Genomic DNA, 115,343 nt, shown 5'->3' on the forward strand with positions numbered 1-115,343 from the left:
GCGCAGTAGTAGAACAAGGCAGTGAGCAGCAGATACTGGTGCTGGACGTAAGCATGGCTAACGGCCAGCAGTTTGACGTTGAATTACAAGCCCCCACCGGCCAGCCACTGCAGAGCTGGCCGGCACTTAAGAAAAACGCCCAGGGTGAACTGGTTATTCTGGCCACCCTGCAATCTGCCAATGCGCCATCAACTGTCATTGCCGTTCGCGAAAGTAACACCGCCGAACTGGTACTAAGCGCTACTATTATTACGGGTTCAAACTAGTGCACTCTGCCACCCACAGCATGTTTCCTGCCTCAGAGCAGGCGCTGCTAAGCCCGGTGGAATTAAATGCCCTGGCCACCCTGATGCTGCCAGGTTTGCCGCAAACTAACAGTTCGCACACAGCGCCCGAGCAGGCAGCACAACCTTCGCTTTCTTTTGCTCCAGCAGTGGAAGATGATTTGGAAGACGATGCCGATCCAGCCTTTCTTGACGAACCCGACTATACCCCGGACAACACCAATTCGCTGCCCATCCCGGCAGGCTACACCTATATTTGCCAGTTTATCGCCCACGACATCATTGCCGACTCGCACTTTCATATCGGTGGACGCCAAACCAGCGCACTGCTAAACCTCGACAGCATGTATGGCAATAATGGCTCGGGCGACCCTATCCGGAGTATCGAAGCCCACTATTTCGACAGCGAAAGCGGGCGTTTTTTAACCCAGACTCACGATGTTCACCGGGTATCCCCCGGTACTATTGGAAACGCACCATGGGCCACCGCATGGATGCCGGAACAGCGCAACGACGAGAACGCCATTGTGCTGCAGCTGCACAGCCTGTTTCAGAGTTTACATAACGCCTTCATTAGTGCTTTGCCAGCAACTCAAACGGATATTACCGAGCGCATCATTACCGCCAGGCGTTATACCGTGGCAGTGTTTCATCACATCGTGATCAACGACCTACTGCCAAAGTTGGTGTTAGCCGATTGCCACGAATACTTTTTTAACAAACTCGGCCCGTTTTATTACGACACCAGCAGGCCCTACGCCCAGGTGCCCGCCGAGTTTAAGCTGGCAAGCTTCAGGTTTGGTCACAGTATGCTGCGCCCGCGCTATCATCTTAAAACCGAACACTCACAGTCGTTTTCGCTGGATGAAATCATGCGCCGCCCGCCTTTTGAGCCCCTCGATGAAGCCCATGTTATTGACTGGCCGGCGCTGTTTTTCGATCCGCTGGAAAATGAGGGGCTGCAGCAAATTGCCAGCCCCATAGATCTGTTCATCACCAGTGATATGGCCACGGTGCCGCATCCTACCAACCCGAGAGCGGGGCGAAATATTGCCCAGCTAAACCTGCTGGCCGGCATTAAACTTGGCCTTAATAGCGCCGAGTCTATTCTCCGGGTAATCACTACCGAGCCCTACTTTAAGCCGTTCGCCGAACATTTTCAGCAACGCTTAAGCCACCGCAAACTAAGGGTAACCTCACCCGGGCAGGAAACCGATTTTATCTATGCACTGCTGGCCGTGTTGCAGGAGCAACAACGCACCCCGCTGTGGCTATACACATTGCAGGAAAATCTCACCGATTACCCCGACAACAATCAGTACAAACTGGGGCTGGTTGCCAGCGCCATCAACTGCGATGTACTTCGCAGTAGCATGTATGAGTGTTACCGTAGCAGCGAGCAGGACGGCATCGCCCAACTGGCCGACAATTTAACAACAACAATACAGCAGGCCTTTGCGTGCTTAGGCGAACCGCTTCACACCATGGCCGACATCACCACATTTTTAACCACAAGGAGTCAAAGTGATGAGTAACCAGGCAGCGAGTAAATGGTACGTGCCCAAAGGTTGGGTGTCAGATTATAACCGCGATGAGTGGGCCCCTGAATTTCGCCCGTATCTGCCCAAGGGGCAGCGCGATTACAACGATAACGCGTTAAAAATGCGCACCCGGGTGTTTACGCCGGTGCTAGGCTCATCTTTTCTGGTCACCATTACCATTGTGAAATCCCGTGGCACCTGGCCAACGCTTACCGCAAAGTTACTCAGTAAAGCTAAGTTCTTTCCCACAGACGATCCCAACATGCTGTGCTCCAACAATTTATCCATTGTTAAAGACGGTGGCTATCCGAAAGGCGCGCCGGCCTTTAAAGAAAAATATACCGATGTGTACTTCACCATTAAATACTCGGTAGATGCCGATGGCACACCAAAGTACACCACCGCCAGCCACTGGAACAAAGAGGTCGACGGCCACCGGGTAACGGTTGAAAAAGCCCCGGCCTACGCCTGGAAAAACCACTAGTACTGGCATGACATGGAACGTATTCGCCGCTCGTTAACATCAGGATTGCTCCTTTTATGCTTGGCAATGGCTGCCGGGCAGCGCGCTGTGGGCGAAGAGTTTCAGTTTACGGTTGCCGCCGCAGCCAACGAGGTAATCATTGTTGAATCGCCCGACACGGGATTCACTTTTACCCTCACCGATTCCACAGGCAGTCCGGCATATAGCCATTATGCCTACACCCATATTGCCGCCATCAAGCCCGAAAGCAGCGCGCGGCATACAGTAACCGTTGAGGTAACCAGTAACGGTGGGGAGTCATTAACGGCCACGGAGTTTGCCGTTTATACTCAACCGACAAATGCGCTTTGGGATTGGCTGTTTTGGTTCTCGGCTACCTACGCTGAAAATGTCACCACTGCAGAACTAACCGAACAAATCGCCCGCCAGAGCGACGCCGAAACGGCATGTTTAGCCACCGCCTTACTCGCCCGCCAGTACCTTGTTGAAGGTAATACCGAACAGGCTACATCCCTGCTCGCACCTGCCGCTGATGGCTATGCCTGCTGGCAAATAGCGGCGCTTGCCATGTCGGCTAATTTTGATATTTACCATTTTGCCGATGCCAGTAATGCCGCTATGGCACTGCTCCCCGGGCAGTTTAAAATTGCGCTGGCCCATGCTGCAACCGAGATAACCCCTGCCGACTGGCAGCCAACATCAGCGCCGTTGATACACGCACAAGTCAGTCACACTCTGCCTGCCAACAATTACCTAACAACTCAACTGGTAACCACACTGGGTTTCAGCAACCTGCTGCATGGCTCGGTGGCATCATCACAAACGTTGATGGAAGCCGGTAAATATTCGCTGGAGCAGGCGCGCTCACAAGCTATAGAACAAGGCCATACAAAACTGCTGCCTGATATTTACAACGGCCTGGCCACCTACTGGTCGCTGACTAACGATAACGTGGCCGCGGCCCGTTACCTGGATGAAGCCATCCAAAGCAAACAACAATCAGGCGATACACAAGGGCTGGCTGAAATAACCAACAACCTCGCGCTGGTTTATTTATGGTCTGGTCGCTGGGAGCTGGCCCAACAGACCTTTCGCGAGGCGGCAGAGTACCTCACTGAGGATGATGCCGATATTACCGCAGCGGTACTCACCGCAAACCTTGCCAGCAGTTACAGTTACCTGGGCGATACCGATACCGCCGAGCGCTATTATCAACGCACTCTAAGCCTTAATCAAAGCAGTGTTTACGATGACGATACCAGTCACCTGTATATTGCCCTAGCTAAAATTGCCATGGCAGGTCAGCGCTGGCCAGCCGCCCTTGAGGGCCTGGCGCGGGCGCAGCAAAAAGCCGAAACTCTGCGTTCCGACCGTCTGCCATTAATATACGCCCTGCAGGCCCAGGCTCTAGCGCATAACAAGCAGCCTGCACAAGCCAGCAGAATGAAAAATACAGCGCTCGACACGCTGGATAATGTCGTAAAAATGACCGAGCAAGTTCAGGCGCTCACAGCCATTACCGACACCCGCATTCAACTTAACGAGTATCCTGAGGCCGCCAAACAAATAGAGCAACTCTCTGCCCTTATAGACGATGATGACCCGCAGCAGGTAACCCTCGCCTCATTGCAATACCAGCTCCTCAAAGCCACCGAGCCTCAAAACGAAAGCGCGCTAACCGCCACTTTCGACAAGGCTAATCAGCTCATTCTGCAACTGGGCCGCGAACTCGACGCCTATCAAATGGGGCCCCACTGGTTTAATAAAGTCAGAGAGCTCTACGATGCTCACCTGGACACCCTGCTCAGCAATCCAACAACGGCAAATACCGAGCAGGCCCTGGCCTTACTGGAAACCTATCAGAGCCAGCTATTTTTGCGTAAACGGCAAGACCGGCAGCGCCAGCACTTACTCAAGCAACCAGAGCTTGAAAGCCTCTGGCAACAACGGCTAACTCTGGAAGGCAGGCTGGTAAACGCAACCACCGAAAGCGAGAAGCATTACCAGCAACAACAACTCGATAACGTTAAAGAGCAGTGGTTGCGGTTGGTTAACCCGAGCCTATCCATCGAAGCCCGGACTAATGAAAAGCCGCTTACCCTGGCAGCCGTGCAAACGGCGCTAAAGGCTAATCAGGTTGTGCTTCGCTACCTGCACACCGGCCAGCAATGTTATGTACTGGCAATTTCTGCATCGCGACATCAGGTAACACCTGTAAAGTGCCCACCAGCGCTGCCAGACGGATTATCCGGCGCTGAGATCATTCAGGCCTATCGCGATGCACGCGCAAGCGATTTTATTCCACAGTGGGTGACTAATAACCCCAATATTACCGACATTATGTGGCAGGCAGACGGACGCTTTTTCTCACTGCCGCTGGCCCAGCTGCGACTGCCTGATGACCAGTATGTGGGGGGCCGGTATACACTGCGCCAGACGCCCTCATTAAGTGAATACCTATCCCCCACCCTACGGCAAGCTGCGGCGCCAATGGCGATCGGTATTTTTGATTCACCCGCATTTGAAAGTAAATCGCCCACAGCTGATACTGGCTGGCGCAACAAATTGCCGGCATTACCCTGGGCGAAACGCGAAGGCGACCAGCTTGCCTCGCTCTTCTCAAACTATGCGGTTGAACGATATTCGGCAGAACAAGCCACCCAGCAGGCTTTACTCAGTACAGATTTGCGTGAAGCTCCGCTGTTACATATTGCCACCCACAGCTACTTTGATCCTGAAGACCCAGCCATTGTGGGACTGGCCGTTGCCAGAAACCCATCAACAACCACACCGGACAACGGTTTTCTATCGCAAAGCGCATTACTGGGCGAGCCATTTAACAATCAACTGGTAGTGCTCAGCGGCTGCGAAACCTCGTTGGGCAAAATGATGGCTCACGACGGTCTGCAAAGTCTGGCCTACGGCGTGTTAACGGCCGGGGCCGATTCGGTGATCAGCACCCGCTGGAAAGTCTCAGACAAACCCACCGCCACCTTTATGCAGTATTTTTATCAGGGGCTCAAGCAATCCGGCAGCAGTACACAAGCGCTGCGTCACGCACGCCAACAGATGCAACGTCACCCGCGCTTTAAACACCCCATGCACTGGGCAGGCTTTACACTCACAGTGGTTAATCAGCAGGCAGAAAACTTTCAAATAAAGTGAGAGAACCTATCCTTACGCGACATTGATTAATTATTAACCAGAAAAAAGGAATAATTATGAAATGGTCATGGTGGATAACTTTCTTCGTATTAAGCTTTATAAGTGGAACGTTACAAGCTACGGAATGCGAAGTACCCGACATAGCGGACATAGACTCCAGGCAAATCATTACCGACAAACTAGAGGCCTGCGCCACTAAGCTCAAATATGCAAAAATGTTTAATGCTCAGGATGACGCTCTGGACACGGAAAATGTGATAGCACAATTAGAGCAACTGGATGCTTTTTATGTGCAGTTGCGCCCTAACGAGGTCAACACAGAACAGTGCAAAACACCGGATATATCATCCATAAAGGCGCTCAGTGACATATCAGACCGTATAGAGCACTGCAACCAAGCGCTCTTAGAAGCTAAGAAATTTAATCGCACTGGCCAGATTGAGCAAGCCAAATTAACCTTAAATGAATTAGAAAGTTTATTACTTATTACTTCACAGTCCACCGCATTTAATCACATATCGTCCTCCCCAGGAGATGCTACTGACGGTGGTGGCGATGGCGATGGCGATGGCGATGGCGATGGCGATGGCGATGGCGATGGCGATGGCGATGGTCAGGTAGCAGCTAAAGATAGTCAAGCAGATACTGCTAAAGCAATGTTTAATGTAGCTACAGCCTTCACCAAATTAAAAGAAGCTAAACAGACTGCTGAAACAGAGCGTTTAATTCCTGTTTGGCGTGATGCAACGTTTACTTATCAATTCTATGCCGGGATTGAGTACACTAAAGTAGGGGATTTGTTCGATGACTCCCGAATTCGCCTCGGGTTTCAGTCTTATGTTCGCCTCGCCGACGATCTTGAAGCACTTCGCAAACAGATCGCACAGGGTCAGGAAGTGAATGATGGATTCGGACTTTATGCACCGCACCTGATTGGTAATGTGTTGCTTTCCGGAGCTGCTGAATCAGTTGCAGCAGGTTCTGAGTCAGAAGAGCAAACCGACAACCCACCAGAAGATGATAGCCCTGGATTTGAAGCTCTTGAGTTCGAGGCTGCTTTATATTGGCCAGTGTTTATGCACTTTAGCAAAACCGATAGTTTTAATGATTACCGCGAACTAACTGCCGGCTTTATTATTACAGCTGGGGGACGCAAGGTAGACGATCACGATTCATTTTACGACCGCTATTATGTTGGTGCGAGAGTAAGTCACAACGAAGAAACTTTCTTTGACGTTTTATATGGTAAATCTGAACCGCTAGAGGGTGACAGATTAGAGCTACGCGGACAACTTCCTGTTGCCAGTTTAGGGGATGGCAGAGTATTTCTGGGTGGATTGGCCAATATCGCATTGTCGCAGGAAAAGGATGAAAATGGTGAGAAGTTAAATGAAGGTGACTCATTCAAGGTTTATGTAACCTGGCAAACGACTTTTACCGACTTGTTCGAAAGCGTAGCGCCGTAAAATCAGAACACTAATGTAACCGAAATTACACTGGATGGAATTCTTATGAACCTTGTTGAGTACCCCACTAACACATCGAAATGGAATATAGTTGTACACCAGGTATCACAACAATCTGCGGTAGTATGGGCTGGTACCCTTTTTGAAAATTTGCGAAAACCTAAATTAAGTCGACTGGTACTTTTTAACGCAGACACCACCGTGACTTCTGTAGATATTCATTTACAGGATTGGGAAAAACCGTTTACCAGAGTAAAACAGCGGTTTATGTTCCTTCACTCTTTTTCAGAACTAACAGCCAATACGGATTACCGGGTTAAGCTCTTTGTTAAACTAGAGGGACCTGGTCATGAAAATTCGGATAACTGGATGTGTGCCAGAAATGGCTACTTCACAACCCTCCCGGAGCAGTTGCCTTCCGAGACCGAAGATCCATTTACCGTTGCTTTGGGTAGTTGCTTTTATGAACATAAGGATGGTGGCAGAGCCGCAGCCTCATACAAAAGCCTTTATGAGCGCGGTGACCCGGCATGGCAACCAAACATCAAATTTCTGACTGGCGATCAGGTCTATCTTGACATTGGCTTGGATTCCCTTTCCCCATTAACCAATGAAGTAAGACAAAGGGTAGCAGATGACTATGCCAAACATTGGCAGGCTCTCGGCAGCATGTTATCGAGAGGCGGTACATGGATGCTTCCTGATGATCATGAATATTGGAACGATTACCCATTTTACGATAGCCTCCTGCCTACACTTTTTATGCTTAAGATAAGTAAGATTCGAAACGCATGGCGCAATGCAGCAAAAGATGGCGTATCCAGGGTTCAGCAGTCTAAGCCGATAACAACATTTTCAATTGATAACGACATCAGTTTTTGCATAGCAGATACCCGGTCATATCGCAGTAAAACACAGTTTATTGATAAAAAACACTTTGACGACATTGCCGACTGGGCGGCACAGTTGAATTCTCCTGGAGTTTTGGTTCTCTCTCAGGTTTTACTGGCCCCCAACAACAAAACTGAGCGCAATTTACGCAGCTTTCACAAGCAATACAGCCAGCTTATAAAAGTATTAGCTGAATGTCGCCATGATATCGTGATCATGACAGGAGATGTTCACTTTGGTCGCATAGCCAGTGTAAGTTTAGGTAACTATGGTAAAAAGCTGATAGAGATAACATCGTCTCCCATGTCGAATCTCACAGGGCTCAATAGTGTAGCAACGGCCGTTGGAAACGATAGTCCAGAAAAATTTCCTCCGGAAGATATAGCCAACAAGCTGGATATTCCATCAAATAATGTACAACACGAGAAACACTTCAGAGTTTCTAAAACGGGCAGGGCAATTTTTTCTGGCTATTTACGCCCTAGAACAAATGAACATTTTATGACTGTGAGCTTTTATCGCACAGAACAGGGCGTAAACATGAAAGCACAAGCCTGGCGTATACGTTTTCAGAACCGTGACGAGCTCCCAAGACCTGATTTCAAAGAGCCATTCGAAGTCTGGCTTACATAGTTCATCAAGAGGCACATAATCAGAAAATATTAATTTAAATTATTACCGGTCTACATGAATAAAGTTCATATAGACCGTCGCGCTCTTCACCGTAAATTAAAGGTAATTGGCCTTATATCGAATTCCGCTGCTTGTTGTTTTATCGTCACTACGTAACTATAGATTCGCATAAAAATAATTTAACGACAGATAAACAGGAGTTTGTGGTGAACTTAACTAAGTTAACCCTGATTGCAGTACTGATAAGCTTCAGCCAGCTCGCTCTGGCAAAGCTAAAATACTTCCCCCACCCTAATGAGAACGCCCCTTATTCGCTGGCCACCCAGGTGGATAATATTGTGTACCTTTCGGGTCAGATCCCGCTCGATGAAAACGGCGAGATGCCTGGCACAATGCCAGCTCAGGCCAAACAGGTGATGCTTAATGTAAAAATGGCACTTGATTCGCTGGGACTCGGTATGGAAGACGTTTTCAAGTGCACGGTAATGATAGACGACATCAGTAAATGGCCCGACTTTAATGCCGTTTATACAACCTTCTTTACCAAAGGTGCCTTACCGGCCCGCAGCGCATTTGGCGTAGACGGCCTGCCCATGGGCGCCATGGTCGAGGTGGAATGCATGGCGCATATGCGCCGTATGTAAGCCCCGGCAAACTGCGAGCGGCGGACTCCCTATCCGCCGTGTTGTACTTCGACTTAACCGCCTTTTCAGTTACACTACCGGCGATGTCATACCAAACTCCCAGTCAGGCACTTGAAGTGCTCTACGAAATCAAAAAAAGCAAATTCCACGCGTTTGCCGCCTGTGCGCCAGACCGCGAAACCGCTATGGAATTGCTCGCTCAGAAAAAAGCCCAATATCCCGATGCCAGGCACCACTGCTGGGCTTATTTACTGGGTCGCCCGGACATGCCGGTAAGTGTTGCCTGCTCAGACGATGGAGAGCCAAGCGGCACCGCAGGCAAACCGATATTAAACGTACTCCAGCACAAAGACGTGGGCGACGTCATGCTCATTGTTACCCGTTACTTTGGCGGTATAAAACTCGGTGCCGGCGGTTTAGTGCGGGCCTACTCCAGTGCTGCGCAGCAGGTAATGGAAAACCTCGGGGTTACGCAGCATGTTACACTGGACGAAATCACCGTAAATGCCGACTTTAAGCACGAACAGTTTATTCGTCATTGGGTAACACAACAGCAGGGCGAAGTGAGCGATTGTCAGTACAGTCATCAGGTAACCATGACAGTAGCCCTGCCCGCCCCGGAAATCGACGCCTTCACCGCGATGTGCCGCAATCAGGGGATCAGCCTCATACCAAAAACCTAGAGCAGCAACACATCCCCAAAGCACGCTAACCCATCTCCCGCACAGACAACCCGGTCCACCACGCATGCTCTTAAGCGGGGAACCCCTGAAAAGATTACTTCAGCTAAGCCAGACTGCTTAGGAGATCCCGGCTCGGAGGCCGGGATGACAAGAATGAAAATCGTCATCCCCGCACGCAAACAACCCCGTCATCCCCGCACGCTCTTAAGCGGGGATCTCCTAAAAAGGCTATTTTACCTGAGCCAAACTGCTTAGGAGATCCCGGCTCGGAGGCCGGGATGACAAGAAAGAAATTGGCCGGGATGACAAGAGAGAAATTGACCGGGATGACGTTAATTTTTTAAGCCGGAATGACGGGGCATTCTTCGACGCAGCATCAATAACCAGGTCATCCCCGCACGCTCCCCCTCCGTCATCCCCGCACGCAACCCCCTCCGTCATCCCCGCACGCTCTTAAGCGGGGATCTCCTAAAAAGGCTATTTTACCTGAGCCAAACTGCTTAGGAGATCCCGGCTCGGAGGCCGGGATGACAGGAATGAAAATCGTCATCCCCGCACGCAAACAACCCCGTCATCCCCGCACGCAAACAACCCCGTCATCCCCGCACGCTCCCCACTCCGTCATCCCCGCACGCTCTTGAGCGGGGATCCCCTGAAAAGATTACTTAAGCTAAGCCAAACTGCTTGGGAGCTCCCGGCTCGGAGGCCGGGATGACAAGAAAGAAATTGACCGGGGATCTCCATACACATCCTTTCCAACAAACAGCATGTATCAGCCCAACTACACGAACCAGGAGTACCTGACTCAAGATCAATCACGGCATTGTTGCCACTTCCTCTGCGCCATAAAAGTACCTTTTTTTGAGTGTACAAGTGTTCGCCGAAATATTACACTGACAAAACAGAGCAAGAGGAAAACTATGACTTCACTACCCAAACGCGCTTATTCAGTTGCAGAAGAATGGCTCAATAGCATCAGCCACGGCCTCGCCTGTGTGGCGGCCATTATGGGATTGGTGTATATGTTACTGCGTGCCGAAACGTCGGTAAGTGTTACCGCTTCGGCAGTTTATGGCGGCACATTAATTTTTATGTTTTTGTCGTCAACGATTTACCACGCGGTAACCCATCAGAAGGCCAAAGGCCTGTTAAAACTGTTTGATCACAGCGCCATCTATTTGCTGATTGCGGGCACTTATACTCCCCTTACACTGGTAGCCATTGGCGGCACGCTTGGCGTTATTGCCACTGCGTTTATCTGGCTACTGGCAATAGCCGGCGTGGCCTTTAAGATGATAGCCAGACACCGCTTTCCCAAAGTATCGGTAGTGACATACCTGATCATGGGGTGGATAGCGCTGGGATTAATTTACCCCCTTTATCAGGCGCTGCCAGGCTCCGGATTGTGGCTGATTGTAGCCGGCGGCTTATGCTTTAGCATAGGCGTGCTGTTTTATGTCGCTAAGTCAAAAAAATACACCCACGCCATCTGGCATTTGTTTGTAATTGGCGGTTGCAGTTGCCATTACTTTTCAATTTACTATTATGTGGTGTAGAGCACTTAACCGTAGTATTTCGTTATGACATCCAGCCTTTCGTGGTTTACCGTTGGCAACGGGCGCATTACCCTGGGCGCCAGGCCCACACCTGAATACCTCACTAAGTTACGCGGGCAAGGCGTTACTCATATAGCCACCATTCAGACATCAGAAGAAAACAAACCTGAGTTAAAAAGTGATGTAGCCGAGGCAGGGCTGCACTGGTTATGGCTCCCGTTCAATATCGCCGATATTTTTGTTAACAACGATACCGAAAAAGCTTTTATGCAACAGTACTTGCAGGAAGTAGCCGAAACCCTGCGCGAAGGCGGCAAAGTTTACCTGCACTGCGATGGTAACTGCGAGCGCTGCCGCCTATTCCTCTACGCCCTGTGTATTCACCAAAGGATCCCAGCCAGCAGCGCCTATAACATTATTCACAGCTTCGGCGGCGACAAAGCCAACCAACTATCCCGCCGCGAATTACAACAAGCCGCAGCAATAGTGGCGTAGTTAAGGATTTCTATTCTGTTTACCAGGGCTTAAGTTTTGTGGGCACAGCCGGTTCACGGTGTACCGGCTGTGCGAACTACTCACAATATCCGCAAGGAAATGCGCAGTTCCATTACAGATGCTTTTTGAAAAACGCACCTACTTTTTGGGTAACGGCAGGAATGAAAAACCGATAGCCACGACCTCCCCCCTGTACATTGTAGAACACCACTTCATGGTTATTCGTTCGTAGTGCCTGATACAACAACACGCTTTGATTAAAAGGAACAACGGGATCGGAATTAGCATGCATAATCAAAAATGGCGGCAAATTACGCTCAGTGGATATGTATGTGATTGGATTGTACTCGTCAACTTTTTGTGCATTTTCTGGCAAATGGGGCTGTCCACCGATGACCATGGATTCTGGTGAATTGGGAGCTTTGTGATCAAAAATGCTGGGGAACTTCCCCATCTCCACAAAGACAGTTGGTCCGTAGAAGTCGACCACAGCTTTCACTGTCGATTTGGCTTCATCATTCGGTTAATAGGGTATTTGACATAACACCAACACTGTTTATTATTTAACCACACCGCATGATTAACTCTTACAAGTTTGTCGCCAAAACATGAGGAAATTGCCATTTAATCTCCCTCATAGGAAGGCGGCTCAACACCATTTCAGCGTTACTTATTACGACAAGTTATATCACAAGAACAAGGCAATTTATGGCGCAGGAATACCCAAGCAACTCCGCATTAGAACAACGTAAACTAGCGTTAGAAGTAGACTTGTTAGAACTACAAAAACACGAGCAATTGCGCCGATGGTTCCAAAGACCTGTAATTTTGTTTGCAATTCTTCCGAGTATAGTTGCCGCTGCAACGCTGAGCTTTCAACTTTATACGGGTTACTACGAAAATTCAGCTCGACTGGCAACATTAGAAAAGAAAGAAGCAGAACAAGCTAAAAAGCAGCTTGATATAAAACGCAATGAACTAAAAACAATTGAAAACGATGTAGCAGCCCGGCAGAAAAAAATTACAAAAGATCAGGATGCAATTAATGCAATAAGAAATGAGATGGCTGTACAAGAAGCTGACTTGCAAGCTGAACTAGAGGCTATTGAAAAAATAAAAGCTTCCTTAGCCGAAGCTGAAGACAGTATCTCCCAAAAAGAAAAAGATGTATTGGAAAAAACGAAAGCGCTAGATGAAGAACTGGCGTTAATAGATAAGCAAAAACAAGTCGCTCAAGCCGAGATCGCCTTATTAAAAAAAGAGTTAGCTACGATAACGCAGCAATTCGAAACCGCGAAAAGCAATTTGAGATACGCTAGCATCGACGCATACATTGAAGCGATAGCTGAGGGCGATTCTACGCCGCACAATGAGTCAGCAAAAGCACTTATACGCTACCTTCAAAATACTGATGCGTTTACTTTTAAAGATATAGACACGTATTTTAATAAATTTAAGTCAGAGCCGCTTCTTTACATAAACCTCCTGCATGCCTTGTACCGCGCGTTTGAAGAGCCGCACCTTGTAAACCGAATTATGGATTTTGCAGAACTCAACCTCGATAACACTTCAGTCTGGTGGTTTTTAGGAACAGCCGATTGGTTTTCAAGCGATGAAGTTTCGGCATGGAAAAGGTACCTTGAACTAGCAAGAACGCATAAGCCAAGCAATGAGAGGCTATCTGCCATGTATTTGAAATTCGGCTACCCAAGTGCTGAGCTGGACGGTAAGGTACGCACACAGCTAAAAGACGATAACCTTTATTTTTACAGTGTTAAAACGGCATATGGTTTAGCTATGGATGAGCAAGCGGAAGACCATGAAAGAGGGAACGCAGTGTTGGCATTAAAAGGCCTTGCACCGTCGCTTGCTTTAGTTGTGATGGCTAAGTTATATGAGTCGAAGACCAGTTCTGAAACATTGAAGTTTGAAGTATATCAATACCTGAGTGAGGCAGCGGAAGCGATCATGTTTGACATCGAAATTGAGGAGTTTGACCCGTTAACAAACACCTTTGGTGACGCTCCAACAAGCGAAGCTTTATCAAGAGTAATGATTACCTACTCGTTTCCATACAATGACTTGTACAACACAGGAAAATGGGATAACAACATTAGGGCTAAAATTTTAACTGAACATGGTATTTAGCTGTAAAAATTAGGCACCTAGTGTAATGAGCTGCGTTGTTCTGTACAGCATTATGATTATTACGCAGTGCAGATATCTGATATCAGATAGACCAAGGATATTCCGCTTCCCATCCCGGGCAGCCAGCATACATATGCTGTCATCCCGGCCAAAAAATGACTGTCACCCCGGCCAAATAAATACGGTCATCCCGGCCAAAAATTTCCCGTCATCCCGGCCAAAAATTTCCCGTCATCCCGGCCTTGAGCCGGGATCTCCTAAACAGTTTGGCTCACCTTCAACAGCCTTTTTAGGAGAGCCCTGCTTATTTAGGAGATCCCCGCTCAAAAGCATGCGGGGATGACGGAGGTGGTAGCATCCGCGGGATAATGGTAGCATCCGCGGGATAATGGAGGAGGTGCATGCGGGGATGACTATTTTTAATTCTGTCATCCCGGCCAAAAAATGACTGTCACCCCGGCCAAATAAATACTGTCATCCCGGCCTTGAGCCGGGATCTCCTAAACAGTTTGGCTCAGGTTAAATAGCCTTTTTAAGGAGTTCCCCGCTCAAGAGCATGCGGGGATGACAATATCATTCCCGTCATCCCGGCCCACGAGCCGGGATCTCCCTAACAGTTTAACTCAGGCAAAATAACCTTTTCAGGAGATCCCCGCTCAAAAGCATGCGGGGATGACGGAGGTGGTAGCATCCGCGGGATAATGGAGGGGGGTGCATGCGGGGATGACTATTATCATTCCCGTCATCCCGGCCTTGAGCCGGGATCTCCTAAACAGTTTGGCTCACCTTCAACAGCCTTTTTAGGAGAGCCCTGCTTATTTAGGAGATCCCCGCTCAAAAGCATGCGGGGATGACGGAGGTGGTAGCATCCGCGGGATAATGGTAGCATCCGCGGGATAATGGAGGAGGTGCATGCGGGGATGACTATTTTTAATTCTGTCATCCCGGCCAAAAAATGACTGTCACCCCGGCCAAATAAATACTGTCATCCCGGCCTTGAGCCGGGATCTCCTAAACAGTTTGGCTCAGGTTAAATAGCCTTTTTAAGGAGTTCCCCGCTCAAGAGCATGCGGGGATGACAATATCATTCCCGTCATCCCGGCCCACGAGCCGGGATCTCCCTAACAGTTTAACTCAGGCAAAATAACCTTTTCAGGAGATCCCCGCTCAAAAGCATGCGGGGATGACAATATCATTACTGTCATCCCGGCCCACGAGCCGGTATCTCCCAATCAGTTTGGCTCAGGTTAAATAGCTTTTTAAGGAGTTCCCCGCTCAAGAGCATGCGGGGATGACGAAAGTGGTAGCATCCTCGAGGATGACGAAAGTGGTAACATCCCCGGGATGATGAAGGAAGAACATGCGGGATGACTGAGAAGGGTAAACAAAATATCAGGAATGCGTTAAATCACAGTACAGCTTATCAATAAGGCCACTGAGTAACTGCAACTCATTCATGTCGAGGTTTTCAATCTGACACAATAACTCTTTAGGAATAGCCGCCGCCTCGGCTTTAGCTGCTTTACCCTTGGTGGTTAATACCACCTGTTTTACCCGCTTGTCTTGTTCTGATGGTTGAATATGCACATAACCCTTTTGCTCCAGCTTTTTCAGGATAAGCGTTAAACCACCGGGATCGATCCGGCTTTTTTCTACCAGCGCAGAAATAGTGAGCTGTTTATGCTCCCACAATGCCAACAACACAAGATACTGCGGATAAGTAATATCCATTTTTTGCAACAACGGCCGATAAGCCCGGGTGAATGCATTGGATACGGAATAAAAACGGTGGCACAACTGGTTGTCCAGCTTTAGCAGATCGTCATCTGTCATAACAAAAATACCTCTGCCATTATTTTGCATACAAAATAGTTGTCAGGCAACCACAGGTTTGCTACTTTTACTTTGCATACAAAGTAAATTTCAGGAGGACACCCCTATGCATAAATTAGATGATGTACTTTACACTGGCGTAGCAACAGCAACCGGCGGTCGTGGCGGTAAAGCGGAATCTGATGATGGCCGTTTAAAAACCGACCTGTCGGTACCAAAAGGTCTGGGCGGTGACGATGGCCCGGGCACAAACCCTGAACAGATGTTTGCTGCTGGCTATGCAGCCTGCTTTATTGGCGCGCTGGGCTTTGTGGCGGGTCAGGAAAAAGTAACATTACCGGAAGACGTTAAAGTAACCGGCGAAGTAGGCATTGGCCCCATTCCTACCGGCTTTGCGATTAAAGTAAAACTGATCGTAGATTTAGGTGACATCGATACCGATAAAGAGGCCATGGTAGCCAAGGCGCACGAAGTATGCCCATACTCCAATGCCACCCGCGGTAACGTTGAAGTTGAGTTTGAGGTGATCTAAATACCAGTCTGGTTACAGGCAGCGCTTTACTTAAGCGCTGCCTTTGTCAAACCTACCTACACAAAAAGACTTGCCAATTCTCCCCCCTTTAGCCCATCGCACTTAGCCAGCCCGTTATTTTGTACACCACTAAAATCCACGTTTTGAAATTTTAATGAGAGAAACCGCCCACTGCATCAACTTGTATAAAAAACATACAAGGAAAAGCAATGAAAACATCTCAATATTCCTCAATAATGATAATAACCACTACCCTGTTAACCGCGGTTACCATAACTAAGGCTAACGCCAGTTCCACTCTGACTGTTCGCTGCGAAGATGCCGATCAACAAACCTGTGTCGAAACAGAGATCCAAAGTTTCGAGGCCAGTTTTAACACCTGCTCTGCTGGCCGGGAGATCGATACCATTGATCTTGACCATTTTGCAGTAAAAAAACACCCAGGTTCGCCCGCCACCGCGGTAACCGAAACAGCGCGTAAAGACTGGATAAACAACCTCACCAAAAACTGCGCAAATAATTATTACAAACCCAGTGATGGCTCAAGCTGGACTAACCAGTTTATGGTGGGTTATTCACTCAACTCATCGTACAACGAAGATAACGAACACGAAGGGCTGCAGGAGCAAACCCCCTTTGCCCAATTTGGTTTTGACGGCAGATGGCGCTCTGAAAGCGGCAATACACTGCACTGGGAAATCGGCGGACTCTTTGCAAGCAGCCCTACGCTTACCGACTCAGAAGATAACAGCACACCCACAGAACCCGCCACTGATGCAGAAGGCGACCAGCCTGAAGAAATGCCCGAAGATGAAACCTCAAAACCGAGTCAACCCACCTTCAATGACGTATCCGACTCACTGGACATTTACACCAAAGTGACCACCAACTTTTGGGCTGACAAAGATGATACGCTCAAGGATTATTTTACAGTAGGGGCGCTGGCAGGCTTTAAAACCCGCGACAGCATAACCGACGAACAAGACGCTGTAGTGCATTATTATGGTTTACTGGGCGAGTACTTATATTTTGGTAATAGTACCCGTAATGCCAAAAATAGTATTCCTCGTGGAAAGGTGTGGGTAAGTTACCTCAATTTTGAAGAGTACGGAGGTCTGGAAGATCAAAAACGCTGGCTGATCCGCGGCGAATGGCAATTAAATAACGCCCCGGATGCCGATCCCGACGAAGGCCGTTTTGTGGTTGGATTTAAAGCGAATTTAGGCAAAGGCGCCGATGATGTAGGGATATTCTTTGCCTACCGCTCCGGCTTCGACAGTATTCGATCGTTTATTACCGGTAATTAATGGCACTAACACCAGATTGTATGAGGCATGCGTGAAATAACGCAGTCAGTTTTTCACCATGCCTAAATAAAAGCCCGTTCCAATGACATTAAAAATAAGAATCGACTCATGACCCAATTACTCAAGCTACTCCAACGCCACAAAAAAACGCTCAAATCCTTAAGCTTACTCATGCTAACGCTGATCACCTCAGGGTGTATAAATACCGGTGCTTTCAGAAGCGACTATAGCAGTATCTGCCCTTATCATGGCAAGAACGCCTGCGCCACGTCGGGTATGACTAAATCAGCCGCTACGAGTACCAGTGCCAATACAACCTATCAGCTGCATTTTGTTGAGTTTGACGATCAAGGAGCCGTTTACAGCGCCGCCAATAAAAAAACCGTAATGAACCAGTTACGATCGCTTACCCACTCAAACCAACCCACATTGTTAGTAACTTACATTCACGGTTGGAATCATAATGCCGATGGTGACGATGAAGACGGTGATATTATTAAACTTCGCCAGGTTCTTAGCCGTTTGGCTAAAGAAAACCCAGGCCAACAGGTGGTAGGCGTATACCTTGGCTGGCATGGCCGACGCTTTCCCTGGTACCTTAACCACCTTCTAACCTTCTGGGACAGAAAACAAACCGCTCATCAGGTAGGCCGTAATGGCATGATCACTACCTTATTGGAGCTGGAAGATATTGTTAAACATCAGTCGCCCAACAATACTATGGTAACCATTGGTCACAGTTTTGGTGGCGCGGCGTTGTTCTCCTCAATTCAGAGTATATTAGCCGAGCGATATATACAAAGCCGGCCGTTTAACACAACCAAGGCGGTTGCAGGATTTGGCGATTTGGTGGTGTTAATTAACCCGGCATTCGAAGCCATGTTATACCATTCATTGTACGATCTCTCGCAAGATGAATGCCGGGCATATCCCGCCTATCAACCGCCCAGGTTAATGCTGCTAAGCGCTGCAGAAGACTGGGCAGTAAGGTGGACCTTTCCGGTGGGCCGAATTCCCAACGTCTTGTTTGAAACCCACGAGAAAACAACCGCTAAATACTGCCGCCCTTTTAACTCCAAGGCAACCAGCAACCAGGCCAACCACCACCTGGTTAAAGAATGGCGGGCTGATATGACAGGCATAGGGCACTATGATGCCTATGTTACCCACTTTCTTAATCGTATAGATAATTGCCAATACAGTGAGCTTAAATCGCAAGCAATGCCTGTAGAAACAATGAACACCATTACTCAAAACGAGTCGACCATAGTTGGCCCTTGTTTAAAATTGACCTCTAAAAATCGCGTACAGCGTAACAACCCGTACATGAATATATTTACCGAAGACGGCATCATGGACGGTCATAACGATATCTGGCAGCCAGAACTTATGGATTTTATTTTCAAAACCATAGACTCGCGCGCCAAAGCCACCGTTAAATAATACCAGTACAGTAATAAAAACGGCCTCCTAGCGGAGGCCATACAAATAACGGTACACCTTAACGTTTATCTGAACTAGCACGAATAACATTTAACGTACGCCCGGCTACGCCACATACCACTTAGTATGCACATGCACGTCGTCGCGATTTAGCAGTTCATCACTCGCCATCCAGGCATACTGATTGTGCTGTTCTTTTGGCAATGCATCCAAACTGATATCCAGCTCAAGCTCGTAACCCAGCACTACATAATGGGTAGATACCGCTTTATCAAACGCGCTGTCATCATATAAATGCTCATAAACGCCCATAAAAGTTGCCGAAGCACGTTGCATAGCCACACCTAATTCGGCCTTGGTAAGGCGTAAGAATGCGTTATCCAGCCGTTCGTTTTTCTGCACCCGGCCACCCGGTACAAACCAATACCCCTGCGCCGGGCGATTAGTACGATAGCCCAGTAATACCTCGCCCTTAGCGTTTTTCACAATCAGATCGATAGACACCAGCGGCGTGGCACCGATAATGGTTTGAAACGTGCTCTCGCTTAAAAATGCCATAAAAAGCCCCACAGTTAACAATAGTTGCCCGGCGAGTGTAGCAGTTTATGGCCAGTAAGCAGATGAGTTTAAAGTGGTTTACCGAACATCGCATCTCATAACAATATCAGGCTCCCATAACGCCCAAGCTTTATCTTTAAAGGTTAGGTAATGCAGTTCCCTTTCCTTTTGCAATTACTTACAAATAAACACCACCCCAAAGCACGCATGGTTAATAATCTTTGTGCTCTCATTTGGTAAATACGTTATACTCAATCTCGTTAATGTACCGATACCAGAGAGCCAATGTCTGTTCAGGATGAACCCCATCTAAAGCCCCGCCCGCCATTTTTATTGCCGTGGGTATTGGTACTGGGCTTTATATTATTATCTGCCTTGTTTTTTATCCCGGTGCCGAAAGAGCTGCGAAACGCCGTGGGTGGCGCCATCCTGAATACCGGGCATATCATCTTTTTTGTATGTTTGCCCTGGCGTTTTATCCCTTCACCAAAGGCAAAAACCGCACCCGCCTGCCCCGCTTTTTACTCATTGTATTTGCCCTTAGCCTGCTGGTAGAAACCATTCAAAGTTCTGTTGGCCGGGCATTTCAGTGGGAAGATATCCTGCGCAACGAGTTAGGGGCCATACTGGGCATTAGTATACAGATGCACTTTCAGCGGCCCCACAAAGCACACTGGGTATTGCGGATATCCCTAATGGCGGCCATTACTGTGGCAATTTTAGTAGAACGCATGCCGCTGTATGAAAAGCTGGTATCGCTTTACAATCCGGGCTAAACCAAACGCCGTTATCCGTTGCAACACCAAGCGCTATTTGGTATCAATGTTTACTTATAAAAACACAAAAAATAAATAAACCCCATTAATACCACCAACCAAAGCTGCCGTTATTCATAATGAAAATTAAAACCAATGCCATTAGTAAAGCCCCGTTAACCAAGCACCTTACTATCGACAACGATAAACGCGTGTTTGTGGTGGGCGATCTGGATGGTGACTACAGCCGGCTCAAAACCCAGCTTAACAAGGTAAACTTTAATCCCGATGAAGATACCTTAATTAGCCTGGGCGATATTATCGACCGCGGCCCCGACAGCCCGCACCTGGTGGCATACCTGCACAAAATTGGTGCCCATGTGGTATTAGGCAACCACGAACATATGATGCTCGAAGCCTTAATGAGCCGCGACACCTTTGCGCTCAGGCTATGGACCCAAAATGGCGGCAAATGGCATAGCAACACTCAGTTTCAAACCCTGGTGAATATGTGTAAATGGTTTTTACGCCAGCCACTCTCGATCACCCTGAACTACCAGGGCCACACCATTGGTATATCACATACTCTGCCGCCCACCTGGAGCTGGACCACCATGCCGGGCAATACCGAAGCCTGCGTAGCCCCCCTGCTCTGGGACAGAGAGCGCTTTACCAAACGCCAACACAAAGTAAACCACGGCGTAGACTTTTCGGTGCATGGGCATAACTCAACCCAAACCCCCATTTGGATTGGCAACTCCCTGCATATCGATACCAGCCACTATGGCCACCCCACGGTGATCAACCTGGCTGAAACAATTGAAACGTTTAAGCAGCTACCAAATACTTAATCTTACTTAAAAGCCACAGATTTATTTGTTATCACTTTTTGGTCATAATTATTTGTAACGATTGTGGATAAGAATTTGCATATAAGGCTGCAAACACCGGCATAAATAGCAATCATAAGATTTTTGGTGCAATTTAGTGCCAACAATAGGCATAATATGTTCCAATGTAGTGCACACAATAAACCAGTGGTAGTGTAAAGGAATATGGTGGAAAGCGATAAAGCACCGAGCACGGCCGACCCGGCTCTAAACAGTTTACTTAAGCGCATGCCGCCAGAAGTAGCTCAAAGCTTTACGGATGAACAGCTTTCTCACCTGCATAGTGCGTTAGGCGCACGCAGTTGGAAAAAGCATTCACTGGACATACGTTCAACCTTCCCCGTACCTTTTGCCAAAAGCAGAGTTTATTTTGTACTGCTGATGGGCCGTAACCGCAGAGAGCTTACCCGAAGAGAAAAGCAAATCTCTGCTTTTACCTTCGCTTTGTTTGTGGCTGCGTTTATTGGGGCATCAACCCTATTTGGACTGCTCGTACTGTACTTAATAAAATCAGCATTGGGCATTGATATATTTAAAGGCTTTTCCCTTGGGATTTGGGATTGGTTTAAGGATTTATGGAAGTAATGGGAATGCGTAACTCAACTACATTTTTATTATCAACCTTAGCAATAGCAGTGCTGAGTTCAAACGCCGTTGCACAATCAGACGAAAAACCTGGATTATTTGCCACAGCTGATGCATCAATAGTGCGAGATGACAATATTTATCGTGTAATCGATGATCTAGCCCAATCTGATACCTACTTACGCCTTCGCCCTGAGTTAGCAGCCGTTGGTGGACTAGGCAAACATCGTTTTCAATTATCCTATAATGGTGATTACGCTAAGTTTTCAGACCAGTCCGATGCTGATTACACGGACCATGATTTACGTGGGAGAATAGATTTCGACCATACATTGCGATTTAGTTCACGATTTGAAGCCGGATATCAAAAAGAACACGAAGACCCGGGCTCAATAAATCGCTTACAGTTAGATATGACTGAATACAACAAGTATGACCAAAACTTTGTATTAGCCGGATTAGCTTATGGCTCTGAAGAGGCTATCGGCCGAATAGCAGTGAATTATCGCAGAACAGATAAAGATTACACAAATAACGATTTAGATTTTTTTGATTATGTAAGCGACCAGTTTACCGGACGATTTACCTACAGAATTGCACCGAACACCCGAGTGTACGCAGAAGCGATTATTTCCGAGTTAGACTATACCCCAGGAATAAACTTCGAATTGGATAACACATACAAACGCTACCGTGCTGGCGTAACCTGGGATTTTACCGGCAAGCTCACCGGTGATATCAATATTGGTTATCAAGATCGGGATTACGACCTAGATACCATTCGGGATATCGATGGTCTGGCTTATGATGGTGAGATCACCTGGGCAGTAAATACTTATACAAAAATAATTGCTGCAGCCAAACGCGAGTCCATAGATTCCTCTCTGGACGAAGCCGGCGGTTTTTTAAGAACTACCTATGGTTTATCTGTTAACCACGAGCTCACAGAACGATTAAAGCTAAAAGCGGATGCGGGATATGCCAATGACGAACTGGTATTTAGCTCTAACCGGGAAGATAAACGTTATGCTTACCAACTTGGCTTAGAGTATGAACTGCTCCGCAACGTCGCACTGGCGGCAGACTATACATATGAGGAAAGGGATTCAACGGTAGCAATTGCCGATTACAAAGCTAACATTTTTGGTTTAAGTGTAATCGTTTCATTGGAAGATTAATAATATGAATACTTACCTACGTTTGATAAACAAGTCTTCTAGCACTTTGCTAGTTGGGCTATTTTGCTTATTAGCACTCGTTAATAGTGCCGTAGCACAAGACTTACAACACTATAAGCTTAGTGCCGACGATGTGATTAGTGTTACCGTATTTGATGAGCCTGATTTAAGTTTGAAAGAAGCTCGGGTTTCCAGCACAGGCACCATTGCAATGCCATTAGTTGGCCAAATTAACGTAAAAGGTTTAAGTGTTTCCGAAGCAGAAAAACTCATTCATAACGCCTACTTAGGTGACTACCTTAAAAAGCCCGATATCACCATTACCATTGTTGAATATCGCCAGTTTTACGTAAATGGCGAAGTGGATAAACCCGGAGGTTATAGCTACCGTGAAGGGATGACAGTGCAGCGAGCAATCACCTTGGCTGGTGGATTTACTGAACGCGCATCTCGCACCAATATTAAATTAACAAGAGAAAGCGGCAATGGCACTGCTATTGACGCTACTTTGAGCACCACAGTACAACCTGGTGACGTAATAACCGTTGAAGAAAGCTTTTTCTAAAAGGATTTAATGCATGCAATCTATGGACTACAGTGGCCAGGTTAAATCACATGACGATGACGTTATCGATATCGGCCAATATATTCGTATTCTTAAACGCCGTAAGTGGAGCATTATTCTAACTACCTTCATTTTTATTGCGTTAGCTATTTTTTATATCATCAAAGCTACGCCCATTTATCAGGCGTCAGCAAAGATACAAGCTGATCCCATCCAGCCGAATGCAACTGCTCAAGACCAATATGTAATGAATTCAATGGTGTTTCTGTTTTACGAAACGCAATACGAAATCATTCAGTCTCGCAAAGTAGCCGAAACCGTTGTAGACAAATTGAACCTGGTAGAAAGGTATAAGCAGGAACTGGCTGAAGCAAAAGCCAGTGGCGAAAATGAAAGCCTGGTTAAAGACATAAAAGCATTTATTAAATCACTTATTCCAAAAGAAGAAGAGCCTACTACTACAGGAACTCAGGCGCTTACCGACGCACAATTGCGAACTATACTTGCGCAAGGGATTCAAGCAGGGCTAAGTGTTGAAGGCGGTACTCAAAGCCAGATCATTAATATTAGTTACCAACACGAAGACCCGACACTTGCTGCCAATGTGGTTAATGCCATTAGCGAGTCTTACATTCAATTTGGTTTAGAAGCTCGTTTAAGCCAAATTAAAGACACCGCCGAATGGTTAACCGAACAGTTAGAAGAATTACGGCAAACTTTACAAGTCTCCGAGGATAAACTGCGCGATTTTCGTTTGTCACAAAACCTAATGGATACGGAGCAGCAACAACGCATTGCTAATACCCAACTGCAAACTCTCAATACCGAACTCGTGCGAGCACAAACGCAGCTATCTCAGGCCAAAGATCTGTATTCTCAAATTATGCAACTTGAACGTGAGGGTGGCGATTACCGCTCCTTAGGACCGGTATTACAGAGCAATACGATTCGAGATCTAGTGCGTGAAGAAAGCACCTTAAGCCGTAAAGTACAAGAACTCAGCGAGCGATACGGCGAAAAGCACCCTAAGATGATTGCTGCCCGTTCTGACCTAGCCAGCGCACAAGCTAACCTCGACAGAGAAGCCGCTAAGATAGTAGAGAGCATTAAGAAAGACTACCGCTCTGCACAAGCACAAGAACAAAATATAAAGCGCCTCATATCAGAAACACGTGAAGGGCTTCAGTCATACCAAGGTGATAGTTTCGAACTTACCCGCTTAGAACGCGAGGTTGAAAATAACCGCCGAATCTACGAAAGCTTCCTGGGTAAATTAATGGAAGCCGATGTATCAGGTGAATATGACGCATCAAACATACGCGTAATCGACAGCGCAACTATCCCTGAGTTTCCGGTAAAACCGCGAGCGACGCTCGTATTGGCTATCAGTATTGTTTTTGGCGTATTTATTGGTGTTGTTTATGCCTTTATCAGGGAAATGATGGGGAATGTGTTCAGAACGCCAGACCAATTAGAACAAGAACTTCATCTCCCTTCTCTGGGTATTACGCCACTGGTAAAGAAAAATAAAAATACAATTGCACCAGAAAAGCAATATATTGCAGACCAACGCAGTACTTTTGCTGAAGCTATCAATACAATACGTACGGGATTGTTATTCTCAAACATAGACAATCCTCCTAAAACGATTCTAATTACATCTACCAATGGCTCTGAAGGTAAAACGACACTAGCAATTAACCTAGCCGTAGCGTTAAGCCAGATGGACAAAACGCTATTAATAGAAATGGATCTGCGTAAACCAGCAGTTGGTAAGGATTTAGGTATTAAAGCCGATATGGGATTAAGTGACTTACTTAGTGGTAAAACAGATACCAATATGTTCCATCAGGTTGAAGGAGCGCCTAACCTTAGCGTTATTACCTGTGGAACCATTCCCCCCAATCCTATGGAATTAATATCCAGTAAACGCTTTAGTAATCTACTTGCGTCTTTAAAAGATAGATTTGCACATATAGTTATTGATAGCCCACCAACACTGCCAGTAAGCGACTCATGTGTATTAGCTAAAATGGCGGACGCAACTATAGTTGCAGTTAAAGCCGAAGAAACTAAAATCAGCATGGCAAAAGAGACTATTACACGCCTAAATAAAGTTAATGCAAACGTTACTGGTATCGTGCTGACTCAGGCTTCAGCAAGGAAAATGAGTTATTACGGTGAGCATTATTACCAAGAAAATTACTATGGTTTGGACATATAGTCTTTCTAAATTTGTTTTCGAATGTAACAGATCTAATACATAAAGCTGACTAAAATGAACGATATTGAAATTGCGAATCTCTTTAGGATTTGCTGCAATAGAAATATGCCAAGTGATAGACTGACTATCCAGCGTTCAATTAATAGTCTAATAGAAAACCCCGAATATCATCATCTTGCACCTCTGGTAGTAAAAAACCTAGGAAATAAGCAATTAGAACAATATAAAGCATCACTAACTTTGAAAAAAATTTCGATCCAAGTGATTGCAAATTATTTAGAAAAAAGAAATTTCGTTAAAAAGCTAAGTAAGGAACTAGAGTACAGAGGATTAAAGTTGATCTTGCTAAAATCAATGGCTTTCAATGATAATATATATAAAGCAGACTCTCCCAGAGGCTCCTCTGACATTGATATATTAGTTAATGATAAAGACATCAATGAAATTTTAAAAATCTTAAAAATTTTTAATTTTGTAAGAAGCCAAAAGGATGATAAACCCTTCACAGACTCTTATGAATCCACATGGTACAGTGGAGGAATATATATAGATTTACATAGATTTTTAGTGAACCCATTTAAATTTTTTATCGATACAAAAACCTTATTCAAGTATTCAATTCCACATGCCTACTACAACTCAGAAAATATTCGAATTCTATCTATAGAGGATAATCTTAACCACTTAGCATTACATTTTCAAAATGATTGTTACGCTTATCATCATTCATTAATAGATAACGAACATCTAATTGTGAAAAACGAAAATAAAAAAATCAAGAATCCAGAAGAATTCAGAAGGATAAATAACATATTTAAATTCTTTGCTGATATTATATTATATGATAAAACTCCAAGTCCACTTGCGAAAATCTTTTTCTATGTTACACCAAAAAAAAGGATTTATAGTAATGGATTGAGAAGAAAAACAATACAAATTGTATTCGACATACTTTCTTTTCAATCATGCAAAGATCTAATAATTTATTACTGCTCATACCTGAAACAGCTCGTAATAAAAAATAAATGGAATGATATCGACAAATGAGGGATATAATTACAGGAAGTTTATTAAGCCTGTTAGCAAAAATAGCTAGTGCTGTAAGTACTGTTTTATTTACGCTAATTATCACTAGAAGCTTAAATACCACTGAATCCGGCTTATTTTTATTTTTTATAACGATTGTATTAATTAGTTCAAATATCTCCAGATTTGGTGTTGATAAAAATATCGTCAAAGAACTGTCTTCTACCTCAAATAGAAACGATAGTAAGTATATAAAATACCTGCATTCACATCTAATACCAATATTTCTTATTTCCTTTTTATTATCGTCTCTACTTTATTTAGACAACAGCATATTACTCAGTTATTTATTCCCGAATTTTAGGTTTGAAAAAATATCTTTCGCATTTTTTTCTATCCCCTTTTATAATATTTGCTTACTAATAGCGAACTTCTTTCAAGCAAAAAATAAAGCATATATTTATATCCTAGCACTTAATTTCATACAACAATCATTTACATTAATACTAGTTGGAATTATATACATTACGAAAAGCAATATTGTTTTAGTAGACATATGCGCAAGCTATCTAGTTGGATGTCTTGTTTCTTCTTTATTACTTTATTTCTATTCAATAAAGTTGGGAAAAACTAAAGTATTAAGTTTTAAATACGATTTTAATCTATTTTATTCCAGCATAAAAATATCGTTACCATTATTTATTATTGTTATATTCAACTTAGTATTAAACTGGTCTTCACAGTTTATACTTGCTAGTTTTAGCACGCCTGAAGAAGTTTCTTTATTTACGGTATGTTTACGACTAGTAATGTTAATAAGCTTTATTTTAGTCGCAGTAAACTCTGTGACGGCACCTAAATATGCAATTTTTTTTAAATCAGGCGATATATTAAATGTAAGAAAAGTATTTATACTCTCCATAAAAATATCTATAGCATTTTCATCTTTTGTAACGATTTTCTACATATATTTTGGAAAGCAACTATTAATGATTTTTGGAGAAGAATATGCGTCTGCTTACTCAATCTTACTTGTAATGATGATAGGACAAATAGTTAGCGTCTTATGTGGTTCAGTTTCATATGTATTGCAAATGAAAGGTGAATACAAAACGGTAATGTTGTTCAATATACTATCAGGCGTTTTTAGTATAATACTGTCTTACATTTTAATAGATCATTACGGATTACTTGGAGCTGCAGCAACATATTCTATATCAATGGCAATATTAAATTTGGCACTCTTAAAAAAAGTAATTCCAATTCTAAAAGACTAACATCGGAAAAATAATGAAGAAACTCATTAATCTCTTAAATAAATGTTATAGAAAAGACATAATATTGGTATACACGATGGGAAAGGTTGGGTCAAGCTCATTGGAAAATAACATAGATGGCAGTTTTCACTTACATTCATTGTATAATAACCCACCGAACCCATTGCACTGGGAATTAAGAAATTTCGGTATTAAGAATAAAGTATCTATTATCTTACGTAACTTTTTGCGGAGGATGATATTTAGAACAGCAAGTTCTATAAAAATTATTACCATTGTCAGGCCACCAATGCAACGAAACATATCGATGTTCTTCCAAGCTCTGCCATTTTGGCTTAGCTCAGCACAGTCAGGTTATAATTCAAATAAGCATATAGATGCGCGAAGAGAAGGGTTCGATATACTATGTGAATCATTCGAAGAGTATTTTAATCATGAATATTGTTTGACTTGGCTGGATGACGAGATAAAAAGATTTAGTGGCATTGATGTATACTTAAAACCTTTTCAAAGTAAAAAAGGCTACAATATATATAAAAATGGAAAGTACGAATGTTTACTTATGTCTTTAGATAAACTAAATGAGAACGAACACATATTATCAGAATTTGTTAATCAGGACGTTAAGATTGAATCAATAAATTCAGGAGAAATGAAATGGTATTCTAATGTTTATAAGAAATTTAAAAGCGAATATGAATCATCTGAAAATTTATATGAAATCTTAAATAATTCTAAATACAACAAACACTTTTTTAAGGAATATTAAATTTTTCTTAAAATTAGCAGATACTTCTATAACTCAATTTGTTCAAGTTGAAATTATTAGAATCAAAATTTCATTTGTCATATATTTAAAATATTCAGTTTTGATAGTTAATTGAAATTTGACTAATAGAGACTTTAAGGTTTGAAGAGTCGCTAGAGTAACTTCCGAATTTAAGGTAAGGCCCAAGATCACAATTCACATAACTTTGACCATGCTTTATTAAATCATATACTTCAAAGGATTCACTATCTTTGATACTCAGAAGGAAATTTCCATCTGTATATGAAAAATTGGCAATAACATTGAACCTTACCCACTCCCCATATACGATTTCCTTGTTTAAGAGGATATCCCGAGTACTATTACCAAGATTTCTGATCCAAACTTGCCAATAATCACCATTTTTTCTTATGTGATAATTCCCACCATCAAAACAGCTATCCTGCCAGCCAATAATCTGGCTAACGGTCGTCTCTATTTCATCACTAGGATTATCTAACTTCAATCTCCAACTTATTTGAACATTTCTATCTTTAAGTATTCTAAAGGTTGCCACTTCTGACCGTGGGTAATCATGGCTAATTTCAATATAGTTATACTCTTCGTTATATTTATATATTTTATCGTTATCTTCACACTTAGAACATAAAGTTCTAAAATACTGCTGCAGATTATCCTTAGAAAAATCAAATTTAACAGATCTTGTAAAATGATCATTCTTAATTAAACTTTCCTCAGGTATTTCCATAATACCTCTTCTCTGCCGCAATCATCATCGCGAATGTAATTAATAGATAATAAAATGATTGTAAATTTGAACTAGACAAGCTAGTTAGAACAAGAAAAAGAAACATTAATTTGGAATTTATACTTGTGAACAAATTCAACATTGTACATACAAGTGTTACACACAAAAATAAACCTGGTAAGCCTAATTCACCAATTATATGTGGCCAAAATGTGTCATATGAATACAAACCTTCCTTTATCCACCAATATTGTTGCCAATAGATTGTGTTATATGCATCAGTCATATCTGCAGCCGCGTGACTTCCAATAGTTCCCCAACCTTTGCCTAAGAAAGCAGAATCGATTAGTTCTAGATAAGATCTGGAATAAAAGACGAACCTAGGAACCTCACGAAATTTATCGAGATCGACATGTATAAAAAAAATAGACAAAGGAGCTACTAGTAGTGAGGATATCAAAATTATAAAAAGTAATTTCGATAAATTTCTCTGATTCAAAACTCTAATACTTACCAAAATATATATTGAAATAACAGTTAGTAAGCATAGCAATTCGAAACGTTGCCTAGAAAACAACAAGCAAACTACTGACAAGCCGCAAAGCGTAAGCGTACTAATCTTACTTTTACTTTTTAGTTCACTAATATAGTAAATTATAACTAAGCTTGAAAAAACAGCTAACTGAGAAGAGTGCCAAAATATTCCGGAATGACGTACTATATTAAAATCACTAAAATCCCCTCTACCTAAATGGCCACCGTCTTTGTATAGGGAATTGTAAGCAGAGGGAGCAATCTCTCTAAAGGCTATGTCTAAGAAACATAGTACGAGTATTAGAAGAATAAATCTATTGAATCTATTACTCGATAAATACCTTGATCTAATACTTATCCCGCAGCCAATCATAAATAATGTTGGATATTTTATTTCATGATAGATCTGATAAATTATAATAGAAGAATTTTTCCCATTTAGTAATGAGATAAATATTCCCCAACCTAAAAATGCTATCAATGCGAAGATCGTACGCTTAACTGCATTATTAGTGTAAAGTTTTTTAGTAAGTAATATACCTACACATAGGATAGGTATAATTTTTTCAACAGCGCTATAAATAGAGAAAGTTTCAATCGATATTTTTTTTACATAAGTGAATAAAAGCATTGTCAGCACAACCAACAAAGCCATGTCGATATACTTTATTTTTAATGTATTAGAACTCATATATCTTCTTTAAAATTACGTCATCTTCGCTATCAGACAACTTTTTAATTTCAGTTTTATAAAGTTCAAAAAGGAAAGCACGGTCTTCATTCCTTAAAATCTCTTTATCTGCAGTATTTCTCTCCATAATAATAGATTTCATTTTCTTCCTGATATATGAGGGCACCAAAAATACTACAATTGATTTAGTTAGTGATTTTCTCATGATTGCTTTTTGTAGAAATTTTGATTTTGGATTTCCACTTTTGTTACTAACCTCTGTTTTATAATCTATAGCTACTAGATTTAAAAAACTCGTTACTTTTCTCATAACTTCGATTTGGTTAGCTATTAATTCCTCAAAACTAATTAATAGCAATCTATCTCCGAATAATTCTCTGCAAAACCTAATTTTATCTACATAACAACCACATTTATAATAGTGCCAAATAGGTAAATAACCTTCTCTTTCACCTTTTAACTCTTCTTCTAATGCTTCCCTGAAACTAAGAGACTCTCTAACATCTCTTTTCATATGACTATAGGCCGAAAAAGCTCTTTGTATAGGGTTACGGACACAAATAATTATTTTAGAATTAGGATAATTTATATTAATATCTTGCAATGCACGTTCATCTTCTATAGTCATAGCAGATGCATCGATTGTGATTTTATCACTATCATATAATGCTTCGTATCTACTTTTATCTGCCACAAACATTTGTTTAACTGCATCATTATCCGCTTCCCCACTGAAATTCAAACCTTTATATTTAGCGAAATGATAATGAGGTTCTTTATGATATTGGGTATGTACACCTGGATGCTGCATCAACATGTCATAGAGCGATGTCGTCGCGCACTTAGTTACACCGATTATAAATACATCAGGCATATAGTCCCTCTAATTTATGTCTAACAATTTCTTTGGGTAACAAATTTATTTACTCTCACTATAGATTCTTAATGATAGTTTATTACTAATACTAGCTCTTTCATAAGCAGTTGCTCTATCCATTAAATTTGATTGAAGTTGTTGTTTATATTTTAAAGTCATATCATCAGTATCGTTGACCAGATCAACATATCTACTTTTATTTGTAGCCAACTGTTCAGCATTGCTACCTAATATTTCATTAATAGCTCCCTGCCTAATAACAACAGGAATGCAACCACATGCTATTGCTTCCACAAGAACTAAGCCAAGTGACTCACCTTCTCTCATTGAAGGAAATAAGAAAAATGTAGATTTTCGGAACTCATCAGCAAGTTGCTCTTGATTTACTGAAGGTTTAAGACTGCACCGGCCTTGAACTATTAATGGCTCTAATATTTTTTCTACTTCTGCTTTTTTAGGACCACTACCTAGAAATGTAAATGTTACTTCTGGGTTTTTTAACGACAAGGATAGCGCCGCTTTAGCTGCTAATATGCATCCTTTGCCCTCTATCATTCTTCCAGCGAAAAGATAGTGTATTTTGTCATTCATCTTACTGTTAAGTTCTTCATCTAGTGCATAAAATATATTTTTATCATACCCACCGGATGGAGAAACATAAATTTTATCCTCATCAACTCTATATCCATCTATCATTTTATTTTTAAAATAGTTAGATGGAACTACAATCAGAACAGACTTTCTATTAGCCCATTTACAGAGCAATTTTTTTATTGCAGATTTTAGTGAACTTTCCGAGCTTTCAGGAAAAGCATCACTTCCATGATAATTCAGAATTAATTTTATTTTTTTATTGAGAATACATGATAATAAAACGGGTAAAACACTATGTGATACATAATGAACATAAACTATACCTTCTGCCGTGAACAAATTAAAAAAAGTACTAAAATAGAATTTTAAGTACCCTTTAAATCCCTCTCCGAATTCGGGTAAGACTAGTTTTTCCTTATCAAAAAGATTTTCATCGAGACTTTCATAAATATTTTTTATAAATGTACCGAAATATGGCTTATCTGTGCTTGGGTAGAGGTTTGCAACAAGAGTCAATGGTACCTTTCTCATTTTAATAGACCATCTATAAGATTCGTTAAATTATCAACAAATACTTTTCTATTTTGTGAGTTGCCACCAGAACACTTTTGTAGCTGAGGATCATTTAATAAATCTATTAGTTTCTCTTGCGTCCTTGCTATGTATATCCCTTCTGTACCTTCAAATTTAGCCGCAGTAGCAATTTGATGATCGTTTCTATGCTCTCCCAGAGCAAACTCTCTCGGTACAATTATCAGTGGTAACTCGTATTCATGAGCGGTAATTATAGTCCCGATTCCAGCATGACCTACTAACAAGTCTGAGGATGAAATAGCATTACTATATTCAGCGGGTGACATTAACCCCTTAGTTTCAATATTTGGATAATTACCCGTAATTCCGCAGGCTTGAGCCTGTACCTTTACTGCATAGTTACAATTACAAACCCAGTCGTTAATCCAACCTAACATCCGTTCGAAAGGCAGTTGAGTACCAGCCGTTACAAATATCCTTTTATTCAAAATACAGAACCCTTATGCTGTACATTGTTTTGTCGAGCAACCTCTTGCCATTGTGACATCACCACATGCGCAAATCGCCGTGATATTTTCCCGCCCATAGAAAGCTTTTCACCATTGGCAATACTGTCTATCCATATTGTTTTTGCTAAAAAGACGCGTCCTATCGCCAGAGCGAGTAAACCAGGGGCAGCTCCAGTTGTTATCACCAAGTCAGGGCGATAAAAAACGATTACTTTTAATATCTGTAAAAACGTTAATATCACTTTAAATTTTTCGTTTTTATTGGAGTCGGTCACAATATTAAAATTATCGATCCCCGATTCTTCCGGTAATCCTTTGATGGTTGTAATGTATTTAACTTGATAGTGACTAAACGACGGACTGATTAGCATTAACTGTTTCCAATGACCACCGCCGGAAGCTACGGCTAAAACTTTTTTCATAACAGTCCTAAAGTTTGAACTTTACTAGATTAGAAGGAGCAGCATTTTCAATATACATTTTTCCCCACAAACCCTCGAAACAAGGTAAAAATCACAATTTTAAAATCCATCCAGATACTCCAGTTTCGGATGTATTCCAGATCGTATTTAATGCGCATTTCCATTTTTTCGACGGTGTCGGTTTCACCGCGCCAGCCGTTTACTTGTGCCCAACCAGTGATGCCTGGTTTCATTTTATGGCGCAGCATGTAGTACGCTACTTTCTTTCGGTATTCTTCGTTGTGGCTTACCGCATGTGGGCGTGGGCCCACAACCGACATATTGCCCTGTAGCACGTTAAAGAACTGTGGGAGCTCATCCAGGCTGGTGCGTCTTAAAAATGCACCAAAGGGGGTAATACGTGGATCGCCTTTAGTGGCCTGTTTTACCACCTCGCCGTTATCCATAACTCGCATAGAGCGGAACTTCCACACTTTGATTTTTTTGCCGTCCATGCCGTAGCGGTCTTGCTTAAAGAGCACTGGCCCTTTAGAGGTAAGCTTTATGCCTAATGCTATGCACAGCATGGGGATGGCAATAATGCCCAGTATGGTTAGTGATAAAAATACGTCTTCCATCCGCTTCATGATGGAATAACCACCACGCATGGGGCTGTCGTATACACTGATGGTTTGTACCTCGCCCACGTGGCCCATACGGGAGTGCAGTAGGTTGAACGTAAATACGTCAGGCACTATGTGTACATCTACGGTAGTGTCGCCCAGTGCTTTTAAAATGTTCTCTATTCGTTCTTTATTGGTGAGAGGTAGCGCAACAAATAAAATTTCTAATTTGCCTTGCTGGGCCATTTTAACGCCCTCGGCAATACCACCAGCGAGTCTGTCGATGTATTTATGGTCGAGCCGAACCGGATCACGCTCATCAAACACCGCCGTGAGCTTGTAGCCACTTTCGGGATAGTTGATGATTTCGTTGGCTAAGTCGATACCGCGTTTAGTAAGGCCAATAATGCCGACTGAGCGCGTGTTATAGCCTTTACGGCGAATGGAAATAAGAAACTGGCGGAAAACACCGCGCCAGGCACACAGTAATATCGCTGTACTTACCATCCATAAGCCCAATACCACCCGCGAGAAGTATTCGGTTTGTTTAGTAAAGAATAAAAAGATAAACAGGGGGAATAGCGTTAATGCCCAGCTACAAACGGTATAAAACACCATTTCTTTAAACGAGCCGTTTCGCCAGGAACGGTACAATACAAAGAGTTCGGCAAAGAACAGGTAGGCCATGTTAGACACCAGGCCCAATACAAAATATTTTACGTCGAATTTTTCGAGATATAAGTAAGAAGCAGCAATTAAGCAGATTTGAATTATGAAAATATCAATCAGTCGATAGAGAAAGGCAAACTGATTGAGGTTGTTACGGATAAATCCGCCATTTTCGTTCATTGAATCCCATCCTTTGGCAATGACCAGGTACTACAAGACTGTGTGTTGGTGCAGGTAATTATACTATTTGAATTTAATGACATTACCGTTACTCACCATTATGGTGCATTCGCACCAACCTGCAACTATACCGTATTTTCTTATAAATCACAGGGGGTGAAAACCCTTTGTTTGGATTTGTTGGTGTATACGATGTTTTATTGCTCGTTTAACTGTTTGGTTGTTTGACCAGGGTACAGAATTTTTATTATTTGCTTCTTGTTGAGCAAAGGCGGTGCCAGTTTTTGTTGCGTGTTTGTTATTTGTTTTTGGTTGGGATGATTTTTCGAATGATGGTTGATTGGTGGTTCTTTTGCGTTAGTCAGAGGGTTTGGGAGTTCCCCGCTTAAGAGCTTGCGGGGATGACGGAGGGGGTGCATGCGGGGATGACGGTAGTTTATCCGGGGGGGTGACAGTTTTTGTTGGCTGGGATGAAGGGTTTGTTGGCCTGGGATGACGGTTGATTGGTGCTTGGTTTGAGTTAGTCAGGGGGTTTGGGGGTTCCCCGCTCAAGAGCATGCGGGGATGACGGAGGGGGTGCATGTGGGGATGACAGAGGGGGTGCATGCGGGGATGACAAAGTTTTAGTGGCTGGGGTGAAGGTTGCTTGGTGGTTGTTTTGCGGTAGTCAGGGGGTTTGGGAGGTCCCCGCTTAAGAGCGTGCGGGGATGACGGGGTTGTTTACATGCGGGGATGACGGGGTTGTTTGCATGCGGGGATGACGGAGGAGGTGCATGTGGGGATGACGGTTTTTGTTGGCTGGGATGAAGGGTTTGTTGGCCTGGGATGAAAAGTTGATTGGTGGTTGGTTTGGGTTAGTCAGGGGTTTGGGAGTTCCCCGCTTAAGAGCATGCGGGGATGACGGTGGGGGTGCATGCAGGGATGACAAAGTTTTAGTGGCTGGGGTGAAGGTTGCTTGGTGGTTGAGATGAAGGGTTTGTTGGCTCGGGGTGAAAGGTTGCTTGCTGGTTGTTTTGCGGTAGTCAGGGGGTTTGGGAGGTCCCCGCTTAAGAGCGTGCGGGGATGACAGAGGGGGTGCATGCGGGGATGACAGGTTGATTGGTGGTTGTTTTGCGGTAGTCAGACTGTTTGGGAGGTCCCCGCTCAAGAGCATGCGGGGATGACGGAGGGGGTGCATGCGGGGATGACGGGGTTGTTTGCGTGCGGTGATGACGGGGTTGTTTGCATGCGGGGATGACAGGTTAATTTTGGTTGTTTATTAGTTTATCTATTTGGTTGGCGATGTCTGGGAGTTTATTTAGGCCGCTGGGGTAGCTTACTTTGTAAAATGGGATGGTTTGCAGTAGTTCGGCGAGTGCTTGTATGCGCTGTTTTTCGATGCCCAGTGCGCGGTAGGCGTCGCCGAGCATGCTATTTTGCATCAGTATGATGAGCGCAGCGCTGGGGGCAATGCGGGTGAGTGTAACCTTATCACCTTCTGCGGTATCGCCTGGCTCAGTGCGGTTTAGGTAGTACAGCGCTTTTACGGGTGTAGGCACATGGTTTTGTTGTGGCGCAAAGCTGATTTCCTGTTTGGCGAAGCGTTGGTGCACTTTTTTTTGTTGTACTGCCTGGTTGGTTAGCTGGCTTTTAAGTAACGCTGCACTGTCGGGCCATAAGCGTACTTTTGCCCAACTGGGGTATACCTGGTATTGCGTTGGTTGCTGCGCGGTTTGGTAAAGCGCTGCCATGTCATCGGTGGTAAGGGTGTAACCTAATGTGGTGAGTAGTGCCGTGAGGGTGGATTTGCCGGTGCGACTGGGCGCTAAAAACAGGTGGGCCTGTTGATTTTTTACCAGGGTATTGGCATGCAAACACAAGTGGCCGTTAAGCTCCAGAAACAAGGATATACCCAGGGTTTGCAAATAATGGGCTGGCCCGGTGCCGCCGGGTTGCCAGTCGATGGTTAGCGAGTTCTTGTTAAGCTCAAATACGCCCTGCCCTTCGCATTGTACCGATAGCTGCCAGCGCTCTGCTTTGTGGGTTAGGGTGATCAGCGACTGGTAACGTTCGCCTTCATCCACCAGTTGCCATACCGCTTCGTTCTGGGGCTCCGGTGTGATCTGTGCAAACTGCGCGTTAAGCTGATGCGGTGTGGTGCCTTGAGTGCCATCAAAGGTAAGTGTTACGCCATGTAACGGATTGCGACTCAGGGCAATCAGTTCTTGTTGGGGATCCGTTTCCATGCTCTGGGTGACTACAACTGCCTGTAAAGATAGCTAAAGCATGCTTGAGAACGTGGTGTGTGTAAAGCACATATAAAAAAATGCCCCGAAAACGGGGCAAACATACACCTATGACGTTTGGTTTACCCCTGAAAAGGATTGCGCTTGGTCTGGCCGCCTTGTTCGTCTGGCACGCTGCCAGCAAACCCTTGAGTTAATACAGATAAACTGCCTGCGTGTTCCAGCACGGGCTTTTTGTACTGCTTTGTTGCAGTGGGTTGGGTTGTTTGTATCATCGTTTTCAACATGGTTTGTTTAATTAAGTTGGTACTTAACGCTACTAGAAGTTGACTGCTATTGAGTTATCGCTGCGAATAGTAACGTATTTTTCTACATACGTTTTTGGATGCGCTGACGGACGCTTTGCCAGGCACATTACTGATTGTCAGGCAATAAATCATCAGGGCATAACTCGCTCAACGCCCTGGGTAACACTTGGGTATCAAACACTTTAAAACCGAGTTGGTTTGTTGTACGTATCTTTTTGGGGCGATGGCATTCTTTGGTAATGTTACTACATATAACGTAATCACCGTCAACTTCCTCTCGGCTGGTTACAATCCAGGGCAAGTAACACATACCAGGCTCCACAGTAAGGATAACTTCGGTGGTAACACCCCCGGGACGTGTTTGCGGTCCGTATTGATAAAGCAACCGGTGTTCGCCAGGCGGAAGTTTGTAGCCTGGGATCACAGGTGCAAATACATTTGTGGCTTCACCATTTATTTTTAACACCACGTAACGCAATCCCTGCCCGATATTCCCACTGGCTGAGATATAACCGTAAGTATTACTGGTGGGTTGCCCGTCTGGGGTGTGAGTGACTGTCATACAGCCAGTTATAGCAATAATAATCAGGAGGATAAGTGTTGTTTTCATGCTCTGTTCCATGAGTTATGAAAATTAGTGTAGTTCGTAAACGATTACTTCAGATGTTTTAAGCAATATTAACACTGTAGTGCAGATGGCAAGTTGTATTATTTTGGTTTGTGTTAGCCAACAACTCAGCAAAATAAAAGCATTCCCAACGCTGTAAAAAAAGTAAACACTTACGGCTCAGTTTATGATTAGAGTGGCTTACACAGCTAAAGCGGTGATTAAGCGTTATCCGTTGAGGTTTGAAGACTCAAAATTGATTCAGGCATAAAAAAGCCCGGTTAGTTCCGGGCTTTTATTGGGATTTTCAATAGGTTAATGCATTAACCTTGGAATGGGTTACGCTTAGTTTGGCCACCCTGTTCGTCAGGTACACTACCTGCGAAACCTTGAGTCAGTTCGGCCAGGCTTCCAGCCTTTTCTAAAACCGGCGCAACGTATTGCTTTTTGCTTTGCTGAGTGTTTTCAGTTTTCAAAATTCGTTCCTTCTTACTTGTTACGACGAGATAAGCGCATAGCCAGCAGACCTAAGCCTAACAGAGCCAGACCAGCCGGAGCAGGTACGTCTTCTGCAGCTGCGTCTACGTCGGTTAAGAAACCAGTAACACTGTTTTCTTCGAAGATACCGTCGATAGTCACTGTGCTGTACAGTTCGTCTTCAACCAGGTTGCTATAAGTTACGGTGTATTGTGGCAGATCAACTACCATTTCGCGGCCAGCGCCAGAGCCATTGCCAGAAGCCATACCGTATTCGGTATCGAATACCAGGCCAGTGCCCAGCATATCAAGGGTGATTGACATGATGTCAAATGATGCAAACACTTCGAACAGACCATAGTAAGTGCTGGTTGAAGGATCGAACTCACCGAAAGAATCACCGTCTAACGTTACAGACCAGTCAGATGCACCGAATGCACCACCAGCTGTAGTTGAGGTAGACACCCAGGTTGCAGACTCTGAACCACCGGCTAAGAAGTCAACCGTTACTTCGATGCCTGCCAGCTCCGCACCAGATACTCCCTGGATATAAGATGCATTAGCTGAAAAGCTTGCTGTTACAGCTAATGCCATTGCGAGTAAATATTTCTTCATTTGGAAAATCCCTTGAAGTTGTTAAATCTGATTACTGATACTACTGCAATCACTAATGCAACTGTCGTGCCTGAATTTAAAATATCACTTAAGTTGTTGTTTTACAAAGACCGGATCATGTTATTAACAATATCGGATCCGGGCGATCCGCACAATGTGTAAAATTTTGTGACACTACAGATGCCTAAAAATTAACCCATTGTTTAAACTGTAGTTTTTGCTTCATTTAACAGTGTAACACTGCTTTATTGCGAGTTTAAGACAAAGCTAAGCTATTTCTGGTTAATCTCCACCTCAGCGTAATAAAGCCGTTGAACGGCTAGCCCTGGAATGGATTGCGTTTAGTTTGCCCACCCTGCTCGTCTGGCACACTGCCTGCGAACCCCTGAGTGAGCTCTGCCAGGTTACCGGCTTTATCTAACGCAGGCTTTTGGTATTCTGCGCTTTGTTCTATGTTACGTTGCTCTGTGTTGCTTTGCTTTGCTGTTTGCTGGCTCATGGTAATTCTCCTGTCGAATTCGATTAAATGGCCTGGCGTTTTCGAGCGCTCAATAATAGCCCTAACGCCACTAGCACCAACCCTGCAGGGGCTGGCACCGGCATATCCGGCTCGATCATGTCGGTGTCGGTCATAAACGCACTGCGCATTCCTGCGCCAACTACCGTGCCATCAAGGCTCATCAGCGTCATAATACTGAATAACTCGTCTAGGTAATTTTGTGTATAAGTGGCAACTAGCATCGGACTTGAGCCCACCATTTCACGGCCAGGACCAGAGCCATTGGCTGAGGCATCACCGAATTCTGTATCGAACACCACACCAGCGTTAACGCCATTTAAGGTAAGTTCCACAATATCGAAATTTGAGTTGTTGGCCACAACCCAAAGCCCGTAAAAGGTGTTGGTGCCCGGGTCGTACTCACCAAACGAATCGCCCGACAGCATTACGCCCCACTCCGGCGATAACGCGCCGCCCATATCAGTCCCCATGGCGTTCCACATCAGGGTATCGGTTGAACCATCAGAAAATTCTGCGGTAACCGTCATGCCTGCCATATCAGCACCGGTAACGCCTTCAATAAACGCCGCATTTGACTGACTGGCGAAAAGTGTAAAAAGACCAGCTAATAAATATTTTTTCATTGTTATCTTCCTCTAATGTCCGGCTACTACCCTGTACAACTTATTACCATAACGATCCGCGTTGTGCGCTACTCAGTTAACGCAAAAAGCGCGCCATAACACTTATTAACTTTTATTATCAATAGGTTATATAACACCTAAACATTTTCCAGCTATTTTGGTGGCGTTAGGTATTTTCTCTGTAAAATTCTCCGACAACCTCCTTAAAAATGGCTTGATAAGCCGTGTTTAACCCTTAAAAAGGCGGTTTTCGGCACAATATGCGCCGCTGATACCGTTACAGAGTGCCATTTTTATTGTCTTGACTGGCGCCTTGTCATATCTTTATAAACCACATAAGCACATGATTTTAATATATTTTTTATATTTCTCTATTCCCTTTCACCGATTAGCACAAATTTTGTGCAACTATGTTCCAACAAGATCCATTTTTTGATTTAATCTATATTTTTCAAATGTTTAATTATTTTTTCAGCAATGGATTTATTGGATCAGGAGCGCTTATCTTGCCTGCTATAGCCGAAACAGGCATAGTGAACGGCATTCTCCAAGGACGTAAATTGCATTACCTATGACTGCAATGTTTGCCATGGTGGCGGCAAACCACCACGCATTAAATGAATTGTTTAACCAAGCCAGCCAGTTCGCCACCGTGCGTTTGCTATGGCAAAACCCTAATTGCCTGGTTGCCAGCTACAATCAGCACGGCCCTGTTCATAACGCCAGGCTACATCAGTTTAGTTTTACCCACGCCAATGCCATAGTGGCGAGCAGTCGCGCGCCCAATAACAATGCGTTAAGCACGCAAATCAATGAAAATGCGGCAGGCATATCGCGCCGCATTAAAGGCGCACACACTGCGTTTTGTTGGGCTGCAGATAAACAGCAGTTAATAGCCAGCCGCGATGCGCTTAATCAACACTGCTTGTACTATGCCCGAGTGGGTCAGGTAACGGTTATCAGCTCTGAAGCCAGCTTTATTGCCGGATTACTGCCGGCTAACCCCACGCTCAATCCTGCCGCATTGGCGTGTTGGCTGGCCGGCGAGCCTAATCCTGAGTTGTGCCTGTATAATAATATTGATGTATTGCCGATGGGCTGTTCGTTGCAGGCCAGCCCGGACGGTGGCCTGCACACCCAACCGTTCTGGGATATCGACCCTGCTCATCGCCTTGAACTGGCCTCGGATAACGCCTATCGCGATGCGTTTTACCAGTTGCTTAACAACACCGTGGGCGATCATATTGCCGCTGATGAGAACTTAGTAGTCAGCCAAATGAGCGGCGGAATGGACTCCACGTCGATTACCGCCCTTGCCCATAAGCTGCTTAGCCCACAACGCCAGTGCCGGCCGTTATCGCACCTATACAGCCAGTCGGAAAGTTGCGATGAGTCAGACAATATTAAGGCGATGTATGCCCACCTGGGCCTTCAGGATCCCATCCAGATCACGGTGGATGCCGGTGCGCACCGGGATTTTTTATCACTGTACCCTACCGATTTTGATTCACCGGGTACCGTACTTTCTCCGCGTTATCATCAGGAATGTGAGATTATTCAAGCGGCTGGTAGTCACCGATTACTTACCGGTAATGGTGGTGACGAAATGTGCTGGGGGCACGCCAGTGCTTATACTCAGCGCTTAAAGCAGGGCGATATTGGCGTGATTAGCGAGGTACTCAAAGCCTGTAAGCAAACCGGCATGGCACCGTGGCCGGTGTTTCGTTCGTTGTTTATGAAGCCGATGATCCCGCAGTCGCTATTGGCGTTGGCGCGGCAAATTAAAGGGCGTCAACCTGCAGATTTGCCTGCCTGGTTAACGCCAAAAGCCAGTGCGTTAGCGCAAGAAACCGGCACGGTAAAAAATCCCTTTGATCCTAACAAAGATGAAGTAGGCTATGCCCGTTACCAGGCGCTTAAAACAACCTCTACGTTTAATTCGTTACGCTCGTATCAAAAGGTAGCCTGGCAATATGGTATAGAGGTAGTTCATCCCTTTTTTGATCACCGTATTGCTGAATTTACTTTCGCTATTCCGCCTAAGCAGCTTATTCGAGGCGCCTACCCTAAATGGCTACTGCGTAATGCTATGGATACTTTGCTGCCAGAGAGCGTTTGCTGGAATGTGCAGAAAGTGACTTTTGATAATCATTTCGGCAAATTGGTAAAAGATAACGCTGAGCCACTCAGAAAGTTACTGGAAGACACTCGCCTTGAAGAAATGGGGTTGTTGGATAACGCAAAATTACTGAGTGCATTTGATCATACCGTAGGGAGTAATAAGGCCCATGTACACGTGGACTTATTGTACGCCATATTAACCCAACGCTGGATCCAGCAGCATCACTGAGATTAGTTACCTCGTCATAACCGCATGCTACCCCATACGTCATCCCCGCATGCTCCTGAGCGGGGATCTCCTTAATAGGCTATTTAAGCGGAGCCAGACTGTTTAGGAGATCCCGGCTCAAGGCCGATGTATGGACTCCTCCCCCGAAGGAGGATAGGTTATTTCTTGCACAAAAAAACCGGAGTCCATACATGTATCAAGATAACGTAATTGCCCTGGATTTAGCAAAGAATGTTATTCAGGTTTGTATTTTAGATAAGTAAAACGAGGTTAAAACTAATCGGGAGTTACGCCGTCAGCAGGTGCTTAACTGGTTAGCCAAACAAACCCCTTCTGTTGTTGCCATGGAAGCCTGTGGCAGTGCCCATTACTGGGCGAAGCAGGCGCGCGCTTTAGGCCATCAGCCCGTACTTATTTCAGCCCGCTTCGTGAAAAAGTTTGTTGAGGGCCATAAAACCGATAAAAATGATGCGGTAGCGATTGGTATTGCCGTGCGACAACCTAACGTAAAACCGGTGGCCATAAAAAATAATGACCAGTTGGCACTGCAAGCACTCGAGAAAATGCGTAAGCATTATCAGGATATCGCGATTGCCACCAGTAACCTTATCCGTGCCATCGTGTTTGAGTTCGGCCTTGTGATACCACAAGGAGAAAAAGCCTTCCGGGAGCGTATCCCCGATATCCTGGAAGACGCCGAGAATGAGCTACCCATGATGCTTCGGGGACCGCTTCATCAACAATATCAGTTCTGGATAAGTTTAAAGCAACAAGTCAGGGAGGCTGAAAAGCAGCTCCGTGCTCAACTAAAAACACATGAGCAATGTAATGAATTACAGAAGCTCGATGGCGTGGGCCCGGTCAATGCCTTAAACCTGTACCTCGCACTCGGAACGCGAGGTGAAGCCTTTAAGAACGGCCGGGAGGCGGCAGCCTGTATTGGCCTGACGCCCAAACAGCACAGCAGCGGTGGCAAAGTCGTCATGCTGGGGATTAGCCAACGCATCGCCAAGAAGCAGCTCAGGGCCAATCTTATTCAGGGCGCGCTGGCAAAAATAAAAGTCGTCGCCAAACGTCCACCGAAAAATACCCGCGAAGTCTGGATGAAACAATTAATAGAGCGACGAGGATTACGCCGAGCCGCCGTGGCATTAGCCAATAAAACCGTCAGGATAGCCTGGGCCATGGTGCACTACCAACAGCCCTATCAGGCCCCTGAGTCTGTGACCATTTAACCAGGTTCTGCAATACCCGTAATGCGACGTTAATCAGGTCAGACCGTCCCCCAAGCGCCTGTTCATCCCGGCGGTTGGAAAAACCTTTAAGCCGTAAAAGGCATGGGGGAGCGAGCACATCAATGGACAAGGCTAGCTACCTAATAAGAGTCCGAATATACGCACGCATCTCACACCTGACAGCATCGCAAATTAGGTATTGCATGACAAGAGGAGTCCATATACGGGATGACTAGAATAAAAATCGTCATCCCCGCATGCCACATCCCCGTCATCCCCGCATGCTCCTGAGCGGGGATCTCCTTAATAGGCTATTTAAGCGGAGCCAGACTGTTTAGAAGATCCCGGCTCGGAGGCCGGGATGACAATATTTTTTTGGCCGGGATGACTGTATTTTGTTGGCCGGGATGACAGGTAATTAAAGTCATCACCACATGCCACAACCCCCGTCATCCTCGCATGCCAATCCCTTCGTCATCCCCGCATGCTCCACCTCCGTCATCCCCGCATGCTCTTGAGCGGGATCTCCTTAATAGGCTATTTAAGCGGAGTCAGACTGTTTGGGAGATACCGGATAGATACTTCATATCTTCCGGTATGACGGGAAGGTGGGAGATACGGGTTCGGAGGCCGGGATGACTAGAATAAAAATAGTCATCCCCGCATGCCACCGCATTCATCATCACCACATGCCACAACCTTCGTCATCCCCGCATGCTTTTGAGCGGGGATCTCCTCAAAAGGCTATTTAAGCTGAGTCAGACTGTTTGGGAGATCCCGGCTCGGAGGCCGGGATGACAATATTTTTTTGGCCGGGATGACTGTATTTTGTTGGCCGGGATGACAGGTAATTAAAGTCATCACCACATGCCACAACCCCCGTCATCCCCGCATGCCAATCCCTCCGTCATCCCCGCATGCTCCTGAGCGGGGATCTCCTTAAAAGGCCATTTAAGCGGAGCCAGACTGTTTAGGAGATCCCGGCTCGGAGGCCGGGATGACAATATTTTTTTGGCCGGGATGACTGTATTTTGTTGGCCGGGATGACAGGTAATTAAAGTCATCACCACATGCTCCTGAGCGGGGATCTCCTTAAAAGGCCATTTAAGCGGAGCCAGACTGTTTAGAAGATCCCGGCTCGGAGGCCTGGATGACAATGTTTTATAGGCCTGGATGACGGGAATAAAAATAGTCATCCCCACATGCCACAACCCCCGTCATCCCCGCATGCTCCTGAGCGGGGATCTCCTTAAAAGGCTATTTAAGCGAAGTCAGACTGTTTGGGAGATACCGGATAGATACTTTGTATCTTCCGGTATGACGGGGAAGACGAAGATCCCGGCTCGGAGGCCTGGATGACAATGTTTTATAGGCTGAGACGACTGCATTTTATAAACCGTATGACAGTATTTTTTGGGCCGTGATGGCGGATAAAGGTGGCCGGACGCTACTTACAGTAAATGTTACTTCAGAGCATTGATAATTTGTTGGCTTTGATGCTCTGCCAGAGTGAGTTCGGTGTAAGTGGAGACCACCTCATCGCCATCATTTATCAGCTTGTTTTGATAAGTTAACCAGCAGTGGGCTTTTAATTTTCCTTGCTGTTTTTTTACGCCAAAATGCAGGTTTAACGAGTAGCCGTAACGCGCAAGCAACTGTTGTTGAACCAAGCATCGGCGTAAGCAATTTATCGTAAATATATGATTACGCGCCGCCATCTCACTAAGCTGAATCGCTTTTGCAAGAGGAATATGTAGTGAACGCCCACTTTCGCTATAAGCACTATTAAATATTACGTTTTTCCATTTACCGTAGGAACAATACTGAATAATCAGATGCCATTTGGCAAACTGACACCAGCATAACCAAAACCAGCGACGCTCGGCCGCTGGTAGTGATAGTAATTGTTTACAACGCTTAATCACTTACTAGGTCGGCCAGATTAGCCTCTTCAAGCTGTTTTAATAGTTCATCTAAATCAGCTTGTACCTGGGCAGCCGGCACGTCGTAATCGGTTGCGATATGCTGAGCGATTTCCGGGGCGGATTTCCCCTCCTGCATAAGCTCGAGCATGTCGGCACCAACGCTATTAAGGGTAAAATACTCGCCTGATTCAGGCTCTAATAACACCATCTCATCTGCGACTTTTTGCAGTAATAAATCTGGTTTTAGTTGATAGGTAGCCATGTTTTACTCCTTTATTTACCTGACTGCGTTTACTGCCGATTTAACTCACCGTTTTCTAACTTATAAACCACGTCGGCAACGTTAGATAGCGTGGGATCATGAGAGATCATGATAACGGTAAACCGGGCAAACAATCCATGAAATTCCTCTTTAAAACTGAGTCTGGCTTGCTCATCTAACATAGAGGTTGGCTCATCGAGTAACAAAATCCTTGGTTTCAGCAATAACGCGCGAGCCAGAGCAATGCGTTGGCGCTGCCCGCCGGATAATTTGATGCCGCCCTCTCCTACCTGAGTGTCATACCCGTTAGGTAAACGCATTATGATATTGTCGAGGCCTGCCTGGCTGGCTGCTTTGTATACCTCATCGGCTATCGGGTTTGCTAAGCCATAGGTCAAATTTTCAAAAATGGTGCCATTGAGTAGCAGTACATCCTGCGACACTAATCCAATGGCCGACCGTAACGACCGAATAGTGGTATGTTGTACATTAAAACCATCGATAATGATTTCACCGGAAACCGGTTCGTAAAAACGCATGATAAGATGCAATAAAGTGGTTTTCCCGCCGCCGTTTTGCCCGTATATCAACATGTTTTGTTGTGGCTTCAGGTGAAAAGAGACGTCTTTCAGTATCTCGCCGCGCTGCGCAAAACCAAAAGACACCTTGTTAAATACAATGTCTCCGTCTTTAATTTGCGCGGCGGTACCGCCAGAATCTCGTGGTTCGCTTTCCAGGTGATAAACGTGCAGTAGCCGTGCAGATGCGCCGATAACCTGCTGAAGTTGCCCGTAAAGGCCTGCCAGGGATCCCAGCGGCCGGGTAAATACAATACCGTAGAGCAGCATTGTGATGAGGTCGGGAATTCCCAGAGAGCCGGCATTAAACTTTAATACGCTCATGATCACCACAATCAAAATACATAATGAAGCCAAAAACTGGATGAGCGGCGAAAGCAGAGCCTGTAAACGAAATTGTTTTGCTCTGAGCGCCAGTACTTCATTGGTTCGTTGCCTGAATTTAGACGACTCATCCGCTTCTTTATTAAACGCTTTGATTAAGGATATAGCACCAATGTTTTCACTGGCCTGTGCCAGCGTATCGGCCTGGCGCTGCACCAGTTGCTGAGAAATCGGCTGCATTCCCCGACTTACAAACTTTAATATCACGTAAATAAGCGGCACCAGAAAACAAATTAACAAGGCAATAGTGGGTTCAATCATGTACATCAGAATTGAAGCGCCAATTAACACCAGAATATTCGGGATCAAATTGGTCAGCACACTGGACACAAAAAAACTGACTACGGCCAGATCGTTAGTCAGCATAGACAGCACATCACCGCGCTTATTTTCCTGGAAATACTGAATGGGTAATACCTGGATGTGATCATACAGCCGGCAGCTGAAATCTGCCATTAACCGCGCCCCCACCAAGTTAACGTTGTAACTGGAGAAAAAGCGCAGCGCAGCTTGTCCGGCAAATAACCCTATCCATAGAAAAAGATATTTTAGGTGGTTGTCATTGAGGATAGTGACTTCATCTAAAAAAGCCTGTGACTGCTGACCAATTAAATATGGCAAACTCAGTCCCACCGCGGTTTCGCTCACCATCAGCGCAACAACGATTACAAATGACCATTTATAGGTCTGAAATACTTTTAAACCATAGTAAACGCGCAGTTTATCGAACATTGAAGTTTCCGCGGTTGACGCCGGTAAAACCGGGCGCTGTGCTGTTTTCTTGTTATGAATCCTTACTTTACAACAGAACCTTTTGGGGTGATACAAGTCTGGCTAAGGAATTGGATATTACTGATGTGATTTTTAATGCTGACTCTTGTTTACTGCACAGAAAAAGGCCCCGTATGAAACAGGGCTGAAATGGGTTCACACAACACAGAAATGGAAGGAACACTGGTTGTTGCCTGGAGGGAACAACAACTCATCCATTGGTTAGTTACTATACAGCGTTATTTTTGATGTTGGTTATTACCAGTGTTTGCCAAGTATTGTTTTTTATAAGTGGATTTTGGGATTTATTAATAAGTTATTTGGAATGAGTCAGACTGTTTGGGAGATACCGGATAGATACTTTGTATCTTCCGGTATGACGGGGAAGACGGAGATCCCGGCTCGGGGGCCGGGATAACAGGATTTTTTGGCCGGGATGACTATAATTTATGGCCGGGATAACAGGAATGGAAATAGTCATGCCCGCATGCCAACACCTTCGTCATCCCCGCATGCCACACCCCCGTCATCCCCGCATGCTCCTGAGCGGGGATCTCCTCAATAGGCTATTTAAGCGGAGTCAGACTGTTTAGGAGATACCGGATAGATACTTCGTATCTTCCGGTATGACGGGAAGGAGGGGATCCCGGCTCGGAGGCCGGGATGACAGGATTGAGATTAGTCATCCCCGCATGCTCTTGAGCGGGGATCTCCTTAAAAGGCTATTTAAGCGGAGTCAGACTGTTTGGGAGATACCGGATAGATACTTCGTATCTTCCGGTATGACGGAAAAAGAGGTAAACCAAGTCCCTCAAATTACAGCAATTTTACTTTAGGCAGGTGCCAAGTGATTAACTCTGCAAACAATGGGGTTGCCCTAATGTCTTTACTTAAGGCGCCTCCCTCAGAGCTTTGCCGTTTTTCAATCAAACCAACTTGCCAGGCTAAATCCAGCCAGAACCTGAGTATGTATTCAGACGGCAGCTCCACCCCGGGAATTTCAATCACCGGTTTTTTTTCATCAGGGAATGTCCGTTCGAATAACTGCTGATAATCCCGGCTATGCCGCCAGGAATCTCCCAGTTGGTAGAGAATGTATAACGAAAAGCCGATACTGGATTGATAAAATGCACAGTTTTCTTCGTCACCGGCGAGATACGCCAGATTGAAATCTGTGATGTATGTGGTAAAGAGGGTTTCGTAAAGTTCTGTAACAGCGTTTTGGTCGCCTTGTTGTATTCGCTCGTAAAGCTGCCAGGCAGCGTTAAGTGGTTTCCAGTAACCGCCATGTTTGCGGATAAGCCCTGCAAGAGCAAGAATACAGCGTGCTACATGCAAATGCGCAAAGTCTTCTTCTTTATTGATGGTTAAAAGCGAGATCCCCGAATCTATTTCCTGCTGGTATTTTTCGAAAATAGTGCGGCAAAGGTCGCGGGGTAAATTACCGGCAGCGGTGCATTTAATGCCATCCGGGCCCAGAGCACCGAGTAGATTTATCGCCAACCAGTAAAGGGGCACAGCCATTAGCTGCGAAACGCGTTTGAAGTCACGGGTTAGTAATGCAGGCGCCTCAAACGGGGTGGTTAGCAGCTCCCTTGCCTGGGTTGGCGTTAACCCAAGCAAATCCTCGCGGGGCGAATCGTTATGCTCCTGCATGAAACTATCAACAAAGGCCTGCGCTTCATCCAGTGATTCAAACTGTTCTTCAGACATGGCCTGCGATAAAGCCTGATTGACTTCTCGGGCCGGATTGACTGACTCTTGCTCTCGATCGCCGTAAAAATCTACCACCGTAATATCAGGCAGTGATGTTATTTCGCCTTTTTCAAGGGCCTTTAAGCGCTGCAAGTTTGTTTCGGCCAGCTCGTAATCCGGATCGATGGCCAAAGCCTGATAAAATGCCCGCTTAGCGAGTTGGTGCTCTCCTAAATACATCTGGCAGATCCCCAGATTCCCGTAGCTCTGTACATGTTCAGGCTGGCTCTGCGTAACCTTTATAAAGCACGGGATAGCGTCGCTAAACGATTGATTTTCAAGCAGCGATACGCCTTTTTCGAACTCTTTGGCATCAGCAAAATATTGCTTTAGCGTTACATGCTCTGGAAGGGTCTCTTGTATCAACAATAACCGCTCGCGAGCGGGGCCGTATGCGTCTAGCTCTTCGGGTGAGGCGCGTTCGATCGACTCGTAAAAAGCTTCTAACGATTCTGTTATAAAACCGCTTTTCTCTGCACAGAGCCCAAAGTTGAAATAAATAAACGCAGCTCCATAGCCTTTACTAATCGCTTTTTTTAGGTAAAAGTAGCCGTCTGAATGGTTATTATCTATATAAACAGCCGCCAACCCCTGCATGGCAAAGCTGAGTCCGTGTCGAGGGTATTTTTTTACGGCTTTTTTAACAATGAAGCGGGCCAATTTGGTATCGCCAACGTCGATTGCATCTAAAAATTCATCCAACCGTACGGCTAGTTTGGCGGTGTCTTTATCTGTTTTTGTCACAAGAATCTCGTTGTAATAACTTACTTTTTGGTCACTTTAGCATAGGGTTAACAGGCTAAAAACTAATACGGCGACATGCAGTAACTCTTACTCACCGCTGGCCGGAAACAGGTGTTTTGACAATGTCAGCATTACAGTGCCTAACTGAACAACCGTAGCACCAATCAGGGCCATCACCACGGTTTGGTCGATAATTCTATCTTTTAATGTGGAATCAGTTACCCAAGCCAGAATAGCCCAGTCGGCAATCAACATAACGCCAACAACACCGATAACAGTAAGGTTTAGTAATTTAAACAAACCAATAATTTTGCGTATTGCGTCGCGACGAGTTTCGCCTGTTGCTGCCGTTTCAAGCATATCTGCGGTATGGGCTAATCGATCGATGTCAGCACCGTCAACATCAATCGAATCAATAAGGATAGTCGTTGGACTTCTCTGGTCATCCCCTGACATAGGTTGTCCTTTAGCTGTTAAGTATTAAGCGCTCTTTCTGATGATTTCGGGCGTTCTCCACTACCACCCCGTGATCTTTATCGGCAGCGTTAACCATGTAGTACGCCAGTTTAAGTGCCTTTTTATACACCGCAGCATTGGTTGATACACCAAAGCCTTTTTGCAGTTCAGCTAACAGCCTCAATGTATCTTCGTCTAAATCAATCGACGTTTTTTTACTTACTTTTTTCTCTGGTTTCGACATCTGCATCTCCGCTTAACAGAAACTACGTTACATAAAAAATATATATTTAATATGTAAAAAATCAAGTTTACCGTGTGAATCAATCCGGGTTTGTCGGGGAAGAGGAGATCCCGGCTCGAAGGCTGGGATGACGGAATTAAAAATAGTCATTCACACTTGCACCGACGCCGTCATCCCCGCATGCCACCACCTTCGTCATCCTCGTATGCACCACCTTCGTCATCCCCGCATGCTCTTGGGCGGGGATCTCCTCAAAAGACTATTTAAGCGGAGCCAAACTGTTTGGGAGATACCGGATAGATACTTCGTATCTTCCGGTATGACGGGAACGAGGAGATACCGGCTCTAAGGCCGGTATGACGGAATTTAAAATAGTCATTCCTGCATGCCACCTCCTTCGTCATCCCCGCATGCTCTTGGGCGGGGATCTCCTCAAAAGACTATTTGAGCGGAGCAGACTGTTTAGGAGATACCGGATAGATACTTCGTATCTTCCGGTATGACGGGAACGAGGAGATCCCGGCTCAAGGCCGGGATGACAATATTTTGTCGTCCGGGATGAGCACTTCGTGATCTCAATGTGGGGGATTCTTTTCTCCTGATAATCAGGGATGTGAATCCAACTTACCCTTCGTACAGTTTGCGTACAGCGCTATTTACTCAATAGACTTGAAACGCTAAATTACTTTACACAACAATATGGCAAATAACACCGGGATATATACATGGATAGTATTCCAACATCACTCACTTTTGTGATTGGGTTCTTTTTGGTAATCATTTCTGGTGGCGCATTGGGGGGCTTTATTCAGGCCCTTTCATCAAAAGGGTCTTATAAATTAAGGCGCTACCACAATCCTCAGAGCGCTATTACAAGCGATAAACCGAAACATATTGATTTAGGTTGGTACGGTTTTATTCTAGCAGGCTCTATTGCAGCAATACTGGCTATTGGTATTTTCACTATGTCAGGTTCTGTGGATTTCTCAGCCATATCCTCCAAGGCTTTTGACGGTAAAAAAGAAAGCCCTATTATAATTCCGCCACAGTTATTTACTTCGTCTCACCAAAGAAATGCCGAAGAAATAAGCAAGATTATCTCTGTGATCAATGCGCATAATGAGCGAATAGAGGCCGATAGTAAATCTTCTACCGATGCAGCCTTTTGGTCATGGATTAAGTTACTCGGCCTATCGATACTAAGTGGCTTTGGTGGTGTAGGGGTAGTTTCTACTGCTTATAAAAAATATGCACCTCAGGATGAAGTGGATGAGCTCAGAGATGAACTGGAAGAAGAGCGTAAGCGTATAATTTTAAATTCTATCGATGTTAAAATTCAAAATATCAGAGACCTTATAAGTAGTGGCCAAAGTAATGAAGCATTGATACTGAGCAACGAATGCCTTGAAATTTCGCCCAATAATCCCAGATTACTGGGTAATAAAGCCAGAGCACTACGGGGCCTCAATAAAATGCATGAAGCAATTGAGGTGCTGGAGAGTACATTTAACATAGCTGATATGTCTAATCAGCTCAGAGCAAGACTGTTAGTTAACCTTGCCTGTTATAAAGTAATCGTAGAATTTGAGAAACAGCCTGTTGAATATCAAGAAGAGAATTTTGTTGAAATAAGGCGTATACTGGATAGCGCAATAAACTGTGATCCACACATTAAATCAGCCATTGCGAACGATACGGATCTGGCGAAGCTGAACAGCTTGAAAGATTACGGCATAATGTGGTTTCATCAGCTGGTGTGCGAATAATACGAAAGGTAAAAAAGACATAATGAATCGAGAACTAGACATAATTTAACCCTCATCCCTTAGTATTTTTAAAGGGAATCAATTAGTTATCTTCTTCTTATTTGATGCTTGTATTGCATCGAAGCTCTACTTGTGTTGAAAACAAGCGCATATTTGATTTTGCCTTCTTCATCAAATGGCGGAATCCCATCCCCCCTGACTTTACGCTTAACTGTTCCGTTTATACGATGCGGATAAGTACTTCGTACTTTTTGGAATTACAAAAACCGCCCATCATCCCGGAAGTTTTGCCCTCCTTCGTCATCCTCGTATGCACCACCTTCGTCATCCCCGCATGCACCCACTACCGTCATCCCCGCATGCACCCACTACCGTCATGCCCGCATGCCAGCACCTTCGTCATCCCCGCATGCTCTTAGGCGGGGATCTCCTCAAAAGACTATTTGAGCGGAGCAGACTGTTTAGGAGATACCGGATAGATACTTCGTATCTTCCGGTATGACGGGAGGAAGGAGATCCCGGCTCGGAGGCCGGGATGACTGAATTTTTTGGCCGGGATGACTGAATAATATTTGTCGTGATGACAATGTTTTAATAACCATAATGATAGTAAATTTAAGGATGCATTTTCCATCTTTATCTATATACTAGATTAAAAATACAGATAACAATCGAGTACTTTGCATGAAATGGCCTAATTTAAAACATCTTCATTATTTGGTGACCTTGCATCAGGAGCAGCATTTTCATCGTGCGGCGCAGCGTTGTAATGTGAGCCAGTCTACCCTGAGTACGGCTATCCAGAATCTGGAGGAGCACTTTGGTAGTCAGTTACTGGAGCGGGAACATAAAACCTTTGTGTTTACCTCGCTGGGCCTGGATGTAGTGGAGCGTGCCAAGGTTATTTTGCAGGAAGCCGGCGAGCTGGTTGAGTATGCGCAGAATGCCGGTAACTGGCAGCGCGGTAAATTGCGGCTTGGGGTTATTCCTACCATTGCGCCATTTTTGTTTGAAGCCATGCTGGGTGCCTTTAATGCGTTTTTACCGGAGATTCAGTTAGAACTGCAGGAAGATACCACCGCCAATCTGCTGCAACAGTTAACAGATGGCAGTCTGGATTTGCTGGTACTGGCACTGCCCATGGAAACCCCGGGCTGTAAACAAATGGTGCTGGGGCACGATCCTTTTCATTTAATTGCCCATAAAGAGCTGGCCAGCCAATTACCTAAGCCGCTGGATATTCAGAGCCTGCCGAAAAAGAGTATCTTTTTACTGCAGCAGGAACACTGCATGACAGGCCATGCAGTAAGTGCCTGTAACCTGCAGCACAGCGATCAGATAAGCTCGTTGGCCGCCAGTTCGTTATACACGCTGGTGCAGCTGGCGAACAGCAAGCTTGGCTACACCTTTTTGCCAGAGCTGGCGTTAAACCAGGATCTGCTGAAAAACACCAACCTGGTGTCTTTTCCTTCAGAGGACGAAGCGTACCGTGAAATTGGCCTGGTCTGGCGCTCGGGCACCACGCGTATGCGGCTGTTCCGCCGGGTAGGCGAAATTCTTTCTCCCTTGTTACCGGTTCCTACGCTAAATTAATTTAAAACAGGGCAAACTTTTTTGCCCTGCCCCCCGACTATACCCACAACACAATCATAAAAATGGGAATATCCGGTGTTTGAAAAGCGTGACGAACAACTTATTGAACAGGCCTTAAAGGGCAGTAAGAAAGCCTGGTTCACGCTGATCAAACGCTACGAAACCGGTATTTATCAGTACGGTATTCGCATGACAGGCACGCCACACGACGCGGCCGACCTGATGCAGGATATTTTTATTGCGGTATTTAAGAGCCTGTCGAACTTTCGTGGTGAAGGCAGTTTTAAGGCCTGGTTGTATCGCATTGCGCATTTTCGTTGTATTGAGTTTTATCGGCGTAAACGCCCGGATACTCCACTTGAAGACAGCGAAGAGCTGAGCTGCGAACGCCCAACGCCCGAGCATTCATTAATGACCGACATTACCAGCCAGTCGTTAACGCATGCCATGCAGCGCTTACCGCTTGCCCAACGGGCTGTGATTGAACTGAAATTTTTTGGCCAGTTTACTTTTGAGGAAATCGCCGATCAGCTGGGACTCTCCAGCAACACGGTGAAGTCGCGCCTGTACAGCGCCCTGTCGAAGTTAAAGCTGGATTTGGAGGTAGAACATGGTTAATCAATCCCCTGAATATTTGTTTGGTCAGTGGCTCGATAACGCCCTGACAGAAGACGAACGCGCTGCGTTTGAGGCGTTGTGCATCAGCGATGCCGAGTTTGCGGCCCGGGTTGCCACCGCTACCCAGCTTAATGTGGCGGCCGAGCAGTTCAGCGCACCGCCCATGCCCGCCTGGGATAAGAACGCAACCTTTATTGCCCCGGATAAACCTAAGTGGTGGCAATGGCAGGGGCTGCCAGCGGTGTCGATGGCCATGTCCGCAGCAGCTATGGTGATGGTGCTCAGTGGCTTTTCAGTTCAGGTAGAAGAAGGTCGCGTTACCATGGGCTTTGCTCAAAGTGCACCGGCTGGCCCAACTGAAGCCGAAGTGGCCGCACTGGTAGCCGATCGTATAAATGATTACCAACAGGCCAATCAGGCCATGTTTACCCAGTATGTCAATGCCCTGCAGCAACAGCAACAAGACAGCAGTGCCCAGCTTGCGCAGTACTTATTAAAGTCGAGCCGCCAGGAGCGCCGCGAAGACTTTGCCGAACTGGTGCAGTTTATTAACCAGCAGCGCGACGACGACCAGCGCTACTACACACGCCAGCTCACTCAGCTGCAACGTGAAATTAATGCCATCGACGACGGTTATACCGCCGTTACCGAATAATCAACCTATTGGACACTATTATGAAAATGACCACTCTTGCCACGCTACTGGGCACATTAATCGGTAGCGCTACGTTAAGCTCTGTTGCTACGGCACAGGACTTACCCGAACTCGACCGTCAGCTTACGATTATGTCGGGCGTAATCGAAACGGCGTTAAAGCAGGATACCCGTAAAGACAAAGTGCGTTTTCGGGGTATTGAGTCTACCTACCTGGCTAAACAGGGGGTGGTATTCACCATTCGTACCGGCGGTATGTCGCGGGTATTTGACTTCGACTTTGGTGAATTCCTGAGTGTTATTCCCGGTGCACCGCCGGCACCACCAGCCCCTTCAGTTACGGTAATAGCCGATGGCGTTCACGTAGAAACTGACGGTGACTATGATGTAGTTTTCGAGTCGGCCGACTGGGAAGACACCGCCCATCAGGTGATCCGTAAAGTGGAGCACATTATTCGGGAAACTGACGACCGCATGCGGGAGTTTCGCAGCGATCACCGCGAAGTAGAATGGGAAATGCGCGAGCTGGAGCGCCGCAACCGTGATTTAGAATTTGAGCTTCGCACGGCCGACAAAGAACGCCAGAAAGAAGTTGAAAAAGAAATGAAAGAAATGCAAAAAGAACTGGAAAAGCTTAAAGCGAAAGAACAGGTGATCGCTCAGGAAACCAAAGAACTGGCTGCCGAGAAGAAAGCCGAGCTGGAAAAGCAAAAGAAAGCCCAGGAGGAGTCTTATAAATCTTTCCTGGCTAACTTTGAGGCCAGCATCGGCGATACCCTGTGTAGCTTTGGGGCAGGCTTACGAGAATTACCGGATAGCGAGCACATTACCTTTGTGCTGGATGACTTTGCCCGCAGCGAAGAAGGCAAAGCCGCTGACCGGGTGTACATTTTTAGCAAAAAAGACGTGAAAAAGTGCGTAACCGAAGATCTGTCGGCCGATGATATGTTGGCCAAAGCAAAGGTTTACACCTTTTAGATATACATCTTAGCTGAGTCAGACTGCTTTGGAGATCCCGGCTCAAGGCCGGGATGACTGTAATTTTTTGGCCGGGATGACGGGAATGATAATAGTCAAACGGATGCTCTTCCCCTTCCGTCACTCCCGCATGCCCCCCTCCGTCGCCCTACATGCCATCACCTTCGTCATCCCCGCATGCTTTTGAGCGGGGATCTCCATAAAAGGCTATTTGGGCTGAGCCAGACTGTTTGGGAGATCCCGGCTCGGAGGCCGGGATGACTGTAATAAAAATCGTCATCCCCGCATGCCACCCCCCTTCGTCATCCCCGCATGCTTCTGGGCGGGGATCTCCTAAAAAGGCTATTTAAGCTGAGCCAGACTGCTTGGGAGTTCCCGGCTCAAAGGCCGGGATGACGGGAATAAAAATTGTCATCCCCGCATGCTTCTGGGCGGGGATCTCCACAAAAGGCTATTGGAGCTGAGCCAGACTGTTTGTGAGATCCCGGCTCGGAGGCCGGGATGACGGGAATAAAAATTGTCATCCCCGCATGCTTCTGGGCGGGGATCTCCACAAAAGGCTATTGGAGCTGAACCAGACTGTTTGGGAGATCCCGGCTCGGAGGCCGGGATGACTGTAATTTTTTGGCAGGGATGACAGAAATAAAAATAGCCATACGGATGCTCTGCCCCCTCCGTCACTCCCGCATGCCCCCCTCCGTCGCCCTACATGCCATCACCTTCGTCATCCCCGCATGCTTCTGAGCGGGGATCTCCATAAAAGACTATTTGGGCTGAGCCAGACTGTTTGGGAGATCCCGGCTCGGGGGCCGGGATGACGGGTAAATAAAGTCGTCACCGCATGCCAATCCCTCCGTCATCCCCGCAGGCTCTTGAGCGGGGAGCTCCTTAAAAGGCTATTTAAGCAAAGCCAGACTGTTTGGGAGATCCCGGCTCGGAGGCCGGGATGACTGTATAATTTTGGCAGGGATGACAGAAATAAAAATAGCCATACGGATGCTCTGCCCCCTCCGTCACTCCCGCATGCCCCCCTCCGTCGCCCTACATGCCATCACCTTCGTCATCCCCGCATGCTTCTGAGCGGGGATCTCCACAAAAGGCTATTGGAGCTGAACCAGACTGTTTGGGAGATCCCGGCTCGGAGGCCGGGATGACGGGAATAAAAATTGTCATCCCCGCATGCCACCCCCCTTCGTCATCCCCGCATGCTTCTGGGCGGGGATCTCCACAAAAGGCTATTGGAGCTGAGCCAGACTGTTTGTGAGATCCCGGCTCGGAGGCCGGGATGACGGGAATAAAAATTGTCATCCCCGCATGCTTCTGGGCGGGGATCTCCACAAAAGGCTATTGGAGCTGAACCAGACTGTTTGGGAGATCCCGGCTCGGAGGCCGGGATGACTGTAATTTTTTGGCAGGGATGACAGAAATAAAAATAGCCATACGGATGCTCTGCCCCCTCCGTCACTCCCGCATGCCCCCCTCCGTCGCCCTACATGCCATCACCTTCGTCATCCCCGCATGCTTCTGAGCGGGGATCTCCATAAAAGGCTATTTAAGCTGAGCCAGACTGTTTGTGAGATCCCGGCTCGGAGGCCGGGATGACGGGTAAATAAAGTCATCCCCGCATGCCTCCGCCGTCGCCCTACATGCCACCACCTACGTCATCCCCGCATGCCACCGCCTACGTCATCCCCGCATGCCATCACCTTCGTCATCCCCGCATGCCATCACCTTCGTCATCCCTGCATGCTCTTGAGCGGGGAGCTCCTTAAAAGGCTATCTAAACAGAGCCAGACTGTTTGGGAGATCCCGGCTCGGAGGCCGGGATGACTGTAATTTTTTGGCCGGGATGACTGTATAATTTTGGCAGGGATGACAGAAATAAAAATAGCCATACGGATGCTCTGCCCCCTCCGTCACTCCCGCATGCCCCCCTCCGTCGCCCTACATGCCATCACCTTCGTCATCCCCGCATGCTTCTGGGCGGGGATCTCCACAAAAGGCTATTTGGGCTAAGCCAGACTGTTTGGGAGTTCCCGGCTCAAAGGCCGGGATGACGGGAATAAAAATTGTCATCCCCGCATGCTTCTGGGCGGGGATCTCCACAAAAGACTACTTGGGCTGAGCCAGGCTGTTTGGGAGATCCCGGCTCGGAGGCCGGGATGACTGTAATTTTTTGGCCGGGATGACAGTGTTTTATTGGCCGGGATGACTGTTTAATATTGGCCGGGGACAGCTGTTGTTTGGCCGGGATAACAGTATTTTATTATCCCGAATGACAAGAATATAATAGTCATACCGATGTTCTGCACCCTGCGTCACCCCTGTATTAGCGGGTATAAATCCTGCCAGTGGGGGTTTTGTTTTTCAATGAGCTTTATTTTCCAATCCCGGCGCCAGCGCTTGAGGCGCTTCTCCCGTTGAATAGCGGCTTCGATGTCTTCGTGCATTTCGAAATACACCAATAGCTTTAAGCCGTATTTCTTGCTGAAGCCGTCGGCCAGGTGCATTTTGTGTTGGTATATCCGTTGTAACAGGTTGGTGGTTACGCCGGTGTAGAACACGGATTTATAGGAATTAGTGAGTATATAAACTGCCGGGTATTTTTCGATCATGACTAGCCTCCTGAGAGGCTATTTCACGCGAAATACCAACGGGCAGACAACTGCACTGTGGGTTAGTTATTTTCCTTCGGCACGATTGATTCGAAGCCATCTGGTTTGAGGGCCAGTACTGCGCAGTCGAGGTTACTCAGTACATCTTCGGCGGTATTGCCCATTAACAGGCCTGGCACGCCCACCCGGGCAACTGTTCCCATTACTACCACATCTGCTTGTAGCGACTCAGCCATGCGGCATAATCCCTCTGCCGGGTGGCCATCGGCCAGGTGCACTTCAGGTTGTAGGTATCCTAAACTTTTTTCGTCAAACTTCTGCTGCAGACTGTCTACCAGTTCGGCCAATTCTTCGCTACGTTCTTTTTTAAGTTCAGCCAGGGCGTTGTCCATTTGCTGCTGATGGCTGCGCATCAAGCCGTCGCGCATCATATGCCGGGGCGCAGCATCGTAAACATGCACTATGTGTAACCGAGCGTTTTCGAGCAGGGCCACTTCTGCAGCGCTGGCGATTACCGCCTCGTTTAACTGCCAGCGAGTCTGGTTTTCTTCGCGGGTGAAGTGATAATTTACATCCACAGCCGCCATTACCGATTTATAGTTACGCGCGGTTTCTTCGTGGATCAGCCATACCGGGCATGGGCACTTGCGTAGCAGATGCATGGCGTCGGCACCCAATAAGAAGCCCGACATACCGCTTCTGGCCTGACTGATCACCAAATCATGACCGGCATGCATTACCTGCTGAATCACGTCGTAATAAGGCTTGCCTACCGTCACCAAAGTCTCTGGCCGCTCAGTAACGTTTAACTTATCGACCATAGCACTGAGCCGTTCCTGGGCTTCTTCTTTGAGTGACTGCTGCGAATCAATGTAGGCGAATGACGCCATTACCAGGCTGGCATTTGGCGGCAAGCTTTCCAGAGCCAGATGCAGAGTAAGCGAGGCCTGATGGCTTTCGGCCACATGTAAGGCTTGTTCAACCAGTGCTTGTTGCTCGCTGATACTGGTAATAACACAAAGAATGTTGTTGAAATGCCCAATCATGGTCGCTGCCTCACCATTATTTTTAGCCTGCATTTAATACTATAGATTAAATATGATGGTTCTATGATGGCTTTTCCAGCCATATCGGCGAATTATTTAAATTAATTTTGATACATCAATCGTAAAAATTAGTATCTATATATCAATTAGTTAAATTATTACAGGGTGGAGAATAACCGAACCTGATTTGTATCAGCCGCAAAATCCGCTTGATCACAAAACTGTAATAATGTAATTTTAAAAAGTGAAAAACCAAGTAAAAAAGGGGGCTTACCATGCTTAAGGCATTCACAAAATTTTTTAAACGCAAGCACCCGTACGCTATTGCCGCCTACCTGGGTCGTAAAAATACCCAGCGTATTCTGGATTGCAAAATCGAAAAGAAGTCTAAACTTCTGGCACACGACTAATAACAAAAAATAGAGCCGCTAATACGGTGATTTGTATTAAATCGTAAGCAACAGGTGCGTTACCTAAGTGCATACCGCATAAAGAAAATCCGATGGCAAAACCATCGGATTTTTTTGTATCTGAATACTTTTGCTCTGCAGCTTTGCTGGCCGCTATTAAACGCCGAAAACAGCCTTAAGAGTGAAGAAGCAGGCGATGGATAAAATCGCGCCGGCAGGCAACGTTACAATCCATGAAATCACGATATTACGAATAATGCCCAGGTTGAGCGCCGACACGCCGCGTGCCAGGCCCACACCCAACACCGCTCCAACCAGCGTTTGCGTGGTCGAAATAGGTAAACCGGTGCCCGAAGCAATTACCACGGTACAGGCGGCCGCCATTTCTGCCGCAAAACCACGGCTGGGCGTTAAGTGGGTAATGCCCTCACCGATGGTCGCGATAACGCGGTGACCAAACAGCGCCAGACCGGCCACAATACCTAACCCACCCAAAGGCAGGATCCACGGCGCCAGTGTGCTGCTGGCAGTAATTTCGCCGGTCGACACAACGCTTACTACAGCCGCCAATGGGCCAATAGCATTCGCTACATCGTTTGAGCCGTGGGCAAAAGCCATACAACAGGCAGTTACCACCATTAGCAGGGCAAACACCTTTTCTACGTTAGCGCGTTGCAGTTCGGCATCGTCTGAATGGCTGTAAGTCTGACGACTGATAAGCCACTTACCAATAAAGGCAATCACTACCGAAAGAGCGATAGCAAGCAAATAGCCAGAGGTATCAGACATATCCAGGCCAACGTGCTTAAGGCCCTTCTTAATCGTAACCAGCGCCATTACAAAGCCGGCGAATGCCATGTAGAAAGGCACGTATTTTTGCGCGTTTTCAAACGGCTTGTCGGTTTGGAAAATCAGTTTACTGGCGCTTTGATAGATGAGGTAAGCAATAATGCCGGAGATAGCCGGGGTAACCACCCAACTGCCCACAATGCCGCCCACTTTGCTCCAGGCAACGGCATCCATACTCACACCAACAGCGGTAAAGCCGATAATGGCACCAATAATGGAATGGGTGGTAGACACAGGCCAACCCAGATAAGACGCCACGCCCAGCCAGATTCCGGCAGCAAACAGCGCAGAAATCATACCCAGGACCAGGTATTCGGGAATATCAATAAAGTATGCGGTATCGATAATACCTTTACGAATGGTAGATGTCACCTCGCCACCGGCCAGATAGGCGCCGGCAAATTCGAAGATCATCGCAATAATGATGGCTTGCTTGATAGTTAACGCTTTAGAACCTACTGAGGTTCCCATGGCATTCGCCACGTCGTTAGCACCAATCCCCCACGCCATTACAAAACCAACAACGGCAGCGAGGATAATCAGGATCATGCCATAACTTTGTAGGATTTCCACAGACAGTCGCTCCGGTTGTGCCTAGCTGTATGCCACGAAAAATGCAGGAAACTGAGTTTCTGTTGTCTGAGCAAATTCTGTCGGTTTACTCAGCGCTGGCAATAAAAAAACTTTAAGCATCTTGGTTTGGTTGAATTTTTATACAATTACCTTAATGGTTGCGGCGCATTCTAGCGCAAAGTGCCTTCGAGCCATAGGCCATTTTTAATAATTCATCACAATAAATCAGACAATCAGCACCGTTCGGCGATTATTAAGTCAATTATGTCATTTATATTACAGATTTAAGACAGCCATCCTCGTTGCTAGCTCTCGCTGATGTTGTCGAGCTTTTGCTGCAAATTCTCCAACGGCGTATGGCGAACATCACGCCCGCTGGTGAGCGACACCACATATTCACAAATATTTTTGCAGCGGTCGCCGATCCTTTCCAGCGATCGCAAGGCCCAGAGGATTTCCAGCCAGTCTTCCATGGAGTCGCCGGAGCGCGACATTTCATCAGCGGTATAGCTCAGCAGCTTTTTATATTCACTGTCGATACTGTTGTCCTGATCGTACACTTCCAGTGCCGCTTCCTCATCGAGGCGGGCAAAGGCATCAAAAGTCCCTCGCATCATGGCTACAGCCTGTTGCCCTATCGACAACATACTGCTCTTTATCGCCACATCGGTGGGCAGCTTTTGTTTGGTTACCAGCCTGGCGATCCGCTCTATCTCATCGCCCATGCGTTCAATATCGGTGATGGCCTTGGAGATAATCATAATCAGGCGCAAATCGCTGGCAGTCGGGTGGCGCTTGGCGATGATGCGTAAGCACTCCTCGTCGATCTGAATTTCCATTGAGTTAATTTTCAAATCGTTGAGGATGACCGTTTCGGCCAGACCCGGATTATTGGTGGCAATGGCTTTTAAGGTATCCGCCAGTTGCTGCTCTACTTCCCCGCCCATGGCCATTACCGAGTTACGTAAGTTTTCCAGCTCAATATTAAACCGGCCTGAAATGTGTGTATTGAGTGCAACCTGTCGCATCATAAGCTCCTGTACAGCCCCTGATCAGCCGTAACGGCCGGTAATGTAGTCTTCGGTTTGTTTTTTCTCTGGCAGCGTAAACAGGGTATCACTGTCGCTGTATTCCACCAGTTCGCCCTGATGTAAAAAGGCGGTGTAATCAGACACCCGCGAGGCCTGCTGCATGTTGTGGGTAACAATCACAATGGTACAACGCTTTTTGAGGTCAGCCATTAGCTCTTCTATTATAAGCGTGGTGAGCGGATCGAGCGCCGAGGTAGGTTCGTCCAGTAATAAAATCGATGGTTTAAGTGCTAACGCTCTGGCAATCACTAACCGCTGTTGCTGCCCGCCCGAGAGCGTGGTGGCCGATTCGAATAAGCGGTCTTTCACTTCGTCCCACAGCGCCGCCTCTATCAACGCCCGCTCTACCGCGTCATCCAGTTGGCGGCGTTGCTTAATCCCCTGCAGGCGTAATCCGTAGCACACGTTATCGTAGATGCTCATAGGGAAAGGGTTAGGCCGTTGAAACACCATACCCACCTGAGAGCGCAGTATCGAAAGGTTTTCTTTTTTGCGGTTGATGTTGCGCCCGTCGATGATAATCTCACCTTCCGTTACGCTGTTATCGATAAGATCGTTCATGCGGTTAAAACAGCTGATCAGGGTAGACTTGCCGCAACCCGACTGACCAATCAACGCGGTTATGCGGTTTTTTGGAATACGCATGGTGATGTTGTGGAGCACATGCTTATCGCCAAACCGCAAACACAAATCCCGCACCTCAATGGCGGTTTGCGCCTCGGGCAGTTTTGCTAAGTTGAGCTGTTCTCGTTCAAACAATTTCAGCATGGGATCACAACCTCTAATAGCCGCGTAAATAACGCTTTCTTAAGCGCCGGCGCAATATCACCGCCAGTACATTTAACACAAAAACCACCACCAGTAACAACAGGCAGCTGGCAAACATTAATGAAGCGCTGCGCACGTCGGTCTGGCTATGAAAAGCGCCATCGTAAATCAATACGCCTAAGTGCATAAACTGGCGATCCAGATGAAGGTACGGAAACTCGCCGTCAAAAGGCAGGTTGGGCGCAAACTTCACTGCGCCCACCAGCATGAGTGGCGCCACTTCTCCGGCGGCGCGGGCAATGGCCAGGATCACGCCGGTCATAATACCGGGGCTGGCCATGGGCAGCACGGTATGCCAGATGGTTTCAAATTTGGTGGCGCCCAGTGCATAACTGCCCGACTTTAACCCTTCAGGCACGCGCCGCAGGCCTTCTTCGGTAGCCACAATCACCACCGGCAGCGTTAGGATAGCCATGGTCAGTGACGCCCAGAACACCCCCGGCGTGCCCATGGTAGGTGCCGGCAATGCGTCTTTAAAAAACAGCTCATCAATATTGCCGCCCACCAGGTACACAAAAAAACCCAGGCCAAAAACGCCATATACAATCGACGGCACCCCAGCCATATTGCTCACACAAATTCGAATCGCTGATGTCCATGACGTATTCGGGGCGTACTCATTAAGGTAAACCGCGGCCAGTACCCCAAACGGCGTAACCAGAATGGTCATCACAAATATCATCAGCACGGTGCCAAACAAGGCCGGAAACACCCCGCCGGCGGTGTTGGCCTGTTTGGGCGCGTCGGTAAGAAAAGCCACCACTCCAGCGCCCACTATGCCCAGCTTACCAAACCAGTCGAGCTGCCCCGGGTAGCTGAGGCGATCGATGTCATCGAGGGGAATTAAAAACTCGCGGCCATTATTAAACCGGGTGACCAGTTGATAATCTGCCAGCTGCGCTTCGAGGCGTAACACCTCCTGCTGCCAGCGCTCAAAATCGGCATACAGGCGTAATCGGGCCGGGGCGTCTTCTTCTACCTGGCGCAAATCTAAACTGGCCAGCTCCCGATGAACACTGGCTAAACGCTCTTTACGCACCGTTTCGATTTGTTCGCGGATGGCTGTTACCGTGTCGCGAATCTCATCGTACTGCGTAAGCTCGCCTGATTGCCCTTCCGGCAGGCGAATACTAAGCGGTTCGCTAAATACCCGGGAGCCGTTGATTAACAAAATATCAGCCGCTTGTGCTGCCTCGGTGATAGCCACTATGGCATTGGCTTCTACCAGCAATGAACGGCCATAGGGATGCTGGCTATCAGAATAACGAAACACAAAGGCCGGCTCGCTGCCACTTTGTACTGGCGAGTTAATATGGCGCTCGTTGATTTGCGCATAAACCTGTTTGGTTGTGCCATCGGGTAACTCAAACTCAATACTCTGTACCGGCCGTGGCCAGAAATAGTCGAGCCCGCGAATGGTAATTAGCATTAGCACGCACGCCAGGGCAACTACCAGTAAACCGGCACAAAACGCGCCCAGGCTGATCACATAAGACTGCTGCTGACGGTTAGTTAAGAACTGCCGGAGCGACCACTTACCCATGACTTTTCACTCGGCGAGACCGCTGGCGCAATAGCTCAGCCAGCGTATTAACAATAAAGGTAAAGCTAAACAGCACGCAGGCTGTTAAAAACAGCACCTGATAATGAATACTGTGCACCTCGGCCTCGGGCAACTCAATGGCCAGGTTGGCGGTGAGCGCCCGTAACCCGGCAAATAAATCCCAATCGGCGATCGGCGTATTGCCGGTTACCATCAGTACTATCATGGTTTCACCAAAAGCGCGACCAAAGCCCAGCATCATGGCCGCCACAATACCCGGAAAAGCCACTTTTAATACCACCCGGCGCAGGGTTTGTAAGCGGGTGGCGCCCAGCGCATAGGAGGCCTGCCGTAAACTGTGGGGCACACCGCTAATGGCATCTTCGGCCAGTGAGTAGATACTGGGTGAAATAGCCAGGCCCAATGCAATGGCTACCAGAATGGTGGTTTTACCTACCGGCACTTCGGTGGTATGGGCAAAAAAGGTAAAGTCGTCGGCATCCAGTGCGGCCAGCAGCCAGTCAGGTGCCCAGACCACGCAAATATAGCCGTACACCACTATTCCGAGTACCGGCAACACGGCTTCGGCAAAGTTCTGCAACTCACTGCTAACGTTTTGCGCCACGCGGTGCTGCACCAGCGCAATAAACAATAAAATCACCGGCAGGGTCACCATAAATACCGCAATGGAAAACAAGAATCGCTCAGCCAGCGGCGCCAGCCATATCGCCGCAATAAAGCCAATCAGTACCGATGGCACAGCCTCGAGCATTTCGATGGTGGGTTTAATGCTGTCTCGCACCCGCGGACGGGCAAAATACGCCGTATAAACAGCCGCACCCAGAGCCAGCGGAATGGCAATCAGTAACGCCAGCGAAGAGGCTTTCAGGCTGCCAATCAGCAGCGGCACCAGGCTCATTTTAATTTCCTGATAATCCGAGGCACTGCTGGTTTGCCAGATTTGATCGGGAGCCGGATAGCCTTCATATAAATGAGGCATTAATAAACTGTTGGTGGTACTGAGCCCTGCCATGTTGCGTACTTCGTGGCGAATATAGGCATCCGCCCCATATACATACACCCGCGAATCAAACCAGCTAACGCCTGTGGGCTGCACCGGCAACTGCTGGCGTTCCACCACTTCGCCGCTGATGCGGTTAATTAACAATAACTGCTGCTGACTGGTAATGGCCGCAATGCCATTCACGCTGGCGTGGGCATACAGCGCCACGGGGACTTCGTTGGGCTCTAGCTGAATGGTATAGGCCGGTTGATAGCGCAGAATACCGGCCTGGTTATACAGGCTTAACCGTAACAGGGTGCTATTTGCCAACGCCACAAACACCGAGCGATTTTTCACGATAGTGTCGGCCCAACTTACGTTTTGCGCCACCGTAAGCTGATGCAGCCGCTGATTGCTGCTGTCGACAAAAGTAAGCACGTTGTTGTTGATAAGCATGATCTGGCGGGTATCGGGCAACAACACCATGGGCTGATCCGCCGAGTATTGCTGACGTACGATGTGCGTGGGGCTGTTACGGTTTATCCATTGCACCAGGGTTTCATCCGGCGTATTTACCCGCATGATGATCCACTGCTCGCCCACTGCCATTTGCCAGTTGGTCTGCTGTGACCATACCTCTTGCGGCAGGGCAAAAGACATCTCATTGGCCAGCGGCGTATCAATAAAGTTGGATTGCCTGAGCGGCTGGCTCACCGTAGGTACCGGGAGTAAACGCACCTGGCCGGTTGCGGAGATATCCACTACATAAGGCAGGCCGTAACTGGTGACCACGTCCAGCGTATGCGAACAGGGCCGGCGCAGGGTCTGGCGGGACGACAATATGCCGTTATCTAACCGGGCCAGCGATACACTGCACCCCGGCCCGGCAATCACCGCCGCCTGACCGTTGGCCGTATCACCTACATATAGAAACTCGCCGCCTGACAGTACCGGCATTTCCTGGCGCGGTTTTACGCCCGGTGAGACAGCAATATTCATGGCCTGGGAAAACAGGTGCCAGATGATCATCACCATGGTCAGTAACACGATGTAGCCAAACACCGAGATCACCGACCGGGCAATCCGATCGCGACGTAAGCGTTTTTTCAGGAATGAAACCTGTTGAGATGCTACATTCATGTATAGAACAACGATTTGCGTGAAATTGCACTGCCCAGCAGTGTAAGTTGTGATATTTTAAGATCAAGTGAAACTTAAAGGAAGCTGCGAATAAGCGGGATGTGTTGCTACTGAGCCGTTGCGGTTAACCATAATAAAGCTGATCACCAGTATGCCGCGAAGATCAGGCAACAAAAATAGTCATCACGCAAAGTCACAGTGATGTAATTCGGTACCGTTAATGCCTGCGCGATGCAATTAGCTCGCGACTCAGGACGCAATAAAGGAGTAAGAGGATGAAGCCTGTCATCTTCACGATCATTGGTAATGATAGACCCGGCCTGGTTGATGCCGTGGCCAAAAAAGTATACGAGTACGGCGGTAACTGGCAGGGCAGTAGTTTTGCACACATGGCCGGGCAGTTCGCAGGTTTTGTGGAAGCACTGGTGCCTGGCGATAAGCACCAGCAACTCATTGCCGCCCTCAACACCCTGGATGGCCTGCAGGTGCACTCGCAGTCGGTCACTGAATCCGCCCTGTCGGATGCCGATGAGCTGACCATTGAAGTCATGGGTAACGATCGCCCGGGTATCGTGCAGGAACTCACCAATGTGCTCAACCGCTTTGAGCTCAACATTATTAATTTTAACTCTACCTGCGAAAGCGCCCCAAACTGGGGAAGCGAGATGTTTAAAGCCCGCGTGCGGGTAGCCATTCCGGCCGACGTGGATCGCGACGACGTGAAAGATGCGCTGGAAGCGGTAGCCAACGATCTGGTTGTTGACATTACTACCACTGTGTAATTTCCTGCGGCCATCAGCGGCGATTTTTTGCCGGGTCGTCAACTGCTTGTCACACTTTACTGGCAGGCTATAGCCTATTTTTTTGATTGCAGAAATAGTGATTTATCAATATGGAATCCACTGATTTATATTATCCCAAGGAATTAAGCTGGCTGGCGTTTAACGAACGCGTGCTACAGGAAGCTGCCGATAAAAATAATCCGGCGGTTGAGCGTATTCGCTTTTTGGGAATTTACTCGAATAACCTGGATGAATTTTTCCGGGTGCGGGTAGCAGACGTAAAACGTCAGATTGTGATTGCCCACAATGCCGGTAACGATGAAGAAGCCGAACACCAGCGCCGGTTATTAATACAGATCCAGCGCAAAGTCGTTGAGCTGTCTAAGAAGTTCGACACAATTCATAAAGAGGTGGTCAAAACTCTCGCTCGCTACAATATTTATATTCTGCCCAAAAATCAGCTCGATGAATATCAACGCGACTGGGTACGTAACTACTTTATTAATAAGGTGCTGCGCCACATAGCGCCCATTCTGATCGATAAGAAAACCGACCTGCTGAGCCGCTTAAACGGTACGGCGGTGTACTTGTATGTGGCGTTACGTCGCGAGGGTAGAAATCCGCGCTTTGCTGCTGTGCAGGTACCCACCGGCGAAATCTCGCGTTTTCATTTAATTCCGCCGCAGCACAGCCGCAAAAACAAACACATCATCATGCTCGACGACATGATCCAGCTGTGTATGGAAGACATCTTCCGCGGCTTTGTGAAATTCGACACCCTGGAGTCTTACTCGTTTAAGATGACGCGGGATTCTGAGTACTCCATCAACGATGAAATTGATGAAAGTTACGTAGAAAAAATGTCAGAAAGTATGAAGCAGCGGCTGATTGCCGAGCCGGTGCGGGTGATCCACGATCAGGATATGCCGGAAGACATGGTGGAAGATCTGCAAAAACGCTTAAAAGTCACTAAGCTCGATACCCTGCATTCAGCCGGTCATTACCGTAACTTTAAAGACTTTATCGGCTTTCCCAATGTGGGGCGGGATTACCTGGAAAACAGCAAACTTCCGGCAATCGATACCAAGGACTTTTCCGGTTACAACACGGTATTCGAAGCCATTACTGCGCACGACATTCTGCTTTATTATCCGTATCATCGCTTCCTGCACTTTACCGAATTTGTACGCCAGGCGGCTTTCGACCCCAGTGTAAAATCGATTCGTCTGAACATTTACCGGGTAGCCAGTCAGTCGCGGATTGTCAGCTCTCTGATTGATGCAGTGGATAACGGTAAGAAAGTCACCGTGGTGGTAGAGCTGCGCGCCCGTTTTGACGAAGAAGCCAACATTGAGTGGTCGAAACGCATGACCGATGCCGGTATTCGCGTAGTACTGGGGATCCCGTCGCTTAAGATCCACTCTAAGCTGTGTATTGTATCGCGCGAGGAGCGCGGCAAATTAATGCACTATGCCCATTTTGGTACCGGTAACTTTAACGAGAAAACCGCCAAAATTTATACCGATTACAGCCTGTTTACCAAAAACCAGGAAATGGCCGAAGAAGCCAACTCGGTGTTTGAGCTGATCTCCTACCCGTATCGTCGGTTTAAGTTTCAGCATCTGCAAATATCGCCGCTCAATGCGCGCACTAAGATCCAGTCGTTGATCCGGCAGGAAATTCAGTTCTTAAAAGAAGGCCACGAGGCACAAATTACTTTTAAGATTAATAACCTCGTGGATAAAGAGCTGATTGACGACTTATACCGCGCCAGCCAGGCCGGCATTAAGATCCGCGGGATTGTGCGCGGCATGTGCGGTTTGCGCCCGGGCATTAAAGGGCTTAGCGAAAACATTGAGCTGATCTCCATTGTCGACCGTTTCCTGGAACACCCCCGGGTGATGATCTTCGGCGGCGGCGGTAACCGCAAGGTGTATATTTCGTCGGCAGACTGGATGACCCGCAACATGGACAACCGTATTGAAGTAGGCGCGCCAATCTACGATGAAACCCTGCAACAGCGAATTGTCGATATCATGGAAATTCAGTTTAGAGACACGCTGAAGGCTCGTCAGATCGACAAAGACCAGTTGAACCAGTATGTTAAAAGGGGCAATCGCAAGAAATTGCGTTCGCAGGAAGAGATCTACACCTATTTAAAACAGCTTGAGCAAAAATAAATGACGCCAACTCCCGCCTCTTTCGACAGCGTAGACAGCCGCGAAGCCAGTAAGGTTGCCGCTCTGGATATCGGTTCTAACAGCTTTCACCTGGTAGTGGCCCGCATTGTAGCGGGCTCGGTGCAAATTCTGCACCGGGTAAAACAAAAGGTGCGATTAGCCGAGGGACTCGATAGCAACAATGTGCTGTCTGAAGAGGCCATGGAGCGTGGGCTGGCCATGCTTAGAGTGATTGCCGACAGTTTAAAAGGCTTTGAGCCAGACTCTGTAAAGATAGTGGCCACTTACACACTTAGAAAGGCCGTTAATGCAAATGTGTTTATTAAACGGGCCATTGAGATCCTTCCCTACCCCATTGAGGTGATTTCCGGGCCCGAAGAAGCCCGCTTAATTTACTCAGGCGTTGCCCATACCAATCATGATAATGGCAAGCGTCTGGTGGTGGATATTGGCGGCGGCTCAACCGAATTTATTATTGGTGAGGGGTTAACGCCCAAACTGTGCCGCAGCCTGCAAATGGGCTGTGTGAGTTTTACCCAGCGCTTTTTTGCTGACGGCGAATTAAAAGCCAAACAGTTCGAGCGTGCCATCACCGCCGCCGAACAGGAAATGGAGCCCATTGAAGAGCGTTATCGCCGCATGGGCTGGCAGCGTTGTATTGGTACCTCCGGTACCATTAAAACGCTGTGTAACCTGGTAGTGAACCAGGGCCAGAAAGAGCCAACTGACGAAGCTGAGGTGACCCTTAAAGCCCTCAAGCAAATCATGAAGCAGTTTATTGAAGCCGGTCATATCGACAACCTTACCGATCCGGCCATCAGCGACGATCGCCGCGCGGTGATCCCGGCCGGTTTATGCGTGTTAATCGGCCTGTTTAAAGCATTAAAAATCGAATCGCTGCATTATTCTCCGGCGGCCCTGCGCGAAGGCGTGCTGTATCAGATGGAAGATGAGCTGCATAACACGGATATTCGTGGGCGCACCGCATCGAGTCTGGCTACCCGCTATGATGTGGATACCGGCCAGGCCAATATGGTACTCACCACCACTAAAGCACTGTATGACGCCTGCCAGAAAAACTGGAAACTACGTCATAGTGACTACCGGGCAATCGTAAGCTGGGCGGCGTTGCTGCATGAAGTGGGCTTACAGATTAATACCCGCGGCGTTCAACGCCACTCTGCGTACATTTTGCAAAACGTGGATATGCCAGGCTTTAACCAGTCACAGCAAGAGTTAGTGGCCACCCTGGTGCGCTTTCACCGCAAGAAAATCCGCGTGCAGGATATCCCCGCATTTACCCAGTACAGCAAAGAAGATATCTACAAACTCATTGCCCTGCTGCGCCTTGCAGTGCTGCTGAATATTAAGCGTCAGGAAGGTTTTTTGCCTGAGTTTGATGTGACCGCTGATAAACACAGCATTAGCCTGATCTTTCCGGAGGGCTGGTTAAACTCCAAGCCTATTATGACTGCGGATCTGGAACGGGAAATTAACTACCTGCAGGCGGTGGATATTAAGCTGGCGGTAAGCTAAGCCGCCTTTTACACCATAATGACTTTATTACGGCCATTGGCTTTGGCGTCGAAAAGTGCCTGGTCGGCACTTTTTACTGTAGTAAACAGGTCGGCATCCGGCGGCATCTGCATCACACCAAAGGATGCTGTGAGCGAAATATTAACGCCCCGTGCCGAGATGGTAGTCTCTGAAATGGTTTTGCGTAGGCGCTCTGCCATCTGAGCAGCCTTATCGCCATCATACTGCGGCGATAATATTAAAAACTCCTCGCCGCCCATACGTATTAACGTATCTTCCTGGCGCAACTGCGACTGAATAATTTCACAAAAACGCTTGAGGGCGATATCGCCTATCACGTGGCCATGTTCGTCGTTGATGGATTTAAAGTAATCAATATCGCACGCCACCAACGACAGGGTTTCATGCTTACGTTTAGCGTGGGCACTGAGTTTCGGGGCGATTTCGTAAAAGAAATGACGGTTTTTAGCACCGGTAAGAGGGTCGGTGTGGATCTGAGAGCGTAGTTTAAGCAATAACGACTGCAGGATATTTACCGCAAATGCCAGCATAAAAATAAGCATGATCACCAGCATAAATGCCGAAGTAGCGGCCAGATGATAATAACTGTCTGCCGGTGCAATGGTCAGATAAGCCGGTACGCCAAACAGCACCAGTGCAATCACCAGCGATAGCACACCAAACAGCAGATGACCACCAATGCTCTCGGTACTGAAGTGTTGTTTTACACACCGCAGCGCCTGCCACACCGGAAACGCCACACTGCTAAGCGCCAGACTATGCGAAATCCACCCTGAGGCCTGAGTAGCCACCAGCACGGAAGTGATCGCAAATATACCGATAATATGAGTTACAGCTGCGAACTTTTTACGCTGTGATACTTCCGTACCATAACGCTTAAGAACCGACATCAACAACATATAAGCGCCGGTTAACGCCGACGCATATACGCCGGGTAAGCCTATTTGAATGTAGCCTACATGGGAAACAGCCTGGCAGAAAACCACCAGCCATGAAGCAACCAGAAACCAGCGGGCATAGCTGGCCGATTTCGCTTTAAGTTGATGGCGCGGCTGAGGAAGTGCGAAGGTAAAACTAATCCCTATCATTGCTACGATAGCGAGAACGCCTACCTGAATATACATATGCACATCCTGCATCAGGCTAAATATCCTTGTTTAAATGTACGATACACGTTTATCAATACTGATAGTTATGTAAAAAATTAGTTACAAAATATAGACTAATATCTGTTCGATGGCCATACCTTATTTAGAGTTCAATATCAGTAGCCAGTTTATAGTGTAATGAATTAGATACATAAATAGGGCCATTGCCGGCTTTTTTATACTGCCATACCGGCCTCCAGGCCGGTACCTCCTTTACAGTAAGGCTACCTGCAATACTTCTATTAAGTGAGCAAAACTGTTCAAGAGATCCCGGATATTTTCTCCGAAAATTCCGGGATGACGGAAGGCTTTGTAAATTCTTAGATGACCGGAGGTTGGAGCGCGTCAGCGCGTTGTGGCTTTTCCTTTGGTTCTTATTATCGCGAGATACTGGAAATGGGCAGAACCAGTAAAAGCGTAGAGGCGTCATGGATGACGACTCCGGCCAGCGAGGGCAGGACGCCCTCTCTGGACGATAGGTTTTACCTGCCCGTTTACAGTATGCTTTTCGCGATTTAAGAACTGGGGGATTCCAAAGGGGAGCCACCTCCCCTTTGGGTGCTGTCGGCACCCCGACAAAATGCGGAGATAACCCTTTCCCGTCATACCGGCCTCCGAGCCAGTACCTTCTTAACCGTCTGGCGACCTGAAATACTCCTATTTAGTGAGTAAAACTGTTCAGGGGATCCCGGATATTTTCTCCGAAAATTCCGGGATGACAGGGAGGATAAGCATCCTGAAAGGCGCAAGTTATGAGCGTGACAGCGCGCTTTGGCTTTTCCTTTGGTTCTTGTTATCGCGAGATACTGTCAATGGGCAGATCCAGTAAAAGCGTAGAGGCGTCATGGATGACGACTCCGGCCAGCGAGGGCAGGACGCCCTCTCTGGACGATAGGTTTTACCTGCCCATTTACAGTATGCTTTTCGCGATTTAAGAACTGGGGGATTCCAAAGGGGAGCCACCTCCCCTTTGGGTGCTGTCGGCACCCCGACAAAATGCGGAGATAACCCTTTCCCGTCCTACCGGCCCCCGAGCCGGTATCTCCTTAACCACCTGGCTACCTGAAACACTCCTATAGAGTGAATAAAACTGTTCAGGAGATACCGGATAGATACTGCGTATCTTCCGGTATGACAGGATTGTTTGGGCCGACACCTTATCCCCGTCATACCGGCCCCCGAGCCGGTATCTCCTTAATCGCCTGGCTACCTGAAACACTTCTATTGAATAAGTAAAACTGCTCAGGAGATCCCGGATATTTTCTCCGAAAATTCCGGGATGACAGTGGTTTTCGGGATGACAGAGTCTTTTACGACGTAAAATAAAAAATCCCGGCTCAGTGGCCGGGATTACAACCTATTTAGCCGGAATAGCGACTAGGTCAGAGACGCCTGGTAGATGCCTTCGATGGCGGCATCCAGAGTCGCTTCAAACTCTTCGTCACTCTGTTGTGCTGATACACCTTCAGTCAGCGCGCGTGAGAAGCTGGCAATCATGCCCTGATTCTCGGCCAGTTTGGCATTGGCGTCATCGCGTGAGTAACCACCAGAAAGAGCAACTACTTTAATCACTTTAGGGTGATCCACCAGCTCTTTGTAGAAGTTTGCTTCGGTAGGAAGGGTCAGCTTAAGCATAACCTTCTCATCACCCAGCAAATTCAGCTGGGTAAGAATTTCCAGTTTAAGCAGTGCTTCGGCTTCGGCTTTTTCCGGGCTGTTGATGTCTACTTCAGGCTCGATAATAGGCACCAGACCGGCGTCCAGAATTTGTTTACCCACAGCGAACTGTTGTTCAACAACGGCTTTGATACCTTCGTGGTTGGCCAGTTTAACAACCGAACGCATTTTGGTACCAAACACATCCTTGGCATTGGCTTTCGCCAGCAGCTCGTCGAGTTGCGGCATAGGCTTCATAAGTTGCACACCGTTAGCTTCGGCTTCCAGACCTTTATCGACTTTCAAAAACGGCACAACGCGTTTTTTCTGCCACAGGTAATGAGAAGAGGCTAACCCTTCGATTTCACGATCGAGTGTGTTTTCAAACAGGATTGCGCCGAGGACACGCTCACCTGAAAAGGCGTTACAGGTTACGATACGGGTACGCATTGCGTGCACCATGTCGAACATTTCCTCATCGTTTGAGTACTCTGATTCTTCGATACCGTAAAGTTTAAGTGCTTTTGGGGTACTACCACCGCTTTGATCGAGGGCGGCTATAAAGCCCTTTTGGGTGATGATTTTATCCAGCATAGCTTGCTGAGCCTGTGATGCCATGTGCAACACTCCTTATTTTCTTATCCGTTTTTATAAACGGTTGTAGGGTTAAGAGAAATCATTTATTAGGCATGGGAAGTCTCGTTTTATCAGAGCTTTAGCAGTGCTTACGGCGCTATGACAAACGGTCTTTCAGCCTGCGTATCCTTATGCAGGTGTCGCCGGAATACTGCTATTCCGGCGCCGGGACATTACTTTGCTGTTAGCGGTTTTTTTCTTCTAATATCGCTACTGCAGGTAAAGTTTTGCCCTCAAGAAACTCCAGGAACGCACCGCCACCGGTTGAGATGTACGATACTTTGTCTGCAATTTCATATTTATCTACTGCTGCTAGCGTATCACCACCGCCGGCAATTGAAAATGCATCGCTGGCAGCAATCGCTTCTGACAGCGCTTTTGTTCCACTTGCGAACTGATCAAATTCGAATACCCCTACCGGGCCATTCCAAACAATGGTGCCGGCATTTTTAAGGATATCTTCCAGCGCTGCTGAGCTGTCCGGGCCGATATCAAAAATCATATCGTCGTCGGTTACTTCACTAACTGGCTTAAGTTCGGCCGGCGTGTCTTCGGCAAAGGCTTTACCGGTGACTACATCCGTTGGTACCGGGATATCGCCGCCATTGGCCTGCGCCTGCTCAATCAAACGCTTGGCTTCATCAACTAAATCCATTTCCACCAGCGATTTGCCCACATTGTGGCCCTGCGCCGCGATAAAGGTGTTAGCAATACCGCCGCCTACAATCAGTTGGTCTACTTTATCAGCCAGAGATTTCAGCACGGTTAACTTGGTCGACACCTTAGAGCCACCCACAATAGCCACCATCGGGCGAGCCGGGTTATCCAGCGCCTTTGACAGCGCCGCCAGTTCACCTGCCAGCAATGGACCAGCCACGGCCTGTGGGGCAAACTTTGCCACGCCATGGGTGGAAGCCTGGGCACGGTGGGCAGTACCAAACGCATCCATCACGAATACGTCACATAACGCGGCGTACTGCTTCGACAGTGCCTCGTCGTCTTTTTTCTCACCCTTATTAAATCGCACATTTTCCAGGATCATGCATTGACCGGGCTCAATGTCTACGCCATCCAGGTAATCTTTTACCAGTTTAACTTCGACATCCAGTACGTCGTTGAGGTAGTCCACCACCGGTTGCAGTGAAAACTCTTCGGCAGGCTCACCTTCGGTTGGGCGGCCCAGGTGCGACATCACCATCACTGCTGCGCCTGCTTCCAGCGCCGCTTTGATGGTGGGTAAAGACGCTTTGATTCGCGCGTCTGATGTCACTTTACCGTCTTTTACCGGTACGTTGAGATCCTGACGGATCAGTACGCGCTTACCTGACAACTCAATGTCTGACATGCTTGGGATTGACATAAGGTTTCCTTCTCATCCTGTTGAATTCAAATTAAATTATTCGTTGCCCGTTTGATACATCGCCAATGCGGTATCCAGCATTCGATGGGCAAAACCCCATTCGTTGTCACACCACACCAGGGTTTTCACTAACTGGCGGTGACTCACCCGAGTTTGTGTACCATCCACAATACACGAATGGGGATCGTGATTAAAATCCACCGATACCAGCGGCTCTTCGGTGTAATCCAGAATGCCTGAGAGGCGTCCGGTGCGGGCCGCACTAAGCGCCTGATTCACTTTATCGATGGTCACTTCTGTGGCCAGCGTCACACTCAAATCCATGGCACTCACGTTGATTGTGGGCACTCGCACGGCAATGGCTTCGAACTTACCGGCAAACTTGGGCAGTATGCGCTCTATACCGCGGGCCAGGCGGGTATCCACCGGAATAATCGACTGACTGGCGGCCCGGGTACGGCGCAGGTCGGGATGATAAGCATCAATTACCTGCTGATCGTGCATGGAAGAGTGAATAGTGGTGATGGTGCCGCTCTCCACCCCAAAAGCTTCGTCGAGCACCTGGATCACCGGCACTATGCAGTTGGTGGTACAGGAACCGTTCGATACCACTTTATGTTCTGGTAGCAACGTGTCTTCGTTACAACCGTAAATAATGGTGTTGTCCATATCCGGCGCCCCCGGCTGGGAAAACAGCACTTTTTTAGCCCCGGCTTCAATGTGTGCCAGGCCACTGGCTTTATCGGTATACTGGCCGGTACATTCCAGCACAATATCCACACCCAGCTCGGCCCACGGCAGACCGGTTATTTCGGTTTGATGACACAGGCGGATCACATCACCGGCCACGGTGAGCTGTTCGCCCTGACGCTCCACATGGCAGGCAAACCGGCCATGGGACGTATCGTATTTGAGCAGATGTGCCATGCCATCGGGATCAGCGATTTCGTTAATCGCGACGACCTGGATAAACTGATTGCGGCCACTCTCGTAGAGTGCCCGCAGTACATTTCGGCCAATGCGGCCAAAGCCATTAATGGCGAGTCTTACCATATTTTTATGCAGCCTAAAGGCCGGAGCAGATTAAAGCCCCAGCGCAGCTTCTACCACGGCGTCAACAGTAATGTTGAAGTGCTTGAACAGCTCGCCGGCCGGTGCAGATTCACCAAAGGTGTCCATGCCCACAATGGCGCCATTAAAGCCCACGTACTTATACCAGCTCTCTTTAGACAGCGCTTCAACGGCAACGCGTTTCACCACTGTAGAAGGTAGAACTGACTCACGGTAAGCCGCATCCTGACGATCGAACACGTCGGTGGATGGCATAGACACTACGCGCACTGCTTTACCCTGCTCGCTCAGTTTGGCCGCAGCGTCAACAGCTAGCTGTACTTCAGAGCCGGTGGCAATGAGGATAAGTTCCGGTGTGCCGTCGCAGTCCACCAGTACGTAACCGCCTTTGGCGACATCAGCAACCTGTGCTTCGCTACGAGGCTGTTGTGCCAGGCCCTGACGGCTGAAGATCAACGAGGTAGGCCCATCAGTGCGTAAAATCGCTTCTTTCCATGCCACCGCAGATTCTACCTGATCGCACGGGCGCCAGTTGTCGAGGTTTGGCGTAGCACGCATGGCAACGACTTGTTCTACCGGCTGGTGCGTCGGGCCATCTTCGCCCAAACCAATTGAATCGTGGGTATATACAAAGATAACCGGCTGCTTCATTAATGCTGCCATACGTACAGCGTTACGAGCGTATTCCATAAACATCAGGAAGGTAGCACCATAGGCTTTAAAGCCGCCGTGCAGGGCAATACCATTCATCATGGCAGACATACCGAATTCGCGTACACCGTAGTAAACATAGTTACCGCTGGCATCGTCTTTTTCTACGCCTTTACAACCGTTCCAGATGGTCAGGTTAGAACCGGCCAGGTCGGCCGAGCCGCCTAATAATTCAGGCAGTAGCGGACCAAAAGCATTCAGCGCGTTTTGTGAGGCTTTACGGCTGGCAATCGTATCCGGATTCGCCTGCAGCTTAGCAATATAGTCATCGGCTTTCGCCACAAAATCTGCCGGTACGTCACCGCTTAAACGGCGCTTCAGCTCAGCAGCCAGCTCCGGGTAAGCTTCGGCGTATTTTGCAAACAGCTCATTCCAGGCCTGTTGCGCTTCACCGCCTTTGCTTTTGCCATCCCAGCCGGCGTAGATATCAGCCGGCACCTCAAACGGTGCATGGCTCCAGCCCAGCGCTTCACGGGTAAGGGTAATTTCATCGTCACCTAATGGTGCACCGTGGCAGTCTTCTTTACCCTGCTTATTAGGTGAGCCAAAACCAATAACGGTTTTACAGCAAATCAGCGTGGGTTTGCCGGTTTGGGCTTTGGCCGCTTCAATGGCGCTGTTGATTGCTTCAGGGTCGTGACCGTCGATATCGGTGATCACATGCCAGCCATAAGATTCGAAACGTTTTGGCGTATCATCGGTAAACCAGCCTTCTACTTCACCGTCGATAGAAATACCGTTGTCATCCCAGAACGCAATCAGCTTATTCAGGCCCAGGGTACCGGCCAGTGAGCTCGCTTCGTGGGAGATACCTTCCATCAGGCAGCCATCACCCAGGAACGCGTAGGTGTAATGGTCGACTACCGCAAAGTTATCGCGGTTAAATTGCGCTGCCAGCACTTTTTCAGCCAGCGCCATACCTACCGCATTGGTAATGCCCTGCCCCAACGGACCAGTAGTGGTTTCAACACCGGGTGCGTAGCCGTACTCAGGGTGACCAGGGGTTTTAGAATGTAACTGACGGAATTGCTTAAGTTCGTCGATAGGCAGCTCGTAGCCGGTGAGATGCAGCAGCGAATACAGCAACATTGAGCCGTGACCATTCGACAGGACAAAACGGTCGCGGTTAGCCCAGGCCGGATCAGCCGGGTTATGTTGCAGATGATCGCACCACAGTACCTGGGCGATGTCTGCCATGCCCATTGGCGCACCAGGGTGACCTGATTTGGCTTTCTGAACGGCATCCATACTTAATGCTCTGACAGCATTAGCAAGTTCTCGACGAGACGGCATGTTGACTCCTGAATTGTATTTGAGTGCCAGTTGATGTGGCAATTTACAGTAATTAATAACACATCAGCGATGTACTAATGTATTTGTGTTTGCTGCAAATCGCTGCTATTAACTTACGGCAATCCTGCAAACAGAAATACACTTTCACTCAGAGCTTCATATTGTTACCCACCGGCCAGTGCAGTTCAATGTGTTTTGGTCTTGTCGGAGCATTTAATAACAGTAGCAATGCTCCCTGGCGGGCGATAGCCAGCGCCAGACTGTCAAGTAAACGTAACAAATAGACTTTTAGACGTCCAGAAGTAAAGACTGGTATTTATACATCAGCTTGCTACAATAGTTGCATGTGTATTGATCTACAATGAGCACAGCCGCCGTAAAACAGCGCCAGAACGGTATATTTATTGTTTGTAACGGTGTTCAGGTAAGCAATACGCCCCGAATATAAATTTAAATAAACACGGAGCATGTAATGGCAGCCCATTTATTTACGTCCGAGTCAGTTTCTGAAGGCCATCCGGACAAGATTGCCGATCAAATATCCGATGCGGTACTTGATGCAATCCTGCAGCAGGATCCCAAAGCGCGTGTCGCCTGCGAAACTTATGTAAAAACCGGCATGGTGCTGGTTGGTGGTGAAATTACAACTTCTGCATGGGTAGATATTGAAGAGCTCACTCGCCAGACCGTGCGCGAAATTGGCTATACCCATTCAGATATGGGGTTTGATGCAGACTCCTGCGCGGTACTTAATGCCATTGGTAAACAGTCGCCAGACATCAATCAGGGCGTAGACCGCACTCGCCCGGAAGAACAAGGCGCTGGTGACCAGGGTCTGATGTTTGGCTATGCCAGTGACGAAACCGAAGTGTTAATGCCTGCTCCCATTACTTATTCACACCGTCTGGTACAGCGTCAGGCAGAAATGCGTAAGTCGGGCAAGCTCGACTGGTTGCGCCCGGATGCGAAAAGCCAGGTAACCTTTATATACGAGGATAATGTGCCGGTAGGCATTGATGCCGTGGTACTGTCTACTCAGCATTGTGATTCGGTGTCTACCGAGACCGTGCGCGAAGCAGTGATGGAAGAAGTCATCAAACCAGTACTACCGGCTGAGTGGATTACGGCCAGCACCAAATTTCATATCAACCCCACCGGGCGCTTTGTCATCGGCGGCCCCATGGGTGATTGCGGTCTGACCGGGCGTAAGATTATTGTAGATACCTACGGTGGTATGGCGCGCCATGGTGGCGGAGCTTTCTCTGGTAAAGATCCCTCTAAAGTAGACCGTTCGGCAGCCTATGCCGGGCGTTATGTAGCGAAGAATATTGTGGCGGCTGGCCTTGCCAAGCGTTGTGAAATTCAGGTGTCTTATGCCATTGGTGTGGCAGAGCCAACGTCTATCAGCATCGATACTTTTGGCACCAGCCAGTACGACGAAGCAACCCTGGTAGCACTGGTTAAACAGCACTTTGATTTACGTCCTTATGGTCTTATCAAGATGCTCGACCTGGAACGCCCTATTTACCAGCCCACAGCTGCATATGGCCACTTTGGCCGCGACAGTTTCCCATGGGAAGCCACTGATAAAGCCGAGGCTTTACGCGCTTCGGTTTAAGCCACGCGCTTTTTGCTTACAACGCCAGACTCAGGTCTGGCGTTTTTGTTTTCAGCCCTAAACCACCTACTTCTGTAGGTGGTTATCATTCGTGGAAGGGCTTGGCCCGTATAGATAAGTCAGCAAATAAGGGGGTATATAGATTGTTGTCGGAGTCGCCGACCGCGACCAAAGGGTGTTGTGCGACCCGGTAACCGTGAACCACTCTGGACTCCCCGCAGCCCTTAACAGTGAAAAGCGTCATCGTCCCTGACAGAACAAACTAGACCGTCAATGACAACACTGAAGAAGGGCACAATTATTGTCCTTTCTTCGATTTAAACAGAGCCCCCTTTTAGGGGTTAACGCAAAGCCACCTTCTTTAGAAGGTGGATTCTTTACTTGTGCTAATAAGCATTGGCCATTGCTAAGGCATCCGGCAGGCCCATTCTGGCCAGATGTATATTTTGATATTCCCTTTGGTGGGTTACTTCCAGTTCGGCAAAATCCGGCGGTAGAAATTGCCGGCTGTGTATTTCGCTATCGAACGTTACTTCCACCAGAATTAGCGGCTCCAGATGTGCGGTAAACACATCTAATAATAACCTATGGCCGAAAAAACCGATGCGATAGCGTTTTTTCTCAACCCGCATATGTTGGGTGAGCGGCCACAAGTCATTAAACTGCTCTGCGCTAATAGAAATTTCTGTGTCGAGACGCTTTAAGCCAACTCCCTGTTCGACTGTCATAGTAAAGTCACCCCCTTCGTCTCTTATTGTAATATGCCGGTCTCCCTGAGCGGCTATGTAACCCTGCCTGACCAACACGGGTTTCCGCGTTTCCAGTAATCCTTCAGGTAAGTAAGTAACAACAAATTTTCGTTCAATTTCCCAGTCTGCTCGCATTATTTGATCCTCAGAGGGCAACGTCCGTGGCCGCCTTATCAGTGGTTCCGTATTGATTGAATCCCGAAAGCAACAATGTTCATTAACTACGATCTTAACTTTTTGTTTTATATATAATTACAACGTTATCTTTATGAAAAAACCGGCTTGTAGGGCGCTGCTTTTTATCTTTATTGATAACTTTAAAGCTAGCTGAGGCGGGTCTGTTTCGCCAGCTAAATCGACGAAATGCGGTGGTTAAAAAAAGTGCGTTTCACACTTGGTATCAGCTCTGATTAGGTCTATATTGGAAGTATGCTGCCGAAAAAGCCCGCGGTGCTTTATTTTCCGCAAAAGGCAAGCAGTTATAAAAATACTGGAATAACACTGCGTAGAGTAACTTTACGCTTTATTTGCACTCTCACACGGGAAGACCTTTCAATGAACAAGCTCCTTTTCCGCTTGTTTTTGTTTGGTTTGGTTGCGATGTTTAGTTGTCCGCTACTGGCCAATCAAGCTGCCATGTTGCCAGATTCTTCACTGGTTACCCAGCCCGTGGGAAACACTCAGTATTTTATTGCCTATCAAAGTAAGCGCCTGCCCAAGTGGAATTTTAGTGTTGAGGTTAACCGTTCTTATGCGGCGCGTTTTGCCAGCGATGCGCGCACGGTCCCCATGTCGGTGGTGGGCCTGGAAGCGGTCAGTTTATCGGCCCGGCGGGCACTGCCGGTTAATTCTGCACAATGGATTTATGCCACCATTCGTTCTACTCAGTACTCATTAACGCCTCAGGCCGGTGCCGTGCCAATGGTGAGCGACAGCGACAGAGCGGCGAGTGTAGGCTGGCAGTTTGGTGAAATGCGCGGCTTTGGTGTGGCCGTAGGCTACGAATACCGCGATGCCGGGCAGATTGATATCAACTCACTGGTTATGGGCGTGCACTACTATTTTTAAGACTGGTATTTTTAAGTCTGTCCTGCCGGCTACTCGCTCAGTATAAAATCAACCACACTGTCGGCATGCAGCACTGCCGTATCCAGCACTGGTAAGGGGCTGTCTTCTGCAGTTACCAGTAAGCCTATCTCAGTACATCCAAGAATAATGGCTTCGGCTCCTGCCGCTTTGAGGTTTTTAATGATCTGCAGGTAACGGCTAAGTGATTCCTTGCGGATAACCCCCTGACAAAGCTCTTCATAGATCACGCGATGCACATCCTGCCGCTCTGCATGTTCCGGCACCAATACCGACAATCCGCCCGCGCTGAGATGATCGCGCAAAAATCCCTGTTCCATGGTGAAGGCTGTGCCGAGCAAACCTAAACGGCGGTATCCCCGGGCCTGGCTTTCGGCTATCAGTGCGTCACCGATGTGCAACAATGGAATGCGCACCACATTTGCTATCTGAGGTGCCACTTTATGCATCGTATTGGTGCAAATCGCCAACGCATCGGCGCCGGCTTTTTCGAGACTTTTGCCAACGGATGCCAGATAATCTGCCAGTTGTAGCCAGTCATTGTTGTGTTGCAGTTCGGCGATACGCGCAAAGTCCACGCTGTAAAGGATCAGCGGTGCACTGTGTAACCCCCCTTTGCGTTGCTTAATTTGCTGGTTAATACGCTGGTAATAAGTCAGCGAAGACTCCCAACTCATCCCGCCGATAAGGCCCACCGTTTTCATTTCGTTTCCTTGCCTGAAGAGTTCGTTACTGATGAGCAGGGTAACCCACCTCAACCCGGTTTAGCCATTAATTACGGCGCGGGCGAGATGATCGGTATCCTGATGCGGGAGCGTGCGTATAAAGGTTTGCTGAATAATTTCTGCATCGGTACTGGCACGATGACGGCAGCCATTGAAATGCGACACCACCTGATTTTTGGTGCGCATCCACAAGTCCATTTGCTGTTCGCTAAGCACGTATTCCAGCGCTCTGACACTAAACGACATATCCACGCCGGCGGCGGCGTACAGCTTAATAAGCCAGGGGTGATCCACCACCCAGCCATCGGTATAGGCGGTGCCATTCGCCAGAAACTGATTAAGCGCCAGGCACACGTCGCGGCCATCATTGCCCCACTTTTGCAGGTGGTCGCGGCTCAATCCGTGGAGCGCCTCGGCTTTTTTATCCCAGTGTGACCACTGGGGGTACGGACGAATCAATCGACAAAAACGCGCACCATCACTCCTGATCACACCTACCTCTATGGGGTAGCTGTGAGAGCTAAAACCGCTGGCTTCCACGTCGATGATTGTTGGTATTTGCATGCCGCTTTTTCCTGTCTGTATCTTAAAGCTAGTTTGTTATTTGTCAGATGCAAATTTAAACCATAATGTAGCTGTACTTATTTAGTCTGGCCGGGTAAAACTCTGGCGCTGACTGCCCTTTGGCATTACTTCCGGCTAAACGTTTAATGCCAGGGGCAATCAATTACCGTGCCACTACAAATTATCGACTGAGTTGAATAAGGGATCATGTTTTTTATCGATAATTTTCTGGTAATGGCGTTTACTAACGCTCGTATTTTTGAGCCAGTATGACTCTCAGACATTGCACCCTGATGACCAATTCGTCACAAAAAAGGATCCATCTGGCTATGCACAGCGTATTGCACGAGTATTGAAGACTGTGCCACACTGGATTGCCTTTTCCCTTATTTAACTTTGGCTTTTATGACAGCGTCACTGAATAAAGTTACCGACACATCCACTCGTCATTTTCGTTTTTTTGATTTTGTTCTGGCTGCCACCTGTATCTTAATTGTGTGCTCCAACATTATCGGTGCGGGTAAAGTGGCGGAGATTGCTGGTTTTACCTTTGGTGCCGGCGTGATTTTCTTTCCTTTATCCTATGTACTGGGCGACGTACTGACCGAGGTTTACGGCTATCAACGCGCACGGCGGGCTATCTGGGCGGGATTCTTTGCTGCCGGATTTGCTGCCTTTATGGCCTGGTTTATTACTGAAATGCCACCAGCACCAGGCTGGAATGAAAACCTCGGCGGCGGACTCAGCCGGCAGGACAGTTTCGCCATGAACTTTGGCCAGGCACCGCGTATCGTACTGGCCTCAGTACTGGCAATCTGGTTAGGTGAGTTTGCTAATGCATTTGTTATGGCGAAAATGAAAGTGCTCAGCAAAGGCAAAGCACTTTATCAGCGAACAATTGGCTCTACCATTGTGGGGCAGGCGGTAGACTCGGCGGTGTTTTATCCGGTGGCTTTCTGGGGGATCTGGAGTACCGAACTTATCTTTACGGTAATGGCCACCAATTACGCACTGAAAGTGTTGTGGGAAGTGCTCTTAACGCCGGTAACCTACAAAGTTATTGCGGTGCTGAAACGTGCAGAGGGTGTTGATGTGTACGACGAACACACCAACTTTACCCCCTTTTCGATCAAATAATTCGCCTTGCGCTTACAGCTTAAAGCGGCTGACCTGGCGCTGCAGATCACTCGCTAATTGACTGAGCTGCTCGCTGTTGGCAGCCACCATCTCCGAGGCGCTGCTGGTTTGTTCGCTGACCACGGTGATATCGCCCAGATGCTGCTGAATTTCTTTTACTACAACACTTTGCTCTTCGGTGGCCTCTGCGCCATCAAGGGCTTGCTCGCGAACGCTCTCTACATGGCCAAGGATTTGTTCGAGGCTGTCGTTGGCATGACTGGTAAGCTGCATGCTGTCGATAGCATTTTGCTCACTTTGCTCCATGCTCGATACCGATTGCGCCACACTGCTACGCAAACGTTCAATTACGCCACGCACTTCTTCAGTTGAACTGCGGGTGCGCATAGCGAGCTGACGAACTTCATCGGCCACAACCGCAAAGCCGCGCCCTGAATCCCCTGCCCGGGCAGCTTCAATAGCAGCGTTTAACGCCAACAGATTGGTTTGCTCAGAAATACTTTCGATTTCCACCAGCACGTTGGCAATTTCCACGGTATCGGCTTCCAGTGCCCGTAACTGACCGGCGGTAGCTGCTACTACCTCTGACATGCCTTTAATGGTCGCTTCCGAGTCTGCCACTTCGGCTGAGCTGCTTTTCACGCCTTTTTCCACTAACTCGCTGACCTGCGCGGTTTGATTTGCCCGCTCGTTAATGGCGTCGATGGTGACACTCAGGCTTTCCACTGCGTGATACAACTGCTGGGTACTGCGCATTTCGGCCTGCACGCCCTGATTAGTTTGCACCGCTGCCGACGCCAATTGTTCGGCACTGCCTTCCACCTGAGTAGCCGACGCCACCAGCTGAGCGATTAACGACTGGAATACCTCCAGCGTCTTATCGATATTCGCCGCCATTTCACCCAACTCATCCGCCGAGTGATAATTAAGCCGCACGGATAAATCGGCATTGGCCACTTGCTCCATGATGCGATTAACCCGCCGTAACGGACGTAGAATCGAGGTGCACAATCGCAACCCGGCAAACACCATTACACTGCCGATGATCACCAGTGCGATAGAATTTACCAGGATGTCATGCAAAATTTGCGCATTGATATCATCTATAAACACACCGGTACCTACTGCCCACCCCCATGGCTTGAAGGTGGCCACATAACTTACTTTGGGCTCTGCCGTTTGGCTCCCCGCCTTTTTCCATTTGTATTCAAAAAAGTCGGCCTGATTAGCACTGTTGTTAACCAGAGCCGCCATTTGGGCGAACACCGGCTCGCCGGCTTCAGTAAGCACCTGACTGTAGTCTTTGCCTCTTACATCCACCCGGTCACCATGGCCAATCATTCTGGCTCGGCCGTCCAGCACAAAGAAATACTCGTTGCCCTGATACCGCTGCTGGTTGAGTTGAGCAAGTGCCCGCTCCTGTGCCTCGCTTTCGGTCAGTTCACCACTGAGTACCAGCTGGTGATAGGTATTGAGCTGACTTACCGCTGATTGCACCAGACTCTGCACTTCGCGCTGACGTGCATTTACTGCATCGTTGTAGGCATTGAATAAGCTAAAAACTTCCAGTGCCAGTATTGCCAGTAGCACCGCTGCAATACTCGCATAAAGCCGACCACTGATAGTGGTAAATAATCCTTTAAACATGGTGAAAGAGGTAATAGGTGGGTTTGATTAAGTACTATTAAACGATATTAAAAAATGCTAAACCACCACTAATTTACATAAGAATAAATTGATATATAGCGGAATAAATACAACCTAAACAGGCATTAATCAACATCGTGGATTTATGTTAATATAGTTTTAAAAACAGTACTTTAGTATAATTCTTTGTGAATTTTTTGAGCGTGCCCCTTACCAATTAATAAGACTGGTAAGACCAGGTTAATCGATTAAGATTGTCTGCTTTTTAACCATTTAATACATTGTCAAAACCAACGACTTCATTTTGTGTAACACGCAAAAAAGCGCCGGTAGATACCGGCGCTTGATATGACTAAGTTGTCAGGGAAGCCTTATCAGCTTCGCCGTGCAAAAAGCGCGATTAAAAACTCGCTTTTAAGTTCAGGGCTGCCGTGCGTGGTGCACCAATCCAGGCTCCGCCATTCACCACTGTACCCAGGTAGCTGCTGTCGAACAGGTTGTTAATAGTTAAGCGGACATCAATGTTGCTGATCCCCTGAACCGGCGAATCAACCACCGCGCCCAGGTAGAAGTCGGCTACAGTGTAAGAATCAACTTCAAAAGAACCGGCTGAGCGCTCGCCCACATACTTGGTTGAAAGACCCATGTTGTACACGTCGGCAGTATAATCCAGGCTTACCACAAACATGTCTTCGGCTGAGCCAACCACGCGCTGACCATCCACAAAGCCGGTAGAGGCAGCAGGATCCTTGTACTCTGAATTGTTGTGAGTGTACGAGAAGTACAGACCAAGTTTATTGGTAATGGTGTAATCCATGGCTACTTCAATACCGTCTGACTGCACACCACCCACGTTAACGTAAGTGCCGTCGAGCTCACCTAAGTAATCTACACCATCAGCGTCTTCAGCACTTTGGTAGGTAATACGGTTGTCAAAGTCGATGTTGTAGTAAGTTAAGCTGACATTGATATCGGCAGCCACATAGCGCAAACCTAAATCGATGTTGTCGGCGGTTTCCGGCTCAACCGAAGAAATATCTACTGAGCTGCTTTCCAGCACGCCGTCTTTAATCGCCGCATAGTTTTGCGCGAAGCCAGCAAACACCTCAACGCCATCCATCACCGGTGCGACCACACCCGCCGAGAACAACACATCAGAATCAGACTCAACCGACAAACTGTTAGCCGGTACAAACAGGTCTTTTTTCTCGATATCCACATTAAATTTTTTGGCACCAACACGCAGTGTGGCCACACCGAGGTCGATTTCGTCTTCTATATAGTACATCAGCGTTTCAACCGGGAATTCGCTGCTGTACTGCACCCAGTATGGGGTTTCATCAAACTGATAACCTACCCGCGAATCGATAATTTTCTGCCAGCTACGGTTTTCCTTACGCTCGTAATCTTCGTACCACAAACCCGCGCGCAGGGTGTTTTCCATATCGCCAATCTGCGCCACCCATACCGCATCGATATTGATACCGGTACGCTGTTTGTCGTAGTTGGTGTGGCGATAAGAGCCAACCGGAATAGCATTCGCAGGATAACAGGCCGGATCGTACACCGCACCGCCGCCACCATAAGGGAAGGTTAATGAACTCTCACAACCTGCCATTGGCGCAAGGGAATTTCCGTTAGCATCAACAAAGAAAATTTGTCCCAGCGGAGAGCCCCCTTCATAAGTATTGCCATGTACCAGCTCTGAGTGGCCGTTAGTGCCGTCATCGTTAACATCAACAATGTAAGGCGGGACCCAGTCACCACGTCCCTCGTTTTTGTGCCAGTAAGCGTTGGCCTTCACGTCTACACCACCAAAGCTCATATTGGCTTCCAGGTAAGCAAACAGGTTTTCGCGCAGGGTTGACCAGCCGCGGCGATAGGATTGATCGATGTAAGGCACACCGGTCCAGTTACCGGTTAGCTCATCCCACTGCGGGCTTTGGGCAAACTGCTCAAGGCTGTAAATGCGCTGGTAGTTATCTTCATGGGTATCGTCGTAAGAAATGTAACCGGTGATATCCATATTGCTCATGTAGCTGACAAACTTGGCGGCCATATGATCGCGGGTATTCTCAGCGGTATGGGTCATCCAGTCGCTGTTTTCCTGAGTCGACATACTGATCCAGGCATAAGTGTCGGCGGCAATTTCACCGGTCTCATAACGCATGAACAATTTTTGCGCGTCGAACTCACCAAAGGTCGAGCTCACCGTAAGCAACTCCTCCACTCCGGGGTTAATGGTGGTGAAGTTAATGGTACCACCAAGTGCCTCGTGTGAGCGGGAGGCGATATCAGAAGTACCCTGAGAAACTTCTACTGCGCGCAGGTTTTCGGTATCGATATAGCGGTTGGCTTTGGCACCACCGCCGTAATTAGAGTTACCATTGGCAATGCCGTCAACGGTCATACCAATTTGTTGCTGGTCGAGGTCTACAGAGAAACCACGAATTGAAATACTGGTAGACCAATCGTCTGAGCCAAAGGTATCCCCTTCGTTGATCAACACGCCCGGTAGGTTATCAATGGTTGCCAATACGCTGGTCATGCTGCTTTGCTGCTTGATCATCGACTCTTCAGTGGCGTTGTTGGCGTAAGAAACGCTGCGTCCGACAACGGTCACTTCTTCAATTTCATCCGGCTGGGCGGCAGGCGCGTTCATCGCCTCGGCAAAAACGGGCGTACCGGCCATAGCGGCCAGTACCGACAAAGCCAGCAGCGAGCGCTGCTTTAACTTAGCTGGGTTCATGGTTGTGTTTCCTGTGTGATTTTATAGGGATTATTCGTTAGACGCGCTCAATGACAATTCCATGACCATTCCCTGACAGTTAGATGAATCAAAAAAACTTTTAAAATTCATCTATTTGTAATAGTCACACAGGGTTGAAAGGAGTAAGTTACAAGGTTATTTTGGATACCCGGTTTAAGCGAGTCTGGTGAGTGCTTCAACCAGCGCATCAATTTCCTTTAATGTGGTAAATACCTGAGGGGTAACCCGAATACAGCTGCCGCTGGCTAAATCGTGACGGCCAACGGTAAACACGCCAAACTCGTTTTCCAGGCGCTTCTGCAACTGATTAATTTGTTCGCGGCTGCTTTGCCCGGCAAGGCGAAACCCGCCCATCCCGCTGGCACTGGCGTCGTCGGTAGCCCCGAGTACTTCAATGTGCGGCATATTACGGGCTTTGCTCACCCAGCGTTCCCGCAGGTATTTCAAGCGAACCATTTTTGCCGCCGGACCCACTTTATTGTGAAAACGGATAGCATCCGGCACCGCTAGAAAGGCGGCAAAGTTAGAGGTGGCCATATGCACGCGTTTGTGCACCCGGGTATTATCGGGATCGGATTCTCCAGGATACGGTGCAACGTTATCCAGTGTCCCCTTACGCATATATAAGGCGCCAACGCCCACCGGCGAACCAATCCATTTGTGCAGGTTAAACACCGCCCAGTCGACATTCAGTTCTGGCAGAGTAAAGTCGACTAGCCCCCATGACTGAGCGCAATCGCAGATCACGTCAACGCCATGCTGTTTGGCAAAAGCGGCTATTTCTGCCACCGGTAAAATTAACCCGTGTTGATTGGAAGCATGGGTCAGGATCATCAGTTTCAGGTTGGCCGTGCTACGGATCTTCTCCTGGTACACCTCAAGCAATTGTTGCCTGGAGGCTTGCGCGGGCAAGGTAATTTCTACCCCCGTTGCACCCCGTTGTTCTGCCAGAGCAGCCATGGTGCGCTGAAAGGCGGGATAGTCGATATCAGCCCACATCAGCCGGTCGCCGGGCTTTATACCTTTATACTGAAATAACAGGTTGTGCATGGCTTCGGTGGCATTGCGGGTGAGCGCGATTTCATCTGCCGAAACGACCAGTGACTCTGCCACAGCACTTGCTGAGGCCTTGGCATCAGCATACCAGTCTTTACGCGCGTAATATGACAACTGATGATTCACCATTTTGGTCAGCTCGATATAAGACTGCTCTACCGGCAGCGACATTTTGCCCCAGTAGCCATGCTCAAGATTAACAATGCCATCGGTCTTTTTATAAAACGCGCTTACCGAGCGCCAATAGCTTTCATCCTCAGCCAGCTCAGCGGCAGACAAATCGGATTGCGGCAAGATTGGCCAGCTATCGGCGAAAGCCCGTGTGGCCGCCATAGAACCTGACAAAAGCAAAGAGTGCTGTATAAGTTTGCGCCGGGATAATAAAGGGGCTGACATGCAAGAGACTCCAGAGTAATTTGAATTTATATTTTTTATACGATTACACTGTTACGCTCTTAAAACAATCGCTTAAAAGCTCATTAAGGTAAAACGACGATTTTTACAGATACATTCCAACCTAACAAAAACCAAGAAAGTACGGTAAAATTTGAGGGAGTTGTTGTTGTGGTCTAATTTTATACTTTAGATGGTGTATGTTTACTTAGAGATCCTCAATTGACTTCATTTCAGCCCTTGCATTCTGTTACTTCCCAGTCGCTTACCGGCAAGCTACAAGGATTTCACGAAGCGTTATTAGCCGACTATCCGCATATTTGCCGACTGGCCTGTGCTATTTATGATAAACCCACAGATGTGCTTAAAACTTTTATTAACAGCACCCGTCAGGGTCATGCTATTGCCGGCTACGAGGTAAAGCTGCACGACACACCCTCTTTACTGCATCTGGCCAACCACCAGCAAAGCCGGGTTATTGATGATATCAGTACCGAAATTCACGGCGGCTCGATGCATTCAGATTGGTTGCTTGAGCAGGGGTATTTGAGTTCGTTTACCGTACCCATCATTCGTCAGGGCCAGTTTCTTGGCTTTGTGTTTATCGATAGTGTCGAAAAAGACAGCTTTACCCCAAGTATCCAGCGTGACCTGATTATGCGCTGCGCAAGCATTTGTGATGCTATTGCCAATGAACTCGCGGCCGCCCATTTACTGGTAGCCACTGCATCGGCGATTCGTAGCATTGCTAACCTGCGGGATTTTGAAACCGGCATGCATCTCACCCGCATGGCGGAACTGAGTAAACTTATTGGCCGTAATTTACCTGCACACTTCGGCCTCACCGATGAAGACATCGAGCACATTTATCTGTTTTCGCCGCTCCACGACATCGGCAAAATAGGCATTCCCGATGCCATTTTATTAAAGGCTGGCAGACTAACCGATAGCGAACGTCAGACTATGCAAACCCATGTGCAAAAGGGCGTGGATATGATTGATTCCATCCTCGCGGAATTTAATCTGATTGAGTTTAACGATGCCCGGATCATGCGCAATATTATTGCTTTTCATCATGAGTATCTCGACGGCTCCGGCTATCCTTTTAAACTTAAGGGCGAGCAGGTGCCCATTGAAGCCCGGATAGTCACCGTGGCCGACATCTTTGATGCCCTGACCCACAAGCGGCCCTACAAAAAACCCTGGTCGGTTGAAAACTCGCTCACCGAGCTACATAAAATGGTTGAACTGGGCAAGCTCGATAAGGATTGTGTTACCGCGCTGGCCAACTCTCTGAACGCGGCCCAGCATATCGTTACTGCCTATTGTGATAGTCAGGAGTCGAACACCCATTCCCGCTAATGGCAATATAAGCCCTTTATTCCCCCATTTGCTTTGTGGTTCAATAGTCCTCCCGATACTGATGCAGGTATCGGGTATCAGTCTGCTTGCTAATTAGGATGAATTACTTTTGATGTTTGAATCGCTCACTGGGTTTGACATAGCGTTGGTGCTCGCTATTGGCTTTATGGTGGGCCTGGCCAAGGCCGGGATCCATGGCCTGACGCTGTTATCGGTACCACTGCTTGCCTTGCTATTTGGCGGTAAGCACTCCTCGGGCGTTATGTTGCCTATGCTGATCATGGCCGACATTTTTGCCGTGCATCATTATCACCGCCATGCTAACTGGCAATTTCTTATCAAACTCTTTCCGTCGGCCTTTGTGGGCGTATTAATTGGCACCTGGCTGGGCGACCACATTAACGACGCACTGTTTATGCAAATTATGGCGGTGATTATTTTTGCCAGTGTGGGGCTGATGCTTTGGCTTGAGCGCAACAAATCCGCTGTGCCGGATTACACCTGGTTTGCCATTCTTGCTGGTGTACTTGGCGGCTTTACCACCATGGTAGGCAACCTCGCCGGCTCAGTAATGGCCGTTTACCTGCTAAGTATGCGCCTGCCTAAAAACGAATTTATTGGCACTGCGGCCTGGTTCTTCCTGGTGATCAATATTTTTAAGGTGCCCTTCCATGTATATGTGTGGGAAACCATCACCTGGCCGAGCTTTACCTTAAACCTGATAGCCTTGCCGCTGATCATTGCCGGTGTGTACTTAGGGATTTGGCTGGTAAAGCGGATCAACGAGAAACACTACCGCTGGCTGGTGATTGGCATGACCTTACTGGCTGCCGCCGCATTATTGCCAGGCTAGATGTTTTAACGCGTGGCATGGGCTCATAACACCAGCCTGCATAATTGAATACGTATGTTTGTGTTTTTACGTTGAGGCAACGGCTATGCTTGGGCAAAGCCAATCAAGAGAGCCTTGCCCATGCCACACTGTTATTCGACCCAGGCCAGAAACGGCCTTTTCCTGAGCGTGCTGGCTGCGTTATTGTTAGGTTGCACTCCATTGCCCACCACTAACGAGGACAGCATGTCTGCCAGTCAGCAACTACCGCAACCACAAGCCGCTCCACCAGCCGGTAAGCCCGTGGTATATCAGGTATTCACCCGCTTATTCGGCAATAAAAATACCACTAATAAACCTTGGGGTACGCTTGAAGAAAATGGCGTGGGTAAATTTGCAGACTTTACCGATGAAGCCCTGCAGGGCATAAAGGAAATGGGCACCACCCATATCTGGTACACCGGCGTACCTCACCACGCAGTGATTAATGATTACAGCACCTATGGCATCAGTCACGACGATCCGGATGTGGTAAAAGGCCGCGCAGGTTCACCTTATGCAGTAAAAGACTATTACAATGTAAACCCTGATCTGGCTGTTGATCCGGCCAACCGTCTGGCAGAATTTGAGGCGCTCATTGCCCGAACCCATGCCCATGGCATGAAAGTCATCATCGATATTGTGCCTAATCACGTTGCACGCAATTACGAGTCTTTGACGAGCCCTGCCGGGGTGAGTGACTTTGGCGCTCATGATGATACTGCGGTAACTTATACCCGGGACAATAATTTCTATTACGTGGTGGGCGAGTCATTCCAGGTACCCGCCGCCGATAACGGCTATCAACCACTTGGAGGTCAGCCCCACCCGCTGGCAGATGGTAAGTTTGAGGAAAACCCGGCTAAGTGGACTGGGAACGGTTCGCGGGCGGCCCAACCCGATGCCAATGACTGGTACGAAACCGTTAAGGTAAATTACGGCATCAAACCCGACGGCAGCGAAGACTTCCCGGCCTTGCCAGCAGGATTTGAGCAACAACCCGTTGCTGCTCACGCCGCTTTCTGGCAGGACAAAGACGTGCCTGATTCCTGGCGGAAATTTCGTGATATCACCCATTACTGGCTGGATAAAGGCGTAGACGGATTTCGTTATGACATGGCAGAGATGGTACCGGTAGCGTTTTGGTCTTATTTAAATTCATCGATAAAGGTACGTAACCCGGACGCCTTTTTACTGGCCGAAGTTTATCAGCCTCACCTTTACCGTGATTATCTTCACCTGGGCAAAATGGACTATCTCTACGACAAAGTGGCGTTTTATGACTCGTTAAAGGCCATAATGCAGGGCCGCGGCGATACCGCAGATCTGGTCTCCATTCAGGCGGACATGCAGGATATCGAACGCCATATGCTGCATTTTCTGGAAAATCATGATGAGCAACGTATTGCCGCCCCTGAGTTTGCCGGGGATGCCGACAAAGGCAAGCCAGCGATGGTGGTTTCCGCCTTAATAAGCCGCTCACCAACCATGCTTTATTTTGGTCAGGAAGTGGGCGAAGACGGCAGCGAAGATATGGGGTTTGGCAAACCATCGCGCACCACTATCTTTGATTACGCCGGCGTACCCGCCCACCAGCGCTGGATGAATAACGGCGCCTTTGATGGTGGTCAGTTAACGGCTCAGGAGCGCCAACTGCGAGACTTCTACCGCCGGGTGCTTACCATATCAGCTCACTACCCTGCCATGAAAGGCGACTATTACAGTCTGCATGCAGCGAGTCTGGCCAATGACAGCGATTACTCCTCGGCCCAGCTGGCTTTTGCCCGCTGGACAGACACCCAACACATGATTGTTGCGGCCAACTTTAGCACCACCACACCAGTAACTATTGAGCTCACCGTGCCAAAGGATTTGCTGATAAAGTCGCAATTACCTCAGGGTGAAATAGCTCTGACAGAACACCTGAATCGACCGAATACAGCGAACAAGATGATGGTCAACGATAAAACTGGCAGCATACAGCTCACCCTGCCGCCACTGGGCTCGGTGGTGTACACCGTAGATCGCTAACAAAAATCAGGTTCAAGGGGTCAGAGAGGTTCAAGGGGTCAGAGTACATTAATCAACGGGTTAATGTACTCTGACCCCTTGAATTTATAGCAATAAACGATAAAGTGCACGCACATGGATTGATTGTGCAAGCAGTTTTATCAATGTTGCATAATTTTAGTTGTAGATGAAACAAGGAAGTAGAATGAAGAAAATTTCCCTGATAGTTTTGCTGTTAGCGGTCGTCGCTGGCCTGTTGGGCCCTCACTTTGCGGGCAATTCGTTTAATCAGCAATTAGACGAATTTGCAGCAAAAATCAGCGAGCAACCCTTTTATGAGGCCAGCATTGAAAGCCGCGAACAAAGCTGGTTTTCAACCACCGCATCATTAGTTATCAGTCTGGATGGCGCTGCATTTGGTTCTCAGGCAGATGATGCTGAGCAGCAAAAGCTTTCCCTGACCATTCCAATTGTAGCCCAGCACGGCCCGTTGTTAACCCAGTCAGGATTAGGCCTGGGCTGGATAGACTGGCAGGTTAATATGGCCATTGACGACCCTGACGCCCGCTTCGCGCTGCCCGAAGGCGAAGAGTATATCTACTCTGCCACGGGGGTTGTAAACCTGTTTGGTACCGTTTCCTACCAGGATGTAATGCCCGCGTTTACCTACACCCATCCAGAATTGGCTTTAACGGTTTCGACCAGCGGTTGGCAGGGCAAGACGAGTTTAACCTCTGACACGATAGATTCGGAAACCGTTACGGCGATGTCTGTTGAGTTATCTTTTCAGGGTACCCAAATCGCTACCATTGAAAACATCTCCATTGTTACCGATCTGGAGGCCGGCTTAATGCAGGCCTGGAATAATTCACTGTATGACGGTGTGGCATCTTTTACTATCGATGGGATGACCATAGCAGACCCAACCACCGGCGAAGAGACCAAACTGGAAAATATCGTTATGGATTCCGTTACCAGTGTCGATCAAACCGCCGGGCTGGGTAATGTACTGGTCTCGACTAAAGTTGCCAGCTTCGTTAACAGCACTGTTACGATGCGGGACATCCAGTTTGATCTTGAGATGGCAAATCTGCAGGGCAGCTTTTTGAAAGCCTATCAAAAAATGACAGAAGACATTATGAATTCGCCAGATGAGGCGGATAGTGTTATGCAGGCGTTTTTAAACGACGCCGGTCTTGCCCAGTTACAGGTTGACCCTGAATTTAATCTACCGGTAATTAAAGGCGTGATTAACGAGTCGAAATTTGATGGCTATGCAAACACCAAGGTCGTTGGCATTCAGGCACTGCCAGACACCATGGAAGATGCCAGGTTTTGGGCTGAACATGCCGTGGTAGACGCTAAGTTATCCATCGAGGAAGCTGCAGCGTTATTTATCACTGAACTGATTCTGAGAAGCCAGTTGGCGGCCAATCCTCAGTTTGCAGTCATGAGTAATGAAGAGCAAAATGCTTTAATTGAACAACAAACCCAGGGAACCATGAATGCGCTTGTGCAGCAAGGTATACTGAGCGAGACTGAAGAAGGTTATGAAATCACCTTTAGCATGGAAAACGCTGAAGCTTTGCTAAATGGTCAGCCTATGGGATTGCCTTTCTAGCCGCATCCCGCTTTTATAAAAGGAAAAGTATAAAGGGATTATAAAGGGGTCAGAGTACATTAATTGGCTAATTAATGTACTCTGACCCCTTTATTCCTGACCCCTTTATTGTAGGAGGTGGAGTGTGGCCATAAGCCGGGTTCTGTTCTCTTACGAGTGGCAACCATTCCTCTAGGCCAGCAATCGCTCACTGGCTCAAGCAACCTACCCGCCTCCCGTGCGGGCCGCACGTGTAGGAGGCCTATTTGGTCTTGCTCCGGGTGGAGTTTACCGTGCCACAAACTGTTGCCAGTTGCGCGGTGCGCTCTTACCGCACCCTTTCACCCTTACCGGCGCCGAAGCGCTTAGGCGGTTTACTCTCTGCTGCACTGGTCGTCGGCTCACGCCGCCCAGACGTTATCTGGCACCCTGCCCTGTGGAGCCCGGACTTTCCTCCCCTTTCTTGCGAAAGCGGCGATTGCCTGGCCAACTCCGGCGCGCATTGTAGCTAAGTTCGCCACCGCATGCCATGGCTTATTTCGCCGGTAGATCAAAATAGAGGATATGCAGATCGTTAGTCTGGCTTACCTCAACGGTTTCACCAGCAGCAAAGGCAACGCCATCACCGGCTGATACGGTTTCGCCATTAACCAGCGCACTGCCTTCTACTACTTGCAGCCAGCCAATCCGGTTTTGGTTACCCGCATACTGCCAGTTGCTATCACTAGCCAGTTTACCGGCCAGCACGCTGACATCCTGATAGATCCGCAGTGATTCGGCTTCGCCATGTGGCGAGAATATCAGCGTTGGTGCTTTCGCCGGCTGTAGCAACCCGGCAAAGTGTTTTTGAACATAACCTGGTGCCACATTAACCTGGTTGGGTACTACCCAGATTTGCAGAAATTGCACCAGCGACTGTTTACTGTGGTTAAACTCGCTGTGGCGAATGCCGGTACCGGCTGTCATTTTTTGCACATCACCGGGGCGGATAACCGATTCATTGCCTTCACTGTCTTTATGGGCCAGCTCACCGCTTAAGACATAAGAAATGATTTCCATGTTGGCATGGCCGTGCTCACCAAAGCCGCCACCAGGCTGCACTGCGTCCTGATTAATAACACGCAGCGGGCCATGGCCCATAAAGCGCTCATCGTAATAATGCCCAAACGAGAATGAATGCTGTGACTGTAGCCAACCTAAATTTACCTGGCCTCTTTCGGCCGCTTTACGAATTTCCATAACTGGCTCCTTAATGTTGATATGAAGATCTTATCAGCATCCATAGTAAGGACAATAAGCAAAAATAAAGATACACTGTCGCACAAAGTGCAACAATTGAGAGTGAATTAATGGATAAGCTTGGTGCCATGCGCGCCTTTATTAATGTAGCTCGTCAGGGCAGCTTCGCCGGTGCCGCCCGGCAAATGGGCTTGTCCCGCTCACAAATAAACCGCCAGGTGGTATGGCTGGAAGATAGCCTGGGAGTAAGTTTATTTAATCGCACCACCCGCAAAGTGGATTTAACCCATGCCGGGCAAGCCTATCTGGCCAATATCCTGCCGGTGCTGGAAAATCTCGATGACGCCGAATTACAACTGCAGGACAACCAGCAATCACTCTCTGGTACCATCAAAATAAACGCGCCGATGTCGTTTGGCCTGACTCACCTGACCCCGGTAGTGCTGGATTTTATGCAGGCGTATCCGCAAATTAAGGTGCAGTTGGACCTCTCCGATGAAAAGCGCGATCCGTTATCGAACCAGTTTGATATGACGCTTCGCATTGGCCCGCCTGAAAACAATCCCGCGCTGATTGAACATGATATTACCTATACCGCTCGTTGCCTCTGCGCAGCTCCGGAATTTCTGCAACGCTATGGTACGCCTGATTCACCGGAAGAACTAAAAGAACTGCCATGCCTGCAATATGGCAATCTGCTGCATGGTAATTACTGGGATCTGCTGTATCAGAACAAATCACAGCGTGTGCGCATAAACGGAATATTGAGTTCCAATAATGGCGACGTGTTAAGGCAGGCTGCGATAAAAGGGATGGGGTTAGCGCTGCTGCCAACTTTTATTGTGGGCGAGGCCATAGCTAAAGGGCAGCTGATACCGGTACTCCAGGCCTGGCAACCTGCGCCGTTATTAATTTCGTTACTGTATGCACCTAATCGCCTTATGGCCATGCGCCTGAGTGTGTTTGTAAAGTATATTCAGGCGGCCTTTGAGCATGAGAGTTTTCTGCTCGGGTAAGATCGAGTAGGAGGGAGTTTCGCAACTCCCGTCCTCTCACACCACCGGGCATACGGTTCCGTACCACGGCGGTTCCTGTCTGTATTGACCATAGTCAATACCTGAGTCTGTTTCGTTCATCGTGTCGCCGCTTTATCGTTTAGAACTCCGCAAACACCGCCCAGGTTTCCGACCCTTCTTGTATATTTGTCCCGGAGCAATGATTCTTCATTGCCTTGTGTCCCGATAACGCGAGAGCACGCGTGACTTGCCGCTCGTGACAGGTTCAGCCCTTCGTGCTATCGGTTTCATAGCACTACTACGGCGTCTGCTGACTTCTGATATTCCATCCCGACACCTCGCGATGTCAGTAGCTCTATAGCAGAATATCAGACCTCCCGGGGTAATTCGCGCGAACTTCCTGCTTATGCCTGTCGGCTCTACGTTGCTGCATTCCGTGCAAGTATTGGGCTTTAGTAATAATGGCCACCTCACCCTGCAACAACGCCTAAACCGCTTCCTGTTCGTCAGGCCAGCATTTTGCCTTCGGCTTCCTTCAGATTTCACCTCACGATGAACACCCTTGCCGTTCGGCTAGCACTTCCCCTTGCCGGGTGTGCAGAGGACTTCCACCTCCAAGTCATCAACTCACCACCACAGTGAGTCGAACAGTGCTAAAGCACTACGCGCCATGCCCGGCGCACCACAAAAAAAAGCCCGGTTGGCCGGGCTTATTCTATATTGGCAACCGTTTTAGCTTGGCGTGATTGCGTTGTGATACACGTCCTGAACGTCGTCACAGTCGTTAAGCATTTCCATAAACTTCTCGAACATGGGCATGTCATCTTCGCTGATTTCGACTTCGGTTTGTGGAATAAAGCTGATTTCTTCGGCTTCAAATTCCAGATCGGGCTTGGCGTCGGTTAGCGCCGTTTTTACTTTATAAAACTCAGTGTGTGGTGCGTATACCGAGATTTTGCCGTCTTCGCACTCTACATCCGTAACGTCTACATCGGCTTCCATCAGAATTTCGAGGATTTCGTCTTCGTCGTCACCGGCAAAAATGAAAATCGCCTGATGCTCAAACATGTGCGCCACGGCACCCTGGGCACCAATTTTAGCCCCGGTTTTGGTAAAGCAGTTACGCACATCAGTAATGGTACGGTTGTTGTTATCGGTAAGGCAGTCCACAATCACCATGCAGTTACCCGGGCCAAAGCCTTCGTAACGGGCCGGCACAAAATCTTCACCTGCACCACCAGCAGCCTTATCAATGGCTTTTTCAATAACGTGGCTGGGTACCTGATCTTTTTTGGCTTTTTCCATCAGGCGTTTCAGCGACAGGTTGGTATCCGGGTCCGGGCCGCCGTTTTTAGCACACACGTAAATTTCTTTACCGTATTTAGAATAGACTTTGGTTTTGGCGCCGGCCGTTTTGGCCATGGCGTTTTTTCTTACTTCGAATGCTCTTCCCATCTTAGGTATCTCTTGTTGTTTCCAGCTTGGTCGCTACGCACTGCGCCCAGGCTGGCGAATGCATTTATACAGGGCTAATACCCCGATTTTAACGACTTTTATAATTTAAGGTAAGTGTTCTCTGCCCAAATATTCATGGGACTGCATTTCCTGCAAGCGGCTCAGGCACCGTTTAAACTCAAAATTGAGCATGCCTTCGGTGTAGAGGTCTTCCAGAGCAACTTCTGCCGACATGATAAGCTTAACATGCCGCTCGTAAAACTCATCAACCATGGCAATAAAGCGGCGGGCAACGTCATCATTCCCCTGACCCATTTGCTTCACGTTAGCCAGCAATACGGTATGGTAACAACGGCTCAGTTCAATGTAATCAGACTGGCTGCGCGGGCCTTCGCACAGCACTTTAAAGTCTATCATTAATACGCTGTCGGAATCCCGCAGGGTTTGCAGGGTGCGATGGTTCACCTCAATGGTGGCATCCTGATCACCTTCAATGTGGGCGAGCTGGACAAAGTAGTTATTGAGGTTTACCAGAGCCAGCTCATCCAGCGGATAATGGTAGATCTCAGCCTGTTTGAGGGTACGCAACCGATAATCCACGCCACTATCAACATTCACCACATTACAGTGTTTGTTGATCAGCGCAATGGCCGGCAGGAACCGCGCTCGCTGTAAACCGTTGCGATATAACTCATCGGGTACGATGTTAGAGGTCGCCACCAGCACAATACCCTGGGCGAATAGGGCTTCCATCAGGGTACCCAGGATCATCGCATCGGTAATGTCAGAAACGAAAAACTCATCAAAACAAATGATCCGCGTTTCGCTGGCCAGTTTGGCAGCAATAATATCCAGCGGATCCTGTTTGCCGCCCAACAGCTTGAGCTCTTCATGCACACGGTGCATAAAGCGGTGAAAATGCACCCGCATTTTGTTTTCGAAAGGCAGGCACTGAAAGAAGGTGTCCACCAGGTAGGTTTTACCGCGGCCAACGCCACCGTAAAAATAAATGCCCTGCACCGCCGTTGCGGCCGGTTTGCCACCAAACAACGACTTTATCTTACTGGCAAAGCCACCTTGTGAAGCGGGCTGACTAAGCAAATCTTCGTACAAGCGCTGAAGTTCACGTACGGCGTTTTCCTGGGCCGGATCGTGCTTAAAGTCATCGCGAGTCAGGTCTTGCTGATATTTTTCCCAAGGCGTCATCGCCTGCTATTCTCCTGTAGAGACTGATTTGTTCACAAAAGGCCCGGTAGCAGACCATCAACATTGCACTGACAGGGATAAACACATGAGTGATGTTAACTTGCCAGCACTACTCAGTGTTTTGCCACACTGACTGGTTGGGCGTCTCAGCCCTGAATGGAGCGCTATTATGCCTTAAATTTGCACTAACACCAACGCAACACCGTATAAAGCAACGGATAGTGCGATAGATGGAACTCATATGGCCTGGAAAGTTGCCCGAAAAAGGCCTCTTACGACACATTTTGCCACAATAAGTCAGCGCAAAGTGTGTTAGCTCTTGCTATAGTCTGAGTTATGCATAGTATGCAGCATACTACGCGTCTACTGTCGAAGTTTGGCAGCGGTAAGCCCTGATAAAACCTGTCAGGACTTTCCGGTTAACAGTTACATTGGAGAAAATAATGGAAGTGGTTATCCCCTTAGCGATGCTGGCAATTGGTTTAATAATTGGTTTTTTTGTTGCCCGGTTTATGTACACCAAAGAAGGGGCAGTGAAAGCCAACGAGGCCGCGGAAAAAGCCATTAAGGAATTGCTATCACAGCAGTCTCAGCACCATATTTTTCAGGTAAAACAATCTATAGAGGCTATTGAAAAACAATGTAATGGCCTTAAACAGAGTTTATCTGAATACGAAGACCTGCTTGAAACCACGGATTCAGACGCTGCACCGGCGGTACCGTTTTTTGGCGAACACACCACTGCCTATTTACGGAACAACATTAAAGGTGCGGAGAAGAACAAACCGAACGCGAACAGCGATACCCAGCCACTGGATTTTGCTAACCACAGTTCGGGGTTATTCGTCGGCAATACTGTGCAATCTGCCGAAGAGAAAAAATAACCCGCGGAACTTTTCAGACAAACATACAGTCTGTGGTTAGGTAATTGCGATTCGCAATGATACTAGGAGTGTATGTGTCTATGAATAAGTCTTTTCGAAAGCTTGTGTTGGTATCAGCTATTGTTACCAGTACCCTGGGTATGTCTGTGTCCACGCAAGCTGCTCTTCCCTTTTTTAGTGACAGTAAAAAAGAAGTACCTACGCTGGCTCCCATGCTGGAGGAAGCGATGCCGGCGGTGGTTAGCATCGCGGTGGAAGGTACGCAAACTTCTCGCCAGCAAGTGCCTGAAATGTTCCGTTACTTCTTTGGCGGACCTTCAGAGCAAGCCCAGGAACGCCCGTTCCGCGGCTTGGGGTCTGGTGTAATCATTGATGCCGACAAAGGCTATATCGTTACTAACGCCCACGTGGTAGCTAATGCGGATGAGATCACCGTTAAGCTAACCGACGGCCGTGAGTTTACTGCTAAAAAACTGGGTGCCGACGAACAAAGTGACGTGGCGCTGTTAAAAATTGAACCTGAGGATCTTACCGCTCTGCCACTGGCAGACTCAGACAAAGCCCGGGTAGGCGATTTTGTGGTAGCCATTGGTAACCCGTTTGGTCTGTCGCAAACAGTCACCTCAGGTATTGTAAGTGCGCTGGGACGTTCCGGCCTGAACATCGGTGGTTATGAAGACTTCATTCAAACCGATGCCGCTATCAACCGTGGTAACTCGGGTGGTGCACTGGTTAACCTGCATGGTGAGCTGGTCGGTATTAACACCGCCATTTTTGGTCCCAATGGCGGCAACGTTGGTATCGGCTTTGCGATTCCGGCCAATATGATGAAGAGCCTGGTGGATCAAATAGCAGAGTTTGGTGAAGTTCGCCGTGGTTTGTTAGGTATTCTGGGTAGCAATGTCGACCAGGGCCTGGCCGAAGCCATGAATTCTGAGGTGAACAAAGGTGCTTTTGTCAGCGAGGTTCAACCTGATTCAGCGGCCGATAAAGGCGGCATTAAAGCGGGTGACATTATTATTGCAGTAAACGACAAAGAGCTTCGTAGCTTTGCCGAACTGCGCGCCAAAATCGCCAGCATGGGCGCGGGTGCTGAAGTCGAACTTACGGTTGTGCGTAAAGGCGAGAAGCTGACACTGGATGTTATTCTGGACGATGCAACGCAAAACGAAGTGGTTGCAGAGCAAATCCATCCGGCACTGCAAGGCGCAACACTGATTAACGGTGAAGATGCCGACGGTAATGCAGGGGTACTGGTTAGCGAAATTGCTGAAGGTTCACCCGCACTGCGTATTGGCCTGCGTGAAGAAGACGTAGTGCTGGCAGTTGGCCGTCAGCGAGTAACGAACGTGATGGAATTCCGTGACGCCATCGAAAACACCAAAGGTGTTATCGCTATGAATGTCCGTCGTGGTAACGCCTCACTGTACGTGGTTATTCGCCAGTAATTCACCTTTACTATTGATGAAAGGCGGCCTCAGTGCCGCCTTCAAACATCACCGTCATTCCGGCCTAAAAAATAAAGACATACAGGCATTCGAGCCGGTATCTCCTTAACTATCTGACTACCCGTGAATATCCTTTTGAATGAGCAAAGCTGTTCAGAAGATCCCCGCTCAAGAGCATGCGGGGATGACCGAGGAGGTGCATGTGTGGATGACGACTTTTATTTCTGTCATACCGGCCACCGAGCCGGTATCTCCCTAACCGCCTTACTACCCGTAAATATCCTTTTGAATGAGTAAAACTGTTCAGGAGATCCCCGCTCAAGAGCATGCGGGGATGACGGAGGAGATGCATGTGTGGATGACGACTTTTATTTCTGTCATACCGGCCACCGAGCCGGTATCTCCTTAACTACCTGGCTACTCGTAAATATCCTTTTGAATGAGCAAAGCTGTTCAGAAGATCCCCGCTCAAGAGCATGCGGGGATGACGGAGGAGATGCATGTGTGGATGACGGAGGAGATGCATGTGTGGATGACGACTTTTATTTCTGTCATACCGGCCACCGAGCCGGTATCTCCCTAACCGCCTTACTACCCGTAAATATCCTTTTGAATGAGTAAAACTGTTCAGGAGATCCCCGCTCAAGAGCATGCGGGGATGACGGAGGAGATGCATGTGTGGATGACGGAGGAGATGCATGTGTGGATGACGGAGGAGGTGCATGTGTGGATGACGGAGGAGGTGCATGTGTGGATGACGACTTTTATTTCTGTCATACCGGCCACCGAGCCGGTATCTCCCTAACCGCCTGACTACCGGTAAATATCCTTTTGAATGAGTAAAACTGTTCAGGAGATCCCGGATAATTTCTGCGAAAATTCCGGGATGACGGAGTATTGGATGATGGCAATAACGAGCGCGTCAGCGCGTTTTGGGCTTTTCCTTTGGTTCTTGTTATCGCGAGATACTGGAAATGGGCAGAACCAGTAAAAGCGTAGAGGCGTCATGGATGACGACTCCGGCCAGCGAGGGCAGGACGCCCTCTCTGGTCGATAGGTTTTACCTGCCCATTGACAGTACGCTTTTCGCGATTTAAGAACTGGCAGGTTTCCAAAGGGGAGCCACCTCCCCTTTGGGTGCAGTCGGCACCCCGACAAAATGCGGAGATTACCTATGTTGCCAATATACCCCGTCATACCGGCCCCCGAGCCGGTATCTCCTTAACCGCTTGGCTACCCATAAATATCCTTTTGAATGAGCAAAACGGTTCAGGAGGTCCCGGATATTTTCTTTGAAATATTCCGGCATAACAGAGGTAGTTTGGATTACCGGAATAACGGGTTAATCAAAACGTTAGCCCCGATTACAGAAGTTGTTTGGCAAAACTACTTATAACCTTCCTGACGAAAATGTTATGCTTGTTATTATTATTAATCTCTCTGGGTTGTGGCAGGCCCAACGTCAAGCAGAATAAGAATTAACGTGGCGAGCAGACAACTCTTTTCATATATTTTTCGTTCAGTCTTTTTAGGACTGGTAGTGGCTTTACTTATCCTGTTTCTGGTGCCGGATTTACGCCAGGGTACCGGCTTTGGCACCAGTTGGTTGGCGCAAACACCACAAAGTGCCAAGCGGGAAACCTACTATCCTGCCCTGAGTCGCTCCGCACCTGCCGTGGTTAACATCTACAGCGTCAGTATTGAGAACAACCCCAATTATTATAATCAGGCGCGGCAACGTACCAGTTTGGGCTCTGGCGTTATCATGACCGAATCCGGTTATATTCTTACCTGCCACCACGTGATTAAAGATGCCAATAGTATTTTTGTAGCGCTGCAAGATAACCGGGTCGCCGAAGCGCAAATTATCGGTTCCGACCAGCTTACCGATTTAGCCGTACTCAAAATAAATGAAAACAACCTGCATGTGATCCCCCAGTTAGAAGAGCCGGATTTACGCGTGGGTGATGTGGTAATGGCCATTGGTAACCCCTACAACCTCGGTCAAACCATTACCCAGGGCATTGTGAGCCGCGCCGGCAGAACCGGTCTTTCCAACAGTTACGTTGATTTTATTCAGACCGATGCGGTACTTAACCAGGGTAACTCTGGTGGCGCACTGGTCGACAGCAACGGCTATCTGGTAGGCATTACCAACGCTAATTTCCAGGTCCGTGATGAACGTCGTGGCACCTACATCGTCGATGGTATCAACTTCGCGGTCCCTTACGAGCTCGCTGTGCGGGTAATGGAGTCGATTATTACCAATGGTAAAGTTACCCGTGGGCAGTTAGGGTTCATCGGCGAAGAATTACGCGGCGGCCCCGGTATTGAGGTAAAAGCAGTAGCAGCCAATTCGCCCGCTGCGCAGGCTGGTTTGCGCCCGGGCGACATCATTATGTCAATTGATGGTATTCGTCTTGAGAGCGCCTCCAAAGCGCTGGATATGATAGCGGAAACCCAACCCGGCACCGTGTTGGAACTGGAAGTCAGCCGTAATGCGAGCCTGTTTACCATGCAGGTAACGGTGGCAGAGCTTCAACTTCAGTAGTGTTTTACTAAAAAACTTACGCTGTTTTTGAATTACTCATCTATTATTGAGGTAATGCATCTGCAGTTCAGGAACAATTTTAATGGTAGAAGTGATTACCAGGGTCGACTCCAGCCCAACCCTTAAATACGGGAGTTACTCCATTCACATTAGCGGTAACCTGTTGTTACTGTTTTTTCGAGGCACCTGATCGGAGAAATGTGCGGCAGATTATATTCGCGACGTATCCCGATTCCGCCACGAGCAAGGTCTTAATCACTTTGCCTCTATAGCCATTATCAGTGAATGGCAGTTGGGCACACCCGAAGCGATCAATATGGTCTCAAATGTGATCCGACGCGGCGCAGAAATGGGTATGGTGGCACAATTTCTTCTTGCGGAAGGTAACAACCACCTGTCGCTGCATATTGCCCGGCAAAATGTTGAAAAGGCATTTCCTGGTGCGATCACGGGGGCTTCTCTGGATGATTTCCTACCCGCTCTCGACAAACATGGGATTCATTTTGACGAACAGCGGGTACGAAATATTCTGGCCGCTAATGGCCGGTGTGACTAGCAGATAACGCAGGTTATTCGCTAACCCGCGATACCACTGCGCCTAAACCGCCCAGTTTGTGCTCGATGGCTTCATAGCCACGATCCAGGTGATAAATGCGGCTAATATGGGTTTCGCCCTCGGCAACTAAGCCGGCAATGATCAGACTGGCCGAAGCCCGCAGGTCGGTGGCCATCACTGGCGCGCCTTTCAACGAAGACTCACCTTGACTTACCGCACTGTTGGTCTCCAGCGCGATTTCCGCGCCCATACGCTGTAACTCAGGCACGTGCATAAAACGGTTTTCAAAGATGGTTTCGGTAATCACCCCGGTGCCTTTCGCAACGGCATTAAGCGCCACGAACTGAGCTTGCATGTCGGTTGGGAAGCCCGGGTGAGGAGCCGTTTTTACTTTTACTGCAGTTAACGGCGTGTTGCGACGGTCCAGCTCAATCCAATCTTTACCGGTGGTAAGGACTGCCCCGGCCTGCTGCAGTTTGGATAGCACAGCATCAAGGGTTTCTGGTGCCGCGTTTAAGCATTTAACATGGCCACCGGTTACCGCAGCGGCTACCAGGTAAGTACCGGTTTCGATGCGATCCGGTAATACCGCGTAGTCGCAGCCGTTGAGAGCTTCAACACCGTGAATTCGAATTTTATCGGTACCGGCGCCGGAGATACGTGCCCCCATGCTGTTCAGACAGTTAGCCAGATCAACAATTTCCGGCTCCCGGGCGGCATTTTCGATAACGGTTTCGCCATCGGCCAGTGCCGCGGCCATCATCAGGTTTTCGGTAGCCCCCACGCTCACGATATCCATAAAGATACGCGCACCTTTCAGGCGACCATCAACACTGGCACGTACGTAGCCTTCGTCTACATTGATAACCGCACCCATTTTTTCCAGGCCTTCAAGGTGCAGGTTAACCGGTCTGGCACCAATGGCACAACCACCGGGCAAAGACACATTAGCCGTTCCCAGTCTGGCCAGCAGTGGACCGAGCACCAGGATGGATGCGCGCATAGTACGCACTAGTTCATAAGAGGCGGTATCACTGGAGAGTTCAGCAGCGTGCAACAGAACACTATTGGTGTCCTGTTGCTCTACGCCTACGCCTAAGTCTTTCAGCAGCGCCAGCGTAGTGCTGATATCTTTAAGCTGGGGGACGTTGCTGTAACGGCAGGGCTGTGCCGTTAGCAAGCTGGTCATTAACAATGGCAAGGCGGCGTTTTTAGCGCCAGAAATAACCACTTCGCCATTCAACGGCGGACTTTTTTTAATAATGAGTTTATCCACTGGTGAATCCTGCGTGGGTTATTGCGGCATATTAAACTGACGCTCACGCTGCCAGTCTTTTTCAGTAAAGGTTTTAATCGATACAGCATGCATTGAACCATCGGCAATGAATGCGTTTAAAGGAGCGTATACCGCTTGCTGGCGTTTCACCCGGCTCATTTCGGCAAAGGCATCGCTCACTGCAATTACGGTGAAGTGTGAGCCGTCACCTTTTACATAAACTTCGGCTAAGTCGAGTTTTTCTTTCAGTAAGCTTTCAATTTCTTTAGTGTCCATGACTCTCCGGCAGTATAGTTTTTACCCGACCGGCAATACGTCGTCGAGTTCGCTGATTTTTGCCAATTTAAGCATTTTTTCCGGCAGGTTGCACAAGGTTATTTTAACCCCTTGTGCATTTCCCTCGCGAATGGCGTTGAGTGTCCATGCAAGCCCGGCGCTGTCGACTCGCTGCACGTCCTGAAAGTCCAGTTCGCAATGTTTAGCAGCGCGCAGGCGCTGCTGTTCACTATTGCCCAGCGACGACCACCATTCCTGACTCAGGGTCTGCCGGTCCAGAGCGCCGTTGAGCTTGATGGTGTATTTATCGGTCACTATTAATCCGCCTCACGGGTACTGCCATCCAGTGATTTCAGCTGGATAGGCTTAGCGATGCGCTCGCGCATGATTTCGATTACTTTTTCAATACCTTCGGTACGCATTACCGGCTCATACTGCTTGATTTCGTTTTGCAGCATGCTGATACCTTCGGCAACCATGTCGTAAGCTTTCCACTCTTTATCCTTTTTACGCACTTTAAAAGCCACTTTAATGTCCGGACGTTCGCCATCACGGATAAGTGCACGTACGGTTACCGTTTTATCCCCTTCAAATTCCTGTGGTGGGGAAAACAGCACTTCCTGGTCATCGTAATAGCTCAGTGCATCAGCATAGCTGGTTACCAGATACTGACGAAACACACGAATGTATTCGATCAGTGTCTCGCGATCGGTTTTCTTCATATCGAAATATTTGCCCAGTACTTTAAACGCACTGTACTGGTAATCGATGTAGGGCATCAGTTCTTCGTCCATAATGTCGCGAAGGATTTCAGGGTTAGCGGCAATTTCCTGCTTTGAGGACTTAATACGCTCAAAGGTACGGTTACCGACCTGTTCCACCATTTTATACGGGTCCTGGCTATTGACCTCTGGCAAAGATTCCTGAGCACTTACCGGCATGATAACCATCACCAGTAATGTAAAAAATGCGGCTAATTTTGCTTTCAACTTCTTTCTCCTAACCTGACAATGCGATGCGATACTTATTTGTAAAGACCGGCTTATTGTCACTATTCTTCACTATTGCGGCTGAACAGGAACTGACCAATGAGTTCTTCCAGCACTAACGCTGAACTGGTGTCCTCGATATAGTCACCTTCAGCCAGATTCTCAACCCCATCGATGGTAAATCCGGGTTCAAAACCAATATATTGTTCGCCGAGTAAACCAGAGGTCAAAATTGACGCCGAACTGGTTTCCGGAAACTCGTTGTATTCGCTCTGGATAGTTAACTCAACTACCGGGCTGTAGTCGTCTTTATCCAGCTTGATTGCATTAACGCGACCAATGGTGACGCCGCCCACTTTTACCGGTGAACGAACTTTCAGGCCACCAATGTTTTCAAACTTGGCATACAGGGTGTAGGTATCACCGTCGGTTACCACCGTCTGATTAGCTACCTTTAACGCCAGCAGTAACAAGGCTGCGATAGTCATTAAGACAAACACACCTACCATTAATTCCGTTTTATAACGATTCATCGTACCCAGCCCCCTTATTCAATACCAAACATCAGGGCGGTGAGCACGAAGTCCAACCCTAATACTGCCAATGACGAAAACACCACGGTTTGTGTGGTTGCCTGACTGATACCTTCTGAGGTTGGTATCGAATCATATCCTTTAAATATGGCAATCCAGGTCACAACCAGGGCAAATACGAGGCTTTTTATCACCCCATTTATGACATCTTTGTCCCAATCGACGGTTGCCTGCATAATTGACCAGTAACTGCCGGCATCAACGCCCAGCCAGTCAACGCCAACCAAGTGGCCGCCAAGTATGCCTACTGCAGAGAAAATGAGTGCCAGCATAGGCATGGCTATCATACCGGCCCAAAAGCGTGGCGCGACCACACGGCGCAGCGGATCCACCGCCATCATTTCCAGACTGCTTAATTGTTCAGTGGCTTTCATTAAGCCAATTTCGGCGGTAAGCGCAGAACCTGCGCGGCCTGCAAATAACAGGGCGGTTACCACCGGCCCTAACTCACGCAGCAGCGACAGCGCTACCATGGGACCCAGGCTGCCTTCTGCACCGTAGTCGGTAAGAATGGTGTAGCCCTGTAATGCCATAACCATGCCGATAAACAGGCCTGACACAATAATAATCGCCAGTGACTGTACACCCACCACATAAAGCTGGCGGATGGTTAGCGGGATATTTTTCAGGCTGGGCGCAGCAAACAGCGCGCCGAACAGCATCAAGCCAGCCCGGCCGGAGGCAGCTACCCGTTCCAGAGTGTGGCGACCGGTTTGTTGTATCCAGTTCAATCGCTTTCTCCCAAAAATGCTGCGCGTAAATCATCCGCCGGATAGTGAAACGGTACCGGACCATCTGCCTTGCCCTGCAGAAATTGTTGTACCAACTCTGAATCACTACCTTTGATTTGCTCGGCGGTGCCCTCCCCGATAACCCGCTGGTCGGCGAGAATATAGATATAATCGGCGATAGTCAGTACCTCGGTAACATCGTGGGTTACCACAATACTGGTGAGGTTAAGGGCATCGTTAAGCTCGCGGATCAGCTTTACCAGCACGCCCATGGAAATCGGGTCCTGGCCGGCAAATGGCTCATCGTACATAATTAAATCCGGATCCAAAGCAATTGCTCTGGCCAGCGCTGCCCGTCGGGCCATACCGCCGGATAGTTCACTGGGCATCATTTGCGCTGCCCCTCGTAACCCTACAGCCTGCAGCTTAAGCGCAACGATAGTGGCGATGATAGATTCTGATAATTTTGTGTGCTCGCGCAGCGGAAAAGCGACATTATCAAACACGGTCATGTCGGTGAACAATGCGCCACTCTGGAACAGCATGCTCATGCGACGACGATTATGATAAAGCGCTTTGCGACTCATTGCCGGGATGGACTCACCGTCAAAGGTAATATCGCCACCGTCAGGAATGAGTTGTCCGCCTATCAGCTTAAGCAACGTGGTTTTACCTATTCCACTCGGGCCCATCACGGCAGTGATTTTGCCTTTGGGCACACGCAGTGAGATGCCGTCATAAATAACGCGCTCCCCACGGGAAAAGGTCATATTTTTTACGTCGACTAAATAGTCCATGTTACTTTGCATTTCCTGTGCAGGCCTTAGCCCTGAAGCCTGGTTACACTACCCGACTTCGGTTTATCTTTTCCGCGTTCATTGTATGTCGGTTCGCTTATTCTGCCTAAACCGAAAAAGTTACAATTTGTATCACGAAGCCACTGCAGGATATAGCCCACCAGCGAAGTATATTAGATTTTCATTATCCGCTTATTCGCACGGAATTTCCGTTTTATTTAACGAATAACTTTGTTCTATGCTGTAGAATCGATACTGAATATTCGCTGAAGCTGCTACCGATTACTGTGCAAAGGATTCTACCATAGTATAAGCCGATCATATACATTCATGTAGGTATATTTAATAACCAGTTATGCCCAGCGCTTAATTCGGCGTTTTATCAGTTACTTGCCAACTACTATTAACTATAATTACGGCTAACTCTGTGACACTCTACACAAGCATACGTTCCATGACGATGCGACTTCCGCATAAAAAATCTCCCTCTTTTGCCATTAAAACGCCCCGCAAGCTTATAAAGTTCACCTGGTAGATATCGCCCCGCCTTTAATAAGACCGTGTTTACGCGTTTTTCTGTCAGGCTAAACATAGGAATAAGCGCATTTTTTTGCGAGAATACAACTTTCGATGGAAGCAGGTTTTGTTGTGATACTTCAGGTAGCTATTTTTCTGGCCGGACTCGCGGTACTAAGCTGGAGTGCCGACAAATTTGTTTACGGCGCTTCTGCCCTGGCCAGGAACATCGGCATCTCTCCCATGATGATTGGTCTGACGATTGTGGCCATGGGTTCGTCGGCACCGGAGATTGTGGTTTCAGCGGTGGCGTCGATCAACGGTAATCCAAACACCGCAGTCGGTAATGCGCTGGGTTCCAATATTACCAATATTGGCCTGGTACTTGGTATTACAGCCCTAATCAAGCCCTTGCTGGTATCGTCGACAACCCTTAAACGGGAGTTCCCATTATTGCTGCTAATCAACCTGATTGCTGTTTACTTCCTGTATGACGGTGAATTGTCTTCGTTGGAAGGCATCATTCTTATTCTGCTGTTTATCTTTGTGTTAGCCGGGATGGCCTGGATTTCTCTGCTGGTCGACAAAGGCGATCCGCTGATGAATGAAACCAGCGATGAAATTCCCAACGCAGTGGAAACCTCACATGCCGTGCTCTGGATAGGTCTGGGGTTAGTGCTGTTGCCGGTGAGCGCTCAGTTTATGGTAGACTCCGCCGTGCATATTGCACGGTACTTTGGCATGAGCGATTTGGTGATCGGATTAACCATTATTGCCCTGGGCACCAGTTTACCAGAACTAGCGGCCAGTGTAGCCGGTGTGTTGAAAGGCGAAGACGACCTCGCCCTGGGTAATGTCATCGGCTCGAACATCTTTAATTTGCTGGCGGTACTCGGCATGCCTGGGCTAATTGCACCAGGTATCCTTGATGAAAACGCCGCACATCGGGACGCGCTGGTGATGCTGGGACTGACCCTGCTATTATTAGTGTTTAGTTTTAATTTCCGTGGGACACGACGAATCAACCGTGTCGAGGCGGCCCTGCTAGCAGGCTGCTACCTGGGTTATCAGTATTGGTTATTTGCCTAATGACATCACAACAACAATCTTCCTTTATTGAATCGGCCAGGCGCGTTGTCGCAATCGAACAAGCCGCCATTGCCGCGCTGGGCGAACGCTTTGATGAGCGTTTTGTGAAAGCCTGCGAGCTACTTAAAAACTGTCAGGGTAAGGTGGTAGTAAGTGGCATGGGTAAATCAGGTCATGTGGGTAACAAAATTGCCGCCACCCTGGCCAGCACTGGTACGCCGGCATTTTTTATGCACCCGGGCGAAGCCAATCACGGCGATCTGGGCATGCTCGGTTCTAACGATGTGCTGTTAGCCATTTCCAACTCTGGCGAAACCGGTGAACTACTCAATTTGCTGCCCGTAGTAAAACGCCTGAATGTGCCGGTGATAGCCATGACCAACCGCGCAGACAGCACCCTGGGCAAACATGCCGACGTGGTACTCGACATTGGCGTAGAACAGGAAGCCTGTACGCTGGGCCTGGCGCCAACCACCAGCACCACCGTAACGCTGGTAATGGGCGATGCCCTGGCGGTGGCCCTGCTGGACGCCAATGGCTTTACCTCAGATGACTTCGCGCTCTCGCACCCTGGCGGTAGCCTGGGCCGTAAATTACTGCTTACCGTTGCAGACATTATGCTGACCGGTGATGAAATTCCACTGGTCCCCGAGCAGGCAAC

The 115,343-nt window shown here is 47.7% G+C and carries 100 protein-coding genes, 1 other RNA gene and 1 pseudogene (2 of these 102 cut by a window edge); 49 read left to right on the top strand and 53 right to left on the bottom strand.

Translation table 11 applies throughout. The features are described from left to right. The 10 genes from AC566Q_RS19255 to AC566Q_RS19300 all read left to right on the top strand — a co-directional run. A protein-coding gene (locus AC566Q_RS19255; RefSeq protein WP_499609550.1) for a hypothetical protein crosses the window boundary here: on the top strand, positions 1 to 266 show its 3' end. Its footprint begins 367 nt before the window's first position; the window shows 266 of its 633 coding nt (coding positions 368-633); its start codon lies off the left edge, out of view; it ends in the stop codon at positions 264 to 266. Then, complete coding sequence (locus AC566Q_RS19260) at positions 266 to 1,819, top strand: peroxidase family protein (RefSeq protein ID WP_499609555.1); 1,554 nt, start codon at positions 266 to 268, stop codon at positions 1,817 to 1,819. Before AC566Q_RS19255 ends, AC566Q_RS19260 begins: the two co-directional genes overlap by 1 nt. Next, a complete protein-coding gene (locus tag AC566Q_RS19265; RefSeq protein ID WP_499609558.1) occupies positions 1,812 to 2,309 on the top strand; it encodes a hypothetical protein in 498 nt (165 codons plus the stop codon). The genes AC566Q_RS19260 and AC566Q_RS19265 overlap by 8 nt, the downstream gene beginning before the upstream one ends. Before the next feature lie 12 nt (positions 2,310 to 2,321). Then, positions 2,322 to 5,474, top strand: a complete 3,153-nt coding sequence (locus AC566Q_RS19270; protein ID WP_499609562.1) for a CHAT domain-containing protein — start codon at positions 2,322 to 2,324, stop codon at positions 5,472 to 5,474. 56 nt (positions 5,475 to 5,530) lie between these two features. Further along, the gene (locus AC566Q_RS19275; protein WP_499609567.1) at positions 5,531 to 6,940 is read left to right on the top strand and encodes a hypothetical protein; all 1,410 of its coding nucleotides are present in this window, start codon (positions 5,531 to 5,533) and stop codon (positions 6,938 to 6,940) included. A gap of 45 nt (positions 6,941 to 6,985) precedes the next feature. Then, positions 6,986 to 8,464 carry a metallophosphoesterase family protein gene (locus AC566Q_RS19280; protein ID WP_499609571.1) on the top strand — a complete coding sequence of 493 codons (1,479 nt, stop codon included), beginning with the start codon at positions 6,986 to 6,988 and terminating at the stop codon, positions 8,462 to 8,464. A gap of 206 nt (positions 8,465 to 8,670) precedes the next feature. Then, complete coding sequence (locus AC566Q_RS19285; protein WP_499609574.1) at positions 8,671 to 9,108, top strand: RidA family protein; 438 nt, start codon at positions 8,671 to 8,673, stop codon at positions 9,106 to 9,108. 83 nt (positions 9,109 to 9,191) lie between these two features. After that, a complete protein-coding gene (locus AC566Q_RS19290) occupies positions 9,192 to 9,791 on the top strand; it encodes a YigZ family protein (RefSeq protein ID WP_105936719.1) in 600 nt (199 codons plus the stop codon). Positions 9,792 to 10,711: 920 nt separating this feature from the next. Next, the gene (gene trhA / locus AC566Q_RS19295) at positions 10,712 to 11,347 is read left to right on the top strand and encodes a PAQR family membrane homeostasis protein TrhA (RefSeq protein ID WP_499609578.1); all 636 of its coding nucleotides are present in this window, start codon (positions 10,712 to 10,714) and stop codon (positions 11,345 to 11,347) included. Positions 11,348 to 11,371: 24 nt separating this feature from the next. After that, a complete protein-coding gene (locus tag AC566Q_RS19300) occupies positions 11,372 to 11,842 on the top strand; it encodes a protein-tyrosine phosphatase family protein (protein ID WP_499609581.1) in 471 nt (156 codons plus the stop codon). A gap of 112 nt (positions 11,843 to 11,954) precedes the next feature. On the opposite strand, the gene AC566Q_RS19305 is transcribed toward AC566Q_RS19300, so the two are convergent. Beyond that, entirely contained in the window at positions 11,955 to 12,341 is a 387-nt protein-coding gene (locus AC566Q_RS19305; protein ID WP_105936722.1) for a prolyl oligopeptidase family serine peptidase, read from the bottom strand. Between the two features lie 209 nt (positions 12,342 to 12,550). On the opposite strand from AC566Q_RS19305, the gene AC566Q_RS19310 reads away from it, so the two are divergent. After that, positions 12,551 to 13,990, top strand: a complete 1,440-nt coding sequence (locus tag AC566Q_RS19310) for a hypothetical protein (RefSeq protein WP_499609584.1) — start codon at positions 12,551 to 12,553, stop codon at positions 13,988 to 13,990. Positions 13,991 to 15,382: 1,392 nt separating this feature from the next. Here the strand turns inward: AC566Q_RS19310 and AC566Q_RS19315 are convergent. Then, positions 15,383 to 15,823 carry a MarR family winged helix-turn-helix transcriptional regulator gene (locus AC566Q_RS19315; protein ID WP_105933624.1) on the bottom strand — a complete coding sequence of 147 codons (441 nt, stop codon included), beginning with the start codon at positions 15,821 to 15,823 and terminating at the stop codon, positions 15,383 to 15,385. Positions 15,824 to 15,929: 106 nt separating this feature from the next. Between AC566Q_RS19315 and AC566Q_RS19320 the strand changes: the two genes are divergently transcribed. From AC566Q_RS19320 to AC566Q_RS19330, 3 genes are all read left to right on the top strand, one after another. Then, on the top strand, positions 15,930 to 16,355 hold the full coding sequence (locus AC566Q_RS19320; RefSeq protein WP_499609590.1) for an organic hydroperoxide resistance protein: 426 nt from the start codon (positions 15,930 to 15,932) through the stop codon (positions 16,353 to 16,355). A 209-nt stretch (positions 16,356 to 16,564) separates the two neighbouring features. Then, entirely contained in the window at positions 16,565 to 17,662 is a 1,098-nt protein-coding gene (locus AC566Q_RS19325) for a hypothetical protein (protein WP_499609593.1), read from the top strand. 108 nt (positions 17,663 to 17,770) lie between these two features. Then, positions 17,771 to 19,105: a hypothetical protein gene (locus AC566Q_RS19330; protein WP_499609597.1), complete on the top strand. Its 1,335-nt coding sequence runs from the start codon at positions 17,771 to 17,773 to the stop codon at positions 19,103 to 19,105. Positions 19,106 to 19,210: 105 nt separating this feature from the next. Here AC566Q_RS19330 and AC566Q_RS19335 read toward each other — a convergent pair whose 3' ends face one another. Continuing rightward, complete coding sequence (locus AC566Q_RS19335) at positions 19,211 to 19,663, bottom strand: GDP-mannose mannosyl hydrolase (protein WP_499609602.1); 453 nt, start codon at positions 19,661 to 19,663, stop codon at positions 19,211 to 19,213. Positions 19,664 to 20,121: 458 nt separating this feature from the next. Between AC566Q_RS19335 and AC566Q_RS19340 the strand changes: the two genes are divergently transcribed. The 9 genes from AC566Q_RS19340 (at position 20,122) to AC566Q_RS19380 (ending at position 28,932) form a co-directional block, all read left to right on the top strand. Further along, positions 20,122 to 20,439: a VanZ family protein gene (locus AC566Q_RS19340; RefSeq protein WP_499609616.1), complete on the top strand. Its 318-nt coding sequence runs from the start codon at positions 20,122 to 20,124 to the stop codon at positions 20,437 to 20,439. A 119-nt stretch (positions 20,440 to 20,558) separates the two neighbouring features. After that, positions 20,559 to 21,269: a metallophosphoesterase gene (locus AC566Q_RS19345; RefSeq protein ID WP_499609620.1), complete on the top strand. Its 711-nt coding sequence runs from the start codon at positions 20,559 to 20,561 to the stop codon at positions 21,267 to 21,269. 204 nt (positions 21,270 to 21,473) lie between these two features. After that, complete coding sequence (locus AC566Q_RS19350; protein WP_499609622.1) at positions 21,474 to 21,893, top strand: hypothetical protein; 420 nt, start codon at positions 21,474 to 21,476, stop codon at positions 21,891 to 21,893. Then, a complete protein-coding gene (locus AC566Q_RS19355) occupies positions 21,893 to 23,071 on the top strand; it encodes an outer membrane beta-barrel protein (protein ID WP_499609625.1) in 1,179 nt (392 codons plus the stop codon). The genes AC566Q_RS19350 and AC566Q_RS19355 overlap by 1 nt, the downstream gene beginning before the upstream one ends. 4 nt (positions 23,072 to 23,075) lie before the next feature. Continuing rightward, positions 23,076 to 23,636: a polysaccharide biosynthesis/export family protein gene (locus AC566Q_RS19360; protein WP_499609628.1), complete on the top strand. Its 561-nt coding sequence runs from the start codon at positions 23,076 to 23,078 to the stop codon at positions 23,634 to 23,636. A 13-nt stretch (positions 23,637 to 23,649) separates the two neighbouring features. After that, positions 23,650 to 25,860 carry a GumC family protein gene (locus AC566Q_RS19365; protein WP_499609630.1) on the top strand — a complete coding sequence of 737 codons (2,211 nt, stop codon included), beginning with the start codon at positions 23,650 to 23,652 and terminating at the stop codon, positions 25,858 to 25,860. Positions 25,861 to 25,914: 54 nt separating this feature from the next. Next, positions 25,915 to 26,907, top strand: a complete 993-nt coding sequence (locus AC566Q_RS19370) for a nucleotidyltransferase family protein (protein ID WP_499609633.1) — start codon at positions 25,915 to 25,917, stop codon at positions 26,905 to 26,907. After that, positions 26,904 to 28,163 carry an oligosaccharide flippase family protein gene (locus AC566Q_RS19375; protein WP_499609635.1) on the top strand — a complete coding sequence of 420 codons (1,260 nt, stop codon included), beginning with the start codon at positions 26,904 to 26,906 and terminating at the stop codon, positions 28,161 to 28,163. Before AC566Q_RS19370 ends, AC566Q_RS19375 begins: the two co-directional genes overlap by 4 nt. A gap of 13 nt (positions 28,164 to 28,176) precedes the next feature. After that, positions 28,177 to 28,932, top strand: coding sequence for a putative capsular polysaccharide synthesis family protein (locus AC566Q_RS19380; RefSeq protein ID WP_499609637.1), 756 nt, complete (start codon positions 28,177 to 28,179; stop codon positions 28,930 to 28,932). A 94-nt stretch (positions 28,933 to 29,026) separates the two neighbouring features. On the opposite strand, the gene AC566Q_RS19385 is transcribed toward AC566Q_RS19380, so the two are convergent. The 14 genes from AC566Q_RS19385 to AC566Q_RS19450 form a co-directional block, all read right to left on the bottom strand. Next, positions 29,027 to 29,680, bottom strand: a complete 654-nt coding sequence (locus AC566Q_RS19385; RefSeq protein ID WP_499609639.1) for a hypothetical protein — start codon at positions 29,678 to 29,680, stop codon at positions 29,027 to 29,029. Then, positions 29,667 to 30,905 (bottom strand): O-antigen ligase family protein, encoded by a 1,239-nt coding sequence (locus AC566Q_RS19390; protein ID WP_499609642.1) that lies wholly within the window; start codon positions 30,903 to 30,905, stop codon positions 29,667 to 29,669. The genes AC566Q_RS19385 and AC566Q_RS19390 overlap by 14 nt, the downstream gene beginning before the upstream one ends. Further along, on the bottom strand, positions 30,895 to 31,779 hold the full coding sequence (locus tag AC566Q_RS19395; protein ID WP_499609645.1) for a sulfotransferase family protein: 885 nt from the start codon (positions 31,777 to 31,779) through the stop codon (positions 30,895 to 30,897). The genes AC566Q_RS19390 and AC566Q_RS19395 overlap by 11 nt, the downstream gene beginning before the upstream one ends. 45 nt (positions 31,780 to 31,824) lie before the next feature. Beyond that, positions 31,825 to 32,907: a glycosyltransferase family 4 protein gene (locus AC566Q_RS19400; RefSeq protein WP_499609649.1), complete on the bottom strand. Its 1,083-nt coding sequence runs from the start codon at positions 32,905 to 32,907 to the stop codon at positions 31,825 to 31,827. Further along, complete coding sequence (locus tag AC566Q_RS19405; protein WP_499609651.1) at positions 32,904 to 33,398, bottom strand: glycosyltransferase; 495 nt, start codon at positions 33,396 to 33,398, stop codon at positions 32,904 to 32,906. The genes AC566Q_RS19400 and AC566Q_RS19405 overlap by 4 nt, the downstream gene beginning before the upstream one ends. Next, the gene (locus AC566Q_RS19410; protein ID WP_499609656.1) at positions 33,395 to 33,841 is read right to left on the bottom strand and encodes a hypothetical protein; all 447 of its coding nucleotides are present in this window, start codon (positions 33,839 to 33,841) and stop codon (positions 33,395 to 33,397) included. Before AC566Q_RS19410 ends, AC566Q_RS19405 begins: the two co-directional genes overlap by 4 nt. Before the next feature lie 47 nt (positions 33,842 to 33,888). Then, complete coding sequence (locus AC566Q_RS19415) at positions 33,889 to 35,292, bottom strand: undecaprenyl-phosphate glucose phosphotransferase (protein WP_499609659.1); 1,404 nt, start codon at positions 35,290 to 35,292, stop codon at positions 33,889 to 33,891. 1,241 nt (positions 35,293 to 36,533) lie between these two features. Beyond that, a complete protein-coding gene (locus AC566Q_RS19420; RefSeq protein ID WP_499609662.1) occupies positions 36,534 to 37,517 on the bottom strand; it encodes a hypothetical protein in 984 nt (327 codons plus the stop codon). 122 nt (positions 37,518 to 37,639) lie between these two features. Beyond that, entirely contained in the window at positions 37,640 to 37,804 is a 165-nt protein-coding gene (locus AC566Q_RS19425) for a lasso RiPP family leader peptide-containing protein (RefSeq protein ID WP_499609665.1), read from the bottom strand. Positions 37,805 to 37,931: 127 nt separating this feature from the next. After that, a complete protein-coding gene (locus AC566Q_RS19430) occupies positions 37,932 to 38,435 on the bottom strand; it encodes a hypothetical protein (RefSeq protein ID WP_105936865.1) in 504 nt (167 codons plus the stop codon). A gap of 320 nt (positions 38,436 to 38,755) precedes the next feature. After that, the gene (locus AC566Q_RS19435) at positions 38,756 to 38,908 is read right to left on the bottom strand and encodes a lasso RiPP family leader peptide-containing protein (RefSeq protein ID WP_240621851.1); all 153 of its coding nucleotides are present in this window, start codon (positions 38,906 to 38,908) and stop codon (positions 38,756 to 38,758) included. 13 nt (positions 38,909 to 38,921) lie between these two features. After that, positions 38,922 to 39,524, bottom strand: coding sequence for a PEP-CTERM sorting domain-containing protein (locus AC566Q_RS19440; RefSeq protein WP_499609670.1), 603 nt, complete (start codon positions 39,522 to 39,524; stop codon positions 38,922 to 38,924). 319 nt (positions 39,525 to 39,843) lie between these two features. After that, entirely contained in the window at positions 39,844 to 40,023 is a 180-nt protein-coding gene (locus AC566Q_RS19445; RefSeq protein ID WP_499609674.1) for a lasso RiPP family leader peptide-containing protein, read from the bottom strand. A gap of 23 nt (positions 40,024 to 40,046) precedes the next feature. Then, the gene (locus AC566Q_RS19450; protein ID WP_499609678.1) at positions 40,047 to 40,667 is read right to left on the bottom strand and encodes a hypothetical protein; all 621 of its coding nucleotides are present in this window, start codon (positions 40,665 to 40,667) and stop codon (positions 40,047 to 40,049) included. 571 nt (positions 40,668 to 41,238) lie between these two features. Between AC566Q_RS19450 and AC566Q_RS19455 the strand changes: the two genes are divergently transcribed. Beyond that, positions 41,239 to 43,017 carry a lasso peptide isopeptide bond-forming cyclase gene (locus tag AC566Q_RS19455; RefSeq protein WP_499609681.1) on the top strand — a complete coding sequence of 593 codons (1,779 nt, stop codon included), beginning with the start codon at positions 41,239 to 41,241 and terminating at the stop codon, positions 43,015 to 43,017. A 287-nt stretch (positions 43,018 to 43,304) separates the two neighbouring features. After that, positions 43,305 to 44,252: pseudogene (locus AC566Q_RS19460) on the top strand (IS110 family RNA-guided transposase); the annotation flags it as partial. Positions 44,253 to 45,715: 1,463 nt separating this feature from the next. On the opposite strand, the gene AC566Q_RS19465 reads toward AC566Q_RS19460, so the two are convergent. The 6 genes from AC566Q_RS19465 to AC566Q_RS19490 form a co-directional block, all read right to left on the bottom strand. Continuing rightward, positions 45,716 to 46,177, bottom strand: a complete 462-nt coding sequence (locus tag AC566Q_RS19465; protein WP_499609685.1) for a lasso peptide biosynthesis B2 protein — start codon at positions 46,175 to 46,177, stop codon at positions 45,716 to 45,718. After that, positions 46,170 to 46,439, bottom strand: coding sequence for a PqqD family protein (locus tag AC566Q_RS19470; RefSeq protein WP_499609688.1), 270 nt, complete (start codon positions 46,437 to 46,439; stop codon positions 46,170 to 46,172). The genes AC566Q_RS19465 and AC566Q_RS19470 overlap by 8 nt, the downstream gene beginning before the upstream one ends. A gap of 29 nt (positions 46,440 to 46,468) precedes the next feature. Further along, positions 46,469 to 48,133: an ABC transporter ATP-binding protein gene (locus tag AC566Q_RS19475; RefSeq protein WP_499609691.1), complete on the bottom strand. Its 1,665-nt coding sequence runs from the start codon at positions 48,131 to 48,133 to the stop codon at positions 46,469 to 46,471. Between the two features lie 855 nt (positions 48,134 to 48,988). Further along, positions 48,989 to 50,671: a tetratricopeptide repeat protein gene (locus AC566Q_RS19480; protein ID WP_499609694.1), complete on the bottom strand. Its 1,683-nt coding sequence runs from the start codon at positions 50,669 to 50,671 to the stop codon at positions 48,989 to 48,991. An 87-nt stretch (positions 50,672 to 50,758) separates the two neighbouring features. Next, positions 50,759 to 51,127: a hypothetical protein gene (locus tag AC566Q_RS19485; protein ID WP_499609697.1), complete on the bottom strand. Its 369-nt coding sequence runs from the start codon at positions 51,125 to 51,127 to the stop codon at positions 50,759 to 50,761. A 10-nt stretch (positions 51,128 to 51,137) separates the two neighbouring features. Further along, on the bottom strand, positions 51,138 to 51,371 hold the full coding sequence (locus tag AC566Q_RS19490) for a hypothetical protein (RefSeq protein ID WP_105934312.1): 234 nt from the start codon (positions 51,369 to 51,371) through the stop codon (positions 51,138 to 51,140). Between the two features lie 725 nt (positions 51,372 to 52,096). Here AC566Q_RS19490 and AC566Q_RS19495 point away from each other — a divergent pair. The 5 genes from AC566Q_RS19495 (at position 52,097) to AC566Q_RS19515 (ending at position 56,980) form a co-directional block, all read left to right on the top strand. After that, positions 52,097 to 53,137, top strand: a complete 1,041-nt coding sequence (locus AC566Q_RS19495; protein WP_105934311.1) for a tetratricopeptide repeat protein — start codon at positions 52,097 to 52,099, stop codon at positions 53,135 to 53,137. Positions 53,138 to 53,821: 684 nt separating this feature from the next. Continuing rightward, on the top strand, positions 53,822 to 54,730 hold the full coding sequence (locus AC566Q_RS19500; protein WP_105936280.1) for a hydrogen peroxide-inducible genes activator: 909 nt from the start codon (positions 53,822 to 53,824) through the stop codon (positions 54,728 to 54,730). Between the two features lie 75 nt (positions 54,731 to 54,805). Beyond that, the gene (locus tag AC566Q_RS19505; RefSeq protein WP_105936279.1) at positions 54,806 to 55,348 is read left to right on the top strand and encodes an RNA polymerase sigma factor; all 543 of its coding nucleotides are present in this window, start codon (positions 54,806 to 54,808) and stop codon (positions 55,346 to 55,348) included. Next, positions 55,341 to 56,003: a hypothetical protein gene (locus AC566Q_RS19510; RefSeq protein ID WP_105936278.1), complete on the top strand. Its 663-nt coding sequence runs from the start codon at positions 55,341 to 55,343 to the stop codon at positions 56,001 to 56,003. The genes AC566Q_RS19505 and AC566Q_RS19510 overlap by 8 nt, the downstream gene beginning before the upstream one ends. 20 nt (positions 56,004 to 56,023) lie before the next feature. Further along, positions 56,024 to 56,980, top strand: coding sequence for a coiled-coil domain-containing protein (locus AC566Q_RS19515; protein ID WP_499609705.1), 957 nt, complete (start codon positions 56,024 to 56,026; stop codon positions 56,978 to 56,980). Between the two features lie 2,318 nt (positions 56,981 to 59,298). Here AC566Q_RS19515 and AC566Q_RS19520 read toward each other — a convergent pair. Then, positions 59,299 to 59,595, bottom strand: a complete 297-nt coding sequence (locus AC566Q_RS19520; RefSeq protein WP_105936276.1) for a GIY-YIG nuclease family protein — start codon at positions 59,593 to 59,595, stop codon at positions 59,299 to 59,301. A 62-nt stretch (positions 59,596 to 59,657) separates the two neighbouring features. Continuing rightward, complete coding sequence (locus AC566Q_RS19525) at positions 59,658 to 60,674, bottom strand: universal stress protein (protein ID WP_105936275.1); 1,017 nt, start codon at positions 60,672 to 60,674, stop codon at positions 59,658 to 59,660. A 242-nt stretch (positions 60,675 to 60,916) separates the two neighbouring features. Here AC566Q_RS19525 and AC566Q_RS19530 point away from each other — a divergent pair, with 242 nt between their 5' ends. Next, positions 60,917 to 61,051 carry a hypothetical protein gene (locus AC566Q_RS19530; protein ID WP_276309530.1) on the top strand — a complete coding sequence of 45 codons (135 nt, stop codon included), beginning with the start codon at positions 60,917 to 60,919 and terminating at the stop codon, positions 61,049 to 61,051. Between the two features lie 156 nt (positions 61,052 to 61,207). On the opposite strand, the gene AC566Q_RS19535 is transcribed toward AC566Q_RS19530, so the two are convergent. From AC566Q_RS19535 to AC566Q_RS19555, 5 genes are all read right to left on the bottom strand, one after another. Beyond that, a complete protein-coding gene (locus tag AC566Q_RS19535) occupies positions 61,208 to 62,473 on the bottom strand; it encodes an inorganic phosphate transporter (RefSeq protein ID WP_499609711.1) in 1,266 nt (421 codons plus the stop codon). Positions 62,474 to 62,778: 305 nt separating this feature from the next. Continuing rightward, entirely contained in the window at positions 62,779 to 63,501 is a 723-nt protein-coding gene (gene phoU, locus AC566Q_RS19540) for a phosphate signaling complex protein PhoU (protein ID WP_105936273.1), read from the bottom strand. A gap of 24 nt (positions 63,502 to 63,525) precedes the next feature. Beyond that, the gene (pstB, locus tag AC566Q_RS19545; RefSeq protein ID WP_499609713.1) at positions 63,526 to 64,332 is read right to left on the bottom strand and encodes a phosphate ABC transporter ATP-binding protein PstB; all 807 of its coding nucleotides are present in this window, start codon (positions 64,330 to 64,332) and stop codon (positions 63,526 to 63,528) included. A gap of 13 nt (positions 64,333 to 64,345) precedes the next feature. Then, complete coding sequence (gene pstA, locus AC566Q_RS19550) at positions 64,346 to 65,935, bottom strand: phosphate ABC transporter permease PstA (protein WP_499609716.1); 1,590 nt, start codon at positions 65,933 to 65,935, stop codon at positions 64,346 to 64,348. Continuing rightward, positions 65,928 to 68,078, bottom strand: coding sequence for an ABC transporter permease subunit (locus AC566Q_RS19555; protein WP_499609719.1), 2,151 nt, complete (start codon positions 68,076 to 68,078; stop codon positions 65,928 to 65,930). Before AC566Q_RS19555 ends, pstA begins: the two co-directional genes overlap by 8 nt. 275 nt (positions 68,079 to 68,353) lie before the next feature. Between AC566Q_RS19555 and AC566Q_RS19560 the strand changes: the two genes are divergently transcribed. The 3 genes from AC566Q_RS19560 (at position 68,354) to ppx (ending at position 72,576) form a co-directional block, all read left to right on the top strand. Next, positions 68,354 to 68,860 (top strand): glycine cleavage system transcriptional repressor, encoded by a 507-nt coding sequence (locus AC566Q_RS19560; RefSeq protein ID WP_499609722.1) that lies wholly within the window; start codon positions 68,354 to 68,356, stop codon positions 68,858 to 68,860. Between the two features lie 110 nt (positions 68,861 to 68,970). Then, positions 68,971 to 71,040, top strand: a complete 2,070-nt coding sequence (gene ppk1 / locus AC566Q_RS19565; RefSeq protein ID WP_499609726.1) for a polyphosphate kinase 1 — start codon at positions 68,971 to 68,973, stop codon at positions 71,038 to 71,040. Continuing rightward, on the top strand, positions 71,041 to 72,576 hold the full coding sequence (gene ppx / locus AC566Q_RS19570) for an exopolyphosphatase (RefSeq protein ID WP_499609729.1): 1,536 nt from the start codon (positions 71,041 to 71,043) through the stop codon (positions 72,574 to 72,576). A gap of 8 nt (positions 72,577 to 72,584) precedes the next feature. On the opposite strand, the gene AC566Q_RS19575 is transcribed toward ppx, so the two are convergent. The 6 genes from AC566Q_RS19575 to AC566Q_RS19600 form a co-directional block, all read right to left on the bottom strand. Further along, positions 72,585 to 73,721, bottom strand: a complete 1,137-nt coding sequence (locus AC566Q_RS19575; protein ID WP_499609735.1) for a GGDEF domain-containing protein — start codon at positions 73,719 to 73,721, stop codon at positions 72,585 to 72,587. 1,401 nt (positions 73,722 to 75,122) lie between these two features. Beyond that, positions 75,123 to 76,019 carry a fructose bisphosphate aldolase gene (locus tag AC566Q_RS19580; protein ID WP_105936265.1) on the bottom strand — a complete coding sequence of 299 codons (897 nt, stop codon included), beginning with the start codon at positions 76,017 to 76,019 and terminating at the stop codon, positions 75,123 to 75,125. Positions 76,020 to 76,221: 202 nt separating this feature from the next. Further along, positions 76,222 to 77,397, bottom strand: coding sequence for a phosphoglycerate kinase (locus AC566Q_RS19585; RefSeq protein WP_499609745.1), 1,176 nt, complete (start codon positions 77,395 to 77,397; stop codon positions 76,222 to 76,224). Positions 77,398 to 77,433: 36 nt separating this feature from the next. After that, complete coding sequence (gene epd, locus AC566Q_RS19590) at positions 77,434 to 78,450, bottom strand: erythrose-4-phosphate dehydrogenase (RefSeq protein ID WP_499609748.1); 1,017 nt, start codon at positions 78,448 to 78,450, stop codon at positions 77,434 to 77,436. A gap of 30 nt (positions 78,451 to 78,480) precedes the next feature. Further along, positions 78,481 to 80,472: a transketolase gene (tkt, locus tag AC566Q_RS19595; protein ID WP_105936262.1), complete on the bottom strand. Its 1,992-nt coding sequence runs from the start codon at positions 80,470 to 80,472 to the stop codon at positions 78,481 to 78,483. Between the two features lie 148 nt (positions 80,473 to 80,620). Next, positions 80,621 to 80,752, bottom strand: coding sequence for a hypothetical protein (locus tag AC566Q_RS19600; protein ID WP_276309529.1), 132 nt, complete (start codon positions 80,750 to 80,752; stop codon positions 80,621 to 80,623). A 192-nt stretch (positions 80,753 to 80,944) separates the two neighbouring features. Here AC566Q_RS19600 and metK point away from each other — a divergent pair, with 192 nt between their 5' ends. Further along, positions 80,945 to 82,090, top strand: coding sequence for a methionine adenosyltransferase (metK, locus tag AC566Q_RS19605; protein ID WP_105936261.1), 1,146 nt, complete (start codon positions 80,945 to 80,947; stop codon positions 82,088 to 82,090). 386 nt (positions 82,091 to 82,476) lie between these two features. Here the strand turns inward: metK and AC566Q_RS19610 are convergent, their stop codons facing one another. After that, entirely contained in the window at positions 82,477 to 82,974 is a 498-nt protein-coding gene (locus AC566Q_RS19610; RefSeq protein WP_105936260.1) for a CYTH domain-containing protein, read from the bottom strand. A 420-nt stretch (positions 82,975 to 83,394) separates the two neighbouring features. On the opposite strand from AC566Q_RS19610, the gene AC566Q_RS19615 reads away from it, so the two are divergent. Then, complete coding sequence (locus tag AC566Q_RS19615; protein ID WP_499609753.1) at positions 83,395 to 83,907, top strand: hypothetical protein; 513 nt, start codon at positions 83,395 to 83,397, stop codon at positions 83,905 to 83,907. Between the two features lie 29 nt (positions 83,908 to 83,936). Here the strand turns inward: AC566Q_RS19615 and AC566Q_RS19620 are convergent, their stop codons facing one another. Together AC566Q_RS19620 and AC566Q_RS19625 are read right to left on the bottom strand one after the other, a co-directional pair. Continuing rightward, positions 83,937 to 84,629, bottom strand: a complete 693-nt coding sequence (locus tag AC566Q_RS19620; protein ID WP_105936258.1) for an aspartate/glutamate racemase family protein — start codon at positions 84,627 to 84,629, stop codon at positions 83,937 to 83,939. Positions 84,630 to 84,689: 60 nt separating this feature from the next. After that, complete coding sequence (locus tag AC566Q_RS19625; RefSeq protein WP_105936257.1) at positions 84,690 to 85,214, bottom strand: hypothetical protein; 525 nt, start codon at positions 85,212 to 85,214, stop codon at positions 84,690 to 84,692. A gap of 405 nt (positions 85,215 to 85,619) precedes the next feature. On the opposite strand from AC566Q_RS19625, the gene AC566Q_RS19630 reads away from it, so the two are divergent. Beyond that, positions 85,620 to 86,351, top strand: a complete 732-nt coding sequence (locus AC566Q_RS19630) for a queuosine precursor transporter (protein WP_105936256.1) — start codon at positions 85,620 to 85,622, stop codon at positions 86,349 to 86,351. A 12-nt stretch (positions 86,352 to 86,363) separates the two neighbouring features. Here AC566Q_RS19630 and AC566Q_RS19635 read toward each other — a convergent pair whose 3' ends face one another. From AC566Q_RS19635 to AC566Q_RS19645, 3 genes are all read right to left on the bottom strand, one after another. Next, positions 86,364 to 87,998 (bottom strand): methyl-accepting chemotaxis protein, encoded by a 1,635-nt coding sequence (locus AC566Q_RS19635; protein ID WP_105936255.1) that lies wholly within the window; start codon positions 87,996 to 87,998, stop codon positions 86,364 to 86,366. 400 nt (positions 87,999 to 88,398) lie between these two features. Next, complete coding sequence (locus AC566Q_RS19640) at positions 88,399 to 90,747, bottom strand: TonB-dependent receptor (RefSeq protein ID WP_499609757.1); 2,349 nt, start codon at positions 90,745 to 90,747, stop codon at positions 88,399 to 88,401. Between the two features lie 174 nt (positions 90,748 to 90,921). Then, on the bottom strand, positions 90,922 to 92,220 hold the full coding sequence (locus tag AC566Q_RS19645) for an aminotransferase class V-fold PLP-dependent enzyme (protein ID WP_499609760.1): 1,299 nt from the start codon (positions 92,218 to 92,220) through the stop codon (positions 90,922 to 90,924). A gap of 219 nt (positions 92,221 to 92,439) precedes the next feature. Here AC566Q_RS19645 and AC566Q_RS19650 point away from each other — a divergent pair, with 219 nt between their 5' ends. The 4 genes from AC566Q_RS19650 to AC566Q_RS19665 all read left to right on the top strand — a co-directional run bounded on the left by AC566Q_RS19650 (position 92,440) and on the right by AC566Q_RS19665 (position 98,081). Further along, positions 92,440 to 93,579 (top strand): HD-GYP domain-containing protein, encoded by a 1,140-nt coding sequence (locus AC566Q_RS19650; protein ID WP_499609762.1) that lies wholly within the window; start codon positions 92,440 to 92,442, stop codon positions 93,577 to 93,579. Positions 93,580 to 93,691: 112 nt separating this feature from the next. Beyond that, a complete protein-coding gene (locus AC566Q_RS19655) occupies positions 93,692 to 94,432 on the top strand; it encodes a sulfite exporter TauE/SafE family protein (protein WP_499617560.1) in 741 nt (246 codons plus the stop codon). A 120-nt stretch (positions 94,433 to 94,552) separates the two neighbouring features. Next, on the top strand, positions 94,553 to 96,481 hold the full coding sequence (locus AC566Q_RS19660) for an alpha-amylase family glycosyl hydrolase (protein ID WP_499609765.1): 1,929 nt from the start codon (positions 94,553 to 94,555) through the stop codon (positions 96,479 to 96,481). A gap of 184 nt (positions 96,482 to 96,665) precedes the next feature. Further along, entirely contained in the window at positions 96,666 to 98,081 is a 1,416-nt protein-coding gene (locus AC566Q_RS19665) for a DUF945 family protein (protein WP_499609768.1), read from the top strand. 115 nt (positions 98,082 to 98,196) lie between these two features. On the opposite strand, the gene rnpB is transcribed toward AC566Q_RS19665, so the two are convergent. Continuing rightward, positions 98,197 to 98,554: RNase P RNA component class A (gene rnpB, locus AC566Q_RS19670), an RNA gene on the bottom strand. A 40-nt stretch (positions 98,555 to 98,594) separates the two neighbouring features. Then, positions 98,595 to 99,299, bottom strand: a complete 705-nt coding sequence (locus AC566Q_RS19675; RefSeq protein ID WP_499609773.1) for a pirin family protein — start codon at positions 99,297 to 99,299, stop codon at positions 98,595 to 98,597. A 110-nt stretch (positions 99,300 to 99,409) separates the two neighbouring features. On the opposite strand from AC566Q_RS19675, the gene AC566Q_RS19680 reads away from it, so the two are divergent. Continuing rightward, positions 99,410 to 100,315 carry a LysR family transcriptional regulator gene (locus AC566Q_RS19680; protein ID WP_499609776.1) on the top strand — a complete coding sequence of 302 codons (906 nt, stop codon included), beginning with the start codon at positions 99,410 to 99,412 and terminating at the stop codon, positions 100,313 to 100,315. A gap of 732 nt (positions 100,316 to 101,047) precedes the next feature. Here AC566Q_RS19680 and AC566Q_RS19685 read toward each other — a convergent pair. Both AC566Q_RS19685 and zapE read right to left on the bottom strand, forming a co-directional pair. Beyond that, positions 101,048 to 101,770, bottom strand: coding sequence for a YebC/PmpR family DNA-binding transcriptional regulator (locus tag AC566Q_RS19685; protein WP_499609779.1), 723 nt, complete (start codon positions 101,768 to 101,770; stop codon positions 101,048 to 101,050). Between the two features lie 105 nt (positions 101,771 to 101,875). Then, a complete protein-coding gene (zapE, locus tag AC566Q_RS19690) occupies positions 101,876 to 102,976 on the bottom strand; it encodes a cell division protein ZapE (RefSeq protein ID WP_499609782.1) in 1,101 nt (366 codons plus the stop codon). A gap of 443 nt (positions 102,977 to 103,419) precedes the next feature. Here zapE and AC566Q_RS19695 point away from each other — a divergent pair, with 443 nt between their 5' ends. From AC566Q_RS19695 to AC566Q_RS19715, 5 genes are all read left to right on the top strand, one after another. Continuing rightward, positions 103,420 to 103,860 (top strand): ZapG family protein, encoded by a 441-nt coding sequence (locus tag AC566Q_RS19695; protein ID WP_123325396.1) that lies wholly within the window; start codon positions 103,420 to 103,422, stop codon positions 103,858 to 103,860. Positions 103,861 to 103,940: 80 nt separating this feature from the next. Continuing rightward, complete coding sequence (locus AC566Q_RS19700; RefSeq protein ID WP_499609787.1) at positions 103,941 to 105,308, top strand: DegQ family serine endoprotease; 1,368 nt, start codon at positions 103,941 to 103,943, stop codon at positions 105,306 to 105,308. A 613-nt stretch (positions 105,309 to 105,921) separates the two neighbouring features. Beyond that, entirely contained in the window at positions 105,922 to 106,113 is a 192-nt protein-coding gene (locus tag AC566Q_RS19705; RefSeq protein WP_170308560.1) for a hypothetical protein, read from the top strand. A gap of 735 nt (positions 106,114 to 106,848) precedes the next feature. After that, entirely contained in the window at positions 106,849 to 107,859 is a 1,011-nt protein-coding gene (locus AC566Q_RS19710) for a trypsin-like peptidase domain-containing protein (RefSeq protein ID WP_499609791.1), read from the top strand. 316 nt (positions 107,860 to 108,175) lie between these two features. Then, the gene (locus AC566Q_RS19715) at positions 108,176 to 108,415 is read left to right on the top strand and encodes a hypothetical protein (RefSeq protein ID WP_105936576.1); all 240 of its coding nucleotides are present in this window, start codon (positions 108,176 to 108,178) and stop codon (positions 108,413 to 108,415) included. A 13-nt stretch (positions 108,416 to 108,428) separates the two neighbouring features. Here AC566Q_RS19715 and murA read toward each other — a convergent pair whose 3' ends face one another. The 7 genes from murA to mlaF all read right to left on the bottom strand — a co-directional run bounded on the left by murA (position 108,429) and on the right by mlaF (position 113,077). Next, positions 108,429 to 109,691 (bottom strand): UDP-N-acetylglucosamine 1-carboxyvinyltransferase, encoded by a 1,263-nt coding sequence (gene murA, locus AC566Q_RS19720; RefSeq protein WP_499609796.1) that lies wholly within the window; start codon positions 109,689 to 109,691, stop codon positions 108,429 to 108,431. Between the two features lie 18 nt (positions 109,692 to 109,709). Further along, positions 109,710 to 109,967, bottom strand: a complete 258-nt coding sequence (locus AC566Q_RS19725; protein WP_105936574.1) for a BolA family protein — start codon at positions 109,965 to 109,967, stop codon at positions 109,710 to 109,712. A 21-nt stretch (positions 109,968 to 109,988) separates the two neighbouring features. Then, positions 109,989 to 110,282, bottom strand: coding sequence for an STAS domain-containing protein (locus tag AC566Q_RS19730; RefSeq protein ID WP_499609799.1), 294 nt, complete (start codon positions 110,280 to 110,282; stop codon positions 109,989 to 109,991). 2 nt (positions 110,283 to 110,284) lie between these two features. Continuing rightward, positions 110,285 to 110,956 carry an MlaC/ttg2D family ABC transporter substrate-binding protein gene (locus AC566Q_RS19735; protein ID WP_499609802.1) on the bottom strand — a complete coding sequence of 224 codons (672 nt, stop codon included), beginning with the start codon at positions 110,954 to 110,956 and terminating at the stop codon, positions 110,285 to 110,287. Between the two features lie 62 nt (positions 110,957 to 111,018). Continuing rightward, positions 111,019 to 111,489, bottom strand: coding sequence for an outer membrane lipid asymmetry maintenance protein MlaD (gene mlaD, locus AC566Q_RS19740; RefSeq protein WP_105936572.1), 471 nt, complete (start codon positions 111,487 to 111,489; stop codon positions 111,019 to 111,021). A 14-nt stretch (positions 111,490 to 111,503) separates the two neighbouring features. Continuing rightward, the gene (gene mlaE / locus AC566Q_RS19745; RefSeq protein WP_105936571.1) at positions 111,504 to 112,280 is read right to left on the bottom strand and encodes a lipid asymmetry maintenance ABC transporter permease subunit MlaE; all 777 of its coding nucleotides are present in this window, start codon (positions 112,278 to 112,280) and stop codon (positions 111,504 to 111,506) included. After that, positions 112,277 to 113,077 (bottom strand): phospholipid ABC transporter ATP-binding protein MlaF, encoded by an 801-nt coding sequence (gene mlaF / locus AC566Q_RS19750; RefSeq protein ID WP_105936586.1) that lies wholly within the window; start codon positions 113,075 to 113,077, stop codon positions 112,277 to 112,279. Before mlaF ends, mlaE begins: the two co-directional genes overlap by 4 nt. Before the next feature lie 648 nt (positions 113,078 to 113,725). Here mlaF and AC566Q_RS19755 point away from each other — a divergent pair. Together AC566Q_RS19755 and AC566Q_RS19760 are read left to right on the top strand one after the other, a co-directional pair. Then, positions 113,726 to 114,682: a calcium/sodium antiporter gene (locus tag AC566Q_RS19755; protein ID WP_499609808.1), complete on the top strand. Its 957-nt coding sequence runs from the start codon at positions 113,726 to 113,728 to the stop codon at positions 114,680 to 114,682. Beyond that, on the top strand, positions 114,682 to 115,343 hold the 5' portion of the coding sequence (locus AC566Q_RS19760; protein ID WP_499609811.1) for a KpsF/GutQ family sugar-phosphate isomerase. It continues 319 nt past the right edge of the window; the window shows 662 of its 981 coding nt (coding positions 1-662); the start codon lies at positions 114,682 to 114,684; its stop codon lies beyond the right edge, outside the window. Before AC566Q_RS19755 ends, AC566Q_RS19760 begins: the two co-directional genes overlap by 1 nt.

It is taken from the genome of Alteromonas sp. H02 (genome assembly GCF_059682525.1).

Coding starts and splice junctions, on each gene's coding strand:
- AC566Q_RS19375 (WP_499609635.1), top strand. CDS start 26,904: ATGAGGGATATAATTACAGGAAGTTTATTAAGCCTGTTAGCAAAAATA.
- AC566Q_RS19680 (WP_499609776.1), top strand. CDS start 99,410: ATGGATAAGCTTGGTGCCATGCGCGCCTTTATTAATGTAGCTCGTCAG.
- tkt (WP_105936262.1), bottom strand. CDS start 80,472: ATGCCGTCTCGTCGAGAACTTGCTAATGCTGTCAGAGCATTAAGTATG.
- AC566Q_RS19325 (WP_499609593.1), top strand. CDS start 16,565: ATGAAAACATCTCAATATTCCTCAATAATGATAATAACCACTACCCTG.
- AC566Q_RS19370 (WP_499609633.1), top strand. CDS start 25,915: ATGAACGATATTGAAATTGCGAATCTCTTTAGGATTTGCTGCAATAGA.
- AC566Q_RS19625 (WP_105936257.1), bottom strand. CDS start 85,214: ATGCAAATACCAACAATCATCGACGTGGAAGCCAGCGGTTTTAGCTCT.
- AC566Q_RS19265 (WP_499609558.1), top strand. CDS start 1,812: ATGAGTAACCAGGCAGCGAGTAAATGGTACGTGCCCAAAGGTTGGGTG.
- AC566Q_RS19345 (WP_499609620.1), top strand. CDS start 20,559: ATGAAAATTAAAACCAATGCCATTAGTAAAGCCCCGTTAACCAAGCAC.
- AC566Q_RS19270 (WP_499609562.1), top strand. CDS start 2,322: ATGGAACGTATTCGCCGCTCGTTAACATCAGGATTGCTCCTTTTATGC.
- phoU (WP_105936273.1), bottom strand. CDS start 63,501: ATGCGACAGGTTGCACTCAATACACACATTTCAGGCCGGTTTAATATT.
- AC566Q_RS19440 (WP_499609670.1), bottom strand. CDS start 39,524: ATGAAGAAATATTTACTCGCAATGGCATTAGCTGTAACAGCAAGCTTT.
- AC566Q_RS19725 (WP_105936574.1), bottom strand. CDS start 109,967: ATGGACACTAAAGAAATTGAAAGCTTACTGAAAGAAAAACTCGACTTA.
- AC566Q_RS19555 (WP_499609719.1), bottom strand. CDS start 68,078: ATGAATGTAGCATCTCAACAGGTTTCATTCCTGAAAAAACGCTTACGT.
- AC566Q_RS19500 (WP_105936280.1), top strand. CDS start 53,822: ATGAAATGGCCTAATTTAAAACATCTTCATTATTTGGTGACCTTGCAT.
- AC566Q_RS19310 (WP_499609584.1), top strand. CDS start 12,551: ATGGCGCAGGAATACCCAAGCAACTCCGCATTAGAACAACGTAAACTA.
- AC566Q_RS19330 (WP_499609597.1), top strand. CDS start 17,771: ATGACCCAATTACTCAAGCTACTCCAACGCCACAAAAAAACGCTCAAA.
- AC566Q_RS19320 (WP_499609590.1), top strand. CDS start 15,930: ATGCATAAATTAGATGATGTACTTTACACTGGCGTAGCAACAGCAACC.
- AC566Q_RS19450 (WP_499609678.1), bottom strand. CDS start 40,667: ATGAAAAAATATTTATTAGCTGGTCTTTTTACACTTTTCGCCAGTCAG.
- AC566Q_RS19350 (WP_499609622.1), top strand. CDS start 21,474: ATGGTGGAAAGCGATAAAGCACCGAGCACGGCCGACCCGGCTCTAAAC.
- AC566Q_RS19315 (WP_105933624.1), bottom strand. CDS start 15,823: ATGACAGATGACGATCTGCTAAAGCTGGACAACCAGTTGTGCCACCGT.
- AC566Q_RS19585 (WP_499609745.1), bottom strand. CDS start 77,397: ATGTCAATCCCAAGCATGTCAGACATTGAGTTGTCAGGTAAGCGCGTA.
- AC566Q_RS19430 (WP_105936865.1), bottom strand. CDS start 38,435: ATGAAAACAACACTTATCCTCCTGATTATTATTGCTATAACTGGCTGT.
- AC566Q_RS19645 (WP_499609760.1), bottom strand. CDS start 92,220: ATGTCAGCCCCTTTATTATCCCGGCGCAAACTTATACAGCACTCTTTG.
- AC566Q_RS19470 (WP_499609688.1), bottom strand. CDS start 46,439: ATGGCTACCTATCAACTAAAACCAGATTTATTACTGCAAAAAGTCGCA.
- AC566Q_RS19675 (WP_499609773.1), bottom strand. CDS start 99,299: ATGGAAATTCGTAAAGCGGCCGAAAGAGGCCAGGTAAATTTAGGTTGG.
- mlaD (WP_105936572.1), bottom strand. CDS start 111,489: ATGAATCGTTATAAAACGGAATTAATGGTAGGTGTGTTTGTCTTAATG.
- AC566Q_RS19395 (WP_499609645.1), bottom strand. CDS start 31,779: ATGCCTGATGTATTTATAATCGGTGTAACTAAGTGCGCGACGACATCG.
- AC566Q_RS19420 (WP_499609662.1), bottom strand. CDS start 37,517: ATGGAAACGGATCCCCAACAAGAACTGATTGCCCTGAGTCGCAATCCG.
- AC566Q_RS19685 (WP_499609779.1), bottom strand. CDS start 101,770: ATGGGAAGAGCATTCGAAGTAAGAAAAAACGCCATGGCCAAAACGGCC.
- AC566Q_RS19410 (WP_499609656.1), bottom strand. CDS start 33,841: ATGAAAAAAGTTTTAGCCGTAGCTTCCGGCGGTGGTCATTGGAAACAG.
- AC566Q_RS19495 (WP_105934311.1), top strand. CDS start 52,097: ATGGATAGTATTCCAACATCACTCACTTTTGTGATTGGGTTCTTTTTG.
- AC566Q_RS19280 (WP_499609571.1), top strand. CDS start 6,986: ATGAACCTTGTTGAGTACCCCACTAACACATCGAAATGGAATATAGTT.
- AC566Q_RS19475 (WP_499609691.1), bottom strand. CDS start 48,133: ATGTTCGATAAACTGCGCGTTTACTATGGTTTAAAAGTATTTCAGACC.
- AC566Q_RS19640 (WP_499609757.1), bottom strand. CDS start 90,747: ATGAACCCAGCTAAGTTAAAGCAGCGCTCGCTGCTGGCTTTGTCGGTA.
- AC566Q_RS19485 (WP_499609697.1), bottom strand. CDS start 51,127: ATGTCAGGGGATGACCAGAGAAGTCCAACGACTATCCTTATTGATTCG.
- AC566Q_RS19515 (WP_499609705.1), top strand. CDS start 56,024: ATGAAAATGACCACTCTTGCCACGCTACTGGGCACATTAATCGGTAGC.
- AC566Q_RS19700 (WP_499609787.1), top strand. CDS start 103,941: ATGAATAAGTCTTTTCGAAAGCTTGTGTTGGTATCAGCTATTGTTACC.
- AC566Q_RS19560 (WP_499609722.1), top strand. CDS start 68,354: ATGAAGCCTGTCATCTTCACGATCATTGGTAATGATAGACCCGGCCTG.
- AC566Q_RS19610 (WP_105936260.1), bottom strand. CDS start 82,974: ATGCGAGCAGACTGGGAAATTGAACGAAAATTTGTTGTTACTTACTTA.
- metK (WP_105936261.1), top strand. CDS start 80,945: ATGGCAGCCCATTTATTTACGTCCGAGTCAGTTTCTGAAGGCCATCCG.
- AC566Q_RS19360 (WP_499609628.1), top strand. CDS start 23,076: ATGAATACTTACCTACGTTTGATAAACAAGTCTTCTAGCACTTTGCTA.
- AC566Q_RS19520 (WP_105936276.1), bottom strand. CDS start 59,595: ATGATCGAAAAATACCCGGCAGTTTATATACTCACTAATTCCTATAAA.
- AC566Q_RS19445 (WP_499609674.1), bottom strand. CDS start 40,023: ATGAGCCAGCAAACAGCAAAGCAAAGCAACACAGAGCAACGTAACATA.
- AC566Q_RS19705 (WP_170308560.1), top strand. CDS start 105,922: ATGAGTAAAACTGTTCAGGAGATCCCCGCTCAAGAGCATGCGGGGATG.
- AC566Q_RS19300 (WP_499609581.1), top strand. CDS start 11,372: ATGACATCCAGCCTTTCGTGGTTTACCGTTGGCAACGGGCGCATTACC.
- AC566Q_RS19385 (WP_499609639.1), bottom strand. CDS start 29,680: ATGGAAATACCTGAGGAAAGTTTAATTAAGAATGATCATTTTACAAGA.
- AC566Q_RS19355 (WP_499609625.1), top strand. CDS start 21,893: ATGGGAATGCGTAACTCAACTACATTTTTATTATCAACCTTAGCAATA.
- AC566Q_RS19525 (WP_105936275.1), bottom strand. CDS start 60,674: ATGCAGGCTAAAAATAATGGTGAGGCAGCGACCATGATTGGGCATTTC.
- AC566Q_RS19335 (WP_499609602.1), bottom strand. CDS start 19,663: ATGGCATTTTTAAGCGAGAGCACGTTTCAAACCATTATCGGTGCCACG.
- AC566Q_RS19620 (WP_105936258.1), bottom strand. CDS start 84,629: ATGAAAACGGTGGGCCTTATCGGCGGGATGAGTTGGGAGTCTTCGCTG.
- pstB (WP_499609713.1), bottom strand. CDS start 64,332: ATGCTGAAATTGTTTGAACGAGAACAGCTCAACTTAGCAAAACTGCCC.
- AC566Q_RS19510 (WP_105936278.1), top strand. CDS start 55,341: ATGGTTAATCAATCCCCTGAATATTTGTTTGGTCAGTGGCTCGATAAC.
- trhA (WP_499609578.1), top strand. CDS start 10,712: ATGACTTCACTACCCAAACGCGCTTATTCAGTTGCAGAAGAATGGCTC.
- AC566Q_RS19455 (WP_499609681.1), top strand. CDS start 41,239: ATGACTGCAATGTTTGCCATGGTGGCGGCAAACCACCACGCATTAAAT.
- ppx (WP_499609729.1), top strand. CDS start 71,041: ATGACGCCAACTCCCGCCTCTTTCGACAGCGTAGACAGCCGCGAAGCC.
- AC566Q_RS19660 (WP_499609765.1), top strand. CDS start 94,553: ATGCCACACTGTTATTCGACCCAGGCCAGAAACGGCCTTTTCCTGAGC.
- AC566Q_RS19390 (WP_499609642.1), bottom strand. CDS start 30,905: ATGAGTTCTAATACATTAAAAATAAAGTATATCGACATGGCTTTGTTG.
- AC566Q_RS19425 (WP_499609665.1), bottom strand. CDS start 37,804: ATGTTGAAAACGATGATACAAACAACCCAACCCACTGCAACAAAGCAG.
- AC566Q_RS19715 (WP_105936576.1), top strand. CDS start 108,176: ATGGTCTCAAATGTGATCCGACGCGGCGCAGAAATGGGTATGGTGGCA.
- AC566Q_RS19580 (WP_105936265.1), bottom strand. CDS start 76,019: ATGGCATCACAGGCTCAGCAAGCTATGCTGGATAAAATCATCACCCAA.
- AC566Q_RS19380 (WP_499609637.1), top strand. CDS start 28,177: ATGAAGAAACTCATTAATCTCTTAAATAAATGTTATAGAAAAGACATA.
- AC566Q_RS19695 (WP_123325396.1), top strand. CDS start 103,420: ATGGAAGTGGTTATCCCCTTAGCGATGCTGGCAATTGGTTTAATAATT.
- AC566Q_RS19635 (WP_105936255.1), bottom strand. CDS start 87,998: ATGTTTAAAGGATTATTTACCACTATCAGTGGTCGGCTTTATGCGAGT.
- AC566Q_RS19275 (WP_499609567.1), top strand. CDS start 5,531: ATGAAATGGTCATGGTGGATAACTTTCTTCGTATTAAGCTTTATAAGT.
- ppk1 (WP_499609726.1), top strand. CDS start 68,971: ATGGAATCCACTGATTTATATTATCCCAAGGAATTAAGCTGGCTGGCG.
- AC566Q_RS19575 (WP_499609735.1), bottom strand. CDS start 73,721: ATGTATATTCAGGTAGGCGTTCTCGCTATCGTAGCAATGATAGGGATT.
- AC566Q_RS19290 (WP_105936719.1), top strand. CDS start 9,192: ATGTCATACCAAACTCCCAGTCAGGCACTTGAAGTGCTCTACGAAATC.
- AC566Q_RS19365 (WP_499609630.1), top strand. CDS start 23,650: ATGCAATCTATGGACTACAGTGGCCAGGTTAAATCACATGACGATGAC.
- AC566Q_RS19665 (WP_499609768.1), top strand. CDS start 96,666: ATGAAGAAAATTTCCCTGATAGTTTTGCTGTTAGCGGTCGTCGCTGGC.
- AC566Q_RS19530 (WP_276309530.1), top strand. CDS start 60,917: ATGCTTAAGGCATTCACAAAATTTTTTAAACGCAAGCACCCGTACGCT.
- AC566Q_RS19655 (WP_499617560.1), top strand. CDS start 93,692: ATGTTTGAATCGCTCACTGGGTTTGACATAGCGTTGGTGCTCGCTATT.
- AC566Q_RS19615 (WP_499609753.1), top strand. CDS start 83,395: ATGAACAAGCTCCTTTTCCGCTTGTTTTTGTTTGGTTTGGTTGCGATG.
- AC566Q_RS19490 (WP_105934312.1), bottom strand. CDS start 51,371: ATGTCGAAACCAGAGAAAAAAGTAAGTAAAAAAACGTCGATTGATTTA.
- AC566Q_RS19415 (WP_499609659.1), bottom strand. CDS start 35,292: ATGAACGAAAATGGCGGATTTATCCGTAACAACCTCAATCAGTTTGCC.
- AC566Q_RS19400 (WP_499609649.1), bottom strand. CDS start 32,907: ATGAGAAAGGTACCATTGACTCTTGTTGCAAACCTCTACCCAAGCACA.
- zapE (WP_499609782.1), bottom strand. CDS start 102,976: ATGACGCCTTGGGAAAAATATCAGCAAGACCTGACTCGCGATGACTTT.
- mlaF (WP_105936586.1), bottom strand. CDS start 113,077: ATGGACTATTTAGTCGACGTAAAAAATATGACCTTTTCCCGTGGGGAG.
- AC566Q_RS19340 (WP_499609616.1), top strand. CDS start 20,122: ATGTTTGCCCTGGCGTTTTATCCCTTCACCAAAGGCAAAAACCGCACC.
- pstA (WP_499609716.1), bottom strand. CDS start 65,935: ATGGGTAAGTGGTCGCTCCGGCAGTTCTTAACTAACCGTCAGCAGCAG.
- AC566Q_RS19630 (WP_105936256.1), top strand. CDS start 85,620: ATGACAGCGTCACTGAATAAAGTTACCGACACATCCACTCGTCATTTT.
- epd (WP_499609748.1), bottom strand. CDS start 78,450: ATGGTAAGACTCGCCATTAATGGCTTTGGCCGCATTGGCCGAAATGTA.